The organism is Sphingomonas sp. DC1600-2, assembly GCF_049897605.1.
Lineage (GTDB): Bacteria > Pseudomonadota > Alphaproteobacteria > Sphingomonadales > Sphingomonadaceae > Sphingomonas.
In genome coordinates this window covers 167,056-277,327 of record NZ_JAFCWO010000001.1, presented here as the reverse complement: position 1 = coordinate 277,327, position 110,272 = coordinate 167,056, and the positions used below count along the sequence as shown (strand labels likewise).

Annotated in this window: 115 protein-coding genes and 1 riboswitch (2 of these 116 running past the window's edge); of the genes, 49 read left to right on the top strand and 66 right to left on the bottom strand. The window is 65.3% G+C overall.

All coding sequences use genetic code 11. The features are described 5' to 3' along the window. Positions 1-103, top strand: partial view of a TonB-dependent receptor gene (locus tag ACP7BL_RS01415; RefSeq protein WP_426257432.1) — the 3' portion only. 2,036 nt of this gene lie to the left of the window's left edge; the window shows 103 of its 2,139 coding nt (coding positions 2,037-2,139); its start codon lies off the left edge, out of view; it ends in the stop codon at positions 101-103. Positions 104-281: 178 nt separating this feature from the next. On the opposite strand, the gene ACP7BL_RS01410 is transcribed toward ACP7BL_RS01415, so the two are convergent. The 3 genes from ACP7BL_RS01410 to ACP7BL_RS01400 form a co-directional block, all read right to left on the bottom strand. Further along, on the bottom strand, positions 282-530 hold the full coding sequence (locus tag ACP7BL_RS01410; protein ID WP_341202716.1) for a hypothetical protein: 249 nt from the start codon (positions 528-530) through the stop codon (positions 282-284). A gap of 26 nt (positions 531-556) precedes the next feature. Next, positions 557-2,167 (bottom strand): DUF4331 domain-containing protein, encoded by a 1,611-nt coding sequence (locus tag ACP7BL_RS01405; RefSeq protein ID WP_426257431.1) that lies wholly within the window; start codon positions 2,165-2,167, stop codon positions 557-559. A gap of 102 nt (positions 2,168-2,269) precedes the next feature. Continuing rightward, positions 2,270-2,968, bottom strand: coding sequence for a hypothetical protein (locus ACP7BL_RS01400; protein ID WP_341202715.1), 699 nt, complete (start codon positions 2,966-2,968; stop codon positions 2,270-2,272). Between the two features lie 238 nt (positions 2,969-3,206). Here ACP7BL_RS01400 and ACP7BL_RS01395 point away from each other — a divergent pair, with 238 nt between their 5' ends. After that, complete coding sequence (locus tag ACP7BL_RS01395) at positions 3,207-3,674, top strand: cupin domain-containing protein (RefSeq protein ID WP_426257430.1); 468 nt, start codon at positions 3,207-3,209, stop codon at positions 3,672-3,674. Positions 3,675-3,793: 119 nt separating this feature from the next. Continuing rightward, positions 3,794-4,378, top strand: a complete 585-nt coding sequence (locus ACP7BL_RS01390; RefSeq protein WP_426257429.1) for an RNA polymerase sigma factor — start codon at positions 3,794-3,796, stop codon at positions 4,376-4,378. 14 nt (positions 4,379-4,392) lie between these two features. Here the strand turns inward: ACP7BL_RS01390 and ACP7BL_RS01385 are convergent, their stop codons facing one another. Further along, complete coding sequence (locus ACP7BL_RS01385) at positions 4,393-4,875, bottom strand: hypothetical protein (RefSeq protein WP_426257428.1); 483 nt, start codon at positions 4,873-4,875, stop codon at positions 4,393-4,395. After that, complete coding sequence (locus ACP7BL_RS01380) at positions 4,875-5,507, bottom strand: HupE/UreJ family protein (protein ID WP_426257427.1); 633 nt, start codon at positions 5,505-5,507, stop codon at positions 4,875-4,877. Before ACP7BL_RS01380 ends, ACP7BL_RS01385 begins: the two co-directional genes overlap by 1 nt. Before the next feature lie 116 nt (positions 5,508-5,623). On the opposite strand from ACP7BL_RS01380, the gene ACP7BL_RS01375 reads away from it, so the two are divergent. The 10 genes from ACP7BL_RS01375 (at position 5,624) to virB11 (ending at position 15,052) form a co-directional block, all read left to right on the top strand. Beyond that, positions 5,624-6,487 (top strand): DUF4198 domain-containing protein, encoded by an 864-nt coding sequence (locus tag ACP7BL_RS01375; RefSeq protein WP_426257426.1) that lies wholly within the window; start codon positions 5,624-5,626, stop codon positions 6,485-6,487. Positions 6,488-6,560: 73 nt separating this feature from the next. Next, positions 6,561-7,178, top strand: coding sequence for a lytic transglycosylase domain-containing protein (locus ACP7BL_RS01370; RefSeq protein ID WP_426257425.1), 618 nt, complete (start codon positions 6,561-6,563; stop codon positions 7,176-7,178). Then, positions 7,175-7,510, top strand: a complete 336-nt coding sequence (locus ACP7BL_RS01365) for a TrbC/VirB2 family protein (RefSeq protein WP_426257424.1) — start codon at positions 7,175-7,177, stop codon at positions 7,508-7,510. The genes ACP7BL_RS01370 and ACP7BL_RS01365 overlap by 4 nt, the downstream gene beginning before the upstream one ends. Continuing rightward, the gene (locus ACP7BL_RS01360; RefSeq protein WP_426257423.1) at positions 7,507-7,794 is read left to right on the top strand and encodes a type IV secretion system protein VirB3; all 288 of its coding nucleotides are present in this window, start codon (positions 7,507-7,509) and stop codon (positions 7,792-7,794) included. The genes ACP7BL_RS01365 and ACP7BL_RS01360 overlap by 4 nt, the downstream gene beginning before the upstream one ends. A gap of 3 nt (positions 7,795-7,797) precedes the next feature. Next, entirely contained in the window at positions 7,798-10,170 is a 2,373-nt protein-coding gene (locus ACP7BL_RS01355) for a VirB4 family type IV secretion/conjugal transfer ATPase (RefSeq protein WP_426257422.1), read from the top strand. Then, the gene (locus tag ACP7BL_RS01350) at positions 10,146-11,399 is read left to right on the top strand and encodes a type IV secretion system protein (RefSeq protein WP_426257421.1); all 1,254 of its coding nucleotides are present in this window, start codon (positions 10,146-10,148) and stop codon (positions 11,397-11,399) included. Before ACP7BL_RS01355 ends, ACP7BL_RS01350 begins: the two co-directional genes overlap by 25 nt. Positions 11,400-11,401: 2 nt before the next feature. Next, complete coding sequence (locus ACP7BL_RS01345; protein WP_426257631.1) at positions 11,402-12,136, top strand: virB8 family protein; 735 nt, start codon at positions 11,402-11,404, stop codon at positions 12,134-12,136. Then, on the top strand, positions 12,133-12,939 hold the full coding sequence (locus tag ACP7BL_RS01340) for a TrbG/VirB9 family P-type conjugative transfer protein (protein ID WP_426257420.1): 807 nt from the start codon (positions 12,133-12,135) through the stop codon (positions 12,937-12,939). Before ACP7BL_RS01345 ends, ACP7BL_RS01340 begins: the two co-directional genes overlap by 4 nt. After that, positions 12,936-14,066 carry a TrbI/VirB10 family protein gene (locus ACP7BL_RS01335; protein ID WP_426257419.1) on the top strand — a complete coding sequence of 377 codons (1,131 nt, stop codon included), beginning with the start codon at positions 12,936-12,938 and terminating at the stop codon, positions 14,064-14,066. The genes ACP7BL_RS01340 and ACP7BL_RS01335 overlap by 4 nt, the downstream gene beginning before the upstream one ends. Continuing rightward, complete coding sequence (gene virB11 / locus ACP7BL_RS01330; protein WP_426257418.1) at positions 14,063-15,052, top strand: P-type DNA transfer ATPase VirB11; 990 nt, start codon at positions 14,063-14,065, stop codon at positions 15,050-15,052. The genes ACP7BL_RS01335 and virB11 overlap by 4 nt, the downstream gene beginning before the upstream one ends. 39 nt (positions 15,053-15,091) lie before the next feature. Here virB11 and ACP7BL_RS01325 read toward each other — a convergent pair whose 3' ends face one another. From ACP7BL_RS01325 to ACP7BL_RS01315, 3 genes are all read right to left on the bottom strand, one after another. Further along, positions 15,092-16,417, bottom strand: a complete 1,326-nt coding sequence (locus ACP7BL_RS01325) for a hemolysin family protein (protein WP_426257417.1) — start codon at positions 16,415-16,417, stop codon at positions 15,092-15,094. An 88-nt stretch (positions 16,418-16,505) separates the two neighbouring features. After that, on the bottom strand, positions 16,506-16,934 hold the full coding sequence (locus ACP7BL_RS01320) for a nucleoside deaminase (protein WP_033966521.1): 429 nt from the start codon (positions 16,932-16,934) through the stop codon (positions 16,506-16,508). 78 nt (positions 16,935-17,012) lie between these two features. Next, positions 17,013-17,300 carry a hypothetical protein gene (locus tag ACP7BL_RS01315; RefSeq protein ID WP_033966516.1) on the bottom strand — a complete coding sequence of 96 codons (288 nt, stop codon included), beginning with the start codon at positions 17,298-17,300 and terminating at the stop codon, positions 17,013-17,015. A gap of 176 nt (positions 17,301-17,476) precedes the next feature. Here ACP7BL_RS01315 and rpmB point away from each other — a divergent pair, with 176 nt between their 5' ends. Continuing rightward, entirely contained in the window at positions 17,477-17,779 is a 303-nt protein-coding gene (gene rpmB / locus ACP7BL_RS01310) for a 50S ribosomal protein L28 (protein ID WP_010406662.1), read from the top strand. Between the two features lie 6 nt (positions 17,780-17,785). On the opposite strand, the gene ACP7BL_RS01305 is transcribed toward rpmB, so the two are convergent. Continuing rightward, positions 17,786-18,781 carry an esterase-like activity of phytase family protein gene (locus ACP7BL_RS01305; protein WP_426257416.1) on the bottom strand — a complete coding sequence of 332 codons (996 nt, stop codon included), beginning with the start codon at positions 18,779-18,781 and terminating at the stop codon, positions 17,786-17,788. A 150-nt stretch (positions 18,782-18,931) separates the two neighbouring features. Between ACP7BL_RS01305 and ACP7BL_RS01300 the strand changes: the two genes are divergently transcribed. Then, positions 18,932-19,336, top strand: a complete 405-nt coding sequence (locus tag ACP7BL_RS01300; RefSeq protein ID WP_426257415.1) for a glycine zipper 2TM domain-containing protein — start codon at positions 18,932-18,934, stop codon at positions 19,334-19,336. Between the two features lie 109 nt (positions 19,337-19,445). Here ACP7BL_RS01300 and phbB read toward each other — a convergent pair whose 3' ends face one another. The 4 genes from phbB to ACP7BL_RS01280 are packed head-to-tail and all read right to left on the bottom strand — an operon-like array spanning position 19,446 to position 25,217. After that, a complete protein-coding gene (phbB, locus tag ACP7BL_RS01295; protein ID WP_126845170.1) occupies positions 19,446-20,168 on the bottom strand; it encodes an acetoacetyl-CoA reductase in 723 nt (240 codons plus the stop codon). Between the two features lie 36 nt (positions 20,169-20,204). Then, complete coding sequence (hemH, locus tag ACP7BL_RS01290; protein ID WP_426257414.1) at positions 20,205-21,218, bottom strand: ferrochelatase; 1,014 nt, start codon at positions 21,216-21,218, stop codon at positions 20,205-20,207. Continuing rightward, positions 21,218-23,467 carry a molybdopterin cofactor-binding domain-containing protein gene (locus tag ACP7BL_RS01285; RefSeq protein WP_426257413.1) on the bottom strand — a complete coding sequence of 750 codons (2,250 nt, stop codon included), beginning with the start codon at positions 23,465-23,467 and terminating at the stop codon, positions 21,218-21,220. Before ACP7BL_RS01285 ends, hemH begins: the two co-directional genes overlap by 1 nt. A gap of 46 nt (positions 23,468-23,513) precedes the next feature. Continuing rightward, positions 23,514-25,217, bottom strand: coding sequence for a class I adenylate-forming enzyme family protein (locus ACP7BL_RS01280; protein ID WP_426257412.1), 1,704 nt, complete (start codon positions 25,215-25,217; stop codon positions 23,514-23,516). Between the two features lie 65 nt (positions 25,218-25,282). Between ACP7BL_RS01280 and lgt the strand changes: the two genes are divergently transcribed. From lgt to pgeF, 4 genes are read left to right on the top strand one after another with little or no spacing between them, the layout of a single operon-like run. Then, positions 25,283-26,194 (top strand): prolipoprotein diacylglyceryl transferase, encoded by a 912-nt coding sequence (gene lgt, locus ACP7BL_RS01275; RefSeq protein ID WP_033966512.1) that lies wholly within the window; start codon positions 25,283-25,285, stop codon positions 26,192-26,194. 54 nt (positions 26,195-26,248) lie between these two features. Beyond that, positions 26,249-27,325, top strand: coding sequence for a class I SAM-dependent methyltransferase (locus ACP7BL_RS01270; protein ID WP_426257411.1), 1,077 nt, complete (start codon positions 26,249-26,251; stop codon positions 27,323-27,325). Further along, positions 27,322-27,831: a GNAT family N-acetyltransferase gene (locus tag ACP7BL_RS01265; RefSeq protein ID WP_126845175.1), complete on the top strand. Its 510-nt coding sequence runs from the start codon at positions 27,322-27,324 to the stop codon at positions 27,829-27,831. Before ACP7BL_RS01270 ends, ACP7BL_RS01265 begins: the two co-directional genes overlap by 4 nt. A 35-nt stretch (positions 27,832-27,866) precedes the next feature. Further along, on the top strand, positions 27,867-28,598 hold the full coding sequence (pgeF, locus tag ACP7BL_RS01260; RefSeq protein ID WP_426257630.1) for a peptidoglycan editing factor PgeF: 732 nt from the start codon (positions 27,867-27,869) through the stop codon (positions 28,596-28,598). Positions 28,599-28,628: 30 nt separating this feature from the next. On the opposite strand, the gene ACP7BL_RS01255 is transcribed toward pgeF, so the two are convergent. Then, on the bottom strand, positions 28,629-29,009 hold the full coding sequence (locus ACP7BL_RS01255; protein WP_033965316.1) for a VOC family protein: 381 nt from the start codon (positions 29,007-29,009) through the stop codon (positions 28,629-28,631). 95 nt (positions 29,010-29,104) lie between these two features. Between ACP7BL_RS01255 and ACP7BL_RS01250 the strand changes: the two genes are divergently transcribed. Then, positions 29,105-30,442, top strand: coding sequence for a cystathionine gamma-synthase family protein (locus ACP7BL_RS01250; RefSeq protein ID WP_033965314.1), 1,338 nt, complete (start codon positions 29,105-29,107; stop codon positions 30,440-30,442). Between the two features lie 43 nt (positions 30,443-30,485). Here ACP7BL_RS01250 and ACP7BL_RS01245 read toward each other — a convergent pair whose 3' ends face one another. Then, positions 30,486-30,872 (bottom strand): winged helix-turn-helix transcriptional regulator, encoded by a 387-nt coding sequence (locus ACP7BL_RS01245; RefSeq protein WP_033965313.1) that lies wholly within the window; start codon positions 30,870-30,872, stop codon positions 30,486-30,488. Positions 30,873-30,957: 85 nt separating this feature from the next. Here ACP7BL_RS01245 and ACP7BL_RS01240 point away from each other — a divergent pair, with 85 nt between their 5' ends. The 3 genes from ACP7BL_RS01240 (at position 30,958) to ACP7BL_RS01230 (ending at position 33,405) form a co-directional block, all read left to right on the top strand. Further along, on the top strand, positions 30,958-31,812 hold the full coding sequence (locus tag ACP7BL_RS01240) for an NAD(P)H-binding protein (protein WP_426257410.1): 855 nt from the start codon (positions 30,958-30,960) through the stop codon (positions 31,810-31,812). A gap of 64 nt (positions 31,813-31,876) precedes the next feature. After that, complete coding sequence (locus ACP7BL_RS01235; protein ID WP_426257409.1) at positions 31,877-32,890, top strand: adenosine deaminase; 1,014 nt, start codon at positions 31,877-31,879, stop codon at positions 32,888-32,890. Continuing rightward, positions 32,887-33,405 (top strand): phosphoribosyltransferase, encoded by a 519-nt coding sequence (locus ACP7BL_RS01230; RefSeq protein WP_126845179.1) that lies wholly within the window; start codon positions 32,887-32,889, stop codon positions 33,403-33,405. Before ACP7BL_RS01235 ends, ACP7BL_RS01230 begins: the two co-directional genes overlap by 4 nt. A gap of 116 nt (positions 33,406-33,521) precedes the next feature. On the opposite strand, the gene murA is transcribed toward ACP7BL_RS01230, so the two are convergent. The 4 genes from murA to ACP7BL_RS01210 form a co-directional block, all read right to left on the bottom strand. After that, positions 33,522-34,805 (bottom strand): UDP-N-acetylglucosamine 1-carboxyvinyltransferase, encoded by a 1,284-nt coding sequence (gene murA, locus ACP7BL_RS01225; RefSeq protein WP_341202693.1) that lies wholly within the window; start codon positions 34,803-34,805, stop codon positions 33,522-33,524. Positions 34,806-34,886: 81 nt separating this feature from the next. Then, positions 34,887-35,228, bottom strand: a complete 342-nt coding sequence (gene clpS / locus ACP7BL_RS01220; protein ID WP_029622891.1) for an ATP-dependent Clp protease adapter ClpS — start codon at positions 35,226-35,228, stop codon at positions 34,887-34,889. 131 nt (positions 35,229-35,359) lie between these two features. Continuing rightward, positions 35,360-36,196, bottom strand: coding sequence for a phasin family protein (locus ACP7BL_RS01215; protein WP_426257408.1), 837 nt, complete (start codon positions 36,194-36,196; stop codon positions 35,360-35,362). A 121-nt stretch (positions 36,197-36,317) separates the two neighbouring features. Beyond that, entirely contained in the window at positions 36,318-38,063 is a 1,746-nt protein-coding gene (locus ACP7BL_RS01210; protein ID WP_426257407.1) for a PHA/PHB synthase family protein, read from the bottom strand. Between the two features lie 171 nt (positions 38,064-38,234). On the opposite strand from ACP7BL_RS01210, the gene ACP7BL_RS01205 reads away from it, so the two are divergent. The 3 genes from ACP7BL_RS01205 to ACP7BL_RS01195 are packed head-to-tail and all read left to right on the top strand — an operon-like array spanning position 38,235 to position 40,657. Next, on the top strand, positions 38,235-39,443 hold the full coding sequence (locus tag ACP7BL_RS01205) for an LL-diaminopimelate aminotransferase (protein WP_033965302.1): 1,209 nt from the start codon (positions 38,235-38,237) through the stop codon (positions 39,441-39,443). 12 nt (positions 39,444-39,455) lie between these two features. Continuing rightward, positions 39,456-40,229, top strand: coding sequence for a sulfite exporter TauE/SafE family protein (locus ACP7BL_RS01200; protein WP_033965300.1), 774 nt, complete (start codon positions 39,456-39,458; stop codon positions 40,227-40,229). Further along, positions 40,229-40,657 carry an acyl-CoA thioesterase gene (locus tag ACP7BL_RS01195; RefSeq protein ID WP_033965298.1) on the top strand — a complete coding sequence of 143 codons (429 nt, stop codon included), beginning with the start codon at positions 40,229-40,231 and terminating at the stop codon, positions 40,655-40,657. The genes ACP7BL_RS01200 and ACP7BL_RS01195 overlap by 1 nt, the downstream gene beginning before the upstream one ends. A gap of 7 nt (positions 40,658-40,664) precedes the next feature. On the opposite strand, the gene ACP7BL_RS01190 is transcribed toward ACP7BL_RS01195, so the two are convergent. Then, positions 40,665-41,390, bottom strand: a complete 726-nt coding sequence (locus ACP7BL_RS01190) for a hypothetical protein (protein ID WP_231565144.1) — start codon at positions 41,388-41,390, stop codon at positions 40,665-40,667. Between the two features lie 72 nt (positions 41,391-41,462). Beyond that, positions 41,463-42,914: an ATP-binding protein gene (locus ACP7BL_RS01185; protein ID WP_033965325.1), complete on the bottom strand. Its 1,452-nt coding sequence runs from the start codon at positions 42,912-42,914 to the stop codon at positions 41,463-41,465. A gap of 104 nt (positions 42,915-43,018) precedes the next feature. Here ACP7BL_RS01185 and ACP7BL_RS01180 point away from each other — a divergent pair, with 104 nt between their 5' ends. After that, positions 43,019-44,071 carry a LacI family DNA-binding transcriptional regulator gene (locus ACP7BL_RS01180; RefSeq protein WP_033965296.1) on the top strand — a complete coding sequence of 351 codons (1,053 nt, stop codon included), beginning with the start codon at positions 43,019-43,021 and terminating at the stop codon, positions 44,069-44,071. Positions 44,072-44,128: 57 nt separating this feature from the next. Here the strand turns inward: ACP7BL_RS01180 and ACP7BL_RS01175 are convergent, their stop codons facing one another. The 7 genes from ACP7BL_RS01175 to ACP7BL_RS01145 all read right to left on the bottom strand — a co-directional run bounded on the left by ACP7BL_RS01175 (position 44,129) and on the right by ACP7BL_RS01145 (position 52,290). Then, positions 44,129-45,550, bottom strand: coding sequence for a sugar porter family MFS transporter (locus ACP7BL_RS01175; RefSeq protein WP_426257406.1), 1,422 nt, complete (start codon positions 45,548-45,550; stop codon positions 44,129-44,131). Positions 45,551-45,577: 27 nt separating this feature from the next. After that, positions 45,578-46,450, bottom strand: a complete 873-nt coding sequence (locus tag ACP7BL_RS01170; RefSeq protein WP_426257405.1) for an SMP-30/gluconolactonase/LRE family protein — start codon at positions 46,448-46,450, stop codon at positions 45,578-45,580. Continuing rightward, complete coding sequence (locus ACP7BL_RS01165; protein ID WP_426257404.1) at positions 46,450-47,202, bottom strand: SDR family NAD(P)-dependent oxidoreductase; 753 nt, start codon at positions 47,200-47,202, stop codon at positions 46,450-46,452. The genes ACP7BL_RS01170 and ACP7BL_RS01165 overlap by 1 nt, the downstream gene beginning before the upstream one ends. Then, positions 47,199-48,332, bottom strand: coding sequence for a fumarylacetoacetate hydrolase family protein (locus ACP7BL_RS01160; protein ID WP_426257403.1), 1,134 nt, complete (start codon positions 48,330-48,332; stop codon positions 47,199-47,201). Before ACP7BL_RS01160 ends, ACP7BL_RS01165 begins: the two co-directional genes overlap by 4 nt. Positions 48,333-48,446: 114 nt before the next feature. Next, positions 48,447-49,757: a xylose isomerase gene (gene xylA, locus ACP7BL_RS01155; protein ID WP_209515808.1), complete on the bottom strand. Its 1,311-nt coding sequence runs from the start codon at positions 49,755-49,757 to the stop codon at positions 48,447-48,449. 17 nt (positions 49,758-49,774) lie between these two features. Further along, the gene (gene xylB / locus ACP7BL_RS01150) at positions 49,775-51,229 is read right to left on the bottom strand and encodes a xylulokinase (protein WP_426257402.1); all 1,455 of its coding nucleotides are present in this window, start codon (positions 51,227-51,229) and stop codon (positions 49,775-49,777) included. Between the two features lie 8 nt (positions 51,230-51,237). After that, positions 51,238-52,290: a glycoside hydrolase family 43 protein gene (locus tag ACP7BL_RS01145; protein ID WP_341203440.1), complete on the bottom strand. Its 1,053-nt coding sequence runs from the start codon at positions 52,288-52,290 to the stop codon at positions 51,238-51,240. 218 nt (positions 52,291-52,508) lie between these two features. Between ACP7BL_RS01145 and ACP7BL_RS01140 the strand changes: the two genes are divergently transcribed. The 6 genes from ACP7BL_RS01140 (at position 52,509) to phnX (ending at position 59,908) form a co-directional block, all read left to right on the top strand. Then, entirely contained in the window at positions 52,509-53,807 is a 1,299-nt protein-coding gene (locus ACP7BL_RS01140; RefSeq protein WP_209515814.1) for a c-type cytochrome, read from the top strand. After that, positions 53,807-54,277, top strand: coding sequence for a (2Fe-2S)-binding protein (locus ACP7BL_RS01135; protein WP_033965293.1), 471 nt, complete (start codon positions 53,807-53,809; stop codon positions 54,275-54,277). The genes ACP7BL_RS01140 and ACP7BL_RS01135 overlap by 1 nt, the downstream gene beginning before the upstream one ends. Further along, positions 54,274-56,580, top strand: coding sequence for a molybdopterin cofactor-binding domain-containing protein (locus ACP7BL_RS01130; protein WP_426257401.1), 2,307 nt, complete (start codon positions 54,274-54,276; stop codon positions 56,578-56,580). The genes ACP7BL_RS01135 and ACP7BL_RS01130 overlap by 4 nt, the downstream gene beginning before the upstream one ends. Positions 56,581-56,655: 75 nt before the next feature. Beyond that, the gene (locus tag ACP7BL_RS01125; protein WP_426257400.1) at positions 56,656-57,966 is read left to right on the top strand and encodes a DUF5690 family protein; all 1,311 of its coding nucleotides are present in this window, start codon (positions 56,656-56,658) and stop codon (positions 57,964-57,966) included. Further along, positions 57,963-59,099 carry a TIGR03364 family FAD-dependent oxidoreductase gene (locus ACP7BL_RS01120; RefSeq protein ID WP_426257399.1) on the top strand — a complete coding sequence of 379 codons (1,137 nt, stop codon included), beginning with the start codon at positions 57,963-57,965 and terminating at the stop codon, positions 59,097-59,099. The genes ACP7BL_RS01125 and ACP7BL_RS01120 overlap by 4 nt, the downstream gene beginning before the upstream one ends. After that, entirely contained in the window at positions 59,096-59,908 is an 813-nt protein-coding gene (gene phnX / locus ACP7BL_RS01115) for a phosphonoacetaldehyde hydrolase (protein ID WP_426257398.1), read from the top strand. Before ACP7BL_RS01120 ends, phnX begins: the two co-directional genes overlap by 4 nt. 3 nt (positions 59,909-59,911) lie before the next feature. Here the strand turns inward: phnX and ACP7BL_RS01110 are convergent, their stop codons facing one another. The 7 genes from ACP7BL_RS01110 to ACP7BL_RS01080 all read right to left on the bottom strand — a co-directional run bounded on the left by ACP7BL_RS01110 (position 59,912) and on the right by ACP7BL_RS01080 (position 69,246). Then, positions 59,912-60,196 carry a DUF3325 domain-containing protein gene (locus tag ACP7BL_RS01110; protein WP_426257397.1) on the bottom strand — a complete coding sequence of 95 codons (285 nt, stop codon included), beginning with the start codon at positions 60,194-60,196 and terminating at the stop codon, positions 59,912-59,914. A 5-nt stretch (positions 60,197-60,201) separates the two neighbouring features. Continuing rightward, complete coding sequence (locus ACP7BL_RS01105) at positions 60,202-61,764, bottom strand: PepSY-associated TM helix domain-containing protein (protein ID WP_426257396.1); 1,563 nt, start codon at positions 61,762-61,764, stop codon at positions 60,202-60,204. After that, positions 61,761-62,087, bottom strand: a complete 327-nt coding sequence (locus ACP7BL_RS01100) for a hypothetical protein (RefSeq protein ID WP_133472177.1) — start codon at positions 62,085-62,087, stop codon at positions 61,761-61,763. Before ACP7BL_RS01100 ends, ACP7BL_RS01105 begins: the two co-directional genes overlap by 4 nt. A gap of 8 nt (positions 62,088-62,095) precedes the next feature. Then, positions 62,096-64,216, bottom strand: a complete 2,121-nt coding sequence (locus ACP7BL_RS01095) for a TonB-dependent siderophore receptor (protein ID WP_426257395.1) — start codon at positions 64,214-64,216, stop codon at positions 62,096-62,098. A 137-nt stretch (positions 64,217-64,353) separates the two neighbouring features. Continuing rightward, positions 64,354-65,760 (bottom strand): M20/M25/M40 family metallo-hydrolase, encoded by a 1,407-nt coding sequence (locus ACP7BL_RS01090; RefSeq protein WP_426257394.1) that lies wholly within the window; start codon positions 65,758-65,760, stop codon positions 64,354-64,356. Between the two features lie 60 nt (positions 65,761-65,820). Beyond that, positions 65,821-66,792, bottom strand: coding sequence for a retropepsin-like aspartic protease (locus tag ACP7BL_RS01085; protein WP_033964717.1), 972 nt, complete (start codon positions 66,790-66,792; stop codon positions 65,821-65,823). Between the two features lie 42 nt (positions 66,793-66,834). Then, on the bottom strand, positions 66,835-69,246 hold the full coding sequence (locus ACP7BL_RS01080; protein ID WP_426257393.1) for a ligase-associated DNA damage response DEXH box helicase: 2,412 nt from the start codon (positions 69,244-69,246) through the stop codon (positions 66,835-66,837). Positions 69,247-69,533: 287 nt separating this feature from the next. Between ACP7BL_RS01080 and ACP7BL_RS01075 the strand changes: the two genes are divergently transcribed. Beyond that, the gene (locus tag ACP7BL_RS01075) at positions 69,534-70,532 is read left to right on the top strand and encodes a ligase-associated DNA damage response exonuclease (protein ID WP_426257392.1); all 999 of its coding nucleotides are present in this window, start codon (positions 69,534-69,536) and stop codon (positions 70,530-70,532) included. 36 nt (positions 70,533-70,568) lie between these two features. Here ACP7BL_RS01075 and ACP7BL_RS01070 read toward each other — a convergent pair whose 3' ends face one another. The 8 genes from ACP7BL_RS01070 to ACP7BL_RS01035 all read right to left on the bottom strand — a co-directional run bounded on the left by ACP7BL_RS01070 (position 70,569) and on the right by ACP7BL_RS01035 (position 79,800). Then, positions 70,569-73,157 carry a PAS domain-containing protein gene (locus tag ACP7BL_RS01070; protein WP_137902742.1) on the bottom strand — a complete coding sequence of 863 codons (2,589 nt, stop codon included), beginning with the start codon at positions 73,155-73,157 and terminating at the stop codon, positions 70,569-70,571. Positions 73,158-73,333: 176 nt separating this feature from the next. Continuing rightward, positions 73,334-74,404 carry a threonine aldolase family protein gene (locus ACP7BL_RS01065; protein WP_033964736.1) on the bottom strand — a complete coding sequence of 357 codons (1,071 nt, stop codon included), beginning with the start codon at positions 74,402-74,404 and terminating at the stop codon, positions 73,334-73,336. Positions 74,405-74,456: 52 nt separating this feature from the next. Beyond that, a riboswitch (SAM-I-IV-variant riboswitch) is annotated at positions 74,457-74,566 on the bottom strand. 62 nt (positions 74,567-74,628) lie between these two features. Continuing rightward, positions 74,629-76,146, bottom strand: coding sequence for an RNA polymerase factor sigma-54 (gene rpoN / locus ACP7BL_RS01060; protein ID WP_126845201.1), 1,518 nt, complete (start codon positions 76,144-76,146; stop codon positions 74,629-74,631). Between the two features lie 128 nt (positions 76,147-76,274). After that, positions 76,275-77,051, bottom strand: coding sequence for an LPS export ABC transporter ATP-binding protein (gene lptB / locus ACP7BL_RS01055; protein ID WP_426257391.1), 777 nt, complete (start codon positions 77,049-77,051; stop codon positions 76,275-76,277). Positions 77,052-77,196: 145 nt separating this feature from the next. After that, positions 77,197-77,721 (bottom strand): LptA/OstA family protein, encoded by a 525-nt coding sequence (locus ACP7BL_RS01050; RefSeq protein WP_341202668.1) that lies wholly within the window; start codon positions 77,719-77,721, stop codon positions 77,197-77,199. A 5-nt stretch (positions 77,722-77,726) separates the two neighbouring features. After that, a complete protein-coding gene (gene lptC / locus ACP7BL_RS01045; RefSeq protein ID WP_426257390.1) occupies positions 77,727-78,362 on the bottom strand; it encodes an LPS export ABC transporter periplasmic protein LptC in 636 nt (211 codons plus the stop codon). Next, entirely contained in the window at positions 78,355-78,975 is a 621-nt protein-coding gene (locus tag ACP7BL_RS01040; RefSeq protein ID WP_126845202.1) for a ribonuclease D, read from the bottom strand. The genes lptC and ACP7BL_RS01040 overlap by 8 nt, the downstream gene beginning before the upstream one ends. 48 nt (positions 78,976-79,023) lie before the next feature. Then, positions 79,024-79,800: a TerC family protein gene (locus ACP7BL_RS01035; RefSeq protein WP_033964734.1), complete on the bottom strand. Its 777-nt coding sequence runs from the start codon at positions 79,798-79,800 to the stop codon at positions 79,024-79,026. 206 nt (positions 79,801-80,006) lie between these two features. Here ACP7BL_RS01035 and ACP7BL_RS01030 point away from each other — a divergent pair, with 206 nt between their 5' ends. Together ACP7BL_RS01030 and ACP7BL_RS01025 are read left to right on the top strand one after the other, a co-directional pair. Continuing rightward, on the top strand, positions 80,007-80,810 hold the full coding sequence (locus ACP7BL_RS01030; protein ID WP_126845204.1) for a cold-shock protein: 804 nt from the start codon (positions 80,007-80,009) through the stop codon (positions 80,808-80,810). 140 nt (positions 80,811-80,950) lie between these two features. Beyond that, positions 80,951-81,457, top strand: coding sequence for a thioredoxin family protein (locus ACP7BL_RS01025; protein ID WP_426257389.1), 507 nt, complete (start codon positions 80,951-80,953; stop codon positions 81,455-81,457). 474 nt (positions 81,458-81,931) lie between these two features. On the opposite strand, the gene pip is transcribed toward ACP7BL_RS01025, so the two are convergent. Both pip and ACP7BL_RS01015 read right to left on the bottom strand, forming a co-directional pair. After that, positions 81,932-82,885 carry a prolyl aminopeptidase gene (pip, locus tag ACP7BL_RS01020; RefSeq protein ID WP_426257388.1) on the bottom strand — a complete coding sequence of 318 codons (954 nt, stop codon included), beginning with the start codon at positions 82,883-82,885 and terminating at the stop codon, positions 81,932-81,934. A gap of 42 nt (positions 82,886-82,927) precedes the next feature. After that, positions 82,928-84,517, bottom strand: coding sequence for a cisplatin damage response ATP-dependent DNA ligase (locus tag ACP7BL_RS01015; protein WP_426257629.1), 1,590 nt, complete (start codon positions 84,515-84,517; stop codon positions 82,928-82,930). 49 nt (positions 84,518-84,566) lie between these two features. Between ACP7BL_RS01015 and ACP7BL_RS01010 the strand changes: the two genes are divergently transcribed. Continuing rightward, a complete protein-coding gene (locus ACP7BL_RS01010) occupies positions 84,567-85,397 on the top strand; it encodes a metallophosphoesterase (protein ID WP_137902739.1) in 831 nt (276 codons plus the stop codon). Between the two features lie 4 nt (positions 85,398-85,401). On the opposite strand, the gene ACP7BL_RS01005 is transcribed toward ACP7BL_RS01010, so the two are convergent. The 3 genes from ACP7BL_RS01005 to ACP7BL_RS00995 form a co-directional block, all read right to left on the bottom strand. Continuing rightward, entirely contained in the window at positions 85,402-85,893 is a 492-nt protein-coding gene (locus tag ACP7BL_RS01005) for a Dps family protein (RefSeq protein ID WP_033965460.1), read from the bottom strand. A 108-nt stretch (positions 85,894-86,001) separates the two neighbouring features. Further along, positions 86,002-86,565: a TMEM165/GDT1 family protein gene (locus ACP7BL_RS01000; RefSeq protein ID WP_426257387.1), complete on the bottom strand. Its 564-nt coding sequence runs from the start codon at positions 86,563-86,565 to the stop codon at positions 86,002-86,004. Between the two features lie 10 nt (positions 86,566-86,575). After that, a complete protein-coding gene (locus ACP7BL_RS00995) occupies positions 86,576-86,899 on the bottom strand; it encodes a hypothetical protein (RefSeq protein WP_033965462.1) in 324 nt (107 codons plus the stop codon). A gap of 172 nt (positions 86,900-87,071) precedes the next feature. Here ACP7BL_RS00995 and rpmG point away from each other — a divergent pair, with 172 nt between their 5' ends. Further along, positions 87,072-87,239: a 50S ribosomal protein L33 gene (gene rpmG, locus ACP7BL_RS00990; RefSeq protein WP_010162189.1), complete on the top strand. Its 168-nt coding sequence runs from the start codon at positions 87,072-87,074 to the stop codon at positions 87,237-87,239. Between the two features lie 117 nt (positions 87,240-87,356). Here the strand turns inward: rpmG and ACP7BL_RS00985 are convergent, their stop codons facing one another. Both ACP7BL_RS00985 and ACP7BL_RS00980 read right to left on the bottom strand, forming a co-directional pair. Continuing rightward, entirely contained in the window at positions 87,357-87,551 is a 195-nt protein-coding gene (locus tag ACP7BL_RS00985; protein WP_033965464.1) for a hypothetical protein, read from the bottom strand. Positions 87,552-87,579: 28 nt separating this feature from the next. Further along, positions 87,580-87,942, bottom strand: a complete 363-nt coding sequence (locus ACP7BL_RS00980) for a response regulator (protein WP_010405037.1) — start codon at positions 87,940-87,942, stop codon at positions 87,580-87,582. 37 nt (positions 87,943-87,979) lie between these two features. Between ACP7BL_RS00980 and ACP7BL_RS00975 the strand changes: the two genes are divergently transcribed. From ACP7BL_RS00975 to ACP7BL_RS00965, 3 genes are read left to right on the top strand one after another with little or no spacing between them, the layout of a single operon-like run. Further along, entirely contained in the window at positions 87,980-88,255 is a 276-nt protein-coding gene (locus tag ACP7BL_RS00975) for a DUF3572 domain-containing protein (protein ID WP_426257386.1), read from the top strand. Next, the gene (locus tag ACP7BL_RS00970) at positions 88,252-88,902 is read left to right on the top strand and encodes an HAD family hydrolase (protein WP_126849369.1); all 651 of its coding nucleotides are present in this window, start codon (positions 88,252-88,254) and stop codon (positions 88,900-88,902) included. Before ACP7BL_RS00975 ends, ACP7BL_RS00970 begins: the two co-directional genes overlap by 4 nt. Beyond that, positions 88,895-89,359 (top strand): RidA family protein, encoded by a 465-nt coding sequence (locus tag ACP7BL_RS00965; RefSeq protein ID WP_126849370.1) that lies wholly within the window; start codon positions 88,895-88,897, stop codon positions 89,357-89,359. Before ACP7BL_RS00970 ends, ACP7BL_RS00965 begins: the two co-directional genes overlap by 8 nt. A gap of 103 nt (positions 89,360-89,462) precedes the next feature. Here the strand turns inward: ACP7BL_RS00965 and ACP7BL_RS00960 are convergent, their stop codons facing one another. The 4 genes from ACP7BL_RS00960 to ispG all read right to left on the bottom strand — a co-directional run bounded on the left by ACP7BL_RS00960 (position 89,463) and on the right by ispG (position 92,614). Then, positions 89,463-89,942, bottom strand: a complete 480-nt coding sequence (locus ACP7BL_RS00960) for a GNAT family N-acetyltransferase (RefSeq protein WP_426257385.1) — start codon at positions 89,940-89,942, stop codon at positions 89,463-89,465. Continuing rightward, positions 89,939-90,844, bottom strand: a complete 906-nt coding sequence (locus ACP7BL_RS00955; protein ID WP_426257384.1) for a DMT family transporter — start codon at positions 90,842-90,844, stop codon at positions 89,939-89,941. Before ACP7BL_RS00955 ends, ACP7BL_RS00960 begins: the two co-directional genes overlap by 4 nt. A gap of 40 nt (positions 90,845-90,884) precedes the next feature. Beyond that, the gene (locus tag ACP7BL_RS00950; RefSeq protein ID WP_426257383.1) at positions 90,885-91,361 is read right to left on the bottom strand and encodes a retropepsin-like aspartic protease family protein; all 477 of its coding nucleotides are present in this window, start codon (positions 91,359-91,361) and stop codon (positions 90,885-90,887) included. A 128-nt stretch (positions 91,362-91,489) separates the two neighbouring features. Beyond that, positions 91,490-92,614 carry a flavodoxin-dependent (E)-4-hydroxy-3-methylbut-2-enyl-diphosphate synthase gene (gene ispG, locus ACP7BL_RS00945; RefSeq protein WP_426257382.1) on the bottom strand — a complete coding sequence of 375 codons (1,125 nt, stop codon included), beginning with the start codon at positions 92,612-92,614 and terminating at the stop codon, positions 91,490-91,492. A 101-nt stretch (positions 92,615-92,715) separates the two neighbouring features. On the opposite strand from ispG, the gene ACP7BL_RS00940 reads away from it, so the two are divergent. The 3 genes from ACP7BL_RS00940 (at position 92,716) to ACP7BL_RS00930 (ending at position 95,747) form a co-directional block, all read left to right on the top strand. Continuing rightward, positions 92,716-93,858 carry an acyltransferase family protein gene (locus tag ACP7BL_RS00940; protein WP_426257381.1) on the top strand — a complete coding sequence of 381 codons (1,143 nt, stop codon included), beginning with the start codon at positions 92,716-92,718 and terminating at the stop codon, positions 93,856-93,858. Further along, a complete protein-coding gene (locus tag ACP7BL_RS00935; protein ID WP_426257380.1) occupies positions 93,855-94,769 on the top strand; it encodes an isoaspartyl peptidase/L-asparaginase family protein in 915 nt (304 codons plus the stop codon). Before ACP7BL_RS00940 ends, ACP7BL_RS00935 begins: the two co-directional genes overlap by 4 nt. Before the next feature lie 102 nt (positions 94,770-94,871). After that, positions 94,872-95,747, top strand: a complete 876-nt coding sequence (locus ACP7BL_RS00930) for a S1/P1 nuclease (protein ID WP_426257379.1) — start codon at positions 94,872-94,874, stop codon at positions 95,745-95,747. A gap of 133 nt (positions 95,748-95,880) precedes the next feature. On the opposite strand, the gene ACP7BL_RS00925 is transcribed toward ACP7BL_RS00930, so the two are convergent. The 10 genes from ACP7BL_RS00925 to ybgC all read right to left on the bottom strand — a co-directional run bounded on the left by ACP7BL_RS00925 (position 95,881) and on the right by ybgC (position 102,989). Further along, positions 95,881-96,834: an alpha/beta hydrolase gene (locus ACP7BL_RS00925; protein WP_426257378.1), complete on the bottom strand. Its 954-nt coding sequence runs from the start codon at positions 96,832-96,834 to the stop codon at positions 95,881-95,883. Continuing rightward, a complete protein-coding gene (locus ACP7BL_RS00920; protein ID WP_341202653.1) occupies positions 96,831-97,100 on the bottom strand; it encodes a hypothetical protein in 270 nt (89 codons plus the stop codon). The genes ACP7BL_RS00925 and ACP7BL_RS00920 overlap by 4 nt, the downstream gene beginning before the upstream one ends. Then, a complete protein-coding gene (locus tag ACP7BL_RS00915) occupies positions 97,087-97,302 on the bottom strand; it encodes a toxin-antitoxin system HicB family antitoxin (RefSeq protein WP_126849379.1) in 216 nt (71 codons plus the stop codon). Before ACP7BL_RS00915 ends, ACP7BL_RS00920 begins: the two co-directional genes overlap by 14 nt. Before the next feature lie 10 nt (positions 97,303-97,312). Then, on the bottom strand, positions 97,313-98,215 hold the full coding sequence (locus tag ACP7BL_RS00910) for an SPFH domain-containing protein (protein ID WP_126849380.1): 903 nt from the start codon (positions 98,213-98,215) through the stop codon (positions 97,313-97,315). Positions 98,216-98,377: 162 nt separating this feature from the next. After that, on the bottom strand, positions 98,378-98,878 hold the full coding sequence (gene pal / locus ACP7BL_RS00905) for a peptidoglycan-associated lipoprotein Pal (protein ID WP_033963920.1): 501 nt from the start codon (positions 98,876-98,878) through the stop codon (positions 98,378-98,380). Between the two features lie 53 nt (positions 98,879-98,931). Next, positions 98,932-100,365: a Tol-Pal system beta propeller repeat protein TolB gene (tolB, locus tag ACP7BL_RS00900; protein WP_426257377.1), complete on the bottom strand. Its 1,434-nt coding sequence runs from the start codon at positions 100,363-100,365 to the stop codon at positions 98,932-98,934. Positions 100,366-100,373: 8 nt separating this feature from the next. Further along, entirely contained in the window at positions 100,374-101,279 is a 906-nt protein-coding gene (locus ACP7BL_RS00895) for a cell envelope biogenesis protein TolA (RefSeq protein WP_426257376.1), read from the bottom strand. Continuing rightward, the gene (gene tolR / locus ACP7BL_RS00890) at positions 101,276-101,713 is read right to left on the bottom strand and encodes a protein TolR (protein WP_010405075.1); all 438 of its coding nucleotides are present in this window, start codon (positions 101,711-101,713) and stop codon (positions 101,276-101,278) included. The genes ACP7BL_RS00895 and tolR overlap by 4 nt, the downstream gene beginning before the upstream one ends. 50 nt (positions 101,714-101,763) lie before the next feature. Further along, the gene (tolQ, locus tag ACP7BL_RS00885) at positions 101,764-102,453 is read right to left on the bottom strand and encodes a protein TolQ (protein ID WP_010405078.1); all 690 of its coding nucleotides are present in this window, start codon (positions 102,451-102,453) and stop codon (positions 101,764-101,766) included. 8 nt (positions 102,454-102,461) lie between these two features. Next, positions 102,462-102,989 (bottom strand): tol-pal system-associated acyl-CoA thioesterase, encoded by a 528-nt coding sequence (gene ybgC / locus ACP7BL_RS00880; protein WP_426257375.1) that lies wholly within the window; start codon positions 102,987-102,989, stop codon positions 102,462-102,464. Between the two features lie 51 nt (positions 102,990-103,040). Here ybgC and ACP7BL_RS00875 point away from each other — a divergent pair, with 51 nt between their 5' ends. Beyond that, a complete protein-coding gene (locus ACP7BL_RS00875; protein ID WP_426257374.1) occupies positions 103,041-103,799 on the top strand; it encodes an ABC transporter ATP-binding protein in 759 nt (252 codons plus the stop codon). Continuing rightward, positions 103,796-105,256, top strand: a complete 1,461-nt coding sequence (locus ACP7BL_RS00870; protein ID WP_426257373.1) for a hypothetical protein — start codon at positions 103,796-103,798, stop codon at positions 105,254-105,256. The genes ACP7BL_RS00875 and ACP7BL_RS00870 overlap by 4 nt, the downstream gene beginning before the upstream one ends. Positions 105,257-105,259: 3 nt before the next feature. Here ACP7BL_RS00870 and ACP7BL_RS00865 read toward each other — a convergent pair whose 3' ends face one another. After that, entirely contained in the window at positions 105,260-106,246 is a 987-nt protein-coding gene (locus tag ACP7BL_RS00865) for an NAD(P)H-dependent flavin oxidoreductase (protein WP_426257628.1), read from the bottom strand. 433 nt (positions 106,247-106,679) lie between these two features. Between ACP7BL_RS00865 and ACP7BL_RS00860 the strand changes: the two genes are divergently transcribed. Both ACP7BL_RS00860 and ACP7BL_RS00855 read left to right on the top strand, forming a co-directional pair. Next, the gene (locus ACP7BL_RS00860; protein WP_426257372.1) at positions 106,680-107,741 is read left to right on the top strand and encodes a hypothetical protein; all 1,062 of its coding nucleotides are present in this window, start codon (positions 106,680-106,682) and stop codon (positions 107,739-107,741) included. A 42-nt stretch (positions 107,742-107,783) separates the two neighbouring features. After that, positions 107,784-108,458 (top strand): hypothetical protein, encoded by a 675-nt coding sequence (locus tag ACP7BL_RS00855; RefSeq protein WP_426257371.1) that lies wholly within the window; start codon positions 107,784-107,786, stop codon positions 108,456-108,458. Between the two features lie 18 nt (positions 108,459-108,476). Here ACP7BL_RS00855 and ACP7BL_RS00850 read toward each other — a convergent pair whose 3' ends face one another. Next, a complete protein-coding gene (locus tag ACP7BL_RS00850) occupies positions 108,477-109,736 on the bottom strand; it encodes an aspartate kinase (RefSeq protein ID WP_209612549.1) in 1,260 nt (419 codons plus the stop codon). A gap of 62 nt (positions 109,737-109,798) precedes the next feature. Between ACP7BL_RS00850 and ubiG the strand changes: the two genes are divergently transcribed. Next, on the top strand, positions 109,799-110,272 hold the 5' portion of the coding sequence (ubiG, locus tag ACP7BL_RS00845; RefSeq protein WP_426257370.1) for a bifunctional 2-polyprenyl-6-hydroxyphenol methylase/3-demethylubiquinol 3-O-methyltransferase UbiG. 267 nt of this gene lie beyond the right edge of the window; the window shows 474 of its 741 coding nt (coding positions 1-474); its start codon is at positions 109,799-109,801; its stop codon lies off the right edge, out of view.

Genomic DNA, 110,272 nt, shown 5'->3' with positions numbered 1-110,272 from the left:
CACCTCGCGCCTGCAGGGCGAAGCGAGCGGCGGCGTCGACGATTACCACCTGCACCCGGTCGAACCGCGCCAGGTGCGCGTCAGCTTGCGCTACGGACTTTAGCGTCCCCGTTCGCCCTGAGCCTGTCGAAGGGCCGGCTCCGCATGAGATTTGCCAGAGGGGGATGGGGCTTCGACAGGCTCGGCCCGAACCGAAGATAACAAAACGGCCGCTGCGGTTGAACCGCAGCGGCCGTCGCCTTGGACAATCGGGCCGGGCCACAAAGGCCCGACCCAACCGTTCATTTCGGCAGGGTTTGTGGTGTCGCCGCCGGATCGACCGGGATGACATCGCCGGGCTTAACCGCCGCCGGGGTCGCGTTGGGCGACGCCTGGAAGGCGCTGTTGAATCCGGTCCCGAATTGCTCCTGGAATGCCGGGCTTGGCGTCGGCGTGGGGGTTGGCGTCGGCGTCGGGGCGTTATACCCAGAACAACCGGCCAGTCCGAGCGCCAGTCCGGAGACCGACAGGATGAGCGCGATTTTTCTCATGCTTCCATTCCTTTCGGAGACGGCGATCACTGGCCAACCCGGTGCGCGGAGAGCGGCGTCCCAGGCAGCGGGGCGTTCAGATAGGGGAAGGTTCCCTGCACATCATTGGCGCTGATCGGCGCACCGTCGGTATACGGCACCTGTCCGGTCGGGGCATCGCCGGGCTTGCACAGGCCAAGATCCGTCGGAGCACCGTTCGCGCCGATCGGCACGGGGTAGCACAAGGCCCCCATCGCCACGCGCAGCGTGATATCGACCGTGTCATCGCCCGGACGGCGACCGTTCGGGTAGCCGGCCAGATCGCCGGCTGCGACGCCGAGATTGGCTTGCTTCGCCTGCGGCGTGACCGGAACATTGGTGTTCAGGCGCATCATTTCCGACGCCGTGACCGTGCCGAGCTGGTTCAAATTCTTGAAGCCGGTGAGGAAGGTGGCCACAAGATCGGCACGCGGGAAGTTGGTCGGAGCGAGCGTCTTGAAGTTCGCCTTGGCCAACTGGTTCACCGGCGCGACGAAGAGCTGGTTGAGCACCTCGGGATAGGTCGGATTGGTGACATAGGTGCCGAACTGCGCATCATCCTTGGGGTCCGATGCGTTAAACTTGTCCTTGTCGGGCAAGCCGATGACAAGCTCGTTCACCAGCGGCATCGCCAGGCGCGACACCTGGGTGTACGCACCACCTGACAGCGTCGGTGCGGCATAGCTTGCCTTGGGATCGACCAGACGCGCCTGCGGCAGGCTGGCCGTCTGCCATCCGCCGATCACGCCGTTGCTGCCCTGGGGCGTCAGGCAGCTGATCGGAACTTCCATTGCGATGCTGGTGACGTTCTTCTTACCGACCAGTTCGTCATTCGCGCGGTTCTGGGTGATGCCCAGCGGAAAACCGCCCTTGTCGCCCGCGCCCGGTGCCGAATCGCCCTCGATCGGCACGAAGTTGACCATGTCGAAGATGCCGCCGAGATTGACCGCGAACGCTTCGGCGCGCTGACCCACGAACACACGACCCGGCATGCCGCAACCGGGAATGTTTACGTTGTAAACGAACTGCTTGGCATAGCTGTTATAATCGGGGAACGTCTTCACGCCGGTATTGTCGAGCGGCTTGGTGAAGGTCGTCCCGCCACCTGCGGCGTTGGTGATCGCAGCGCGGGTGCCGGTGTGGCGATCGCCCGTGATCAGCGTAACGGTATAGGACTCGACTTCGGCGGTATTCGGGTCGGTGGTCTTGGTCACCGGGCCGCTCTGGCGCAGCGCGGTCGCCACATTGGTGCCGCCGATGTTGAGCATCAGGCCGCCATTTTGCAGCGTGTTGCTGAACTTGAACTGATAGGTCAGATGTTCCTTGGCATCGCCGACATTGTCGATGTGGATTTCATAAACCGCATCGGGATCCATCGTGAAATAGTTGGGGCCGCCGCCCGGATCCTGCAGCGGCTGATAGTTGGCGATCAGCGTGACATATTGATCGCGGCCGGGCTCGTAGCTGCGGAACATGTAGAAGTCGGTCGAATCGGTCTTCGGCGACTTGGTGATGCCGGGGGCTTCACGGTGGCTGGAGGCAAAGCTGGCGGAGGCATCGGTCACCAGGACCGTGGTCGCCAACATGAGCCCGACGAGTTTACGTGTGCGTGCTTTCACTGCTATCTCCGGGGATATGGATCGATCCCCGATTGGGACCGCACCTTCGTTACGCAGCCGTGCGAAATCCGGATCACCCCGCTAAAAATATTGTGGCAAAAATTACGAGCTGGTCGTGAGGTCGCCCCAGCGCCATTGGCCGGAGCCGATCACGATCGTGATCGTTTTGCTGGCGCTTCTGATAAACAGAAACTGCGGGCCAACGTTCAACGCGGCGAGGCAATCCGGCTTGGCAGCCAGCACTTCGCGCAGCACGATCTCCCGCAGCATCGCCGAGCCGGGATCTGCCTCGGCGACGATCCAGCGACCGTCCCACAGCAGCAATGCGCCAGCGACCGACGTCGATTGGATCGGAATGCGCTCCAGCGCGCGCTGCGCAAGCGGGTTGGCCTGGAGGTCGCTCGCGAGATCCTGCGCCAGGCTACACGGCGCTTCCGAACCGTGTTGCCCCGATAGCGGTTCGAAAGCCGCGAGGCTGGCTTCATCCTGTTCCTGCATCGCCGCGAGATCGGGATCGGTCGCGATATGCGCCACAGCATGCGGCGCGGGCTCGACCGGCTTGTGCTCCGGTATCGTCGTCTTTGTGGTGCGTTTTGCCGGGCGTGCTGTCGCGATTGCCGGGAGCTCGAAAACCGAGAGCTGCGCCGACGTGCCGTTCGCGCCGCTGGTTCCGGCACGGAGTACCGACGTGCCAACGGGAAATCCCCATAGGACCAGGATCAGCTCGAACGATATGACGCAGAGCGACATGCCGATCGCCGCCAGGCGACGGCGCGTTATCGCCTGCACAGGCCATGACAATGTCGATCGCCACATGCTTGTCGCGTCACTTCGCGGGACCGAATGAGATCATGCTGCGTTTACGAAGCGATCGACCAAATGGATGCTTTGCCCATGGCCACACCGAAGCCGCGCGGCCCTGGGTTACGGCGTACCGGAATGTGGATCGCGCGACATGGCTATGGTAGCGCATCGCAATTGGGAAATTTTGCGTAAGAGCCTTGGAATAGTGGGTGAAGGGCACCGGTTCAATATGACGATGGCTGAAGACGCGGGCCCCGAACACGGGAGATCGGATACATCCGCTTCCGTCGATTCCGGTGGCGATCCCCGCTGGCAACAAATCGAAGCGCGCATTGCCGCGTTGGTGGCGGCGCGTCCGCGCTTAACGATTACCAAGGACTCGGCTGTGTGGCTGAGCATCGGCCCGAAGGTGCTGAAGCGCCAACTCTATGTCGATGCCAATGCCGGATGGGAGTCCTATTATCTGAAGCTTGAACCCGGTGCCGAGGTGCCACCGCACTCGCACGCCTCCGTAGAGGAGTGCCTGGTCCTGTCCGGCGAGATCGAGGTCGATGGCGACATCGCGCGCGAGGGCGATCTCCATATCGCCTTTACCGGGCACGATCACGGGACGCTGACCAGCCGCGACGGTGCGCTGCTCTATATTCGTGGCCCGCTCGCTCCGCTTGACGAAGACACGCCCGGCGACCCGTTCGACCTATAATCCCCGGGGTTATCCCAACCGGCCTCACCCGCCCCGCATCCTTTCGGATTGCCCGCCCGTATTGGGGATGTCGGTGCCTTCAGGCAGCCCGACACGATCTTGGGACGGGTGGGGGTATCATGTCGAGTGCACTGCAAACTGCGGAACAGACCGCCGCCATCGACAGGTTCGACCTCGCTCTTTCGCGACTGCTCGGCGCCACTGCCGCGGGTGACCACCGCGCGTTTCGCGCACTCTATCAAGCAACCAACCGCCGCCTGTTCAACATTGCGTTACGGATCGTCGGTCAACCGTCGATCGCGGAGGACGTGACGCAGGACACCTTCGTCCGCGTCTGGTCGCAGGCCAAGCAGTTCGATCCGGCCAAAGGCCCGGCAATGGCATGGATATCGCGCATCGCCCGCAATGCCGCGATCGACCATGTCCGCCGCAACCGCACACAGTTGGAAGACATTGCCGATCATGTCGACCACATCGCCTCACTTGCGGACCCGGTGATCGAGCGGCTCGACATGTTCAGCGGCTTTTCGAAACTGGCCGACAAGCAACGCGAGGTTCTGACGCTCGCCTTGGTCTATGGCTACACGCATGAGGAACTGGCTACGGTGCTTTGCGTCCCCGTCGGCACCGCCAAAGCGAGAATGCGGCGCGGGGTGCAACAATTGCGGGTGTTTTTCGATCAGGCGGTGGCGCTGTCCTCCTGACGCCACGGTCGGGCTCACTCCATGTGATCGGGCTTGTACCCCGGCGTCGGCGTCAGCATCAGGACCATCTCCATCACGCCGATCGCCAGCAGCCAGCTTGCCGCCACTTTCAGCGCGATCCCGCGCCCGGTCAGCACCAGCCAGCGCGCCGGAACGCACAGCAGCACAAGCGGGAGCGCGATCAGCAGGTTCGACGCGCCCCCTCCGACGCGCGCCACCAGACAGGCCCACACGCCTGCATTAAGGCCCAGCACCAAAGCGGTGGCGCGGTTCATGCCGCGGGGCAGATGGACGCAGCCCGCCAGCACCACCGTGCTGACCCAGCAGCCTAAGAAAATCGCATCGGCATGATCGGGCGAGACCGGCAGGAGCAAGGCGGCGGCACATCCGAACAGCAAGGCCGCTACAGCGATCCCCCAGATGCGGGTCGGCACGAACCCCAGCGCCAGCGCCAGCGCGACGCACAGCATCGCCGATGGAAGCAGACCGTCGCGCATCACAGCAACACGCGGGCCAGGAAATACAACCCCGTCACGCCAATGCCCGCGCCCAGACCTTTGACGAACAACGCGCCGCGCCGCGTATCGTTCACGGTTCCGACTGCGATACCGGCGATATGCAGCAACCCGGTGCTGAGCACGAAGCCCGCGCTATAGCCGATCGGATCGGCGGCGGACGGCAGTTCCCGGCCATGCGCATAGCCGTGAAACAGCGCGAACACGCCCACCATCCCGCACGCCAGCCACACCGGCGGGCGCAGGCCGAACGCAATCGCCATGCCCAGCATCAGCACCGACAGCGCGATGCCGAGTTCGACCGGCGGCACCGGCGCGCCGACCATCCCAAGGATCGCCCCGCCCGCCATCATCGCAGGGAAGATCACCGGCAAGGCGACCAGCAACGGCCGCCCCAGAATCGCGCCCCACAACCCTACCGACACCATCGCCAGCAAATGATCCATTCCGCTGAGCGGATGGAGCATCCCCGAAACGAACCCGCCGGCGAGGCCCGTACCGGTATGCGCGCTGGCGGGCGAGGCGAGCACGCTCGCCAGGGTGACCGCACAGGCCAGCGGCACAAGCGGCGACGGGCGTGTGGGAGCGACCGGATTGTTTGCCCGTCCCTGCACCGAAATCCGGTCGTGCTCCGTAAAGACAGCGTCGCTTGGGAGATTTCGAGACCGTGTCATTATCCAACCTTGTCGCCCGGGAATGTGCCAGGCTTACGGGCCAGCGCGCCAAATCGATGCCTTTGCGCCGGATGAAGCTGCGCTGCGGGACGATGTGGCGGTTAGGGGCGTTCACTGTTTTGGCGGTGCCCGGCCTGGCGCTGGCGCATGATTTCTGGATCCAGCCCAACGCCTTCTGGGTTCCGACCGGCGGCACCACCACCATGTCGATTTTGGTCGGGCACGGCAGCTATCGTTCGAAATCGCTGATCGAGGCGAACCGCATCACCCGGTTCGACCGGTATGGCCCCGACGGCCACAGCGACCGGCGCCCCGAGCTGAAGCTGGGGTCGGCCACGACCGACACCACGCTCCATTTCGCGCAACCCGGCGAATATCTGTACGCGCTGGCGACCAATGCGACGCCGAGCGAACTGCCCGGCATCCGCTTTACCGATTATCTGAAGGTGGAGGGATTAACCCCCGCGCTCGCACTGCGCCAACGCACCGGCATGACCGATGCCCCCGGACGCGAGCTGTATTCGCGTCGCGCCAAGGCGTTGATCCAGGTGGGCAACGCGCCCGCCACCGACGTGGCGACCCGGCGCATCGGCCTCAGCCTGGAACTGGTGCTGGAGCGCGATCCCTACACCTTGCCGCCGGGGGCCGATTTACCGGTGCGCGTGTTTTACGAAGGCAAGCCGCTGGCGGGCGGCACGGTCAAGCTGAACAATCTCGATTTCGACGAACGTCCGCTCGCCACGCATGTGACCGACGCCGCCGGGCGCGCTTTATTTCGCGTGCCGCGCATCGGAAATTGGCAGCTCAACGTAATCTGGACAAAGCCGATCAAGGGCAATCCCAAAGCGGATTTCGAAACGACGTTTTCGAGCCTGACCTTCGGCTATCCCCGGCCCCCAATGTCGCGCCGCGCGCCGTAAGGCGGCGGCTGGCATCCGGGCGCTGTCAACCGCGGTCGGCGACGCAATCGCCCCCGCATCGAAGGATCGCGAGATGATGGCGCGGATCGGCGTGTGGAGCATAAGAGCGGCGGCAACGACCGTGCTTGGCCTCGCTGTGCCCGTAGCGGCGCAAGTGATCGAAATCGGCAGCGATGGGCAGACCAACGTCTATACCGGGCCGACGCAATTCACCGCCGAGGGCAGCCGCGCCATCGTGCCGCCAGCTCCGGTGCGAGAGCGCCGCGTCGCCATCAACCCGACCGCGCGAGCCGCCGCGCGCGCCGGGCTGGCGACCGGGGTCAGCCCCGCGTTGATCGAAGCCGTGGCGTGGCAGGAATCACGCTTTCGTGCGGGCGTGGTGTCGCGCGCCGGTGCGATTGGCGAGATGCAGTTGATGCCCGCCACCGCCCGCGCGCTGGGGGTTGATCCGTATGATTCGGAACAGAATTATCAGGGCGGCGCGCTGTATCTCGCGCGGTTAATGCGGCGCTATCGCGGCGATCTCGTGCTCAGCCTCGCCGCTTATAATGCCGGTCCCGGCGCGGTCGATCGCTGGCGCGGCGTGCCGCCGTATCGTGAAACGCGCGCGTATGTCGGGGCGGTGCTCGGGCGGCTCGGCAACACGGTCGAGGGCGTCGCCCCCAAGTTCAAGCAGAGGAATGATCGATGATATCGCTTCGGCGTACTGCTATTCTCGCGCGGACCGTCGCGGCGGGCCTTGGCCTGCAGTGGAGCACGATGGCGCACGCCCAATCGGCCTCGCTCGATCCGTCGGGGTCGGGTGTGATCGTCTCGGCGGTCGATTGGGTGCAGGGCACGCTGCTCGGTGCGGTGGCGACCTCGCTAGCGGTGATCGCGGTCGGCGCGACCGGGCTGGGGATGCTCACCGGCCGCATCGACTGGCGGCGCGGCGCAACCGTCATCCTCGGCTGCTTCATTGTGTTCGGGGCCGCCGCGATCGTCGCCGGAATCAAATCTGCCGCAACAGGGCCAGGGCTGTGAACGCGCCGCTCGCCCGCGATCCGGTGTTCGGCGCGCTGACCCGCCCGCAAATGTTCGCGGGCGTTACCTACAGTTTCTTCGTGCTCAACGCGGTCATTACGATGGAAGCGTTTCTCCTCACCAAATCGTTTCTGGTGCTGCTGCTCTCGCTCGTCATCCATCTGGGCGGCTATCTCGCATGCCTGCGCGAGCCGCGCTTCTTCGATTTGTGGATGACCAAGCTCGCGCAATGTCCGCGCGGGCGCAACCACGCCTATTGGCGCTGCAACTCTTACTGTCCCTGAACGATGCTGGCGCGCACTTCCCCAGCCGAACAGGCCCCGAGCTTCGCGCGCGAACGCTCGGCCGGCGCGTATTTGCCCTATGCCCGCGCGCTCGACGATGCGACGATCGAACTGCGCGATGGGCGGATGATGCAAGTCATCCGGCTGACCGGCTTTCCCTTCGAGACGGCGGATTCGGAGGAACTGAATTACCGCAAGACGCTGCGTGACACGATGCTGCGCGGCATCGCCGATGCGCGCTTCGCGCTCTATCATCATGTCGTCCGCCGCGAAGTGCAGCCGGTGTTCGAGGGAACGTTTGACGATCCCTTCAGCCAGTCGCTCGACACCGCGTGGCGCACCAAGCTGTCCAGCCGGAAACTCTACGTCAACGACCTGTTTATCACGCTGGTGCGGCGTCCGCTGCCGGGGCGGATCGGGGTGCTGCAAAATCTGGTGCGGGGGAGTGGGCGCGCGGAGAGCGATGCCCGGCGGATGCGCGATCTGGTCGCGCTCAACGCCGCGCGCGACATTCTGCTCGCCTCGCTCGAACCCTATGGCGCGCGCTTGCTCACCAGCTATGCCGGGCCTGCCGGACGCTGTTCGGAACCGCTCGAATTTCTCGCCTTGCTCTATGGCGGCGATCTTCGCCGGGTGATCGAGCCGGGCGGCGATTTCGGCCATTATCTGCCCGATCGCCGGATCAGCTTCGGTGCCGACGCGCTCGAACTCGCGGCCACTGGCGATGCGCCGCGTCGCTTCGCGGCGATGGTTTCGATCAAGGATTATCCGGCGCAGACCGTGCCCGGCATGTTCGACGATTTGCTGCGCTTGCCCGCCGAAATGGTGCTGAGCGAGAGCTTCGCCTTTGTCGATCGACAAGCGACGCTGGACCGCATGAACCTCGCTTTGCGCCGGATGAAGGCCGCCGATGATGAGGCGCTGAGCCAGCGTTACGAGCTGGCATCGGCCAAGGACGATGTCGCAGCGGGCCGATCGGGCTTTGGCGAGCATCACCTGACCGTGATGGTCAAGGCCGACACGCTCGACGCGCTCAATTTCGCCGCCGCCGATGTGCAGACCGCCTTTAGCGAGTTGGGCGTGATCGCGGTGCGCGAGGACGTCAATCTCGAAGCGGCGTACTGGGCGCAGTTCCCCGGCAATTTCAAATTCATCGCCAGGCGCGCCCTGGTATCGAGCGGCAATTTCGCCAGCCTTGCCAGCGGCCATTGTTTCCCGTCCGGCTCGGCGCAGGGCAACCATTGGGGGCCTGCCATCACGGTGTTGGAAACGACATCGGCTGGCCCCTATTATTTCAATTTCCACAAGGGCGATCTTGGCAATTTCACCGTGATTGGCCCGTCGGGCGCGGGCAAGACCGTGGTGATGGGCTTCCTGCTCGCCCAGGCGCAGAAGCTGTCGCCGCGCACGGTCTATTTCGACAAGGATCGCGGCGCGGAGATTTTCCTGCGCGCGATTGGCGGGCGCTATGATTTGCTGCGCCCCGGCCAGCCGACCGGGCTCAACCCGCTGTTGCTGGAGGACAACCCTGCCAACCGGCGCTTTCTGTGTGATTGGGTGGCGAAGCTCGTGTCGGGCACTGGCCCCGCGCTCGACGCGGAGGATCTGGCGCGCATCGCCGATGCAGTCGACGCCAATTTCAGCCAGCCGCGCGCGCTCCGGCGGCTGCGCTATTTCGTCGAGCTGTTCCGCGGGCGCGGACGCCCGACCACGCTCGATCTCGCCGCGCGGCTGGCGGCGTGGTGCGGCAAGGGCGATTATGCGTGGCTGTTCGACAATGAGGAAGACGCGCTCGATCTCGACGTAGCGACGCTCGGCTTCGACATGACGCAGATCCTCGACGATCCCGCTGCGCGCACGCCGGTGATGATGTACCTGTTCCACCGCGTCGAACAGCGGCTGGACGGCACGCCGAGCATCATCGTGATCGATGAAGGCTGGAAAGCGCTCGACGATCCCGCGTTCGTGCTGCGCATCAAGGATTGGGAAAAGACGATCCGCAAGCGCAACGGCATCGTCGGTTTCTGCACCCAAAGCGCATCGGACGCGCTGGCGAGCCAGATTTCCAGTGCGATCATCGAACAGGCCGCGACGCAGATCTTCATGGTCAACCCCAAGGCGCAGGCGGTCGATTATTGCGACGGCTTCGGCCTGACCGCGCATGAATTCGACTTGATCCGCACGCTGCCCGACACGGCGCGTTGCTTCCTGATAAAGCATGGCAATGACAGTGTGATCGCCCGCCTCAATCTGGGCGGTATGCCTGATTTGCTGACGATCCTGTCGGGCCGCGAAAGCAGCGTGCGCCGCCTCGATGCGATCCGCGCCGAGGTTGGCGACGATCCGGCGCAGTGGCTGCCACGGCTGCTGGCCTGACCGCCATGTCGAACGCCTGTCCCGCCGCCCCGCCCGATGTCCATCTGGTCCATGCGCTGCTGCGCGGGACCGATTGTCAGGTGCGCACGCTGGTCCACACTGGCTATGATGGGCTGTTCCAGAGCGGGGGCAACTTCGCTGCGGTGCTCACCACGCTGATGACGCTGTATGTCGCACTGATCGGCTATCAATTGATGCTGGGTCGGGGCGGTTTGCGCATTGGCGACGTGACGCTGTCGGTGGTGAAGCTCGCCGCGATCCTGTCCTTTGCCACGCAATGGGACACCTATCAGGCGATCGTGGTGCGCGTGCTGTTCGACGGCACCGCGCAGATTGCGACCGCCATGCTGCACCTCGATTCGGCGACCGCAAGCGGCGGCGACATTTTCGACCGGCTGCAGCGCGCCTTCGATATTTTGAGCGCCGCGCCTACCCCGCCGGTGCCCGCCAAGCCAACCGGTCCGCTCGCCGCCGTGCCGCAGATCGCCGCACTTCAAGCGTTGCCGCTGCTCGGTGGCGGGGTGAAGGTGCTGGCGCTGAAGGCGGCCGCCGCCATGCTGCTGTTTTTCAGCCTCGGCCTGTTGCTCGCCACCAAGGTCGTGCTGGGGGTGTTGCTGGCGATCGGCCCGATCTTCATCGCGCTGTTGCTGTTCGATGTGACGCGCGGGCTGTTCGAGGGGTGGCTGCGCGCGACGCTCGCCTTTGCCTTTGCCCCGATGACGACGATCTTTTTGCTGGCGGTGATGCTGGAGATACTCGAGCCGTCGCTGGCGGCGATGGTCGAGCAGCGCGCGACCGGAGCCGTGCGCGCCGACACCGCCTATAGCGTCCTGCTGCTGGTGCTGGTGTTCACTGCAGTGGCCACGGGTTTGCTGATTGCCTCGGCCACCGTGTTCCGCGGCTTTCGCCTGCCCGAGCGCAAGGCCCCTGCCGCGCCGCAGGTGCCATCTCCCGCACAGGCCCGGTCCACACCAGCTCCGGAAGCGCTCGCCTCCCCCGCCGCGCGCACCAGTGCCGCTGTCGCCGCGCTGGCACGGCGCGAAGAGCGGCTGGTTCGCGCGGATGGCGGCGAGACCAGCGTCCGCATCCTCGGCAGCACCGGGGCGAGCGCCGCCGCCAGTCGTGACCCCTGGACTCCGACGCGCGACCAGACCCGCCTCGGCGACGGCGCGCGACGCATCACCCCCACGCGCACCGTTTCCGGCACCGCCTCAAGAAGGCCCGATTGACCATGCACCAGCCCAACCCCGAACCCGCCTTCGCGCGAATCCTGCAGCAACGCCCCGAGAATTGGGGCGACGATCTCATCGCGCGCGCGGAGGCCGCGCGGCGGCGCGCACTGATGCTGGCGGGTGTCGCCGCGCTGATCGCGGTCCTGGAGGCGGTCGCGCTCGCGGCACTCGCCCCGCTTAAGACCGTGGTGCCCTATACCATCCTGGTCGATCGACAGAGCGGCTATGCCGAGACGATCAAGGGCCTCGCCCCCGGAGCGCTCACCCAGGACAGCGCCATCGCGCAAGCCGCGATCGTCCAATATGTCATCGCCCGCGAGACCTTCGACGCAAGCGACCTGCGCGCCAATTACGAAAAGACCGCCTTGTGGTCCGATGGCCCGACGCGCGCCGCCTATCGCCACCTGTTCCAGAAGGGCAATCCCGACAGCCCGCTCACCCGCTATCCCGCGACCACCGTCGTCTCAACCACGGTGAAAAGCGTAACGATGCCGCGCGCGGGCAGCGCGACGGTGCGCTTCGACACGATCCGCCACGATCAGGGTACTGCGGGCGGCGAACGGCGGAGCTGGACGGCGGTGATCGACTATCGCTTTTCGGGCGCGCCGATGCGGATGGAGGATCGCTTCGTCAATCCGCTCGGCTTCCAAGTGACGCATTATCGCCGCGATGCCGAGGACACCGCCCCCACCCCAATCCAGTTCGACAGCGCGCTCGGGGTGCCGACGCGATGAACCGCAATACCGCCCCCTGGCTGATCGCGCTGGCCGCGACCTGGACGGCGTGCGTCGCAGCGACGACCGCGCCCGACCGGCCCGCCTGGGTCGATCCGCACATCCGCAACATCGCTTATGATCCCGATCATCTGGTGACGCTGCACGGGCAGCTCGGTTTCCAGGTCATGATCGAGTTCGCGCCCGATGAGCATATCGAAAACGTCTCGATCGGCGATGCGCTGGCCTGGCAAGTGGTGCCCAACAAGCGCGCCAATATCCTGTTCCTGAAGCCGCTCGATGCCAACATCCTGACCAACATGTCGGTGGTGACCGACCAGCGCCGCTATATCTTCGATCTCGACGCCAGCCGGGGCAAGACCGCGCATGGCGGCGCACGCACCTATGTCGTGCGCTTCGTCTATCCCGCCGCCCCGGTCGAAGTCGCCGCCGCACCGACCGCGCCGCCGCCACCGGTGCGCAGCAACACGCGCTACAGCTATACCGGCGCACGGTCGCTGTTGCCGACCCTGGTGTTCGACGATGGCCATTTCACCTATTTCAAATGGGCCGAACAGACCCCCACCCCGGCGATTTTCGCCGTGACCGGCAAGGGCGAGGAAAGCCTGGTCAATTATGGCGTGCGCCAAGGCTACACCATCGTCGAGCAGATCGCGCCGCGTTTCCTGCTGCGCAACGGCAGCGAGACGACCACGCTGATCAACGAAGGTTGGCGCGAGCCCGACCCTGGCCCCGACGCACCGCCGCCGTTCGATGCCAAGACGGCGAAAGCCGCCAAATCCGCCGAGCGAGCCAAGCCATGACCGATCCGCTTTCCCCCAGCGCCGCTGGCCCACCCCGGCCCGCCGTCGCCTCCCCCAGGCCACAGCGAGGTGGCTGGTTGATTGGTGCCGGGGCGATCTCGCTCGGGCTGCTGTGTTTCACCTTGTTGTACGCCGCGCGGGCACCGGTCAGCGATGGCATCGTCACGCGCGGCGGTCGCCCTGCCGATCTGGTCGCCCCACTCGCCCCGCCTGCGGAAATCGCGGCGGTCGAGGCGGCGGCACACGGCGTCGTGCCGGTGCCAACCGCCACACCCACCCCCTCGCCCGTCGCCACGCCGTTGCCGCCCGTGACCGCTGGCACGCCCGGCTTTACCGGTCCGTCGGTGGCGGCACTGAACGAGGCGCAGCGGCTGAAAGCGCCCGCGCTGATCGTCGATCTGTCGGTCGCGCCGCCCGCCCCCGCTACCGAACCCGGCAAAGCGGGCGCAACCGATGCCGCCAAAGCCGCCGACGGCAAAAGCGGCGGTGCCTCGCATCTGGACGGCGACGAACAATTTGCCGAGCGGGTCTCGTCCGCCGAACCCGAGCGCGCACGCGCCTCGCAATTGCATAATCTGGCAACGGTGGTGCCGCAGGGCGCGATCATCCCCGCCGTGCTGGAAACCGCGCTCAATTCGGATTTGCCCGGTTTGGCGCGCGCGGTGGTCAGCCGTGACGTGCGCAGCTTTGACGGCAGCACGGTGCTGATCCCGCGCGGCAGTCGGTTGGTCGGGCAATATAAAAGCGCGGTCGCGCAGGGGCAGTCGCGCGCATTCGTGATCTGGACGCGGGTGATCCGGCCCGATGGTGCCTCGATCCAGATCGGCTCGCCCGCCGCCGATACGCTGGGCCGCGCCGGGCTGGCGGGCAGCGTCAACCGCCATTTCTTCCAGCGCTTCACCAATTCGGTGCTGCTGTCGGTGGTCAATGCCGCCGTGGCAGCGGTGTCGCGCGGATCGAACACGCAAATCCTGATCGGGTCGAGCCAGGAGGCAACCGGGCTCGCCGCTGCCTTGCTGCCGACACAGATCGTCCCGCCGACGATCAAGGTCGCACAAGGCACGCCGGTGCGCGTGTTCGTGGCGCGCGATCTCGATTTCACGGCGGTCGGCGGGGCGGCGGAATGAACGCACTGTCACCGCCCGGCACCTATCTCGACGCCTATCTGCGCCCGCTTTCGCCGTGGCTGGAGCGCGGCGATGTCACCGACATCTATATCAATGCGCCCGGCGAAATCTGGGTCGAGACGCTCGATGGCCAAAGCACGCGCCACCCCGCGCCCGATTTGACCGAGTCCAATCTGTGGCGACTCGCCACCCAGATCGCTGCGATCACGCATCAAGGCATCAGCCGGGAGCATCCGCTGGTGTCGGCGACGCTACCGGGCGGCGCGCGGGTGCAAATCGTCGCCCCGCCCGCGACGCGCGGCGCTCTGGTCATGGCGATCCGCCGGCAAGTGGTACGGGCGCTATCCCTCGCCGATTACGAGGCGAGTGATGCCTTCGCCGCCACCGCGATTGGCGATACCCAGCATGAAAGTGCCGAGGACGCGGCATTGGCGGCGCTGCTGGAGGCACGCCAAATCGGCGACTTCCTCCGCCAGGCTGTGCGAGCGCGCAAGAACGTCCTGATTTCGGGCGGCACCTCCACCGGCAAGACCACCTTCCTCAACGCCCTGCTGAAAGCGGTCCCCGAGCGCGAACGGCTGGTGCTGATCGAGGACACGCCCGAAGTGGAGATGACCCACCCTAACAGCATCGGCCTGATCGCGGTGCGCGGCGGCCAGGGCGAAGCACAGGTCGAGGCGGAGGATTTGCTCAAGGCCTCGCTCCGCCTGCGCCCCGACCGCATCATCCTGGGCGAATTGCGCGGCAGCGAAGCGTTCAGCTTCCTGCGCGCGGTCAATTCTGGGCATCCCGGTTCGATCACCACCGTCCACGCCGACAGCCCCGCCGCCGCGATCGACCAGATCGCATTGATGGTGATGCAGGCGGGCACCAGCCTCGGCCGCGGCGAGATCGTTCGCTATGTCGAAAGCGTGATCGACGTATCGGTGCAATTGGTGCGCGGCGAAGGCGGGCGGCGAGTCGGGCGGATCGTGTTGCGACGATAAGGTCCGCCGCACTTGGTTCGCAGTGCGAACCGCCAGTGGCTAGGTCGGTCGATAACCCGCGGTGCGCGCCCGACTGACCAGCAATTTGTCGATTCGCCGCCCGTCGAGATCGACCACTTCGAACTTCCAGCCCTGTTCGATGAAGCTTTCGCCTTCGCCCGGCAAATGGCGGAACACCGCGAGCGCGAGGCCCGCGACGGTCGCATAATCACGGTCCTCGGGTAAATCGATGCCGAGCCGTTCGGCCAGCATGTCGACCGCCATTTGCCCGGCAACCAGCAGCGAGCCATCGTCGCGCGTCACCACCGAGGGCGCATCATCCGGGTCGGTGTCCGACGCGAATTCGCCCGCAATCGCGGCGAGCAAGTCCGCCGGGGTGACGATGCCTTCGAAATGGCCATATTCGTCGTGGATCAGCGCCATCGGCACTTCGGCCTGGCGCAGCGCGTCGAGCGCGTCCATCGCGTCAATCTGGTCGAGCACAATCGGTGCCTGCCGCATCAGCGCGCGCAGATCGAGCGGCTCGCCCTTGAACAAAGCGACGGCAATGTCGCGCGCTTGCACCACGCCGATCACCGTATCGACCGAACCTTCGGTTACCGGCAGCCGACTGTGCGAGGCGGCGACCAATGCCGCGCGCAGCCCGGCATCATCGAGCGTCGCGTCGATCCATTCAATGTCGGTGCGCGGCGTCATCACTTCGCGCACCGGCCGATCCGCCAGCCGCACCACGCCCGAGATGATCGAACGCTCATGCTCCTCGATCACGCCCGACTTGCTCGCCTCGGCGACGATCAGGTGCAGTTCTTCGGCGGTGACATGCTCCTCGCTCTCGCGCTTCAGCCCCATCAGGCGAAACAGCAGTCCCGATGACGAATCGAGCAGCCACACCACCGGTGCCGTGCCCCAGGCCAGCGCCAGCACCGGGCCCGCCATCGCCGCCGCCAGCGGCTCGGGCGCGCGCAGCGCGATTTGCTTGGGCACCAGTTCGCCGATGACGAGTGAGGCATAGGTCGTGATGCCGATGACGATGGCAAAGCCGACGCTCTCGGTCGTTTCCGCGCTCAGCCCCAGAAAATGCAACCGCGCCGCAACCGGGCCGCCGAGACTCGCGCCCGAATAGGCACCCGCCAGGATCCCGATCAGCGTAATGCCAATCTGCGTGGTCGACAGGATCTTGCCCGGGTCCGCCGCCAGCGTCAGCGCGGTGCGCGCACCACGATAGCCAGTGCGCGCCATCGCCTCCAGCCGCGCCTTGCGCGCCGAGACGATCGCCAGTTCGGACATGGCGAAAACGCCGTTCAACACGATGAGCGCGAAGATGATCGCGACGTCGATCCAGGGAAAGGGGGGGAGCGGTGCCATGGCGCAGCCCCTCCTTTGCGCGAATCGCACCATTTCACAACCGCGCGAGCGCTATCGCCTTGCCGTTATTTGGCGAAGGCGGACAAAATCAGCGAAGGCCGCCGAAAAAATCCCGCAGCAGCGCGCTCGCCTCGCGGTCACCGATTCCCGGAAACACTTCAGGTCGATGGTGAATCGTCGGCTGGGAAAACAGGCGCGGCCCATATTCGACCGCTCCCCCTTTGGGATCGCTCGCGCCATAATAAAGGCGCGCGATTCGGGCATGGGCGATGGCACCTGCACACATCGCGCACGGCTCCAGCGTCACCCACAAATCGCAATCGCTCAATCGATCGGACCCGATCGCCGCAGCCGCCGCACGAATCGCCAGCATTTCGGCATGCGCGGTCGGATCATGCCGCGCGCGGGGTGCGTTGGCGGCGGTGGCGATGATGCGCCCGTCGAGCACCACCACCGCGCCAACCGGAACCTCTCCCGCCGCTGCGGCATCGGCAGCGGCCGCTAGCGCGGCACGCATCGGGAGAGGAAGCGGGAACATCGTGCCGCCATGCCCCACTTGCTGCCGAATCGGCAAATCGTGGCGGAACGTCGCCGGTTATTGGGTCGTAACGGCATTGCCGTCGGCGCTGACCGGCTTCTTCACCTTGAGCGTCGGTACCGAGATGGTCTTGGTAGTCGTGCCGACTGTGGGCACTTCGATCGTCTTGTTTTCGGTGCCGAGTTCGACGGTCGCCATATTGGCGCTGACCTCCGGAGCCTTGCCGCCGTTCACGCTGAGCGTCGGCAACGAACCCGCCTTGGTATCGATCTTGAGCATTCCGAGCGAGACAAGCGCAACGACGACAAGCGCGGCAAGGCCGACTAAAGCTAAAAGAAAGCGCATGGATCTTCTCCCGTGTTCGCAACATCGAATCGTTACCGTAACCAAACCGGCGTCAGCCCTTATGGTTGCATCGCGACATCGAATCGCCTCGGACGGTTGACCGACCGTGCTGCATTCGGTATGCGCCCCGCCTTCACGAGCCTCTTCATGGGCTCACGGACATTCAGGAATTTACGATGTCGCGGATCTGCGAACTGACCGGCAAGGGCCGGATGGTGGGTAACAACGTTTCCCACGCGAACAACAAGACCAAGCGCACGTTCTTGCCGAACCTGCAGAACGTCACGCTGATCTCCGACGCGCTCGGCACCAGCGTCAAGCTGCGTGTCTCGGCGCACGGCCTGCGTTCGGTGGAGCATGTCGGCGGCCTCGACAACTGGCTGGTCAAGACGACCGACGACAAGCTGTCGCTGCGCGCCCGTCGCCTGAAGCGCGACGTCGCCAAGAAGCTGACCGCCGCACCGCAGGCTGCCGCGTAAAACCTCTCAGTTCCGGTTGCGCTTCGGCGCGACCGGATCGAGCCTGAACTTCAGCAACAGGCTGCGCTGTAGCGACAATTGGTTATCGTCCGAGACGAGCCAAATGATCGTTGCAGCGCCTTCGCGCGTCACCGCGACTCCCTCGAAATTGTCGTGGATCAGCGGGGCGGCCAGCGTCGCGATGTCGCGCCCACGCACCGTCGCCCCCGGTTTGACCTGCGCTGGATCGACCACGGTCAGCACATTGGAAAAGCGTGCCCCGGCAAAGCGACGGTTGAGGATCAGCCAGCGCCCGTCGGGCAGCACCGTCATGTCGCTGGGATCATAGCCGCGCGGCGGCAGATAAGTGAAGCGAAAGCCCCAACGCGGCCGCTGCACCGGGTCGCCGAGGAAAACGATCCCACCACGCCCGCTCGCTTTGGGCCAGGGCTTGGTTTCGGCAATCGTGACCATCCCTCCTGTCGGAAGCAGCGTCATCGCCTCTGGCCCCTCATTTTCGGGCCATTTCGACATAACCGGCGGAGCCCCATGCTCTTCCGCTCGACGGAACCCCGAATCGTAACGCCAGAACTCGTTGTAACTCTCGAAACCGACCCAGACCGCGCCCGTCTTACGGTCGATGCTCATCGATTCGCTGTCGCGGTCGCGCTTGAACCACCCCGTTCCGGGACCTGCGGGCAGTTCCGCAAAACTGGGGTCGCGGACCTTCCAATCCGAGCCCATTGTGAAGCGCACGATGTCACTGCTGTCGCTGAGCAAGGTGAAGCGGTCGCCCTTGACACTGAGCGAGGAGAAGCCGCCGAATTGCGGATCGCGGCTGCGCAACTGCACACCGCCCAGACACACCAGATCCCCCACGCGCGTGAGGTCGGGTCGGGCCGGATCAAGCATCACCTGCACGGCGCGAAAATGCGGATCGATGCCGAGCCGCACGCGACGCCCTGGCACCGTCGAATCCGGCACGAACAGCAAGGCAAACAAAACCGACCATAAAATGCGCATCCCCCGCCCCTGCGGGAGCCAGCAGCGACACGCAACCGCGATTCGTCGGGCGCTGCGCCGATGAACGACGGCTAACAGAGCCATTCAGGCTTACCTCAGCCCGACTCGGCCATAACCGCATCATCGGAAACACCAACCGGGAGACGCATCATGTTCAAGAAACTCACGCTCGCAGCCACCGCGATGGTCATGACCGCTGCCGGTCTGGCCGCGACCCCTGCCGCCGCCCAACGCTATGATGGCGGCCAAGGCTATGCTTACGATCAGGCGTATCGCGACGGCTACAATCGCGATGACGGATATCGCGGGTACCGGGATGATCGGCGCGGCTATCGCGACGACGGCTATTATCAGGACCGCCGCTACTACAGCCGCGCCCGCAACCGCTGCAACAACGACCGCGGCACCATTATCGGCGCGATTGCGGGCGGTTTGCTCGGCAATGTGATCGCAGGCGGCGGCGACCGCACGCTGGGCACCGTCCTGGGTGCAGGCGGTGGTGCCCTGGCCGGTCGTGCGATCCAGAAGGACGGTCAGCCGGGCTATTGCCGCTAACGCGACCGCGACGCCTTTCAGAGTTACCCCCGCGTTGCGTAACAGGGGGCGGAGGCCGGCTTCCCTAGAGGCCGGCCTCCTTTATGTCCGGGCGCGATGCGCCCGGCGATCAATACATATGTTGCCCGCCATTGATGCTGAGCGTGGAGCCGGTGACGAACCCGCCCTCGTCCGAACACAGGAAGGCAACGCCGCGCGCGATCTCGCTCGCCTGACCCAACCGACCGACCGGAATCTTGGCAACAATCTTCTCCAGCACATCCGCCGGGACCGCCGCGACCATGTCGGTATCGATATAGCCGGGCGCGATCGCGTTGACCGTTACGCCGGCCCGCGCGCCCTCTTGCGCCAGCGCCTTGGTGAAACCGTGAATGCCCGATTTGGCGGCGGCATAGTTGACCTGGCCATATTGGCCGGCCTGGCCGTTGATCGACCCGATATTGACGATGCGGCCCCATTTGCGGTCGCGCATGCCCGGAAACACCGCCTTGGCCATGTTGAAGCAACCGCCCAGATTGGTGTCGATCACTTCTTTCCACGCCTGATAGGTGAGCTTCAGGATGGTGCCGTCGCGCGTGATGCCGGCATTGTTGACCAGCACGTCCACCGGCCCCAGCGCCTCGACCACCTTCGCCGTGCCTTCCTGACACGCGTCGTAATCGGCGACGTCCCATTTGAATGCAGCAATTCCGGTGCGCTCGGTAAATTCGCGCGCACGGTCATCATTACCGGCATAGGTCGCTGCGACCGTCATGCCATGATCCTTCAGCGCGAGGCTGATTGCCTCCCCAATCCCGCGAGTGCCGCCGGTTACGATCGCGACGCGTGCCATCAAACTCTCCTCCCAGGATCTATCGCCCAACCCACGCTAGGCGGATGGCGTCCACCCTTCAAGTTGACGCGCAAGTAAAACCCGCAGCATTCCGATGCCGATCTCTCCGGCATTGAGGCAGGGGATATAGGCGAAATGGGTGCCGCCATTTTCCTCGAAGCTCTCGCGTCCCCGAATCGCCAGTTCCTCCAGCGTTTCAAGGCAGTCGGCCGAAAAGCCGGGGGCGAAGATCGCGACCTTGGTAATGCCCTTGGCCGGCAGCGCATCGAGCGTCGCGTCGGTCGCCGGTTCGAGCCACTTGGCGCGCCCGAAGCGCGATTGGAAGGTGACCGTCATCGGCCGTCCCAGCCGCTCGCCCAGCAACCGCGCGGTCTTCTGGCAATGGCAGTGATAGGGATCGCCCAGTTCGAGCGTGCGCTGCGGCATGCCGTGGAAGCTGGCGACGATCGCCTGCGGCTCGAAATCGAGCGCGGCCAGCCCCGCCGTCAGCGATTGCGCCAGCGCCTCGATATAAGCGGGATCATCATAATAAGGCGGCAAGGTGCGCAAGGCCGGTTGCCAGCGCATCTTGGCCAAAGCGGCAAAGGCCTTGTCATTGGCGGTCGCGGTCGTCGCCCCGCAATATTGCGGATAGAGCGGCGCTACCAGGATCCGTTCGCAGCCAGCATCCTTCATCGCCTGCAGGCGAGCGGGGATGGACGGATTGCCATAGCGCATCGCCCAATCGACCAGCACGTCCACGCCGAACGCGCCTTGCAGCGCCGCACTCTGCGCCTTGGTGATCGCGGCCAAAGGCGAGCCATCGGCGCTCCACACCTGAGCATAAGCCTCGGCTGATTTTTGCGGACGGGTATTGAGGATGATGCCGCGCAGGATCGGCTGCCAAATCAGCGGCGGAATCTCCACGACGCGCCGGTCCGAGAGAAATTCGGCGAGATAGCGTTTGACCGACTTGGTATCGGGCCCGTCCGGCGTGCCGAGATTGGTGAGCAGAACGCCAATCTTTGGCTTGGGCACGGCCGGGTGCCCGGCAGGAAGGATGGCTGGCATCAAACGGTTCCCGGAGTGAGCGGCAGGCGGCGCAAGCGATAGCCCGTAGCGGCTTGCAGCGCATTGGCAATTGCGGGCGCAACCGGCGGCACGGCGAGTTCGCTCACTCCGCCGGGCTCCGCCTCGCTCGAAATCAGTTCGACGGTAATGTCGGGCGTGTCGGCCAGCCGTGGCAGACCGAGATCGCCAAAGCCCCGCGCCTCGGCCAGATTGGCCTTGAATCCGGTCGCGCTGCCCGTCGCCGCCGCCATGCCGAACAGCAAACCGCCTTCGATCTGCTGGCGAACGATGTCGGGGTTGATCTGCCGCCCGCAATCGACCGCCGCGACGATGCGATCGACGCTGACCGCCTGGCCCTCGCCGACATGCGCCTCGACCAGCACCGCGATATGGCTGCCGCGAAAGCTGTGACAAGCAATGCCCTGCCCGCTTCCCGCAATGCCGCCTTCCCAACCGCCAAGCGACGCGGCGGTCGACAAGCACCGCGCCAGCCGCGCATCCCCGCCCAGCATGCCGATGCGGAAGGACAGCGGCTCGGTCCCCGCGACATGCGCCAGTTCATCCAGAAAACACTCGGTGAAAAACGTCGTGTAGCTATGCGCGCCGGAGCGCCAATGTCCGGTTGGCACACCGATATCGGCCGGGTGATGGTCGATCGCATAAGCTGGAATACGGTAGAACGGCGCGGCCCCGGCCACCGCATAGCCATCGCCGAAGGGCGCAACAGCTTGCGCCGCGCGGAACCCGGTATCGTGCGCCAGCAAGCGCCCGGCCAGCTCCTGGCCGGTCGCCGGGGCGGCGATCTTGGCAAGCCAGCCGAGGATCTGCCCATTGCCGCCGAGCCGAGCCGCCATTCTTGCCGCCGCCGGGGGGCGATAGCGATCGTGCAGCAGATCTTCGGATCGGCTCCACACCAATTGCACCGGGCGCTTTAGACTGTGCGCCAGCACCGCCGCCTGTGCCGCACATTGCGTTTCCAGATTCGCGCCGAACGAGCCGCCGATCAGCATGGGATGCACCAGCACCGCATCCTCCGCCAGGCCGATCGCCGCCGCCGCCGCGCTGCGCGCCAATCCCGGTGCCTGGGTCGGCAACCATAGCTCAAGCCGCCCATCCCGATAGTGCGCGGTCGCGGTCATCGTCTCGATCGCAGCATGCGCGGCAAGGCCAACATGATAATCGGCGGTCACCACCCGCGCGCCCTTGAACACCGCCGACAAATCGCCTTGCCGTGCGATGCGGGCACCGGGTCCGTCGAGCGCGGCCTTCAGCGCAGCGTTGATGCTGGCGGTGGTGATCGCGCCGCTTTTGGTCTCGAACCGGGGGGCAAGCACATCCAGCGCCTTGTTCGCCGCCCACCAGTTATTGGCGATCGCCGCAACCCAGCGATCGTTGGTGACAACCTGCAACACGCCGCGAACGCGCTCCGCCGCCGTGCGATCGACCCGCACCAGCTTGCTGTCGCCGACCGGCCCCTGGCGGATGCTGGCATAGACCATGTCGGGCAAGCGCACGTCGCCTGCGAAATTGGCGGACCCATCGATCTTGGACGGGCCATCGAGCCGGGGCAGCGACTGGCCCGACAAACGGTCCCCGCCCCGTTCCCCGCCATCACCGCGCAGCGGCAGCGGATCGGGCAGCGCGCCACCAACCGCCTCGGCCGCCAGTTCGGCGAAGCGCAACCGGTTGTTGCCGTGGACGACGAAGCCCTCGGCGGTAGTGCACCCCTGCCACTCGACCTTCCACCGTTTGGCCGCAGCCTTGCACAACAATATGCGCGCCGCCGCCCCCGCCGCGCGCAAAGGGTTCTCGAACGCGCGGACCGAGGTCGATCCCGCAGTCAGCATCAGCCCCATTCGCCCGGCATGGGCATCGCGCCACGCCGTGACCAGCCCGTCGCCCGGCGGCTCGAACAACTCGTGCGCGCCAAGCGTATTGGCATAAAGCGGGTTGAACGGGGCTGGCTCCACAGAAACCGTGCGCCAGTCCGCGCCCAATTCATCGGCGATGATTTGCGGCAGGGTGGTATAGACGCCCTGACCATGCTCGGCTTGCGGCACCGCGACGGTGACATGGCCGTCATCGCCGATCTTGAGCCATGCGCCGAACACGCTTTCGCCCTTATCGGCGGTGAGATTGCCGGAATAGCGCCGCGGCCACAGCCCCCATGCCACGACCAGCCCGATCCCCGCCCCACCACCGATCAGCAGCGTGCGACGATCGATCTTCGGGGGTGCGGGGGAAGCCATCGCCTTGCTCTATCGCGCCAAGCGCCGCACCGCCAGTTCGGTGTGGCTATGCCGTCACGGTCTCCGCCGCCGCCAGCGTGCGATATCTGGTGCGGATCGAGACCTTGTCGATCTTCTCCGTGCCCAATCGCGGCAACGGGCTGTCGACGATCCAGATGCGCTGCGGCACCTTGAACGCCGCGACATGGGCAAACAGGAATGCGCACAACGCCTCGGTCGTCAGCGTCTCGCCCTCGCGTGGCAGCACGACCGCGCCCGGCACTTCGCCAAAGCGCTCGTCGGGAAGGCCGAACACCGCCGCCTCGGCCACCGCCGGATGTTCGTAAATCGCGGCCTCGACTTCCTGACACGAGATATTCTCGCCACCGCGGATGATAATGTCCTTCTTGCGATCGACGATGAACAGATAGCCGTCCTCGTCGAGATAGCCGATATCGCCGGTCAGAAAGTAACGATCGGCGGTGAAGGCGGCGGCGGTGGCGTCGGGCCGCCCGTAATATTCGGTGAAGTTGCAGATCGAGCGAATGCCGACCTCGCCGCGCTCGCCCTGCGCGACCGGCTTGCCCGCGCCATCAAGGATCGCGAGATCGACCAACGGTGCCGAAGCGCGCCCGGTTGAATTGGGCTTGGCGAGGTAATTGTCCCGGAAATTCCCGCAGCCCACGCCGTTGGTTTCGGTCAAGCCGTAGCCGAGCAGCGGCTTGGGGCCGCCCATTTCGTCGGCGATGCGCCGGACATGCTCGACCGGACGCGGTGCCCCGCCTGCGGCGAAATCGGTAACCGACGACAGATCATAGTCGCCACGCTTCGGGTGAGTCAGAATCTCGAAACTCATCAGCGGCACGCCGACGAAATAACTGACCTTCTCGGCCTGAATCAGCCGCATCGCCTCTTCGGCATCCCATTTGGGCATCAGCACGAGTTTGCGCCCCATGGCAAAGCTTTGCAGGAACACCGGCACTTCGGCGGTGACGTGGAAGAGCGGCACGTTGAGCAAGGTTGCGGGCTGGCCGACCGGCGGATTGCCGTCCGCAGTCGTAATGCCGAGCATGACCAGCGCTTGCGCGAGATAGTTGAACACGCCCTGCGTCACCGCCCGATGATTGCTGATCGCACCCTTCGATTGGCCCGTCGAGCCCGAGGTGAACAGGATCGTGGCGGGGTCTTCGGGCGCGATGGTCGGCAGAGCGACGTCGGCTGGCCCGGCGAGCGCCGCGAGCGCGCTACCAAGCGGCTGCACATCGTCGATCGTCACCACCGCGACATCGAGCCCGTCAATCTCGGCCAGCCGCTTCGCGCGCGGGGGATCGGCAAAGACCAGGCGGCACTCGACCTCGGCCACCGCGGTCGCCAGTTCCTCGGACTGCCACCAGCCGTTCAGCAGCGTCGCGACACCGCCCGCCATCACGATGCCCATGTACAGCGCGATCCACGACGGCGAATTGCGCATCGCGATGCCGACTCGGTCGCCGCGAGCAACTTGGTGTTGCGCAATCAGGCCCTTTGCGACGCCCTGCGCGACCGCATAAACCTCCGCAAAGGTCAGCCGCTCGGGCCCCGCCACCAGGAAAGGCAGGTCGGCGTGAGTCGCGCAATAGTGCGCGAAATAGGGCGGCAAGGTCTGCGGTACGCCAGTGATAAACGGCAGATCGACGCCACCTGCCGCTACGGATCCCAGCCCGAACGGTGCCCCGGGCCCGGTCAGCCCCGCCAGGGCGGCATCCATTCGCAGGTCCAGTTTGCTCGGCATCTCGCTCTCCACTTGGTCTTATCGCCTTCCGCCATTATGGAGGCGCAAATCCTCGGGGAAAAGCCTTGATCCTGACTGCCGCCCTGCCCGTGCTCGCCAATGCCGCCTCGGCCGCGCAGGGCCACCTCCATTTCGCCGATCTCCACCTCAATCCGGTGGCGATCGACCTGCGTTTCTTCCAGATCAAATGGTATTCGATCGCCTATATCACCGGCATTCTGGTCGGCTGGTGGTATTTGCTGAAGCTGCTGCGCCAGCCGGGCGCGCCGATGGCACGCCGCCATGCCGACGATCTGGTGTTCTACGCCACGCTCGGCATCATCCTTGGCGGGCGGCTGGGCTATGCGCTGTTCTACGCGCCGCAATTGCTGACCAAATGGGGCCTGTTCAAGCTGTGGGATGGTGGCATGTCCTTCCACGGCGGGATGATCGGCACCTCGATCGGCATCATCCTGTTTGCGCGCTCGCAAAAGCTCGATTGGCTCCGCGTCCACGATTATCTCGCCTGCGCGGTGCCGTTCGGTCTGTTCTTTGGGCGGATCGCGAATTTCGTGAACGGCGAATTGTGGGGCAAGCCGTCCGACGTGCCGTGGGCAATCGTGTTCAACGACACCGTACAAAGCGGCATGATCGAACCCGCGCGCCACCCGAGCCAATTGTACGAAGCCGGGCTGGAGGGCGTCGCCTTGTTCGCGGTGCTGTGGTTCGCCTTCTGGAAGACCAAGGCGCGCTATGAGCCGGGCAAATTGGTCGGGCTGTTCCTGCTTGGCTATGGTCTCGCACGCTTCACCGTCGAGTTCTTCCGCGAGCCCGATGCGCAATTCAACGATTGGTGGGGCGGCTTCTTCGCGCACACAATCCATATGGGACAGGTGCTGACGCTGCCGATGATTATCGGTGGGCTTTATCTGATCGTCACCGCTAAGGGCCGCCGCCACCGCGTCGTACCGATCGCGGGCGACGCGAGCGTGGCCTAACCTTCTCCCCTCCCGCTTGCGGGAGGGGACGGGGGAGGGCATGGCACTTTCGATATGCTGACGGACTCCTCTCCCCCAGCCCCTCTCGCAAGCGCGAGGGGAGATTTGGCCGACCGCCTCGCCCGTGCGATCACGCTGGCCGGTCCGATTTCGCTCGCGCAGTTCATGGCGGCGGCCAACCAGCATTATTATGCGACGCGCGATCCGCTGGGCAGCGGCGGCGATTTCACCACCGCGCCCGAAATCAGCCAGATGTTCGGCGAACTGATCGGGCTGTGGGGTGCCGATCTGTGGGACCGCGCCGGGCGACCGCCAGCGGCATGGGTCGAACTCGGCCCCGGTCGGGGGACGCTCTCGACCGATGCGCTGCGCGCGGCGGGCAAGGCCGGTTTCACCCCGCCGGTGCATCTGGTGGAGACCAGCCCGGTGCTGCGCGCGGCGCAAGCCGACCGCTTGGCCGATGCGACCTGGCACGACGCGATCGATACACTGCCAACCGATCGCCCGCTGATAGTGGTCGCCAATGAATTCTTCGACGCGCTGCCGATCCGCCAACTCGTCAAAGGCGCGGGCGGCTGGTTCGAGCGGGTGGTCGCGTGTCAGGACACGTTGTTCCTTCCGATCGCGGGCAAGCAAGTGCCCGACGGCGTTATCCCCGAGGCGTTGCGCGCCGCGCAGGCAGGCTCGGTGATCGAGACGTCTCCCGCCAGCGTGGCGATCCTGCGCGGCCTTGCCCAGCGGATCGTCATACAAGGCGGGGCGCTGCTGGTGATCGATTATGGCTATCACGGCCCCGCGATCGGCGACACGCTGCAAGCGGTGCGCGGCCATGCTTACGCCAACCCGTTCGACATGCCGGGCGAGCAGGATCTGACCGCACATGTCGATTTCGGCACGCTCGCCGCCGCCGCGACGGTCGAGGGCGCGCAGGTCGCGGGTCCGGTCGGGCAAGGCGCGTTCCTCGGCGCGCTCGGCATCGCCGCCCGCGCTGCTGCGCTTGCCACTGCCGCGCCCGATCGCGCCGAAGGCATTGCCGCCGATCACCAGCGCCTCACCCAGGCGATGGGCACTTTATTCCAGGTTCTGGCGGTTTCCTCCCCCGACTGGCCACTCCCAGCGGGGTTTGCATGATCCACTACCGTGACGCCCGGACGATCGACGGGCCTCCGCTTGCCGCAATGGCGCGCCAGTCCTTCACCGAGACCTTCGGGATGCTCTATCCCGAATCCGATCTGAACGCCTTTCTCGACGAGGCGTTCGGCCCCAATGGCTTGCCCGCCCAACTCTCCGATCCCGATTTCGCGATCCGGCTGGCGCTCGACGATGGGCAGATCATCGGGTTCGTCAAAATGGGGCCGGTCACCTTCCCCGGCGAATGGCGTCCCGATGCGATCGAGCTGTACCAATTCTATGTGCTCAGCGGATGGCACGGCCAGGGCGTGGCGCAGGAACTGATGGCGTGGTCGCTCGACCATGCGCGCAGCCACGGCGCGCGCGAAGTGATCCTGAGCGTCTATGTCGACAATCACAGGGCGCATCGTTTCTATGAAAAATACGGTTTCCGCGACATTGGGCGGATCGCGTTCCGCGTCGGCGCGACCGTCGATGACGACAATCTGATGCGGCTGGTGCTGTGAGCGCGCTGGCAGCGGTCGAGGTGATCCGCGCACCCATGCTGGCGGGGACCCAGCATGGCTTTCTCGGGCGGATCGGCGGCATATCAAAGGGTATCCATGCCGGGCTGAACGTCGGCATCGGCTCCGACGACGATGCCGCCGCCGTCGCCGAAAATCGCGCGCGGGCCGTCGCGGCGGTGCTGCCGGGCGCGCGATTGCTGTCGCCCTATCAAGTGCATTCCGCCGAGTGCGTCACCGTGGCCACGCCGTTTGAAGACACTGCACGCCCGCATGCCGATGCGCTGGTGACCGATCGCCCGGGCCTGGCGCTCGGCATCGTCACCGCCGATTGCGCGCCGGTGTTGCTGGCGGATGTGCAGGCCGGAATCATCGGAGCGGCGCACGCGGGATGGAAAGGGGCGCTCGGCGGCGTCACCGATGCCACCATTCAGGCGATGGAAGCGCTCGGCGCACAGCGCGACCGCATCGCCGCCGCGATCGGCCCGTGCATCGCGCGCGCCAGTTACGAAGTGGACGAAGCCTTTGCGCGCCGCTTCGAGGCCAACGACCCGGCCAATGAACGCTTCTTCGCCGAAGGCCGCGCGGGCCATTTCCAGTTCGACCTGGAAGCCTATGTCGCGCACCGCCTCGCCACCGCCGGGGTGACGCGGGTCGCGATGCTCGGGCTCGACACTTATGCCGATGAAGCGCGCTTCTTCAGCTTCCGCCGCGCGACGCATCGCGGTGAGCCTGGCTATGGGCGTCAGATTTCGATCATCGGCCTCTGACGCCTCGCCAAGCGGGCGACCAAAAGCCCTTTACCGGGTCTTCACTTCGTCGGGATTGGTCAATTGCGCGACGATCCAGCCATTGCCGTCAGGGTCCTGCAGCATGGTGAAGCGTCCCCATGGCTGTTCGTCGACCGGTGACACCGTCGCCCCTGCCGCCGCCAGCCGGGCATGTTCGGCGTCGATATCGTCCACCGCCAACATCAGCCCCTGCACCGATCCGGGCGGCATCGCGTCGAACCACGTCACCAGCGCAACCGTCGCGCCACCATCCTTGGGCTGCAACTGAACCCAGCGCATGTCGGGCCCCATCGCCTCGTCGCGCAACACCACCAGCCCAAGTGTTTCCACATAAAAGCGCCGCGCCCGTGCCACATCGGTCACGGGCACCGAAACGATTGCGATCGGCATATCCTGTCCCCCCAAGGATCTGCCGCGAAATAGTATCATTCGAGACTATCTCGCGGTAAGGCTTCCTATCATTTTTCGACGCAGGATGCACCCTCATGGCGAAGCCGACCGACCAGACCGACCCCCAGACCGAAGCCGATCTGACCGGCGTCGCCCCGCGCACCAAGCCCAAGCCCTCGATCGAGAAGATCGGCGATCGCAAGCTGAAGGCCTCCACGCTGATGATGGGCCACGGCTATGATCCGATGCTGTCGGAAGGCTCGCTCAAACCGCCGATCTTCGCCACCTCGACCTATGTTTTCCCCAATGCAGCCGCAGGCAAGCGCCATTTCGAGGGTGTTACCGGCAAGCGCCCCGGCGGCTCCGAAGGGCTGGTCTATTCGCGGTTCAACGGCCCGAATCAGGAAATCCTTGAGGATCGCCTGGGCGTGTGGGAAGAGGCCGAGGACGCATTGGTGTTCTCCAGCGGCATGTCGGCGATCGCGACGCTGTTCCTGTCGATGGTCAAACCCGGCGATACCATCGTCCATTCGGGCCCGCTTTATGCCGCGACCGAGACGCTGATCGCGCGCATTCTCGGTCGCTTCGGCGTGCATTGGCTCGATTTCCCGGCGGGCGCGACGCGGGAAGAGATCGATGCGGTGATGAGCAAGGCGGCGACCGGCAATGTCGCTTTGATCTATCTCGAAAGCCCCGCCAACCCGACCAACGCGCTGGTCGATATCCAGGCAGTGGCGGCGAGCCGCGACGCGATCTTCAAGGGCGCGAAGCCGCCGATCGCAATCGACAATACCTTCCTCGGCCCGCTCTGGCTCAAACCGCTTGAGCATGGCGCGGACATCGTCGTCTATTCGCTGACCAAATATGCCGGCGGGCATAGCGATCTGGTCGCGGGCGGTGTGCTCGGGTCCAAGGAGCATATCAACACCATCCGGCTGATGCGCAACACGATCGGCACGATCTGTGACCCCAACACCGCCTGGATGCTGATGCGCAGCCTCGAAACGCTGGAATTGCGGATGAGCCGTGCGGGCGAGAATGCGGTCAAGGTGTGTGGCTTCCTGCGCAGCCACCCCAAGGTCGAGCGAGTCGGCTATCTTGGCTTCCTAGCCGATACGCCGGGGATGGAGCGCCAGGCGGATATCTATGCGCGCCATTGCACCGGCGCGGGATCGACTTTTTCGTTGATCCTGAAGGGTGGCGAGAAAGAAGCCTTTGCGTTCCTCGACGCGCTGAAAATCGCCAAACTGGCGGTGTCGCTGGGCGGCACCGAAACGCTCGCCTCGCACCCGGCGGCGATGACGCATCTGTCGGTGCCCGATGCGCGCAAGCAGGCGCTCGGCATCACCGACAATCTCGTGCGCATCTCGATCGGGGTCGAGGATGCGGATGATCTGATTGCCGATTTCGACCAGGCCCTCGCGGCGATCTGACAAGCGTGGCCCGGGTGGCGCAAAGTGTCGCCCGGGCTGACCATCATGCCGCGACCGGTGCTGGCTCCAGCAGCAACGGCAGCGACGATTCGATCCAGTCCGCCAGCGCGGCGACTCGGTCCGCCGCCTCACGCCCCAACGGGGTCAGCGTATAGTCGACGCGCGGTGGCACCTCGGCATAGCTCCGCCGATCGACCAGGCGACATCCTTCCAATTGCTGCAACGTCTGCGCCAGCATCCGCTCGCTCACGCCGCTGACCTTGCGACGCAGCGCACTGAAGCGCAGCGTGCCTGATCGCAACGAGAGCAGGGTCAGCACCCCCCATTTGCTGGTGACATGGTTGAGGATGAGACGGGACGGGCAATCCGGGCTCAGCACATCGCCGCGTTCCAAAGCGTCCGAAAGCGGGGTGGCGCTCCACTCTACCATTTCATCACTTACCTTTTTGTGCGTACCTATTTTTCATAAGCTACACGCCTAGATGGTGCGTCTCAATGGTTTTGGGAGTGCTATCATGATTGCTGTTACCGGAGCGTCGGGCCAACTCGGCCGCCTTGTTATCGCTGGCCTGCTCGAGAAAGTTGCCCCCGAGACGATCGTTGCGCTGGTGCGTGACCCTGCCAAGCTGGCCGATTTGGCCGCACAGGGGGTGGTTGTCCGAGCGTTTGACTATAATCACGCCGAAACCCTTGTCGGCGCGCTCGCCGGGGTCGATCGCCTGCTGCTGATCTCGTCGAGCGAGATCGGCCAGCGCGTGGCGCAGCATCAGGCCGTGATCGCCGCCGCCAAGGCCGCCGGGGTCGGCTTCATCGCCTATACCAGCCTCCTCCATGCCGACACCAACCCGCTCAACCTCGCGATCGAACATCGTGCGACCGAACTGGCCCTGGCCGACAGCGGCGTGCCGCACGCGCTGCTCCGCAATGGCTGGTACACTGAAAACTATGCGCAAAGCGCCCCGATGGCGGTCGCGCATGGGGCGGTGTTGGGGAGCGCGGGCGCGGGCCGCATTTCGGGGGCGGCGCGCGCCGATTACGCGGCGGCGGCCGTGGCCGTGCTGACCGCACTGGAAGCCAAGCCCGCGACCTATGAACTGGCGGGCGACGATGCCTTTACGCTGGCCGATCTGGCGGGGGCGCTGAGCGATCTTTCGGGCAAGGCCGTCGTCTATCAGGACCTTCCCGAAGCCGACTATCGCGTTGCGCTGGAGGGGGTCGGCCTGCCCGCACCGATTGCGGCGATGCTGGCCGAAAGCGACACCAAGGCGGCCAACGGCGCGCTGTTCGACGATCGCCATGCGTTGAGCGCCTTGATCGGCCGACCAACCACGCCGTGGCGCACGACGCTGGAAAGTGCGCTTAACGGGTGAAGCGGGTGCCGTGGGTGGTGGTTCGCCGCTTGCCCACGGCCAGCAACCTGGCAATGGTGCGCGAATGACCGAGCCCGACTTCATCGCAGGCCTGCCCAAGGCCGAACTCCACCTCCATATCGAGGGCAGCCTTGAGCCCGAACTGATGTTCGCGCTCGCGCAGCGCAACCAGGTCAGCATTCCTTTCGCCAGCGTCGAGGATGTCCGCGCCGCCTATAACTTCTCGCGGCTACAGGATTTTCTGGACATTTATTATGCCGGGGCGGACGTGCTGCGGACAGCGCAGGATTTCCACGATCTCGCCGCCGCCTATTTCGCTCGCGCGGCCGCCGATGGCGTCGTCCATGCCGAAATCATGTTCGATCCGCAGACGCACACCGCGCGCGGTATTGCCTTCGACACGGTCATCACCGGGCTGCTCTCCGCCATTGCCGACGCGGAGGCGAAGCACGGCATGACGGTGCTGCTGATCATGAGTTTCCTGCGCCACCTCGACGAAGCCGATGCCTTTGCCACGTTGGAGGCCGCCGAGCCCTGGCTCGACCGGATTGCGGCGGTCGGGCTCGACTCGTCCGAACTCGGCCACCCGCCGGAGAAGTTCGCGCGCGTCTTCGCCGCGGCCCGGGCGAAGGGCTTGAAGCTGGTCGCGCATGCCGGGGAGGAGGGGCCGCCCGACTATGTGCTGCAGGCGCTGGACGTGATCGGCGTCGACCGGCTCGACCATGGCAATCGCAGTCTGGAGGACCCGCTGCTCGTCACGCGGCTCGCGCGCATGGGCATGACGCTGACGGTGTGTCCGCTCTCCAACCTCAAGCTGTGCGTGGTGGACGATATGGCCGCACACCCGATCGACCGGATGCTGCGCGCGGGGCTGCGCGCGACGGTCAATTCGGACGACCCGGCCTATTTCGGTGGCTATGTCGCCGACAATTACCGCGCTGTGGCGGCGGCGCGCGGGCTGGGCCGCGCCGATCTCGTCACGCTGGCGCGCAACAGTTTCCTGGGCTCGTTCCTGCCCGATGCCGCCGTGGCGGAGCATCTGGCGCGGCTGGATGCCTATGTGGAGGCGGCGGCATGACGATCTACACCCCGATCCCGCAGGACCGCTTCGTCGCCGATATCCGCCTGTTGGCGGCGCGGTTGAGCGAAGATGCGGCCTGGGTGCCGACCTTCCTGATCGGCATTGGGCGCGGCGGGCTGGTTCCGGCGGTGTTCCTGAGTCACGCAAGCGGCCTGCCGATGCTTTCGGTCGATTTCTCGGCGCAGGTCGAGGATTTCGCGCTCGACCCGATCGCGCGGCTGGCGGCGCGGACCAAGGCGGGCGAGCGTTTCCTGTTCCTCGACGACATCAACGATACGGGCCGCACGATCGCGCGGTTGCGGGCGATGCTGGCGGCGGCGGGCGCGGTGCCGGGCAGCGTGCGCTTCGCGACGCTGCTCGACAATATCCGCTCGGGCGAGCGCGTCGAATATCATGCCCGCGAAATCGACCGCGCGGTGACCAAGGACTGGTTCGTCTTCCCGTGGGAAGCGGTCGCGCCCGACCTCGCGATCCAGGCCGATGCCGCCGCGGTGCCGGAGCGGACGGCTTAACCGTCGCCGACTTGCCCGCGCCCCGTTCGTTTCGAGCGTAGTCGAGAAACAGCAACACGCGCTGTGCCAGGTTTCTCGACTTCGCTCGAAACGAACGGGAGCGGTGGCGTCCGCCCTTAACCGTCGCCGACGCGCTCGATATCGGCCCCGACCGCGCTCAGCTTTTCCTCGAGCCGCTCATAACCGCGATCGAGGTGATAGACGCGGCTGACTTGCGTCTCGCCCTCGGCGACGAGCCCGGCGATGATCAGGCTCATCGAGGCGCGCAGATCGGTCGCCATCACCGGCGCGCCGACCAATTTGGGCACGCCGCGCACCACGGCGGTGCGGCCCTGCACGAGGATGTCCGCGCCCATCCGCGCCAGTTCGGGCACGTGCATGTAACGGTTCTCGAAGATCGTCTCGGTCAGTACGCTGGCACCGTCGGCCAGGCACAGCATCGCCATGAACTGCGCCTGCATATCGGTCGCGAAGCCGGGGAACGGCGCGGTCGACAGCGTCAGCGGCTTGATGCCGTTGGTCGCGGAAACCAGCAGATTCTCACCGCGCTCCTCCAGCGTCACCCCGGCCGCGATCAAGGCGGCGGTGGTTGCACGCATATCGTCCATCTTCACGCCGACCAGTTCGACCGAACCGCCCGTAATGGCGGCGGCGCAGGCATAGCTGCCCGCTTCGATCCGGTCGGGCATCACGCGATAGGTTGCGCCGTGCAGCCGGTCGACACCTTCGATCTCGAGCGTTTCGGTGCCGATCCCCGAAATCTTGGCACCCATCGCCACCAGCAGATTGCACAGGTCGACGATCTCGGGCTCGCGCGCGGCATTCTCGATCCGGCTGCCACCCTTGGCCAGCACCGCCGCCATCACGACATTCTCGGTCGCCCCGACCGACACGATCGGGAAGGTGTATTTGCCGCCCGACAGACGCCCGCCCGGCGCGACAGCCTTCACATAGCCTGCCGCCATCTCAAGCTGAGCGCCGATCGCCTCCAGCGCCTTCAGATGCAGATCGATCGGGCGATTGCCGATCGCGCAGCCGCCGGGCAGCGACACCGTCGCTTCGCCCGCGCGCCCGATCAGCGGGCCGAGCACCAGGATCGAAGCGCGCATTTTCCGCACGATGTCATACGGGGCTTCGGTCGCGGTGAGCTTACCGGCGCGGATCGTCATCACGCGACCGAAATCCTCGGGCCGCGCGCCCTCGATTCGAGTCGAGCAGCCAAGCTGGTTGAGCAAATGCCCGAAGCTGTCGACATCGGCGAGTCGCGGCAGATTGCGCAGCGTCACCGGCTCCTCGGTCAGCAAGGCGCACGGCATCAGCGTGAGCGCGGCGTTCTTTGCACCGGAAATGGGAAGACGGCCCGACAGGCGATTGCCGCCGCGAATGAGAATACGATCCATGGATCTCGTTTATCGCCTCGCACCGCCCGCGCAAGCACGATAGGCGAATTGCGACGAGGCGCGCAGAAACGTCCGGCTAAATCAGGCCTTTTCCAACATGCATTGCAGCGGATGCTGGTTCTGCCGCGCGAAATCGATGACCTGGCTGACCTTGGTCTCGGCGACTTCGTAGCTGAAGATGCCGCACACCCCGACGCCCTTCTGGTGGACATGGAGCATCACCCGGGTCGCCGCCTCCATATCCATGCGGAAGAAGCGCTGCAGCACGAGCACGACGAACTCCATCGGGGTGTAATCGTCATTGAGCAGCAGCACGCGATAAGGCGTCGGCTGCTTGGTCTTGGCGCGGGTGCGCGTCGCGACGCCCAGGCCAGTGCCGTCGTCCGGCCCGTCCCCGGTTCCGTCATCACGGCGTTCCGCCATCGAGATTGCGCTACGGTCGATCATCTGTTGCCTAAAATATGGCATTGCCGGGGGTGAGGGCAAGGGGGCAAACGAAAAGGGCGGCCCCAGCCGGGACCGCCCTCTCCTGTCCGATGCGGACGAAGATCGGCTTATGCGCTGATCTTGATCTTCTCGGCGGCAAGCGCGACGCGGTTCGAGATCGGCTGCGCGACCTCACCGGCGAGCTTCACCAGCGACTCGGTGTTCTTCGAGGTTTCGGCGACGATCGAGTCGAACGCGCTGCGGACATAATCGCTCTGCAGCTTGAAGAAGTCCGACGGGGTCTTGACGCTCGACAGGCTCTTCAGCGCGGCGGTCGCGCCTTCGAAATGCTTGCGGCTATATTCGGCAGCGTCCTGGCCAAACGTTTCGATGCCCTTGGCGGCGATCTTCGACGATTCGACGATCGCCTCGACATTGCCCTTCGAGAATTCGTTGAATTCCTCGACCAGCTTGGTGCCCTTTTCAACGGCGGTCTTGGTGCGATCGTTGACATCGGCGAACAGGGCCTTGGCCTGTTCCTGGACCTTGTCGGTAGCGGCTTTGATGGTGTTTTCCATGGTGAAGATTTCCTTCTGCGTAACGGTCGGCGCGGCGGCGGCGACGGGTTTGGGGGCTTCGACGGTAAGAACCGGGTCAGGGATACGAACAGGCTCGGGCGCGGACACCGCTAGAGCGGGCACTTGGGGTGCTGCTGCAATCGGTGCCGGTGCGACCTCGTCGACGGCAGGGGCCACGACGACCGGTTCGGGCACTTCCGGGACCGGGGCCGGAAGCACTGCAGGAACCGGTGGGGTTTTCACCGCAGCGGCGGCGGTCCGTGTCTTGGGAGCAGCGGGTTTTGCGGGAGCGACGCCAGCCTCGGCCACGGCCGATGGTCCGGCCACCTTCGCGGCCGGTTTTGAGGCTTTCGGTGCCGCGTCTGACTTTGGGCCCTTGCTTGCCATGATCGGATCTCTCCTACACCAATGCTGCACTGCAATATAGCAGCATTGGTGCCAAATGCAAGCGAAATGTTGCACTGCAACATAAGTGAAACTCCGTAGTTTCGGCCCTCCCCTTCGATCTTTAACGCTGCTTTACGTAACGTCCGGGCGCGTCCTCGAGTGCCTCGAGCAAACCCTTGCCCGGTTGGCGTGGGCCCTTGGCGGGGACCGTCGCCGCGTCCTGATCACGCAGCCAAGCGACCCAGTCGGGCCACCAGCTCCCCTTGGTCTCCTGTGCCCCGGCGACAAACGCCTCGAGCGTCTCGACCGGCTCGGGATTGAGCCAATATTGATATTTGTTCGCGCTCGGCGGATTGACCACGCCGGCAATATGCCCGGATCCCGCCAGCACGAACCGGCGCTCGCCAGAGAACAGCCGCATCAGCGCCCACACGCTTTCGGCCGGTGCGATATGGTCCTCGCGCCCGGCCTGGATGTAGCTCGGCGTCTTCACCAGCCCGAGATCGATCGGCGTGCCCAGCGCGCTGAGCGCCCCGGCCTTACTCAGCAGATTGTCGCGATACAGGTCGGTCAGATAGCGCATGTGCCACTGCGCGGGCAGGTTGGTGGTGTCGCCATTCCAGTGGAGCAGGTCGAACGGGGCATAATCCTTGCCCAGCAGATAATTGTTGGTGACATAGTTCCAGATCAGGTCGCGCCCGCGCAACTGGTTGAACACCGCCGCCATGTAGCGCCCATCGAGAAAGCCATCCGGGGTGAGCGTCTTGAGCAACTCAAGCTGATCGTCGGCGACGAAATACAGCAATTCCCCGGCTTTCTCGAAATCGACCTGGGCCGTAAAAAAGGTCGCGCTCTTGACCGTGTCGCCTTCCCCTCGCGTCGCCAGCACCGCGAGCGTCGCGGCGAGCGTCGTGCCCGCCACGCAATAGCCGATGGTGTGGACCGCGGGCACCTTCAGCACGCGCCGCACCGTGTCGATCGCATCGATTTGGGCGGCGATATAATCGTCCCAAACCACGTCCTTCATGCTGGCATCGGCCGATCGCCAGGAAACCATGAAGACGGTGATGCCCTGTTCGACCGCCCAGCGAATGAAGCTTTTCTCCGCGGTCAGGTCGAGAATGTAGAAACGGTTGATCCATGGTGGGAAGATCACCAGCGGCACCGCCAGCACGTTGGGCGTGGCCGGGGCATATTGGATCAGTTCGTACAGATCGGTGCGATGGATCACCTTGCCCGGCGTGGTCGCCAGGTTGCGGCCGAGTTCGAACGCGGTCTGGTCGGTGTGCGTCACCTGCCCCTTGGCGAGATCGGCCAACATGTTCTGCAGGCCCTTGAGCAGATTTTCGCCACCGGTCTCGATCGTCTTTTCAAGCACTTCCGGGTTGGTCGCGGGGAAGTTGGACGGGCTGATCGCATCCAGAAAACCGCGCGTAGCAAAGCGCATCTGTTCGCGCTGCTTGTCATCAACGCCCTGGAGCGCGTCGACCTGGGCGAGAAGCTGGTCGGAAAAGAGGAAATAGCTCTGGCGGATCCAGTCGAACAGCGGATCGGCACGCCAGCGCGGATCCTTGAAGCGCTTGTCACGGGTGCGCTCGACCGATTCTTCCGCAGCGGGCACTGCCTCGCCGGGGGCGAGCATCCGCTGCCACAGAGAGACGCTGTCGGCCCAAAAATCGCGCACGCGGCCCATCGTGGCGGGATCGGTCAGCCCCGGAATCGGCGGCAACGCCGATTCCGCCGCGCCGAGTGTCGACAGGCCCTGTTCCAGCAACATCTGCTGCGCGCGACCGAGGACCCAGGTCCAATGCTGCAACTCGGCGAGGCTGGGCATGGCGGCAGCGCTAGCATTCGTGGATTCGGCCATGACATCCTCTTCTGGTGCGGGCGAGCATACCCCGATCTCGCCCTTGCGCGAAAGCGCGGATCACCACGCGTGCGGCGAAACCCGCGCGCTTCGTTATATTGGTGTGCGGCGGGGTGACGGCGCGACACATAATGGCGTAAGGAAGGACTCCCTCCAGCCGGAATCCCTGCAATGTCCGACGAATTCTATCGCATCAAGCGCCTGCCGCCCTATGTCATCGCCGAAGTGAACGCGATGCGAGCGGAAGCGCGGGCGACCGGCGAGGACATCATCGATCTCGGCATGGGCAACCCCGATCTTCCGCCGCCACCGCATGTCATCGAGAAATTGATCGAAGTGGTGCGCAAGCCCGACGCGCATGGCTATTCGCAGTCCAAGGGCATTCCGGGGCTGCGCCGCGCGCAGGCCAATTATTACGGCCGCCGCTTCGGCGTCGATGTCGACCCAGAGACCGAAGTCGTGGTGACGATGGGGTCAAAGGAAGGGCTCGCCAGCCTCGCCACCGCGATCACCGCGCCGGGCGACGTCGTGCTCGCGCCCAACCCGTCTTACCCGATCCACACCTTCGGCTTCATCATCGCCGGCGCGACGATCCGCGCAGTGCCGACGACGCCCGACGACGCCTATTTCGAGTCGCTGGAACGCGCGATGGCCTTCACCGTCCCGCGCCCCTCGATCCTGGTGGTCAACTATCCCTCCAACCCCACCGCCGAAGCGGTCGACCTGGCTTTTTACGAGCGGCTTGTCGCCTGGGCGAAGGAGAATAAGGTCTGGATCATCTCCGACCTCGCTTATTCGGAGCTCTATTTCGACGGCAAGCCGACGCCATCGATCCTGCAGGTGCCGGGCGCGAAGGACATCGCAATCGAGTTCACCTCGCTCAGCAAAACCTATTCGATGGCGGGCTGGCGGATCGGCTTCGCGGTCGGCAACAAGACGTTGATCGCGGCGATGAGCCGGGTGAAATCCTATCTCGATTATGGCGCGTTCACGCCGATCCAGGCGGCGGCGTGCGCGGCGCTCAACGGCCCGCAGGACATCGTCGAGACCAATCGCCAACTCTACCACAAGCGCCGCGACGTGCTGGTCGAGAGTTTCGGCCGCGCCGGGTGGGACATTCCCGCCCCGCCCGCATCGATGTTCGCCTGGGCCCCGCTACCGCCCGCGCTCGCGCACCTAGGCAGCCTTGAGTTCTCCAAACAATTACTGACTCACGCCAAGGTCGCGGTTGCGCCAGGGGTGGGATACGGTGAAAACGGGGAAGGCTTTGTGCGCATCGCGATGGTCGAAAACGAACAAAGGCTCCGCCAGGCGGCGCGCAACGTGAAGAAATATCTGGTGTCGATGGGGGTTAATATTCCCAGCGCAAAGGCCGGCTGACCGCCGCCCCGGATGATCATCACCCCGCTGTATTCGCTGGCCGGCGTCCTCGTCGGGCTACTCGTCGGGCTGACCGGAGTCGGCGGGGGATCGTTGATGACGCCGCTGCTGGTGCTCGCCTTCGGTTTTCATCCGGCGACCGCCGTCGGCACCGACCTGCTCTATGCGTCCGCCACCAAGAGCGTGGGGACGACGGTGCATGGCTGGCGCGGGACGGTCGACTGGCACGTGGTGGCGCGACTCGCCGCCGGCAGCGTGCCCGCGACGATCCTGACGATCATCGTGCTGCATTACGCATCGGAAAAGCAGGATACCGGCCATGCGATCTCGGCGGCGCTGGGCGTCACGCTGGTGCTGTCGGCGGTGGCGACGATCTTCCGGGCGCGCATCGTGGGCTCGCTGACGCGCCTGTTCGGCACGATCGGGACTGCGCGGCTTAAATGGCTGACGGTGCTGCTCGGTGCGGTGCTGGGGGTGCTGGTGTCGGTTACCTCGGTCGGCGCGGGGGCACTTGGCATGACCGCATTGCTGATCCTCTATCCGACCTTGCCGATCAACCGGCTGGTCGGGTCCGATATTGCCCATGCGGTGCCGCTGACGCTGCTCGGGGGCTTTGGCCACTGGCTGCTCGGGTCGGTCGATGGGACGTTGCTGTTTTCGCTGCTGCTCGGGTCTATTCCTGGAATCATCGTTGGCAGTTTGGTCGCATCCCGCATATCCGACCGCGTCTTGCGCCCGATTCTCGCAGCGGTGCTTGCCATCGTCGGTTTAAGGCTCTTGTTTTGATGACGCGTCCCGGTTTCGCTTTTTCGACTCGTTTCAAGGTCCGCTACGCCGAAATTGACGGGCAGAAGGTGGTCTTCAACTCGCGCTATCTCGAATATGCCGATGTTGCGGTGAGCGAATTCTGGGAATGGACCGGTATCGGTGCCGCGCTCGGCGACGCGTGGACGCACACCGAATTCCATGTCCGCCGCACCGAGATCGACTATCTGAAGCCCTTCGTGTGGGGCGATACGATCGAGGCGTTCGTCCGCATCGCGCGGGTCGGCGGGTCGAGCCTGACGCAGCGCTTCGAGCTATGTCATGCGGAGACGGGCGCGTTGCACACCGTGATCGACATGGTGATCGTCAACGTCCACTTGCCCACCGGCAAGCCGCTTCCGATCAGTGATGACATCCGCGCCTATCTGGACACGCTGCCGACGGCGTAAGCCTGCGCTACTTTTGAAAGCCGACCGTCAAATCGAAGCGGATCCGCACCCACGCGCCGATCATCGGCTTGCCGCCGATCCGCGGCGGGCGAACCCGGAACTGCCATGCCGCCAGCCGCAGCGCGCGCGCCAGCCCGCCGCCCGGCGGCGATTCATCAAGCGACCGACAATTCTCGACGCGATAATCCGGCGCGGTCTTGCACGCGATCAGCGCCCAGCCCGACCCCGATTTGGCGTAATCCTGGAGATAAGGCTTCAACTCGGCATCGCGCGGCTCGCGATACCATTCGGCATTGTAGAGCGCAGCACCCCCCGGCCCCTGGCCCGGGCCATAGGCGGCCACGCTGTCCTTGCCGCTGCCCGAATCGTCGCCCTCACCCTGATGCGCCGGGATCTTGCCAATGTCCGAGGCGGCGAATTCCTCGGAGCTCAACTGGATCAGCTTTGAGGGCACCGGACTTTTCACAGGTGGCGGCGCGACCGGTGGCGGCGGTGCGGCCGAGGCAGTGGTCGTCTGCTTCTGCTTGTGCGCGACCTGGGTCTTTTGCGCCTGTTTGGAAACCACCGGCCCGATCGGCTTCACGTCAAACGTGACGAGCGGCTTCTGCTTCTCGGTCTTATGGAAGATGCCCGTGCCCAGCTGCAGGAGCAGCAACGCGACCAGCGCCTCGACGACCAGTGCAAGCGCGATGCCGCGGAATCGACCTTTGCCTGACTCGGATCGATAGGACATGGCAGACATCGTGCCGCGCCTAGAGTGCGCCGTGCCGCACTGCAACCAGTTCGGCGTAACCTGAACGCTTTGTCATCCGGCGTCGGCGGGCGCGGTGGTCCATCCCAAAGCGGGGATCGTCATCGATCGCTTGCCCGACAGATCGGTCCGCGTCACCAGCAGATTGCGGCCCTCGATATAGCCGATCACGCGCCGCGCCCGGCCGAGCGAACTGGTGCCATAGGTTTGCGCCACCGCCTCATCGCTCGGACATGGGAGCCCCTCGCGCGCGGCCTTCGCCACCAACAGGAAGCAGCCGAGCATTTCGTCCGGCAGATCGCGCGCCAGCGCCAGCGCCTCGCCCCAATCACCGTCGAGCCCCTCGAAAATTCCCGCGCGCCCGGCCGCCAGCCGCCGCGAAAAGCCGGACGGATCAAGCGGCGCAGGATGCACCCCGACCATACGGCAGCGTACCTGAAAATCCTGGTACAACACTGCCGCCGGCCGCGCGGTCGAATCCGCGTCCGCGACGATCGCGCGCAGCACGTCGGTGACGATCTGGGCAAGCTCCTCGGGGTCGCGTTGCGGCAGCATCTGAACGGGATCGGGCGCGACGACGGTTTCGATCTGCGCGAACACAGATTCGGCGGGGACCGCGCGTGGCGGCGGCGGGGCGGGCCGCACCGGCTCCTCCATTTCCGCAAACAGGAATTGCCGCATGTCGCCCGCCTGCGCATCGGGCAGCGGGATCAGCGCAGGACCACCACCCCGCGAGCCGGTTTCGACCGTGCCGATGCGAATCGCCACGGGTCGGCGCGATACCGCCGGCCCCAGCGCGAGGAAGGTACCGCGCGCAAGATCCCGGATCTGCTCGGCCTGCCGCCGCTCCATCCCCAGCAAATCGGCCGCGCGCGCCATGTCGATGTCGAGGAAGGTGCGCCCCATCAGGAAGTTGGAGGCTTCGGCGGCGACGTTCTTGGCGAGTTTGGCGAGGCGCTGCGTCGCGATGATCCCGGCGAGCCCGCGCTTGCGGCCACGACACATCAAATTGGTCATCGCGCCAAGCGAGGCGCGGCGGACTTCCTCGGTCACTTCCGCCCCCATTGAGGGCGCGAACACCTGCGCTTCGTCGACCACCACCAGCGCCGGAAACCAATGGTCGCGCGGCGCATCGAACAAGGCCGACAGAAAGGCGGCGGCACAGCGCATCTGCCCTTCCATCTCGAGACCTTCGAGATCGAGCACCACCGACGTGCGATGTTCGCGGATGCGCGCGGCAAAGCGGGCGATCTCCGCCACCGAATACTCCGCAGCCGCAATGGCGACATGGCCATAGCGTTCGCCGAGCGTAACGAAATCGCCCTCGGGATCGATGATGATCTGCTGCACCTGCCCTGCACTGCGTTCGAGCAAGCGGCGCAGCAGATGCGATTTTCCCGAGCCCGAATTGCCTTGCACGAGCAGCCGCGTCGCCAGCAATTCTTCGAGATCGATCGGGACGGGCGCGCCGCCCGCGTCGAGGCCCATGTCGACTTGAAACGTCATCGCGGCCACATGGCCGATGCGGGGGGGCATGGGCAAGCACCATCGCGACACCGGCTTGCCGTAGCGCACCACTCCGCCATAGAAGTGGCATAGAAAGGACGTGCATGAAGGAAATTCGCAGCTCGCGTCGTCAACATAATGTTCCCACCATCACCGATGTCGCGGCCCATGCCGGGGTCTCGCCGATGACGGTGTCGCGGGTGGTGAATGGCAAGGGCAGTGTTCGCCCCGCGACCCGCGCCAGCGTCGAATCCGCGATCGCGGCGCTGGGCTATGCGCCGAACGCCGCAGCGCGGGCGCTGGCGGGCGGCGAGGAGATCCGCATTTGCCTGCTGCATACCAATCCCTCGCTGACCTATTTCAGCGACTTCCTGGTCGGCGGGCTCGATCAGGCCAGCCGCAGCAACGTCCAGCTCGTGATCGAGAAATGCGAAGAGGATGGCCATGAGGCGGCGACGATCGAACGCCTGTTACAGGGGCGGATCGACGGCATCGCCCTGCCTCCGCCGCTGAGCGATTCGCCCGTGGTGCTGGCCGCCCTCGAAGGCCACGGCATCCCGGTGGTCGCGGTGGCAACCGGACGCGCGCCCGATTGGGCCTTGTCCGTCAGCATTGATGACCGTCGCGCCGCCTATGACATGACGCGGCATCTGGGGGCACTGGGGCACACGCGGATCGGCTTCATTACCGGCGACCCGAAACAAACCGCCAGTGGCGAGCGGCTGGCCGGGTATCGCGCGGCCCTTGCCGATATGGGGCTGGCGTTTTTGCCCGAACGTGTCGGTGCCGGGCTGTTTACCTATCGTTCCGGGCTGGAGGCGGCGGAACGGCTGCTTGGCCTGCACGAGCCGCCAACCGCCATCTTTGCCTCGAACGACGATATGGCCGCGGCCGCCGTGGCAATCGCCCACCGCAAAGGGCTCGACGTACCGGGCGACCTGACCGTGTGCGGGTTCGACGACACCGTGCTGGCGACGACGATCTGGCCCGAACTCACCACCATCCGCCAGCCGGTGACCGAAATGTCGCGCACCGCGATCGAGCTGCTGGTGCGCGAAATCCGCATGCGCAATGCCAATGACAGCAGCGTCGATCATCCGCACGTGCTGGCGGACTATGCGTTGATCCGGCGCCAATCGGATGCGCCGCCAAAATAAAAAAGAAGGGCGCTGACCGAAATCAGCGCCCTCGCCTTTCCTGCTATCCGAGGGCTCTTATCCCTCCATCGCTTCCAGTTCGCGGCCGCGCGTTTCCTTGACCATCGCCTGGACGAAGAAGAACGAGATGCCTGCGAACACGGCATAGCCCGTATAGGTGACCGCCAAGCCGGGCGACACCGCCAGCGCCGGGAAGCTGACCGAGATCGCCGCATTGGCGATCCACTGTGCAAAGCCCGACACCGCCAGCCCCGACCCGCGGATCTGGTTCGGGAACATTTCGCCCAGCATGACCCACATGATCGGGCCCCAGCTGAAGTTGAAGAAGACGACGTACAGATTGGCCGCGACCAGCGCGATCACGCCGTTATTACCGGGCAGCGACACTCCGCCATCAGGCGCGGTCACGGCGGTCGAGAAGGCATAGGCCACCGTCGCCAGCGTTACCGCCATGCCGGCCGAGCCGATCAGCAGCAGCGGCTTGCGCCCGATCTTGTCAACGAACGCGATCGTGAAGACACACGCGCCAATCGACAGCACGCCCGACAGGATGTTGGTCTGCAAGGCATAATCCTCGGAGAAGCCGACCGCTTCCCACAAGGTTGCGCCATAATAGAAGACGACATTGATGCCGACGAGCTGCTGGAACACCGCGAGCCCGATGCCCGCCCACAGAATCGGGCGGATCTTGCCGGTGGTCTTGTCGATCAGGTCGGACAGGCGCGGCTTGTGATGGTCGGCGGCCAGGCTCGCGGCGATCTCGGCGACCTTGCGATCGGCCTCGTCGGATCCGAACAACTTGGTCAGCACCGCGCGGGCGCGCTCGGTATGGCCTTTGACGACAAGGTAGCGCGGGCTTTCCGGGATGGTGAGAAGAGCCAGAAAATAGATCGCGGCCGGCAGCGCCTGCAGCCAGAACATCCAGCGCCATGCCGGAAAGCCGAGCCAGAAGTGCGCGGTCGAGCCGCCGGCATAGCGTGCGAGCGCGAAGTTGGCGACGAACGCGCCGGTCAGGCCGGTGATGATCATCACTTGCTGCACGCTCGACAACCGCCCGCGGATCGACGCCGGGGTCACCTCGGAAATGTACACTGGCGAAATCACGCTGGCGGCGCCGACGCCCAAGCCGCCGATGATGCGCGCGACGATGAACAGGATCGAGCTGCTGGCACCGCCCGCGAGCAGCGCGCTGACCAGGAACAGCACGGCGGCCCCCATCATCACCGTGCGGCGGCCATAGGCGTCCGACAAACGCCCCGCGCCGAACGCACCGATCGACGAGCCGACCAGGATCGCGCCCACATTGATGCCGATGCCGAGCTTGCCCAGCTCGAACGCCGCCTCCAGCCCCTTTTGGGTGCCGTTGATAACGCCCGAATCATAGCCGAACATAAAGCCGCCGATCGTCGCCACCACGACGATCGAAGCGATAAAACCTATATTGACCCGTTGCATGTCGGGTTGCGCCAGCGTTGCCATTGTCCGTCTTCCGCTCCCTATCGATTGTTATATTTTTGCCGAATGCGTCGCCATGCCGGTCACGCCGGGGTCGAAGGCGAACAGATTGCCAGCCTCGGGCTGTTCCGCCAGTTGGGCAGCGCTGAGCCCCTTGCGCGCCGTGGTCGCATAAGCCGTGCGCAAATCCGCGCCGCCAAAGGCGATCTTGGTGATGTTGGCGACCGGAAAGCGCACGGTCTCGATCAGCGTGCCGGCCGGATCATAATGCCGCACACCCCAGCCGCCGAACAGCGCGACCCACACGCCACCCTCGGCATCGGTGGTCGATCCATCGGGATGGCCTTCGCCCGCCGCAATCTCGACGAACGGCGTGGGATCGCCCAGCGTGCCGTCGTCCCGGATCGGCACCTGCCACACCGTCCGCCCCAACGTATCGGTGTGATAAAGCGTGGTGCCATCGGGCGAGATCGCCGGACCGTTGGTAATCGCAACCGGCGCGAGACCGGCATCGGCGCAGCCACGGTGATCGTGCCGGTACAGCCGACCGCTCTCCGCTTGCTCGCCATTGTCCATGCTGCCGAACCAGATCCGTCCCGCCGCGTCGGTCGTCGCATCGTTCAGGCGATTGCCCGGCATATGCGGCTCGGGATCGATCAGCGGCGTAAAGCGGCCTTCAGCCGGACCGAACCCATACAGGCCCGATTGCACCCCGACGACCATCCCGCCGCCCGCGCGCGGCAGCACCCAGCCGACTTCGCCCGGCGCGGTCCAGGATGACAGCGCTTCAGTCGCGGGATCGAACCGAAACACGAGATGCCGCTTGATATCGACGCACCACAATGTCTGCGTGGCGACGTCCCACATCGGCCCTTCGCCGAGCGTTGCGCCGAGCGGCGCGATCGAGACGGGTGCGCTCGCCATCAGCGCCAGCCCGCGTCCACGAAATAATCGTGGCCCGTGCACATATGCGCATCGTCCGAGGCCAGGAACAAGGCAAGCGCAGCGACGTCGACCGGCTGGATCCGCCCCGACAGGCATTGCGCCGCGACGATCTCGGCCTCGCCTTCGGGCGTGTACCAGCGCTGCTGGCGCGGCGTCTGCACATTGCCGGGCACGATCGTGGTGACGCGGATGCCGTCGCGCCCGAGATCACGCGCGAGACCGCGCGTCATGCCTTCGATCGCGGCCTTGGCGGTCTGATACAGCACGAGATCGGGCAGCCCCAAATGCCAGCTGATCGACCCGAAATTGATGATCACACCGCCGCCCGCCGCGCGCATCCCCGGCACCACGGCTTGTGCCGCGAAGAACAGATGGCGCAAATTGGTCGCCATTCGCTCGTCCCAATAAGCGGGGGTCACTTCGTCAACGCTATGGCGATCGTCGCTCGCGGCATTGTTGATGAGAATGTCGATGCCGCCAAGATCCTCGACAATCGCCGCGATCGCCGCACCCAACGCCGCCGGATCGCGCAGGTCACACAAATGGAAGCGACCCGGGGCAAAGCGCTCGGCAATGTCCCCGCCCGCAGCCTTGTCGACATCGATAAAGGCAACGTGCGCCTGTTGCTCGGCAAAGGCCTGGACCAAGCATGCGCCAATGCCGCTCGCGCCGCCCGTCACCAGCACCCGCTTGCCGACAAGGCTCGGGTAAATCGCGCGCGTGCCGGTCACTTGCTCGTCTCCAACAGGCCGCGCCCGGCCAGGTTTGCGATCAGCGCGCGAATCCCGAAATCCCACGGTGCCGCATCGCGCGACGTGACCACGCGGTTGGTCAGCCGCCCAAGCCGGTCACTCGCGATCGTCACGCGGTCGCCAATCTTGTGGGTGAAGCCCCGGCCCGGCTCGTCGCGATCCTGCACCGGCGCAAACAGCGTGCCGAGGAACAGCGCAAAACCGTCGGGATATTGGTGTTCACTCAGCGTCTGGCGCACCAGATCGAGCGGATCGCGGCTGATCTGGCTCATGCTGCTGGTGCCTTCCAGCACATAGCCATCCTCGCCTTCGATCCGCAGCTGTACCTCGGCGCGGCGCACATCGTCGATGGTGAAGCCATCGTCGAACAGCCGCACCAGCGGCCCGAGCGCGCACGACGCATTATTGTCCTTGGCCTTGCCCAGCAGCAGCGCCGAGCGGCCTTCGAAATCGCGCAAATTGACGTCATTGCCAAGCGTCGCGCCGACGGCGTTTCCACGGCTGTCCACCAGCAGCGCGATTTCCGGCTCGGGATTGTTCCAGGTCGAGTCCGACCGGATACCGATCTCGGCATCGGGCCCGACGCTGGAGAGCACCGGGGCCTTGGTGAACACTTCGGCATCGGGGCCGATCGCGACCTCCAGATATTGCGACCACAGGCCGTCCTCGATCAGCGCCCGTTTGAGCTCAGCCGCTTCCGGCGTGCCGGGAACGACCGCGCGGATCGACCCGCCAACGCGCGATTCCAGCCGCGCCCGGATATCGGCGGCGGCGGAGGAATCCCCCCGTGCGCGCTCCTCGATCACGCGCTCGATCGCCGAAAGCGCGAAGGTCACACCGCACGCTTTTACGCACTGCAAATCGACCGGGGCCAACAGCCGCGACAAATCTCCTCCGAACGCGCCAAGCGACACTCCGCCCGATGCGCTGAAATCCCCCGATTCGACCAAATCGGCGACCGTCGGCGCGCGCGCGGACATGTCGAACGCTTCGCCCCGCACGACCAAAATCGGGCTCGGCCCGGCATCGGTCGCGATACGACCGACGAACACGCCGTCCTGCCAATCCGCCGGTAGCGCCGACGCGCTCGCGTCGTTCCCGCTCGCCATTAACCCCTCCACGCGACCCTCATCCTTGATAGCGTTACCTTGACGACCGCTCCCGTGCTGTCAAGCGCTGGGGCGGTCGTCAGGGGACGCATATACTCCTTACCCTATCCGCTGTTAAATGAAGCGGTTGATCAGGTTCTCGATCCGCTCCTGTCGACCCGAGCGCGGCTTGGGGTCGATCGCCCGTTCGACCGCCAAATCGGCGATGGCGGCCAGATCGAGCGCGCCGATCTGCTGGCCAAAGTCGCCCTCCCAGCCGGCATAACGCTCGGCCTTGATCGCGTCGAGACGGCCGTCCTCGATCAGCGCGGCGGCGTTGAGCAGGCCCTTCGCCACCACGTCGATCGCGCCGACATGACCGTAGAACAGGTCGATCGCGTCCACCGACTGGCGCCGCACCTTGGCATCGAAATTGAAGCCGCCGGTGGTGAAACCGCCCGCGCGCAGGATTTCGAGATTGGCGAGCGTCAGTTCCTCGACCGAATTGGGGAATTGGTCGGTATCCCAGCCATTCTGCGGATCGCCGCGATTGGCATCGATCGACCCGAAGATACCGAGCGCCGCCGCCGTCGCAATTTCATGCTCGAAGGTGTGGCTGGCGAGCGTCGCGTGGTTCGCCTCGATATTGACCTTCACTTCATTCTCAAGGCCATAGCGCTTGAGGAAGCCGTACACCGTCGCGGTGTCGAAATCATATTGGTGCTTGGTCGGCTCGAACGGCTTGGGCTCGATCAGGATCGTGCCGGTGAAGCCGATCTTGTGCTTGTGCTCGACGACGAGCGACAGGAAGCGGCCGAGATTGTCGAGTTCACGCTTGAGATCGGTGTTGAGCAGCGTCTCATAGCCTTCGCGACCGCCCCACAGCACGTAGTTCGCGCCGCCCAGACGGTGCGTGGCTTCGAGCGCATCGCGCACCTGCATCGCCCCGAACGCGAACACTTCCGGATTGGGGTTGGTCGCGCCACCAGCGGCAAAACGCGGATGGCTGAACAAATTGGCGGTGCCCCACAACAGCTTGCGGCCCGACGCCGCCTGGAGCCGCTCGAGATGATCGACCGCCTCGGCGAAATTGCGGCGATGCTCGGCGACCGTGCTCGCATCGGCCATCACGTCGACATCGTGGAAGGCATAAAAGGGGATGTCGAGCTTGGTGAAGAAGTCGAACGCGACTTCGCGCTTCTGCGCAGCGGCAGCGGCGTCGTTCGCGCCGGCATGCCACGGGCGATTGAAGGTGCCCCCGCCAAACACGTCCGAACCCGGCCAGCAGAAGGTGTGCCAGAAACAGGCGGCGAAGCGCAGATGGTCTTCCATCCGCTTGCCCAGCACGACCCGGTCCTTGTCATAGAATCGGTATGCAAGGTCGTCGTCGCTGTCCGGCCCCTTGAAGGTGATCTGGGGAATATCGGCGAAGAAATCGGTGGCCATCGGGCGCTCCTTGGGGGTCAATTGGAGTGAGTAAGGGGAGAAATCTGAGCGTAAGCGGCGCGGAACACCGCTTTCTTAGGCGCGAGCCGCGCCGTCAGTTCAGCGTCGGGCGCGATACGGTGCGACACCGGCGGGGCGACGCACACCTCGGCGGGGGTGCCGCCATCGACTGCAATCTGCGCCAGCCGCGCGGCCCCGAGCGCGGGGCCGACTTCGCCACCCTGGAGATACACCAACGGCACCTCCATCGCGGCGGCGAGCGTCTCGCCCCAATAGCGCGAGCGCGCGCCCCCGCCGATCACCGCGAGTTCGGCGACCTCGGTCCCGGCCTCGCGCAGGACGTCGAGCCCGTCGGCGAGCGCGAACGCCACGCCTTCCAGCACCGCCTGCGCGAGCCGGTTGGGATCGGTATCGTTGTCGAGCCCGACAAAGGCACCACGCACTTGCGCGTCGTTATGCGGGGTGCGCTCGCCCGAGAGATAGGGGAGGAAAATCTCAGGCCCGCTCGCCACGCCCGCCGCTTCGGCGCGCTGGAACACTTCGGCGGCACCGCTCGCCCCGGTCAGGCGCGCGACCCAATCGATGCACGAGGCGGCGCTGAGGTGCACGGACATCTGGTGCCACATCTCGGGCAGGCAATGGCAGAAGGCATGGACCGCGCGCGCGGGGTTGGGCCGGAACTGATCATTGGCGACGAAGATGACGCCCGACGTACCGAGCGACAGCAACGCCTTGCCATCGGTCACGACGCCCACGCCCGCAGCCCCACCGGCATTGTCGCCCGCACCGCCCGCGACGGGAACCTGGGCAATGCCCCAGGCCTCGGCGATGTCCGCCCGGAGCACCCCGGCGACATCGGTACCCTCGACCAGGCGCGGCATCTGCGCTTGCGTCAGCCCGCACGCCGCGAGCAACGTGTCACTCCAGCGCCGCCCCCCAACGTCGAGCCACAAGGTCCCCGCGGAATCCGACATGTCGGATGCCTTCTCGCCAGTCATGCGCAGCCGGACATAATCCTTGGGCAACAGCACCGTCGCGACCTGTGCGAAAATCTCGGGTTCGTGTCGGCGCACCCATTCGAGCTTGGGCGCGGTAAAGCCCGGCATCACGATATTGCCGCCGAGCGTGCGAAACTCGGGCGTGGTTGCTTCGAGTGCGGCGCATTCGGCAAAGGAACGCCCATCATTCCACAGGATTGCCGGGCGCAACGGCCGATCGTCGGCACCAAGCAAGGTCGCGCCGTGCATTTGCCCGGCGAGCCCGATGCCGCGCACCGCACGCCGGACCTGCGGATCGATCGCCAGCACCGCCGCGCTGGTCGCCTTCCACCAATCTTCCGGGTCCTGTTCGGACCACAAAGGATAAGGCCGCTGGACGCTCAGCGCGGCGACGCCCTGCCCGACGACCGCGCCGTGCGTGTCGAGCACCACGGCCTTGACCCCGGACGTGCCGATATCGATTCCCAGAAACATCGGCGGCCTTATCGAACGAACGGATCGATCGGCTTGATCGTCCCGTCGGCGTTGAAGGAAAGCTCGGTCACCTTGACGTTGCGCAGGTGGTTCTTGTTGCTGAGCTGCGTGTCCGCATAGAACAGCCACCATTTGCCGCCGGTCTGGATGATCGAGTGATGCGTCGTCCACCCCTGCACCGGCAGCAGGAAATGCCCGCGATAGGTGAAGGGCCCGTAAGGATTGGTGCCGGTCGCATAGTTCAGGAAATGCGTGTCGCCGGTCGAGTAGGTGTAATAATATTGGCCACCGCGCTTGAACACCCACGATGCTTCGAAGAAGCGCCGGTCATGATCGCCCCCCAGGATCGGTTTGCCCTTTTCGTCGAGGATCACCGCGTCGCGCGGCTTCTCGGCGAAGCTCTTCATATCGGCGTTCATGCGGACGACCTTGCCGGTCAACGCTGGCTGATCGTCCTGATGCAAATCGGTATCGCTGCCGTTGGGATCGAAGCTGCCATTCTTCCAGCGCTGGAGCTGCCCGCCCCAGATGCCGCCGAAATACATGTAACTTTTGCCATCGCTGTCGGTGAACACCGCCGGATCCATCGAGAAGCTGCCCGCGATCGGCTTGGGCTCGGCCTTGAACGGGCCCATCGGGTTCTTCGAGGTGGCCACACCGATGCGGAACGTGCCCAGCCCGTTCTTGTCACGGGCTTTGTCGCGCGCTGGGAAATACAGATAATAGGTGCCGTTCTTATAAGCGGCATCGGGTGCCCACATCTGCTGCGACGCCCACGGCACCTGCTTCACATCGAGCGCGACCGGGCCCACCGTGACGGGGCCGCCAATGCGATCCATCCGCAGCACACGGTAATCGTGCATCGCATATTCGTTGCCCAGATCATCGTCGGGGATTGCGGTCGGCACGTCGTGGCTTGGGTAGACGTAAATCTTGCCCGCAAAGACATGCGCCGACGGGTCTGCTGTGTAGATCGATGTCACCAGCGGCTGCGACAGATATTTCCGGCCATCCGGGGCTCGATCCTGGGCAAGCGCCAGCGTGGCCACGCCACACATCATCACTGCCCCAATCACGCGATACGCCATCATTCCTCTCCCGATGCGCGTAGCCGCGCTATGACAATAGAGGTAGCGCTAACATTTACCCGACGCAAGCGCCGCGCGCTCCTGTCACGGGTATAAAAGCGATTTGTTTCTGGACGTCGGACGCGGAAAGCGCGATTGCCCTGTCAGAAGCACGCGAAGCACAGGGTGAATATGATGGCGGCGGGCACAGCGTGTTGAAGCGCATTTTCCTCGGTGGCGTCCTCGCCCTTCTGGTTGGCCTGGCGATCTTTGCGGGTTTTGCCTGGCGGCCTGCCATTGCCCCGATCGCGCGCCCGGCGGCGGCATCCTTCGCGCCCGCGCTCGTTGCCAAGGGCGCAGTGCTGGCCAGCGCCGGCTATTGCGCGTCGTGCCACACTGCCAAGGGCGGCGCGGCGTTGGCGGGCGGTTATGCGATGGCAACCACCTTCGGCACGATCTATTCGACCAACATTACCCCCGATGTTGACACCGGCATTGGCGGCTGGTCCGAAGCCGCCTTCCGCCGCGCGATGCACGAAGGCGTGCGGCGTGACGGTGCGCATCTCTTCCCCGCTTTCCCCTACGATCATTTCACCAAGCTGACCGATGCCGACGTCTCGGCGCTCTATGCCTATTTGATGACGCAGCCGACGGTGCACGCCGAAGACAAGGCCAATGGCCTACCCTTCCCGCTCAACATTCGGATGCTGCAGGCGGGTTGGAAACTGCTGTTCTTCAAGCCCGGGCGCTATGTGCCCGTCGCCACCAGGGATGCGGCGTGGAATCGCGGGGCTTATCTCGCCGAAGGGATCAGCCATTGCGGCGCGTGCCACACGCCGCGCGGCGCGCTGGGTGCCGAGCGTAAGGACAAGGCCTATGCCGGGGCCGCGATCGACAACTGGATCGCGCCGCCGCTCGACAAGACCAACCCCGCACCGATTGCGTGGAACCAGGCCGAACTGGTTGCCTATCTCGGCACCGGGGTCAGCCTGTATCATGGCACGGCGGCGGGTCCGATGGCGGCGGTGCCGCGCGGTCTCGCGCATCTGCCCGGCTCCGACGTGGCAGCAATCGCCACCTATTTCACCAGCTTCAACGGCTCGGCGGCGCGCGCCGGTCAGGATGCCGCGCTCATCCAGAAGGCGCTCGCCACCGACCGCGTCGGCACCGGTTTGCAGTATGATGCGGGGACACGGCTGTTCACCGCTGCCTGCGCATCGTGCCATTATAATGGCGGCAAGGGCCTCAACCCGTTGCGCCCCGATCTGGCGCTCAACAGCACCGTGCATCTCGACGATCCGACCAATTTGATCCGCGTCATCCTCTACGGCATCGACGCGAAGGACGGTGCGCCGGGCGTGGTGATGCCGGCCTTTGGCACCGGGTTCACCAATGCCGATGTCGCGCGCATCGCCGCCTATCTGCGCGCAACGCGGACGACCAAGGCGGCATGGCCCGATCTCGAACAGAAAGTCGCGACGATCCGCGCGCAGGGCAAGGGCCAGGAGTGATGACCAGTTTCACGATCAACGGTCGCCCCGTTTCCACCACGATCGAGGACGACACCCCGCTCTTGTGGGTGATCCGCGACGAGATCGGCCTGACCGGCACCAAATTCGGCTGCGGCATCGGCATGTGCGGGGCGTGCACGGTGCACGTCGGCGGGCGGGCGACGCGGTCGTGCATCACCCCGGTCTCCGCAGTCGATGGTGCCGATATCACCACAATCGAAGGGCTCGACCCGAAGGGCGAGCATCCGCTGCAACAAGCGTGGCGTGAGATTCAGGTGCCGCAATGCGGTTACTGCCAGTCGGGCCAGATCATGCAGGCCGCCGCCATGCTCAAGGATTTCCCGGCACCCACCGATGAAGACATTGACGCGGTGATGACGGGCAATCTGTGCCGCTGCATGACCTATGTCCGCATCCGCGCCGCGATCCGGCAGGCGGCAGGCACGCTCGCGGAAGGACCCAAGGCATGAGCCGCCTCGCCTCGACCGCCGAAGCCGCCCGCAACCCGCTGTCGCGCCGCGGCTTCCTTGTCGCCAGTGGTGCCGCCGGGATCGCCTTCGGCTTTTCGCAAGTGCTGGCCGCGATCGATCCCGCCGTGCCCGGCGGCACCCCCGCCGCCCCGACCGGCCCGCAATTCGAACCGTCGATCTGGTTCGGGATCGACGCCGCCGGGATCGTCACCGTCAACATCATCCGCGCCGAAATGGGCCAGCATGTCGGCACCGCACTCGCGCGCATTCTCGCCGATGAACTGGAGGCCGACTGGGACAAGGTCCGCATCGTCCATGTCGATACCGATCCCAAATGGGGCCTGATGGTCACCGGCGGGAGCTGGTCGGTGTGGCAGACCTTCCCCGTGTTCAGCCAGGCGGGTGCCGCCGGTCGCATCGCCCTGATCGAAGCAGGCGCGAAGCTGCTCGGCACCAGTGCCGCCAATTGCACCGCGCGTGGCGGCGCGGTCCATGCGGGTGGTCGCTCGATTTCCTATGGCGACATCGCCAAGCGCGGCGGCGTCGCCCGCCAATTCACCCCCGACGAACTGAAGGCGCTGCCGATCAAGCCGGTCAAGGACCGTCGCCTGATCGGCAAGCAGGTTGCGGCGCTCGACATCGCCGCCAAGACCGACGGCACCGCGCTCTATGGCATCGATGCCAAGGTGCCGAACATGGTCTATGCCCGGCCCAAGCTGCCGCCAACGCGCTTCGGCTCCAAGGTCGTTTCGGTCGATGACAGCAAGGCCAAGACGGTGCGCGGCTATTTGCGCTACCTCGTCATCGAAGACCCGTCGGACACCGTGCCCGGCTGGGTGATGGTGATCGCGCAAAATTACCCCGCCGCGATCCGCGCCGCCGATCTGCTCCAGGTGACGTGGACCGCAGGCCCAGGCGCGACCACGTCCGAAAAGGACCTGCAAGCCCATGCCGCCGACCTGGCGGGCAAGGCGGATAGCGGCGTCGCGCTCGACATCGTCAACACGGGGCCAAAGCCTACCGATGCCGCCAGCACGCTGGAGCGCGTCTATACCACGGGCACCGTGCTGCACTTCCAGCTGGAGCCGCTCAACGCGCTCGCCTTTGAGAAAGATGGCCGCTTCGAAATCCATACCGGCAACCAGTGGCAAAGCCTGATTCTGCCGACACTCGCCAAGGCGCTCGGCGTGCCCGAAACCAAGATCGTCCTGCGCACCTATATGCTGGGCGGCGGCTTTGGGCGGCGGCTCAACGGCGATTACACCGTCCCCGCCGCGCTGGCGGCCAAGGCGCTGGGGCGTCCGGTCAAGATGGTGCTGACGCGGCAGGATGACGCGCTGTTCGATTCGGTGCGCTCGCCCTCGGTGCAGCGCGTGCGCATGAGCTTCGACAAGAACAATGCGGTGATCGCGATGGAGCATCACGCCGCCGCCGGCTGGCCGACGCAGATGAACGCGCCCGCCCTGCTCGCCAAGACTAAGAGCGGCGGGGCCTATGACCCGTTCGCCATATCGGGCGCGGACCATTGGTACGAAGTCGGCCACCAGACCGTCCATGCCATTCCCAACGATCTCGCCAACACCACCATCCGCTCGGGCTGGCTGCGCTCGGTCGGGCCGGGCTGGACCAACTGGGCGGTGGAAAGCTTTATCGATGAAGCGGCGCTGCAGGTAAAAAGCGATCCGGTCGCCTTCCGCCTGAAATTGCTGACCGGGGCCGGTCGCAATGCCGGTTCGGCCCCCAGCGCCATTGGCGGGGCGCTGCGCCAGGAGGAAGTGGTGCGCCGCGCCGCCGCCCGCGCGGGCTGGGGCGAGAAATTGCCGCCCGACACTGCGCTCGGCATCGCCACCAGCTTCGGGCAGGAGCGCGACATGCCGACCTGGGTCGCCTGCGTCGCGCGCGTTCATGTCGATCGCAAGACCGGTGTGGTGCGCGTCGAGAAGCTGACCTTGGTCACCGATGCCGGGACGATCGTCGATCCTGACGGTGCCCTTGCCCAAACGCAGGGTGCCGCTTTGTGGGGCCTCAGCATGGCGCTTCATGAGGGCACCGAATTCGTCAACGGACTGGTCAAGGATACCAATCTCGACACCTATCAGCCGCTGCGCATGGCCGATGTGCCCGAACTGGACATTGCCTTTGTCGAAAGCGAGCAAGTTCCCGTTGGCCTTGGCGAACCCGCGACGACGGTGGTCGCGCCCGCGATCGGCAATGCGATCTTCGCCGCTGTGGGTGCGCGCGTGCGGCATTTGCCGATTACCCCGGCGGCGGTGCTCGACGCGCTGGCTGGTCGATCGGCCTGAGCCGAGCAGCCGACGCGAGACTGTCATACAGCGCGCTTAGGGCCAGTCGCAGTGGGATCGGGCCGGGGTACACAGGTGGAAAGTCGTTTTCGACGCGCTCTGGGGCAGGCCCATCCTGCGGTGTTCACGGCGGTCGCCGGAACTGCGGGTTTCTGCGCCTATTTCGCGATGTACGCCTTTCGCAAGCCCTTCACGGCGGCGACCTTCGAGCTGGTGCCGGGCTGGCATTGGATGCTCGATTACAAGATCGCGCTGATCGTCGCACAGGTGGCGGGCTATGCGCTATCGAAGTTCATCGGCATCAAGGTCGTGTCGGAAATCGCGCCGCGCCACCGCGCCGCCGCCATCCTGGGGTTGATCGGTCTGTCTTGGCTCGCGCTGGTCGCCTTTGCGGTCATCCCGGCACCGTGGAACGTCGCGGCCCTGTTCCTCAACGGTGTGCCGCTTGGCATGATCTGGGGGCTGGTCTTTGGTTTCATGGAGGGGCGGCGCGTGTCCGAGGTCCTCGCCTCGATGTTGTGCGCGAGCTTCATCCTGTCTTCGGGTGTGGTCAAATCGGTCGGCACCTGGCTGATGCAAAGCGAACATGTCGACCGCTTCTGGATGCCTGCCGCGACCGGCCTGCTGTTCATGCCGCTGTTGCTGGTGTCGGTCTGGGTACTGAGCATGTTGCCGCCGCCGAGCGCGCGCGACGAGGCCGAACGCGTCAAGCGCGCGCCGATGACCGGGGCCGAGCGCCGGAGCTTCCTCAAGGCCTATGCGCCCGGGCTGATCGCGATCGTCGTCGCCTATGTCCTGCTCACCGCCTTTCGCGATTTCCGCGACAATTTCGCCGCCGAAATCTGGGCAGCGCTCGGCTATGGCGGAAAGGCGGCAATCTTCTCGGCAAGCGAGCTTCCCGTCGCGCTGATCGCGCTCGCGGGCATGGCGCTGGTCATCCTGGTGCGCGACAACCGCCGTGCCTTGCTCGTCATCCATATCATGATTGCGAGCGGTTTCGCGTTGCTCGGCATATCGACGCTTGCGTTTCAGGCGCATTTGATCTCGCCCTTTGTGTGGGTGGTGCTGTCGGGGTCGGGGCTGTACATCGCCTATAGCCCGATCAATGCGGTGCTGTTCGACCGCATGGTGGCGGCAAGCGGCCGGATCGCGAATGCCGGTTTCCTGATCTATGTCGCCGATTCGTTCGGCTATCTAGGCAGCGTCGCCTTGCTGCTGTGGCGCAATTTCGGGCAGCGCTCGCTCGACTGGCTGAGCTTCTTCATGGGCGGGGCCTATGTCACCAGCGTGGTCGGCACGGTGCTGACGCTGTTCGCCGCGCTATATTTCTTCCGCCGCGCGCCCGAGCAGCGGGCCGCTGAGACCCTGGCAACGGTGCCGGCATGAGCGAGCTCGACTTCTACGACGTCGCCATCGTCGGTGCCGGGATCGTCGGCCTTGCCCATGCGCTCGCCGCCGCGCGCGACGGACGCCGCGTGCTGGTGATCGACCGCGATGCGCAGGCCAATGGCGCGTCGATCCGCAATTTCGGCTTCGTCACCGTCACCGGCCAGGAACACGGCACGGTCTGGCACCGCGCCCGCCGCTCGCGCGATGTGTGGATGGAGGTGGCCGGTCCGGCCGGGATAGCGGTCGAGCATCACGGCCTGACAATGGTCGCGCAACGGCCCGAGGCGCGCGCCGTATGCGCGGCCTTCCTGCAGACCGATATGGCGGAAGGGTGCGCCTGGCATGACGCCGAGGCGGCGCAATCGCTGCTCGGCCCGATCCGCCCGGCCGCGCTGGAAGGCGTGCTGACCAGCGCGATCGACATCCGCGTCGAATCGCGCACCGCCATCCCCAAGCTGGCGGCATGGCTTGCCGCGCATCACGGCGTCGAATTCTGGCGCGGCGTCGCGGTGCACGGCGTCGAGACCGGGCAGCTCGATACTTCGGTCGGCACGATCCCCGCGCGCGCGATCATCGTCTGCCCCGGCGACGATCTCGCCACGCTCTTCCCCGACTCCCTCGCCGGAATCACGCGCTGCAAGCTGCAGATGCTGCGGCTCGCCGACCCGGGCTACCGCCTGCCGGGGGCGATCATGTCCGACCTCGGCATGGTGCGCTATCTCGGCTTTGCGGCCTTGCCCGAGGCGGCGGCGCTGCTGCAGCGGCTGGAGGCCGAACAGGCCGATCATCTCGCCAACGGCATCCATCTGATTGTGGTGCAAAGCGCCGATGGCAGCCTGGTCGTCGGCGACAGCCATCATTATGCCACCACGCCCGATCCGTTCAGCAAGGACGCGGTCGACGCTCTGATCCTCGACGAATTCCGTGCTGTGTTCGGCCACGTCCCGCCCGTGCTCGAACGCTGGACCGGCACCTATGCCTCCGCCGCCAGCCACAGTCGCGTCACGCGCCCGCTGCCCGGCGTGCAGGTGGTGACGGTAACCAGCGGCACCGGTGCCTCGACCGCCTTTGCCCTCGCCGAGGAAACGATCGCGGCGCTTGCGGCGCAACCCCAAGGAGCCGTTGCATGAGTTTTCCGATCAAGGCCGTGGTGCTCGATTGGGCGGGCACGATGATCGATCATGGCTGCTGCGCGCCCGTCATCGCGCTCCAGCGCGTCTTCGCCGATGCGGGCATGGCCATCTCCGAAGACGAAGCCCGCGCCGATATGGGCCGTGCCAAGCGCGACCATATCCGTGCGATTCTGGCCAAGCCGCGCGTGGCTGAGGCGTGGCAGGCGGCGCACGCGGCGCAGCCTGCCGAAAGCGACGTGACCGCGTTGCACGATGCGGTCGAACCGATGATGCGCGGCGCGGCCAAGGATTGCGCGGCCCTGATCCCGGGCGCGGCCGAGCTCACCGCGACGCTGCGCGCGCACGGTGTGAAGATCGCGTCCTGCACCGGTTACACCCGCCCGATGATGGCCGACATCCTGCCGCTCGCAGCCGAGCAGGGCTATGCACCCGATGTCGTGGTCTGCTCGGGCGAAACGCTGGAGGGCCGCCCCTCCCCGCTGATGCTGTGGAAGGGCCTGGTCGAACTCGGCGTATGGCCCGCCACAGCTTGCGTGAAGGTCGATGACGCCACGGTCGGCATTGGCGAGGGCAAGGCAGCCGGAGCCTGGACGGTCGGGCTCGCCGCGTCCGGCAATGGCGTCGGCCTCAGCCATGACGCTTTGCTCGCGCTCGAACCCGAAGACCGCGCCCGCCGCATCGCTGCGGCTGCCGCCGATCTGCACGCAGCAGGCGCGGATTATGTCATCGACAGCGTGGCCGATCTGTGGCCCGTGCTCGAAACCATCGCCCGTCGGATCGAAGCGGGCGAACGCCCCGCCGCATAAGGGCTAAGGCCGGGCTTTGCGGTGCGGGGGCGGCGCAGGCAGCAGGTTGAGCAACAGAAAGGTCGCGGCCGCGCCGACCATGCAGCTTGCTACCCAGCCGATCGGCCCGAACACGGTGCCCCACGCCACGATCGCCATCACGAAATCGACCCCGACGCAGACCCACGCGGCGATGCGCAAGCCGGTCGCGGCGCGCGGCGAACACCGTCGGCCCCAGCCGCGCTCGTGATGGCGATTGGTCGAGAGCGCAAACAGCATGGAGGCGATGAGCCCGAGCAGGAACGTCACGGCCTTCATCCTGCGAGCACCGTGGGGGCGGCGCGCGATCGTACGCGGCGCGGGTGCGCGCGGTGCCGCGCGATGGCGCGCGCCGCCCAGCCGAAGCCAGCGCCCACGGCAAGGAAGGTCAGATCGACCCCCGCTAGGGTCCAGTCGCCGCTGGCAATCGTCCGAGGCAAACCTCTGTCGGTCGCCAGTATGTCGAAGACAGGAAGCGCGACCAGCAAGCCCGCCGTCAATCCCAGCAGTTCAACCCACGCCCGCGTCGGTTTGCGCAGAAAGGCGTAAAGCAGCAGCACGCTCCACAAAGCGAACATCACATTGACTTCGGCATCGGCGCGTCGCGGCAACAGCGGCGGCAACAGGCGATTGGCCCAGAGAAAACCGACCATCGCCGCCGGAAACCCCGCGATGAACCCGACATTCAACCGCTCGACCAAGCGGAAACCGAAATGCGGCCGCGCCGGATCCGGCAGCTTTTCGCGCCGCTTGACCGTCCACAGCACCAGCCCACTCGCCACCATCAGCGTGCCACCGATGCCGCACAGGAAATACACCCAGCGGATCGCGGTATCGGCGAAGCGTCCGGCATGCAGGCCGATCATCGCACCCGCCGTGACCTGTGCTCCGCCCGGCGGCGGCGACGCCCAAAGCAAGCGGCCACTCACGCCATCATAGCCAAGCTTTGGGGTGAAGTTGGACAGTGATGCCTGGCTGCTTCTCGCCAGCGTGATCCGCGCCGCTGCGTCCCCCGGAAAGGACACCAGAATCGCGTCGACGGGCCCGCCCAACCGGGCTTGTCCATCGCGCACCACCCGCGCCAGATCGACCAACGGCGCGGCCCGCCCGGTCCGCGCCTCCACCGGAGCCTGCGGGTACAGAATCCCGGCAAATGTCCCGGTATCGCTGTAATTGGCGACCACCGCCCATGGCATCAGCATCGTCGCCAACGTGACCAGCCCGGTATAGGTAATCATCACATGGAATGGCAGGCCAAGCACGGCAGCGGCATTGTGCCCATCCAGCCACGATCGCTGGCCCTTGCCCCGCCGCAACGTGAAGAAATCACGGAAAATTTTCTTGTGCGTGACGATCCCCGTCAAAATCGCGACCAGCATGAACATCGCGCACGTGCCGACGATCCAGCGCGACCACAGCACCGGCAAATAGAAGAGGTCGAAATGGAAGCGGTAGAAAAAGTCCCCGCCGCGTGTCGCGCGCGCGACCACCGGGTGGCCAGCACCGTCAATCGTCGCGGAGGTCTCGCCACTGTCGCGCTTGGGCGGCGTGCCCGGCCCCGGCACCCAGTAAACGCTTCCGCTCGCCGAGCGCGTGGTCGGCACGGTGATGAACCAGGAGTCGGCACCGGGCGCTTCTCGCGTGAGAAACGCTTGCGCGCCCCGCACGACCGTCAACGGATCGGCGATCGCGGGCAGCTCGGGTTGCGCCCAACGGTTCAGCGCCTCGCGCCAATAGGCCGTGGTGCCGGTGAGGAACACGACGAACAACACCCAGCCGACCAGCAAGCCGGACCAGGTGTGCAGCGTCGCCTGGCTCTGGCGGAACCCGGTCTTCATACCCGGCCCCATGCGTGGATCGACACAGCGGTGATCCCGGCGGCAACGATTCCCGCCAGGACGATCGTCCACAGCGCGCGCCAGCCGCTGCGCGCGGCAAACGCCCACATTGCAGTCACGGCACAGATCGCGAAGGCCAAGATCGTGGCGGCAAAGGTCGCCTGCGCCGGTCCGAACGGCAGCACCCGCGCCAGCGCCATCGCCCACAGACTCGCGACGGCATAGCCGCCCGGGATCGCCGCAACGACGCGCAGCGCGGTATCGCCGCGCCGTCGCCAGGCGCGGGCGGCATCTCGTTTCGGAAAAGTGGGGCGTTGCGACACTGCCGCCCTCACCAACGATAGGCGATCGTGCCCTGCACGGTGCGGCGGTTGCCATACCAGCACCAGGCGTAATCGAGATAGCACGTCGTTACATATTTCTTGTCGAAGATGTTGGCGGCATTCACCCCCAAGGTCAAACCCTCGAGTCGTGGCGCAAGCCGACCGAGGTCGTACCGCATCTGCCCGTCGAACAGCGTGAAGCCCGGCGTGCTGACCCGCGCGGTGGTCCCCGCATAAATGCTGTCGACATGCCGCACCGCCCCGCCAATGGCGAAGCCTTGCCAGGCTCCCTGACGCGGTGCCCATTCGAGATTGGCGGAAACCCCGCCGCGCCCGACGCCGAGAATACCGTTACCGATATTGGCCGGATCGGCATCGGCGATGGTGCGCACCTTCTGCCGACTATACGCCAGCTTGGCGTTGAAATCGTAGGGCAGCGGTGCATTGGCCTCGACTTCGAAGCCGGTGGAGCGCACCTTCCCGCTTTGCAGCGCGAACAACGAATTGGGGATCGCCGTCAGCAAATTGGTCTGGTCGATCTGGAACCATGCCGCCGTGACGAGGATCTTGCTGCCCGGCACGGTGTATTTCGCGCCAAGTTCGATCTGCTTGCCGAGCGAGGGCTTGGCCTGGCGGAGCGTGCCATCGGCATTCTGCACCGTTCCGCTCTGCGGCTCGAACGAGGTCGAATAGCTGGCATAAGGCGCAAGCCCGAACGCGGTCGTGTACAGGACGCCCGTGCGATAGGTGAATTTCTGCGACGTTTCCGGTGCGGCGGTGCCCGAAGTCGTCCGCGCCCAATCCTGCCGACCGCTCAGCACCACCCGCAGCCCGCCCGTCGAAATCTCGTCCTGCGCGTAGAGGCCGGTCTGCGTCTTGCGCGGCGCGAGCACCCCGACCGTGCCGCCGGGCACCGTCTCGGGCGTCAGCGGCACCGCCATCGTGCCGTAAATGGGATGATAGCCGTCAAGCGGCGTGGCGGTGCCAAAGGCATAGACTTCGCGCGCGTGACCGGCCTGATGGTCGACCCCCAGCAGCACCGCATGCGTCAGCGGCCCGGTCGAGAAACTGCCGCGAAGCTGGTTGTCGAACACCCAGGAATCGCTCCGTTCGCGCGTCGCATAGGAAGCGCGGTCATACAGCGTCGCGCTGTTGGTCAGCGATCCGCTGGCGTAAACGATGCCGAGATTGGAGGTGGCGTGCTGATACCGCCCCGACGCGCGGAAGCTCCAGCCAGATCCGAAATCATGGTTGAGGATATAGGTGCCCGCCACCTGCTCGCGCTTGAAGACATTGCCCGGCTCGCCGAAATCGCGCGTGGTCGGGATCTGGCCATTGGGATTGGCCAGCAGGGTGCCCGATGCCGGGAACACGCCGTACGTGCCGTTATACGGATCATGCGAATAGGCACCGAGCAGCGTCAGGCTGGTCGCGTGGCCCGCGCCGATCGTCACCGCGCCCGAAATTGCCTCGCGCTCGCGCTTGCCGAAATCCTGCTGCGTATGCGCGCCATTGACGGTGCCGTTCACGCGCCAAAGGATCGACGATCCGGCACGCCCGCCGACATCGGCATCGGCGCGGTACAAATTATAGGTGCCATAAGTGCCCGACACCGCGCCGTAAAAGTCACGGTCGAGCGGCAGTTTGCTCGACATCGCGATCAGGCCGCCCGGACCCGATTGGCCATAGAGCACCGATGCCGGCCCTTTCACCACCTCGATCCGGTCGAGCCGTGAGACGTCGATCTGCGGCGACAGGTAGCCCGCACCGTCGATCAACTTCAGTCCATCGAGAAATTGCGGCGCGTCGAAGCCGCGCAGCTTGAACTGGTCATACACTTCGGCGCTCGACCCGCGCTGCTCGGTCGTCGCACCCGCCACAAAGCGCAGCGCCTGGTTGAGGTTCTGCAGCCCGAGGTCGGCAATGTCCGCCGCGCTGATCACGCTGATCGACTGTGGCGTCTCGGCGATCGGCACGGCGCTCTTGGTGCCTGCGGACGCTTCGTTGCGCGGACGCTGACCGTTTACGACGATCGTGCCGTCCTCCAGATCGCTCTGGCTTTGCGCCAAAGCCGGGCTGCCGATCACGACGGTGCCAAGCAGGAGCGCCGATACGAAATGCTGTTTCACTGCGAATCCCTCTTTTATCGAGGGCCGCGCAATGTCCTTTTTGAGATCGATTATCAATAGCAATTATTCGAAAAATGGTCCGGCGCGAATGGCCGTCGGCGGTGGCGGCGGGACCGGCCCGCCACCACCGCTTGCGATCATCCCGCGAAGGCCTTCACCAAATCAAACAGATAGTCGCGGCCCTGATACAGCGAATCCTCGCGCATCCGCTCGTTCAACCCGTGCATCCCGTTGCCATCCTTATCCAGGAAGAAGCCCGGCACGCCGTACACCGGGATGCCGACCGCCTCGAGAAATACACCGTCGGTTGCGCCCGTCGACATCAGCGGCAGAAGCGGCAGGCCCGGAAAATGCTTCGCCGCGACCGCCTTGACCGGACCGACGACCTTGGGATCGAGCGCGGGCGGGACGGCGGTCGGGCGGATCGGCGCGTTGGCGGTCACCTTTACCGCAGGGCCAGCGAGTTCCTGCAATTTGGCCAGTGTGCCCTCCACTGTCTCGCCGGGGAAGATGCGGCAATTCACATTGGCGGTGGCGCGCTGCGGCAACGCATTTTCGGCATGGCCCGCATTCACGATGGTCGCGACGCAGGTCGTGCGCAGCGTCGAATGCATCATCTTGTCACTGCTGACGATCTTGTCGGCCGCCGTATCTTGCGGATTGGCCAGCAAGGCCGTGATCGCCGTGCGCAGCGGCGCGGGCGAGCCAAGCGCGGCCATGCCGAAGAACGCCCGCGTCGTCTCGGTAAACTTTACCGGAAACTCATAGCCCTGCACCGCCTTCAACGCGTCCGCGAGCTGATAGATGGCATTGTCCGGCACCGGTTGCGAGCTGTGCCCGCCAGGGTTAGTCGTCTCGAACGTATAGTTTTGCGCGGCCTTCTCGCCCACCTGCAGCGCCAGCAATTGCGGCTTGCCATCGGGGCCGTAGCGCCCGCCCCCGCCTTCGTTGAGCGCGAACTCGGCATCGATCAGCTCACGCTTGTTCTTGGACAGCCATTCCGCGCCGTTAAAGGCGAAGGTGGTTTCCTCGCCGCACGTCAGCGCCAGCTTGATCGTGCGCTTTGGCCGATAGCCTTCGGCCTTGAAGCGGATCATGCTGTCGGCCCACACCGCCGCCATCGCCTTGTCGTCGACGGTGCCGCGCCCGTAATAATAGCCGCCCTCGTCGATCAGCGTGAACGGATCGCGCACCCAGTCTGCGCGCTTGGCCTCGACCACGTCGAGATGCGCGAGCAACAGGATCGGCTTGGCCGTGGCATCGCTCCCCTTGAGCACCGCGACCAGCCCGCCATCCTTGGGATGATCGGGCACCGCAAAATAGGTAATGTCCTGGTCGGCATAGCCCGCCGCCTTCAACCGCGCGCCAATCTGCGCCGCCGCCGTCGTGCAGCTTCCGCTCGACAGCGTCGTGTTGGTTTCGACCAGTTGCTTGTAGAGGCCGAGATAGGCCTTCTGGTCGGGGCGGTCCTGCGCCAAGGCCGCGCTGGCAAGCCCCGCCACTCCCAAAATCGTCGCCCCCAAAAATGTGCTGATCGCGCGCATGGTAAAGCCCCCAAAATTATGTCGGGAGGAGGCTAACGCGGCTTGGGCGTAACGCAACCGTTAGCGCGTCGCGGCACGCTTTGGTTTGGCGAAGCGCAATTCGTGATTGGCGAAATCGATCCGCACCTGCCCGAACAGGCGCAGCGCATCCATGCCGAGAAACAGTGCCGGGCGTGCGGTCAGCCCAAGCCGGGCAAAGGGTGCGGCATCCGAAAACGCCACCGGCAAATTGGCAAAGCCGGTGTCGCCGATCGCGAAACGCGGCACCAACCCGAATTGCGTCTCGAGCTTGCCGCCGGTTACGCTGAGCAAGGTCATCGGTTGCGCTTGCGCCAGATCATCCCCGACCAATCGCCTCAAGGCGAGATTGCCCATGCTGACGACTGCGCCGGTATCGATCACCACGCGCACCTTATGCCCTTCATAGCTGGCATCGGTGACGACGAGCTGGCCCGCGCGATTGCGCGCACGGACCACGATGTCGCCCGGGCCGAACACTTCGCGCTTGGTGCGCTTGGTCGCCGGCACCACCGTCATCGTACGCGCGGCGAAATCGATCGTCACTGCGCGGCCTTGCAGCGTATCAATGCCGACCAACCCCTGCCCGCCCAGATTACCCGCGAGCAATGCGGGTGCCTCGATCCCCGATCCGCGCAGCCGAGCGCCCTCGACCAACGTCTCCGCACCGATGCTGATCTCGGGCAAGACGAAGGTACCCGCCCCGGTCGAGCCAGCCATCGCGCTGATACGAACCCGTTTACCCGGTGCCAGCCCGAGTGCAGTCGCGAGGTCGCGTGCGATGACGGTGCGTTCGGCACCGGTGTCGACGATGAAGCGATAGGGGCCGTTCTGGCCGATCATCACCGGCACCGACATGCGCAGCCCGTCATCGGTAAAGCCAAGCGCATCGGCGGGCGTTTCGGACTCTTCCTGCTGCGTCGCAGCGGACGGCGGGGGTGGCCCGCGGGTCTGGAGCGGCGCGGCGGCGAGCGCCGTTGCCAACGGCACGATCAAGACGAGCGCCGGGGCCATATCCGCGAAGCTACGCCCGCGCCGGGTCTGTAACAAGCCCGGTCAATCGAGCCGCATCGCTTCCGCCGCCAGCACTTCGGCCTCCAGCAGCAACGCATCGTCGGCCAGCCCCTGCGCGATATGCTCGCGCCCGATCAACGTCAGCACCGGCACCGCCAGCGGCGAAATCCGCTCCAATGGCACATGCAGCATCGTGTCCGCCGCGCGGTCGAGCAGATCCGCCAAGCGCCCGACATCGGTCATCCGCGCGCGCGCATCGGCCCAGGCGGCCTGCAGCAACAAATGGCCGGGCTCATATTTGCGCAGCACGTCATAGATCAGGTCAGTCGAGAAGCTGACTTGCTTGCCGGTCTTGCGCTTGCCCGGAATCTGCCGCTCGACCAGCCCGCCAATCACCGCCACTTCGCGAAACGCGCGCTTCAGGAGCGAGGATTGCTGCACCCAATCGACGAATTCATCCTCCAGGATATCGCGCGAGAACAACGCTGCCGGGTCGGTTACGGACTCAAGCCCGAAACACGCCAGCGCATAATCATTGGCGACGAAGCCGATCGGCTTCAGCCCCTGCGTCTCCATCCGCCGCGTGATGAGCATGCCTAGCGACTGATGCGCGTTCCAACCCTCGAAGCTGTACGCGACCAGATAATGCCGCCCCTCGCGCGGGAAGGTCTCGACCAGCAATTGCCCCGGTCGCGGCAGCACCGATCGCTGCTGCTGCACCTCCAGCCATTCGCGCACATCGTCGGGGAAGCGGTGCCACCCCGTGGGGCTCGCCAGAAAGCCGCGCACGCGCTCGGCGAGATTGGTCGACAGCGGCATCCGCGCGCCGCCATAGCTTGGGATGCGCGCGGGGCGCGAGGTCGCGCGCACCACCACCGCCTCGGTATCGATCCGCTCGACCTCCAGGCTCAGCCCGGCAAAGAAGAAGGTATCGCGCGGCGACAGCGTCGCGGCGAACCCCTCCTCGACGCGCCCCAATGTGCGGCCATTGCCGAAGCGCACGCTCAGCATCGTCGCCTCGACGATGATCCCGGCGTTCAGCCGGTGCTGCGCGATGAAACGCGGATGGCTGACGCGCCAGCTTCCGTCCGGCTCCTGCGTCAGCCGCTTGAACTTGTCATAGGCCTTCAGCGCGTAGCCGCCATCGCGCACGAAGCCGAGCACTTGCGCGAAGGTGTCCGCCGTCAGCGCGGAGTAAGGCAGGGCCGACCGCACTTCGTCGAGCAGTGCCTCTTCGCGGAAGGGCGCGGCACAGGCACACGCCATCACATGCTGCGCCAGCACGTCGAGCGCGCCCATGCGGAACACATCGGCATCCAGTTCGCCCGCCTCGATTGCGTCGAGCGCCGCACGCGCCTCGAGATATTCGAAGCGATTGCCGGGCACGACGATCGCCTCGGAGGGTTCATCGAGCCGGTGGTTGGAGCGCCCGATGCGCTGCAGCAACCGCGACGATCCCTTGGGCGCGCCCATCTGGATCACGCAATCGACATCGCCCCAATCGACCCCAAGATCGAGCGAGGAGGTCGCCACCAGCCCGCGCAACCGCCCATCGGCCATCGCGCCTTCGACCTTGCGCCGCGCCTCTAGGCTGAGTGAGCCGTGATGCACCCCCAGCGGCAAGTTCATCGCGTTGACCTTCCACAGATCCTGGAAGATCAATTCGGCCAGCGCGCGGGTGTTGCAGAACACGATCGTCGTCTTGTGCGTCTCGATCTCGGCGATCACCTGTTCGGCGGCATAGCGCCCCGAATGGCCCGACCATGGCACGCGCCCCTGCGGCAGCAGGATCGTGACATTGGGCGGCGCGCCCGCCGCCCCGCGCACCAGCCGCACCGCATCGATATCGCCATCGGGCGCGAGCCACGCGCGATAGGCATCGGGATCGGCCACCGTCGCCGACAGCGCCACACGCCGCAGACCGGGGGCGAGTCGTTGCAGCCGCGCCATGCACAGGCTCAGCAAATCGCCGCGCTTGCCGGTGGCGAAGGCGTGGACCTCATCGACCACGATCGTCTTCAGCCCTTCGAACATCAGGCTGCTATCGGGATAGCTGAGCAACAGGCTGAGCGATTCGGGCGTGGTCAGCAGGATCTGCGGCGGGCGAATGCGCTGCCGCGCCTTGCGGTCAGAGGGCGTGTCGCCAGTGCGCGTCTCGACGCGGATGTCGAGCCCCATCTCGGCGATCGGGGTGAGCAGGTTGCGCTGCACATCCACCGCCAGCGCCTTTAGCGGCGAGACATAAAGCGTGTGCAGTCCCTCGCTCGGATGCTCGATCAGATCGGCGAGCGTCGGCAGAAACCCCGCCAGCGTCTTCCCCGCACCAGTGGTGGCGACGAGCAAGCCATGATCGCCCGTGCGCGCGACATCCAGCATCGCCAGCTGATGCGCGCGCGGCACCCAGCCCTTGGCGGCGAACCATTCGATGATCGCGGGGGGGAGCGGAGCGGTCAAACCGCGCCCCACAGTCCCTCTCCCCTTGGGAGAGGGAGGGAGCCGCAAAGCGGCGGAAGGGTGAGGGTGACAGGTCGCGCAACGGCAAAACCTGTCACCCTCACCCTTCCCACGCCTGCGGCGCGGGCCCAGTTTCGGGTGAACAGCGCCCCGCGCTGTTCAGGTCGTGCCGGGGGCACGACCGACCCGAAACTCCTCTCCCGATGGGAGAGGGAGATAAGGGAGAGGGAGATCGGAACAGAATCTCCAAACTGGGAACCATCGGCCATCCCGCCCATATAGGCACGATGGCAAAGCTCGGCGACTGGGTCGAACCGCACCCGCACGGCCTCTATGTGAAACCCGCCAATCTGTGGGTCGATCCGGCGCGCCCGTCGCCGGTGGCGCTGGTGACGCACGGCCATGCCGACCATGCGCGCGGCGGGCACGAGGCGGTATGGGCGACGCCCGAGACGCTGGCGATCATGGAAACGCGCTATGGTCCGCAAGCCGGGCATCCGATCGCTTATGGGCAAAGCCAAAGCTTCGGCGACGTCACCGCCACCTTCGTCCCCGCCGGGCATGTGCTGGGATCGGCGCAGATCCTGCTCGAATATCGTGGCGAGCGCATCGTCGTTTCGGGCGATTACAAGCGCCGCGCCGACCCGACCTGCGCGCCGTTCGAGCCGGTCCAATGCGACGTGTTCATCACCGAGGCGACCTTCGGCCTGCCGGTCTTCCGCCATCCCGATACCGGCGACGAGATCGACAAATTGACCAACGCGCTCCACGCCAACCCGGCGCGCTGCGTGCTGGTCGGGGCCTATGCGCTGGGCAAGGCGCAGCGCGTCATCGCCGAATTGCGCGCGCGCGGGCATGATGCGCCGATCTACATCCACGGCGCGCTAGAACGGCTCTGCGCACTGTATGAGGAACACGGCGTGGCGCTGGGCGAACTGCGCCCCGCCACCAGCGCGAGCAAGGCCGAAATGATGGGCCATATCGTGCTTGCCCCACCGGGGGCACTCGCCGATCGGTGGTCGCGCCGCCTGCCCGATCCGATCACCGCTATGGCCAGCGGCTGGATGCGCGTGCGCCAGCGCGCGGTGCAGCGCGGCGTCGAACTGCCGCTGATCCTGTCCGACCATGCCGATTGGGACGAACTGACTGCGACGCTCACCAAAATCGCCCCGCGCGAAGTGTGGGTCACGCATGGGCGCGAGGATGCGCTGGTGCATTGGTGCCAGACGCACCAGATCAAGGCGCGCGCGCTGGCGTTGCTCGGCTTTGAGGATGAAGACGACTAGCCCCTGCGATTGCGCCAGCGCCGCTTGCAGCCCGGCTCACCGCACCGTCTTGCGCAACACGCGCGAAAGTTGCTCGACGGAATACGGCTTGTGCAGCAGCTCGAAGCCATCGGGCACGCTTTCGACCAGCACGCTGCTATACCCCGATGTCAGCACCACGGGCAGATCGGGATAGTCGCGCCGGATCGTCTTGGCCAAGGCCACGCCGTTCATCCCGGGCATCACCACATCCGAAAAAACCACGTCGAAGCGCGCGGCATCGTGCGCGAGTTCGGCCAGCGCATCCTGCGCATTGGCTGCCCACACCGTTACATAGCCAAGCTCGGCAAGCGACTGGGTGGTGAACGTCCCGACTTCGATATTGTCCTCCACCACGAGCACGCAGGCACCGTGCCCATCGGCAACGCCTTCGACCGGCGGCTCGGTCGCCTGTACCGTCGGCGGATCGACCTGAGGCAAGTAGAGGGTGAAGGTGGCACCCTGGCCAGGGCTGCTCTCGACCGTGATATCGCCGCCGGACTGCTTGGCGAAGCCGAACACCTGGCTAAGCCCGAGCCCAGTGCCTTGCCCAACCCCCTTGGTGGTGAAGAAAGGCTCAAAAATGCGCTCGATCTGATCGGGATCGATGCCGATTCCAGTGTCGCGGATCGATATCGCGACATAGCGGCCCGCAACCGCCGGGTGCGCGCGAACCGCCGGAATGGCGGGAACCGCGCGTACCGCTATGGCGATATTCCCGGCGCCGTTCATCGCGTCGCGCGCATTGACCGCCATGTTGACCAAGGCCGTATCGAGCTGGCTGGGATCGACATTGGTGAAACACGGCTTGTCGGGCACGTCGATCGCGATGACGATGCGCGAGCCCGTCAGCGTGCGCAACATGTCGGAAATAACGTGCAGGCTTTGCCCGACATCGATCACTTCCGGCTTCAACGCCTGCCGCCTCGCAAAGGCCAGCAATTGCCCCGTCAACTTGGCGGCGCGATCGGCAGTGTCGGAAATCGCATCGATATACCGTTCCCGCCGTTCGTCGCTCAGTCCCGGTCGCTTCAGCAAGTCCGTCGCCGATTGGATGACGGTCAACAGATTGTTGAAATCATGCGCAACGCCACCGGTCAGTTGCCCGACCGCCTCCATTTTCTGCGATTGGCGCAGCGCATCCTCGGCAGTTTGGAGCGCGCTGGTCCGCTCGGCGACTTGCTGTTCGAGCGAGGCGGCAAGCAACGCCAGTTCCTGTTCGGCGCGCCGACGCTCGGTCGCGATGCGCGTTCGCTCCGCCACTTCGCGCATGAAGGCGATCTCGTCCTCGTGCCACGTCCGCCGTGTGACGTGGTTGAGGTATAGCAAGGCGACCAGCCCGCCATGTTCGGTGAGCGGCATGTTGACAAAGGCGCGTGCCGAAATCTCCTCCAGCACTGCGGCGGTTTCGGCGGTGCGCGGGTCGGTGCGGGCATCCTCGACGATCACGGTTTCGCCGCGTTTCAGATCGTCGATATAGCTGCCATAGTCGCGGAACTGCAGCACCCCGGCGAGCGTGTTCACCCCCGGCGCATTCCAGTCGCGCGCGATCGTGATCGTTTCGGCCCGCGTGTCGACCTCGCCATAACCGGCGCGGCTGACCCCGAGCGTCCGCGCAATGATCTCCGCCGCCGCAAAGGAGATATCGTCGGGGTCCTCGGTATCGCGAAAAACGTCGGACAAATCGACCAGCGCGGACCGCATCCGCTCGGCGCGGCGCTGGTCGGTGATGTCGGTCGAAACCCCGGCGATGCGCAGCGCGCGGCCCTGCGCATCGAAGAACGGCTGTCCGCGCGACGCCAGCCAGCGCAATTCGCCATCGGGGCGGTAAATGCGGTAGACGATATCGTAGTCATTTCCCTCTGCGATGCAGCGCTCGACCTCCGCCACGCTCCTGCCGCGGTCGTCGGGATGGATCGCCTGCAGCCGATCCTGGTAGGTGAACGGCTGATCGGCGCGCAGGCCGAAAATCTCCTTGCACGTTTCCGACGCGGTCAGGCGCTTGCTGGCAATATCCAGGCTCCATGTGCCAAACCGTGCCGCCCTGAGGGTGAAGGCGAGTTCGCGCTCATGTTCTTCCTGCAACCGCAACCGATCGGTCAATTCCGCCATCAACGAGGCGTTATCGTCTTCCAGCCCCTTCAGGCGCTCGCGCTCGATCGTCACATCGACCTGGCTGGCGAAGAAATAGGCCAGCACGCCCTCGGTATCGAACACCGGGGCCATCAGCAGCCGGTTCCAGAAGGTCTCGCCGTCCTTGCGGTGGTTGAGAATGTCGATCTCGAGCGGCTCGACCCGCTCGACCGCCTCGCGAATGCGCTGCACGGTTGCGGGGTCGCTCTCCGGCCCCTGCAGGAAACGGCAGTTCCGGCCGAGAATTTCGTCGCGCGGATATCCGCTCAACCGGCAAAAGGCGTTGTTGGCAAACACCACCGGGTTGTCGGGCAAGCGCGGATTGGTGATGATCATCGGCATCCGCGTCGCGCGCACCGCCGCCACGAACGGGTCGGTCCCCAGATCCTGCCCGATCAACTCCGCCGCGATGCGCTCGGCATCGGCGGTCAACCGCGGTGCCCGATCGGTCGGGCGTTCGACAGTGTCAGGCACAGGTAGCTTTTCTGGAGTCGTCACGAAGTACTCGGCAGCGAAGGATCATCCTTCCCATCATAACGCCAAGCGCGCAGAAATGGTCCATCGCACAGAAAAGCAGGGGCAGGACGGGCAAGATCCTACGCGTTCTTGAAAGAATGCTCGATCGAACAGGATCTTGTCCGCAACACGCGTCAGGCATCCTCCAACATCACCGCAGCCTCGGTCGACACGAGACCACTGATCTCGCGCAGATCCTGGGCCAGCGCGTTCACACGTGCCAGGTCTGCGTCCCACGCGAACATGAAGCGCGCGCCGCCGCCGATGAAAGTGTAAAAACGCCAGCCGCGCTCCCGCAGGCGATCGAGCACGATGTCGGGTGCGGTCAGAAACACCGCATTCGCCTCGACCGGGAACATCAACGCAACGCCGGGCATGTCTCCGACCGCCGCTGCCAGGGCCTTCGCGCAGGCGTTGCCATGTTGCGCGTTGGTCAACCACGCGCCGCTCTCCAGCAACCCCACCCAAGGGGCCGACAGGAAGCGCATTTTGGAGGCAAGCTGCCCTGCCTGCTTGCAGCGATAATCGAAATCCTGCGCCAGCGCGGGATCGAAGAACAACACCGCTTCGCCAACCGCCATGCCGTTCTTGGTGCCGCCGAAACACAAAACGTCCACGCCGGCACGCCAGGTGATGTCGGCCGGGGCACAATCAAGCGTAGCGCACGCGTGCGCAAACCGGGCACCATCCATATGGAGTCTCAACCCGAGTTCGCGGCACACCGCCGACAGCGCCTCGATCTCCTCGATCGTGTAGACCTGCCCGGTTTCCGTGGGTTGCGTAATGGTCACCACGCGGGGCTTTGGAAAATGAATATCGGCGCGGCTGGTGGCGAGCTTGCGAATCGCGTGCGGGTCAAGCTTGCCGCTTGTCGTCGGTGCCACCAACAGTTTGGAACCGTTGGAAAAGAACTCCGGCGCGCCGCACTCGTCGGTCTCGACATGCGCCTGCGCCGAGCAGATCACGCTATGATAGGATTGGCAGAGCGACGCCAGCGCCAAGGAATTCGCCGCCGTGCCGTTGAAAGCAAAGAACACCTCGCATTGCGTGTCGAACAGTTTGCGAAAGGCATCGGATGCCTGTTGCGTCCAGTCGTCATCGCCATAGGCATTGGCCGACCCCGCATTCGCAAGCTCCATCGCTCGCCACGCTTCGGGGCAGATGCCGGCATAGTTGTCGCTGGCAAATTGCTGGGCTTTTGGCATCGTCACGCTGTCCTTTTTCCGGTTCTGCACCAGGAAACAGTACGACAGGTGGCTTAGTCCCGTTTGTTGCCGGTCCGGCCACATCCCCCCGCTTGCACGGAGGCACCACCTTGCTGGGAAGCAGGTTGGTGTCGGGCGTCGTCCCGACTCTTGATGCTGGCGCGTGCGTATCCGCTCAGCGTCGGCAGATCAAGAGGCGGCCGGTCGCCCCGATCCGGGGCCAATCACCCCGCGCCCAGCGCCCGCGCACGGCGCCGTTGCACTGATGACCCGATGCCCAGCGCCTCGCGATATTTGGCAACGGTGCGCCGCGCGATGTCAAAGCCCTTGGCGTTGAGCAGTTCGACCAACGTATCGTCCGACAGGATCTTGTCGCCCTCGCCCGCGACGAGCGCCTTGATCGCCGATTTCACCGCCTGCGCCGACACCGCATCGCCGCCATCGGACGACTGGATCGCCGAGGTGAAGAAGTATTTCAGCTCATACAGCCCGCGCGCGCACGAGAGATATTTGTTGCTGGTGACACGGCTGACCGTCGATTCGTGCATCTCGATCGCATCCGCCACCTGACGCAGCGTCATCGGCTTCAGATGCGCAACACCGTGCAGGAAGAACGCCTCCTGCTGCTTAACGATCTCGGTCGCCACCTTGATGATCGTGCGCTGGCGCTGGTCGAGCGCCTTCACCAGCCAATTGGCGCTGGCGAGCATCTCGCCCAGCCACGCCTTGCTTGCCTTGTCGCCGCGCGCGGTCGACAATTCGCTGTAATAGCTGCGGTTGACCAGCACGCGCGGCAGCGTGGCGGCGTTGATCTCGATCCCCCAGCCATCCTTGCGCTTCGCCACGAACAGATCGGGCACCACCGCCTGGGTCGGCTCCCCGCCATAACGGCAGCCGGGCTTGGGATCATAGCCGCGCAATTCGCGGATCATGTCGGCCAGATCCTCGTCATCGACGTCGCACAGCCGCCTGAGCCGTGCGAGATCGCCGCGCGCGACCAGATCGAGATTGTCGATCAGCCGCGCCATGCACGGATCGTAGCGGTCCGCCTCCTTGGCCTGCAGTGCGAGACATTCGGCGAGGTCGCGCGCGCCAACCCCGGTCGGATCGAAGGTCTGGATGATGCCAAGCACCGCCTCGATTCGTGCCAGCGGCACGCCGAGCCTTGTCGCGACATCGAGCAGTGAGGCGGTGAGATAGCCGCATTCGTCGATCTGATCGATCAGATGCGCGGCGATGAACAGGTCCGGCCCGTCCACCGCCGTCCCCGCCTGGGCGAGCAGATGGTCCTGCAGCGTCAGCGCGGTATCGGCGAAGCTGTCGAAATCGGGGCCATCCTCCCCCATCCCGCCACCACTGCTGGCCCCGTTGAGGCCAAGCGCGCCGTCCATGCCCGCCGCGCCCGGCTGATCACCGATCGAATCCGATGCGCTGTCGTGGTGGAAGCTCTCGGCGGTGAAATCGACATCGAGCGAGGCCTCCCCGGCATCGCCCCCGCTGATCAGCAATTGGTCGGCGGTGGCGGGTTCGTCGCGGATCGGCGCATCGGCTTCGCGTTCCTGCGTCGGGCCGTCATCATCGGGTGCGCTTGCTTCGAGCAGCGGGTTGCGCTCGATCTCTTCAGCCAGAAACCCCTCAACCTCGAGGTTCGACAATGCCAGCAAGCGAATCGCCTGCTGCAATTGCGGCGTCATCACCAGCGATTGCGACTGGCGCAGGTCGAGGCGCGGCGCGAGGCTCATCGGCTGGCCACCCAAATACCGTTCGCCCTGAGCCTGTCGAAGGGCCCGCGCAGCGAGCAAGGTCCCATCTGCGGCGAGCAGTGCTTCGACAAGCTCAGCACGAACGGATTAAGAGCAGTCCGCATAGCCTAAAGCGAGAAGCCCTCGCCCAGATACAGCCGCCGGACATTGGCATCCGCCACCAGTTCGGCAGGAGATCCGGTGAACAGCACGCGGCCATCATAGATGATATAGGCACGGTCGACGATTTCGAGCGTCTCGCGCACGTTATGATCGGTGATGAGCACGCCGATGCCACGCTTTTTGAGCTCGCAGATCAGGTCGCGAATATCGGCGATCGACAGCGGATCGATCCCCGCAAACGGCTCATCGAGCAGCATGATCGACGGATCGGCGGCGAGCGCGCGCGCGATTTCCGCGCGGCGGCGTTCACCGCCCGACAGCGCCATCGACGGGGAATCGCGCAACCGCGTCAGCCCGAATTCGTCGAGCAGCGTGTTCAGCCGCGCCATGCGCTGCTCTTTGTCGGGCACCGCCAGTTCGAGCACGCTCAGGATATTCTGTTCGACCGTCATGCCGCGGAAGATCGAAGTTTCCTGCGGCAAATAGCCCAGCCCCAGGATCGCGCGGCGATACATGGGCAGGCCGGTGATATCCTGTCCGTCGAGCATGATCCGGCCCGAATCGGGCTTCACCAGCCCCATGACCGAATAGAAACACGTCGTCTTGCCCGCGCCGTTGGGCCCGAGCAGACCGATCACCTCGCCCTTGCCGACCGACAGCGACACATCGGTCAGCACCGCGCGCTTGTCATAGGATTTGGCGATCGACACGACCGACAAGCCGTCCAGCACCGGCACTTCGGCGATCGGCGGGGCGTTTTCGAGGGTGAGGGTCTCGGTCATTACAGGTCCCGTGCTCGCACTTTAGAGTGAACGGAAGGTTACCGCGCCACATTTGGCAGGCTTTGTGCATGGTCGCGGGCGCAGCCTAGGCGAAACCCGTTCGGCTGGGAAGATACCGCCGACGACTCTCGTGCGCGCGGTTGCCTCAGTTGTCGCGCTTGGGCACCGAGAACGTGCCGCTGACCCGGCCGCCACTGCTCTTGGTTCCGGTCGCGCCGCCGCCCACCGAATTGCCGTCGATCACCGCGCGCCCGGTATCGAGGTTGATCGTCAGCCGACCGCCATTGACCGTGTTACCGCCCTGGATCAGCGTTACCGCGCCGAGCATCGTCACCACGCGCTTGTTGAGATCGTAAACCGCAAAATTGCTGCGCGCGGTCTGGTCGGGCCGAATCACGGTCACGCCACCCGAAGCGTCGAGGCGCGACACTTGCGGGCTGCCATCGACGATCTGGCCGGTATAGGCGACTGTCATCCGCGCCGACTTCAGCGTCATCTCAGCTTGCTTGACCACGACATTGCCGGCCAGCACCGCGCGATTGGCCTTGTCCTGCAGATCGAGATGGTCCGACGAAAAATCGATCGGCGCGTTCGAATTGTGCGCGCTCTGTGCATCCGCTGCCCCGGCAAGGACAAAGGAGAGGGCGATAAGGGCAAGGGTGCGACGCATCAGCGCTATCTCGTCTTTCGCGGAACGATCCGCAAGCGGGCATTGCCGTCCAGCCGAACAACATGGTTTTCGAGATCCGCGTTCATCTGGTCTCCGCTGAACGTGCCCTGCGGCACCGTTCCCGTGACCGCGCCCCCGCTTTTCAGCGTCTTGGACTTGAGATCGAGGGTCGAATTCTGAGTCTCGAGCCGGTAGCCGCCGCTGCTTTTCACCTGCAACGGCCCATCGATCGTCACTTGCTGGCGATCCATATTATAATGGCCGCGATCGCCGACGACATCGGCCGGCCCGTCGGACAGCCCGATTTGCGCCGACAATTGCTGCAGCCAGACGATCGGCTCGGCCGAACTCTTCTGGATCGCCGACCCCGCCACCAAAGCGAAGGGCTGGCCCTTGTCGTCATTGCCGCGATAGGTGGCCGACTGCACGCGCAGCCGCTCCTTGGCGACTTCGACCTTATTCTTGTCGAGCAGGAAACTGACATCGCCCCCCGAATACAGCGGCAGCACCACCACAAACGCCGCCAGTACGCCGATCAGAATCGGCAGCACCACGCGCAGCACGCCGATCGTGCGATCGTGGCTGCTGCCCGGCGCGGCCCAGATCAGGCGCTGGCTGCGGATGGCACCCGAATCAGGCATGCGCGAAAATATCGACCTCCGGCCAGCCGGCCAGATCGAGTTCCGCGCGCCACGGCAGGAACTGGAAACACGCCTGCGCCAGTTCGGTGCGGCCTTCGCGCGCCAGCCGCAAGTCGAGCTCGTTGCGCATCGCGTGGAGATAGCGCACGTCCGACGCGGCATAATCCTTTTGCGCTTCGCTCAGCACCGGGCCGCCCCAATCGGACGATTGCTGCGCCTTGGAAATGTCCTGCCCCAGCAATTCGCGCACCAGTTCCTTCAGCCCGTGGCGATCGGTATAGGTGCGCACGAGGCGCGAGGCGATCTTGGTGCAATAGACCGGGGCTGCGGTCACTTCGAGATAATGGCTGATCGCCGCCAGATCGAAGCGCGCGAAGTGGAACAGCTTCACCCGCGCCGGATCGGCCAGCAGCGCGCGCAAATTGGGCGCGGCATAATCGCTGTCGGGGGCGAAGCGCACGAGATGCTCGTCCGGCCCGCCATCGGAAAGCTGCACCAGGCACAGCCGGTCGCGCGGCGTGATCAGGCCCATCGTCTCGGTGTCGACCGCGATGTCGACGCCGGGGACGAACAGATTTGCGGGGATGTCTTCTTCGTGGAGATGCACTGTCATCGCCCGGCCCTAGCGGCGAATCGATGCGCGCTCAATGGGGGTCCGCCGCTACCGCTGGCGCGCGCGGGCCTTGCGCGCGGCGATGTTGAGCGTTTCGACCAGCCCCGAAAACGCCATCGCGGCGTAGATATACCCCTTGGGCACATGCACGCCGAAGCCGTCTGCGATCAATACCGCGCCGATCATCAACAGAAAGCCGAGCGCCAGCATCACCACGGTCGGGTTGCGATCGATGAAATTGGCAAGCGGCGTCGCCGCGATCAGCATCACGCCGACCGCGACGATGACGGCGACGATCATCACCGGCAAATCGTCGGTCATGCCGATCGCGGTCAGGATCGAATCGATCGAGAACACCATGTCGAGCAGCAGGATCTGCACGATCGCCGCGCCGAACGACATTGCCACCGAACTCTTCTTGTCGAGCACCTCGCCCGAATCGTCGGGGTCGATCGTGTGATGGATTTCGGTCGTCGCCTTCCACAGCAGAAACAGCCCGCCCGCGATCAGGATCAGGTCGCGCACCGAAAAAGCGGTTTCGAAGGAAGGAACGCCGTGCGCATCGACCGCGCCGGCAATCCCGAGATCGAACACCGGCTCGACCAGCCCGGCGATCCAGGCGATCGCCGACAACAGCACCAGCCGCAGCCCCAAGGCCAGCCCGATGCCGACGCGCCGCACTTTCACCCGCTGGCCTTCGGGCAGCTTGTTCGAGAGCAGCGAAATGAAGACGAGATTGTCGATGCCGAGCACAATCTCCATCACGATCAATGTGGCGAGCGCCGCCCAGGCGGCGGGATCGGCGAGCAAATGGAGGATCGACATGGCACCATCCTGTGCCGGGATTGCCACGGTCGCGCAAGATCAACACAGGACGCGCCGCATTTTCGACGAATTTGTTCGCAGCGCCTTAAATTTTAGGCTAACACGAGTCGGTGGCACATTTGGTTTGGTGCACGAAGCCCTGCGTCTTTCGTCCGACGCAACGGTTGCTATAACGATGTCGGACGAACCGGGAAGACGAACAGGGCATGAGTTTCGATAAAGGACGCCGCGGCGATCGTGGCGGGCGTGGGCGCGACAAGCGCGACGGTTTCGGCGACAGCGGCGGCTTCGACGGCGGTTTCGGCGGCGGTGACCGGTTCGGTGGCGGCGATCGCTTCGGCGGTGGCGGTGACCGGTTCGGCGGCGGTGGCGATCGCTTCGGCGGTGGCGGCGGTGGCGGCGGCTTCCGCAGCGGCGGTGGTGGCGGCTTCGGCGGCGGTGGCGCAGGCGGCGGTGGCCGCGGCATGCCCCCGCAGGTCGTTGGCGAAGGCACCGGCGTCGTCAAATTTTTCAATGGCCAGAAGGGCTTTGGCTTCGTCGTTCGCGACGATGGCGGCGAAGATGTGTTCGTGCACATTTCCGCAGTCGAGCAGGCCGGCTTGACGGGTCTCGCCGAAGGCCAGCCGCTCGGCTTCACTCTCGTCGATCGCGGCGGCCGCATTTCGGCGACCGACCTCAAGATCGAGGGCGAGCCTCTCCCCGTCACCGACCGCGGCCCGCCGCGCGACCGTGACGCAGGCCCCGGCGCACCGCGCGGTGCCGCCCCCGGTGGTGCGCAGCAGCGTCAGCTGACGGGCGAGAAGGCGACCGGTACGGTCAAGTTCTTCAACGCGATGAAGGGCTTCGGCTTCATTCAGCGCGACGACGGGCAGCCCGACGCGTTCGTGCACATCTCGGCGGTCGAGCGTGGTGGCATGACCTCGCTCAACGAAGGCGACCGGCTCGAATTCGAACTCGAAGTCGATCGTCGCGGCAAGATGGCAGCGGTCAATTTGACCTCGATCGCGTAAGCGTTCGCGCCACTGGCGAAAAGATTGAACCCGGTGGGCCTTTAGGCCTGCCGGGTTTTTCTTTGTGTGCGATTTCAACGCCCCACCCTACGAGTCGGGCGACCCCGGCACTGGCCGGAAGGACTGTAGAAGGACCCTCTATGCGCCTCGTTCTCGCCGCGATCGCCCTGACTCTTGCTGCCCCGGCCCTCGCCGCCCCTGCCCCAAAGGTCGCCGCGACCAGCTTCACGCAGCTCAAGACCCCGCTCCCGCTTCCCTATGACGAAACCGCCGACGCAAAGGCCCAGGTCGCCGCCGCCCGCGCACGCGCCAAGGCGCAGCACAAATTGCTGCTGATCGACCTTGGCGGCAATTGGTGCCTCGATTGCCGTCTCCTCGCGGGCACGATGGAATTGCCTGAGCTGCGCGGCTTCCTGGCCAAACACTATGAAATCGTCACCGTCGATGTCGGCCGCTTCGACAAGAATCTCGACATTGCTGCGAAATATGGCCTGAACGGTCACTTCGGTGGCGGCGTGCCGAGCGTACTGATCGTCGACCCCAAAACCGATTCGCTCAAGAATGCGGGCCGTACCGCCGCCCTCGCCGATGCCCGCAGCCTCAGCCCGCAAGCCCTTGCCGACTGGCTGGCAAGCTGGACGAAATAAGCGCCGCTGTCCGCACCGATTGCGAGTTCAGCCAATCACTCGATTGGCTGAAGTAGATGTCTCTTTGCGCTGCTCACCTGGTCTTCTACAAAGAAGCCAAAATACACAGGCTCAGATATGTCGCACCGAATACAGCTATCACTCCTGTTTATTTATCAGAGACTTGACTCTGAATATCAAAAGAGCACTATCGGGCTCTTCTCGAACGGGAGATGAGCCATGCTGTCGAAGCTCGTAAAGATAGTGTCTTTGGGATCGGTTATTGTCGGTGCCACGATCGCACCCGCAGCTGCACAGTATCGACGTCAAGACTATGTCGTCATTTGGTACACGGACGAGAATGAGACGACCATTTCGGGTCAACGGGTCGTCTTTTGCGATGGTGGTAGTGTCCGGGTCGGCACGCCCACTTTATATGACGAGACCATCTATTACGGTTGCGGTTGAAGCCGCATAAGAAGAGACAATTCCGATCTAACCGTCCGCAAACCGGTCGGTCGCGCGGATCAACTGGTCGAGGATGCCGGGCTCGTTATAGGCATGCCCCGCACCCTCGATCAGATGGAACTCGGCTTCGGGCCAGGCCTGGTGCAACGCGAAGGCGTACCGCGCCGGGCACGGCATGTCGTAGCGACCGTGCACGATCGTGCCCGGAATGCCCGCCAGCCGCCCGGCATTGCGCAGCAGCTGGCCCTCTTTCAGCCAGGCATCATGCGCGAAGAAGTGATTTTCGATCCGCGCGAAGGCCAGTGCGAAATGCCCGTCCTGAAACGCCTCGCTCAACGCGGGGTCGGGTAGCAAAGTAATCGTCTCGCCTTCCCAGATCGTCCATGCCTTGGCCGCTTCCAGCCGCGCTTGCGCATCATCGCCAGTCAGGATGCGGCGATAGGCCTGCACCATGTCGCCGCGCTGATCTTCGGGGATCGGCGCGAGGAAGCCCGCCCATTTGTCCGGGAACATCTCGGACACGCCGAATTGATAATACCAGTCTCGCTCGGCCCGGGTGACGGTGTAAATGCCGCGCAGGATCAGCGCGCGTACCCGTTCGGGATGCGTTTCGGCATAAGCCAGCCCCAGCGTCGATCCCCACGATCCGCCGAACACCACCCACTGCTCGACCCCGACCAACGCACGCAACCGCTCGATATCGGCGACCAGATGCCAGGTCGTGTTGGCGTCTAGACAGGCATGCGGCGTCGATTTCCCGCAACCCCGCTGGTCGAACAGCAGCACGTCATAGCGTGCCGGATCGAACAGCCGACGATGGCTTGGCGAAATGCCGCCACCCGGCCCGCCATGCAGGAACACTGCCGGCGTCGCCCCCGGGGTGCCGCAGCGTTCGTAATAGACGCTGTGCCCATCGCCGACGTCGAGCATGCCGGTCACATAGGGTTCGAGCTCGGGGTATAAAGTGCGCAAGTCGGTCATCGCGGGAATGATAAGGCCGCACCCCGGCCGTGTCACGCCGCCTCAGGTGATCATCCGCTTGAGCGCCGCCACGGTATCAGCCTCGGCGGCGGGCTTGTCGGTGCGGATGCGTGCGATGCGAGGGAAGCGCATCGCTACGCCCGATTTGTGGCGTTTGGAGGCGTGGATCGAATCGAACGCGATTTCGAGAACCAGCGTCTTTTCCACCTCGCGCACCGGGCCGAAGCGCGCCGTGGTATGGTTGCGCACGAACTGATCGAGCATCTTCAATTCGTCGTCGGTGATGCCCGAATAGGCCTTTCCCACCGGCAGCAGCTCGCCCTGTTCGGTCCAGCAGCCAAAAGTGTAGTCGCTGTAGAAAGACGATCGCCGCCCGCTCCCGCGCTGGGCATAGAGCATCACGCAATCGGCGGTCAGCGGGTCGCGCTTCCATTTGTACCACAGCCCGGTCTTGCGCCCGCCGACATAAGGCGAATCGCGCCGCTTGAGCATCACCCCCTCGATCGCGGCATCGCGCGCGCCCGCGCGTATGCCTTCGAGCGCGGAAAAATGTTCAGCGGCAATGACGGTGCTGAGATCGAACCGTCCAGCATCGAGCTGCGGGACGAACGCCTCCAGCCGCGCGCGGCGCTCGCTCCACGGAAGGCCCCGCAGATCCTCCTCGCCATCGTAAAGAATGTCGTAGAGCCGCACGAACGCCGGGGCCTCGGCCAGCATCTTCGCCGAAACCACCTTGCGCCCCAAACGCTGCTGCAAGGCGTTGAAGCTCGCGGCACCCCCTTCTTCGGTTGCCGCCCCTTGGGCGTCGCCCTTCACCATCAATTCGCCGTCGAGCACGCCCGCCGTCGCGAAATCGCGCGCCACTTCCGGGAAGCTGGCGGTGATGTCGTCGCCGGTCCGGCTGTACAGCCGCGTTTGCCCGGCGACATGCACCAATTGCACGCGGATGCCGTCCCATTTCCATTCGGCGGCATAATCGGCGAGATCGACGCGCAAATCCTCCAGCGGATGCGCCAGCATGAACGGGCGGAACACCGGCACGTCGGCGCTGGTCGGCTGGTCGCCGCGCCCCTCCGCCCAGTCGAACAGCGCGGTATAAGGCGGCGCGATCCCGTGCCACACTTCCTCCACCGCCTCGACATCGAGCGCGAACGCCTGCGCCAGCGCCGTTTTGGCGAGCCGCGCGGAAACCCCGATCCGCAACGCCCCCGTTGCCATCTTGAGCAGGGCAAAGCGTTCGTCGGCGTCGAGCCGGTCGAGCATCGCGGCCAACACGGCGGGGGTATCCGATCGCGACAATGCCGCCAGCCGATCGACTGCCTGCGCGATGCCGAGAGGCTCCGCGTCCGGCACGACCAAGGGCTTTGGCCACAACAAGGCGACGGTTTCGGCGGTATCGCCGACATAGTCGCGGCTCATCCGGAACAGCACGGGATCCACGCGTTCCTCGATCAATGCCCGAATCACCGCCGGTTTCACACCGGGAAGGTCGAGTTCCCCGGTCAGCGCCGCCATCGCCCAGCCGCGATCGGGATCGGGCACCGCGCGCAGATAATCGACGATCAGCTTCAGCTTCGCATTGCGCGAGCGGGTGTAGATCAGCCCGTCCAGGAGATCGGCAAAAGCACGCATCGTCGCAGCACCATGGCGCATCGCGCCCTGTCCGGCTAGCAGTCCCGCCATGTCGCGTATCCTTCGATTCGTCGCGGGCCTGGTCCTGATCGGGCTCGCTCTGCTGCTTGGTGCCTATGTCGCCTCCCGCGCCGATCCGATCGTCCGCCGCACAACCGTCACGTTGCCGGATTGGCCAAAGGGTGCGCCGCCGATCACGCTGGCGCTGTTGACCGACATCCATCTCGGCAATGCCAGCATGGACCGCGCGCGGCTCGATCGCATCGTCGATCAGGTCAACGCGCTGAAGCCCGATCTGGTTCTGATCGGCGGCGACTTTCTCGCGGACTATGACAAGCCGCAGGCAAAGGTGCGATCTCGGCTCATCGCCGAATCGCTTGTGCGGTTAAAGGCACCGCTCGGCACGGTAGCGGTGCTTGGCAATCACGATTACAACACAGATCCGCAAGCCGTCACCAACGCACTGGCACGGATCGGCATTCCCGTTTTGCAAAATACCGCGACTCAGCGCGGACCGATCGTGATCGGCGGGCTCGGGGATTTTGATACCGATCATGCGAACGTTCCGACAACGATCGCAGCGATGGCGAAACTGCACGGAGCACATGTCGTGTTGACCCACAGCCCAGACGCCCCAACTCCGTTTCCCGGGACGTTCCGGCTGCTACTCGCGGGGCATCTGCACTGCGGACAGATTGTACTCCCGCTGCTTGGCCCCGTCAGCGTGCCGGTGGCGCGGCGGCGCTATCTGTGCGGCGTCGTCCACGACGGCAACCGGACGGTGGTGGTGTCGGGTGGCCTCGGCACCAGCAACGCGCCGCTACGTGTCCACGCGCCGCCGGACCTGTGGCTCGTCACCGTCGGTCCGGCGAAGCGTTAAGGCGTTAGCCCTTGCGGCTAGCCTCGAACAGGAACCAGGCGCGGCGCTCGGCCTGATCGGTCCAGTCGTCGATGACGGCGCTGGTCGCATTGTCCTTGGCCGCATCGGCCAGGTCCTTGGCTTCGCGCAGCGCTTCGACCAGCTTGAGATTGTCGTCGCGCAATTCGCTCAGCATCGCTTCGGGCGCGACGAAATCGGCGTCATTGTCCTTGATCGTCTGGTGGCGCGCAATGTCGCCGATCGAGCGTAGCGTGGTCTGGCCGATCTTGCGTACGCGCTCGGCAATATCGTCGGTCGCGGCAAAAATCTGGGTGGCCTGTTCGTCCAGCATCAGGTGATAGTCGCGAAAATGCGGACCCGACACGTGCCAGTGAAAATTCTTGGTCTTGAGGTAGAGCGCGAACGAATCCGCGAGAATGCCGTTAAGCGCCTGCGACACCGTCTTGACGGCATTGGTCTTCAAATCGGTGGGGGTCTTGAGTGCGTCGGCGGCCATGATCTACTCCATTCGCAGGCAGAATATTTGGTTCGGTGCTGCAACGAAGCGATAGCCGATTGGCTCCCGGTCGGCTTGGATAAAATTACGATCTCAGCGATCGGATCGCTAGATGAGCCGTAGCGCCGACAACGCCTGCACCGCCCCCGCCAGCGTCAACACCGTCGCCGCGCCCAGGCGCAGCGCAGTGGTCGGCAGTTTGCGCAGGCCCCGTTCGCCCAGCAGTGTCGCGGGCACAGTCACCGCCAGGCTGCCGATCGTCGCGCCGATCCCGGCGAAGGCCGGAGTGGTGGCCTGCGTCGCAAAAGCGGCCGTGATGAATTGTGTGCGATCGCCAAAGCCGAGCACGCCCACAGCCACAAGGCTCGACCCAAACGGCCCCAGCCGCCAGCGGCGTGCTTTAGCGGGCTTGCTAGGCCAGAAGCCGGCGACGCCGCCCGACAGCATGGCCAGTGCCAGCAACAGCCCCTGCGCATTGGGCGACAGCATCGGTGCCACCAGGATCCCGCCCACGACCCCCACCGCATTGCCGAACGCCAGCGCCAGCGCAACGCCCGCGATCACCGCGCCCTTTTCGTCATACCGGTCGCCCAGCGCCGCAACAGCCCACGGCGTGCGATCGCTTACTTGCGCCAACAGCGCCGCGACGATGGCGGCCATCAGAACGTCCATTGCTTCCGCTTCAACCGGCCAGGCGAACCGAGCAGGCCGCGGCAAAGGTTTCGCAAGCGTGGGAATCGTGGCGATCGGACGATACCGCGTCGCGCAGGATCGCGATCCAGCCGAGCACTAGCGCGCCGCGCTCGCCCCGCGCCAGCGCTGCATCGATGGCATGGGTCACTGCGACCGCAGGATACAGGCCATAGGCCTGCGCTGCCGCGCGAATCGAATCGACCTCCGCCGCCAGCGCGGCGGTTGAGGCGGCGCTCGCGCGCATCCCGACCATCGCGACTCGCGCGGCGAGTTCGGCCTGGGCTATTGCGATTGCGCTGTCAGGTGCCGCCATATTTCGTCCCCTCTGACGTGCATCTTGCGCGCGCGGTGGTAAACACGCGCTTAAGCCCTGCCGAATCGTCCCGTCGTGCTTGACATCACGCGCTGCTTCCTTCATCGGGCGACGCTTAAGAGCGGCGACCGGTTCGCCGCTTTTGCATTTTCAGATCACAGGAATTCAGGTCATGGCAAAGCCGACCACGGTCAAGATCAAGCTCGTCAGCACGGCGGACACTGGTTTCTTCTACACCACCAAGAAGAACCCGCGCACCAAGACCGAGAAGCTGAGCTTCAGCAAATATGATCCCGTCGTGCGCAAGCATGTCGAGTTCAAGGAAGCCAAGATCAAGTGATCGCGCGGGCGGCATAGCCCGCCCGTCTTTCACACCCGCGCCGCACTGCGCGGAGGTCGCGAGCTTGAGCCGCAAGGGCAACCTTGCGGCTTTTCTGCGCTGTGCACCGTCGATCGATTACGGTTGGATGATGCGCACCAGCCATAACGCCAAGCCAAGAACCAGATACACCCCCGCCCCGATACGGGCCGCCGTCGAATAGCCCTGCCGCCATAGGAACCAGTAAAACACGATCGGTAGCAGGATCAGGCCCAGCATCAACGGAACACCGATTCTGCGATACGCCGGCGCTGCGATATCCGAATCGGTCAATGCTCATCTCCCCGGAGTTTGGAACGACTTAGACCAACGCCGCCACTGCATCCACAAAGCGCATCAGCGAAATCGGCTTGGACACATAGGCATCGGCGCCCGCTGCGCGAATCCGCTCCTCATCCTCGCGCCCGGCATAGGCCGTCACCGCCATGATCGGGATGTCGCGTAAAGCCTCATCGGCCTTGAACTGCAGGATCAAATCATAGCCGCTCAGATGCGGCAATTGGATATCGGTCACGATCAGGTTGGGCGCGAACGCGCGCGCGCGCGCCACCGCCTCGCGGCCGTCGCGCACGCCCTCGGTCACATATTCGTGCGCGCGCAGCAGATCGCAGAAAAGTTTGAGGTTGAGTTCGTTGTCCTCGACAACGAGCACCCTTTTTGCCACGCCCAAATCGTCCTGGTCCATGGAATTTCCCTAAGCAATGCGCGCCCGAGAAACAAACCCCGAACCGGCCGAACTGGCGCTGCGCGCGCTGGTGTGGACGCTGGGTGAGCCGGACCGGGCGCTGCGCCTGCTCGATGTGACGGGCATGACCCCCGCCGATTTGCGCACGCGTGCGGGCGAACCCGCAGTGCTGTCTGCGGTGCTCGGCTTCCTGGAATCGTATGAACCCGATCTGATCGCCTGCGCAGACGGGATTGGCGAGCGCCCCGAAGCGATCGTCGCGGCGCGCGCCGCGCTGGAGACTGCCGCATGAAGGGCCTGCTGATCTGCGATTGCGACGAAGTGCTGCTGCACATGGTGCGGCATTTCGGCGTGTGGCTGCGCGAGCATCATGACATCGATTTTACCGCCAATGGCGGCGATTTCGCCACCAGTATGACGCGCATCTCGGGTGGCTCCGCCCCGACGCGCGAGGAGATGTGGGGCCTGCTCGAGGGTTTCTTTCCCGCCGAGATGAGCCGCCAGACGCTCGTCCCCCACGCGCGCGAGGCGCTAGCCGCGCTGTCGCAAGTCGCCGATGTCGTCATCCTGACCAACCTCGCCGACCACAATCGCGAACCGCGCGTCGCGCAATTGCTCGGTCACGACATGGCGTACCGCGTCGAGACCAACCAGGGCGGCAAGGGCGATCCCGTCGCGCGGCTGGTCGCCGAACATGGCAACCCGGTCACGGTGTTCGTCGATGATCTCGCGGTGCACCACGCCTCGGTCGCCAAGCACGCGCCGCAGGTGCACCGCCTGCACATGATTTCCGAGCCCTCGCTCGCCCCTAACGTGCCCCCCGCGCCCGACGCGCATGTCCGCATCGATGATTGGCAGGCGGCGCAAGCATGGATCGCCGATCGTTTTGCGGCCGGAGTGCCTGCCGCCTTATCCCCCGAAAGGACCCAGCATGACTGACCGTATCGACCGCAAGCTCGCAGAACTCGGCCTTGCTTTGCCTGCCGCCGCCGCCCCGGTCGCATCCTATGTGCCGACGGTCGATGCGCACGGCCTGCTCCACATTTCCGGCCAATTGCCGTTCAAGGATGGCGCTGTCATCACCGGGCGGCTGGGCGAGTCGGTCGATCTCGCAGCCGGTGCCGCCGCCGCCCAGGCGTGCGCGCTGATGTTGGTCGCACAGATCAAGGCGGCCCTTGGCGGGCTTCACCGCGTCGAGCGGATCGTGAAGCTCGGCGTGTTCGTCAATTCGACCGCCGATTTCACCGACCAGCCAAAGGTCGCCAATGGCGCGTCGGACCTGATGGTCGCCTTGTTCGGCGAAGCCGGCAAGCATGCCCGCAGCGCCGTCGGCGTCGCGTCGCTGCCGCTCGGTGCCGCAGTCGAGGTCGACGCGATCGTACAGATCGCGGTCTGATCGCAAGACGATCGTGCTCCTGTGCAAGCAGGAGCCCAGGGCAACGCGCGATCCGCTTGCAATCCTGGGCTCCCGCTTTCGCGGGAGAACAGACCTTCGCCCCTCAGCCAGGCTCCGCCAGCGTCGCCAGCGCCTCCCCGGTGACGCGGTACACCGTCCATTCCTTCATCGGCAGTGCGCCCATCGAGCGATAAAAGGCGATCGCCTTCTCGTTCCAGTCGAGCACCGACCATTCGAAGCGCGTGCACCCGCGTGCCACCGCCAGCGCCGCGAGATGCTTGAGCAACGCCTTGCCGACGCCCGCCCCGCGCGCTTCAGGCGTGACGTAGAGATCCTCCAGATACAGCCCACGCCAGCCGGTCCAGGTCGAGAAATTGTGGAAGAACAACGCCATGCCGACGGGCTTGCCGTCGAGTTCGGCAATCACCGCCTCGGCTGCGGGATGCGCGCCGAACAGCGCGTCCTGCAATAACGGCTCGGTCGCCACCACCTTGTCGGATTCGCGTTCGAAGGCGGCGAGTTCGCGCACCAGATGCAGGATCAACGGCACGTCGGCCGGGGTAGCGGGACGGATATGGGTCATGCGGCAGCCTCGGTTTGCGGGGCGGGCGCAGCATGGCCGCGCACCGCGGCGACGCACCCCGCGATAATCAGCGCCGCCCCGAGCGTCGTGTAGAGCGACACCGTCTCGCCGAACACCCACCAACCGAGCAACGCCGACCACAGAAAGGCAGTATATTCGACCGGGGCCAGCACCTGCGCCTCAGCCCGGCCATAAGCCCAGGCGAGCGCCATCGCCGAGACTGAGCCCAGCACCGCCGCCGCGCCGATCTGCGGCCATTGCGCCACCGTCGGCAGCCCCGAAAACCACGGCGCGCCGACCAGCAGCAATCCCCCGAGCACGATGCTGGTGAACAAGGCGACCTCCAGCGGGTCGGCCACCTGCGCCTGCTGCCGCAGCAGGATCAGGCTATAAGCGTAGAAGATCGAGGCCGCGAAAATGGAGATCGATCCCAGCACATGCGCGGTCGAGGCGTGCGCCTGCACCTCGCCCGCCGCGATCACCAGTACACCCGCGCTGGCCACGATCGAGCCGAGGATCGCCCCGCGCCGGATCGTCTCCCCCAGCAGCGCTGCCGCGAAATACAACGCGATCAGCGGTGCCAGAAAGGTCAGCGCCACACCCTGCGCCATCGGCACCCGCGCGAGGCCCCAGAAGAACAGCAGCACCGATACCCCCGCGGTCGCGCCGCGCAGCACATGCAGGCGCAACGCCGCCCGCCCCGGCCACGGCCGCCGCCGCAAGACGAACACCGTACCGAGCAGCGCGACGCCCACCACCGATCGCCACAGCACCGCCGAATAGGCCCCGCTGGCGATCGACAGCCCCTTCATCAGCACGTCCATCGTCGAATAGGTGGCGATGCCGATCGCGGCGACGGTGAAGGCGAAGGTGGCGGAAACGGGCTTCATGGCGCTGGGCATAGCGGCCTGCACCCTCAGCGTCACCCTTGCGCCGGCTCGCTCATTCCAGCGTCATGGTGTCGTCGGCTATTTTCACCGAGCCAATGTGCCGCAGGTAATTCTGGCCGAGCAGCGACATCTCGCTGTCCTGAAGCACGACCGCGCGCACGTCACTCGCGCGCTTGCCGTCCAGCACGATGGAGGCGATTCGCACTTCCTGCCCGCGAACATCGCCCGCAGCGCCTTTGCCGATCACGGTGAATTGGGCGGGATCGAACGCGACATGCGCGCGTCGTGCATCGTCCAGCGTCAGCGCGACGGTATCGGCACCGGTATCGACGAGGAAGCAAACCGGCTCGTCATTGACATTGGCGACGGCGAGGAAGTGCCCGCTGGGACTGCGTGCGATCCGGGTCGCGACGGGCATCTCGGCGGGGGGCGTCGCTGCCACGACAGCGATCGGGGCAGGCCGCGCAGCAGGAAGCGCAAGGCCAATGCCAATGCCTGCAAGAACGACAAGGCCAAGCGCGATTTTCATGACGGCTTGATAGCGCGTGGCTCCTTAGGGTCGGGCTAAGCCTTGTGCCTAAGGAGCCGTCAACGCGGGCGGAACGGGGGCTTGCCCCATACCCAGAATCCCGGGCGCGCAAGGCCCGGCGCGCGTTCCTATTCCGCCGCCACCGCGATGGCTGCTTCATGCGCCTCGATCGCCGCGGCCTTTTCCTCGACCAGCTTGACGATATGCTCCAGCATGTCCTCGCTGTTCACGGTGTGGTCGGTCACGCCTGACAGATACACCATGTGCTTGCCATTGCCGCCGCCGGTGAGGCCGATATCGGTCTCGCGCGCTTCGCCGGGGCCGTTGACGACGCAGCCGAGCACGCTCAGCGACATCGGCGTGCGGATGTGCTGGAGCCGTTCCTCCAGCGCCTGCACCGTGCGGATCACGTCGAAGCCCTGCCGCGCGCATGAGGGGCACGACACCACGCGCACCCCGCGATTGCGGATGCCAAGCGCCTTCAGGATCTCGAAGCCGACGCGCACTTCCTCCTCGGGCTCGGCCGAAAGCGAGACGCGCAGCGTGTCGCCAATGCCGTACCACAAGAGCGAGCCGATCCCGATCGCCGACTTCACCGTGCCGCCGACGAAGCCGCCCGCCTCGGTAATGCCCAGATGCAGCGGGCAATCGACCGTCTCGGCCAGTTGCTGGTACGCCGCCACCGCCAGGAACAGGTCGGACGCCTTTACCGCCACCTTGAATTCGTGAAAGTCGCGGTCCTGCAGCAGCTTGATATGGTCGAGCGCGGATTCGACCAGCGCCTCGGGGCACGGCTCGCCGTACTTTTCGAGCAAGTCTTTTTCGAGGCTGCCAGCATTCACGCCGATGCGAATCGCACAGCCATTGGCCTTGGCAGCGTTGACGACTTCGTTGACGCGCTCGGCCGAGCCGATGTTGCCGGGGTTGATGCGCAGGCAAGCAGCACCCGCATCGGCGGCTTCCAGCGCCCGCTTATAGTGGAAATGGATGTCGGCGACGATCGGCACGCGACTCGCGCGGACGATCTGCTTCAGCGCGGCGGTGCTCTCCACATCGGGGCACGACACGCGGATGATGTCGACGCCGGCATCTTCGCAGCGGCGGATCTGGTCGATCGTCGCCTTGGCATCGCTGGTCGGGGTGTTGGTCATCGTCTGGACGGTGACCGGCGCGTCGCCGCCGACGGGGACGTTGCCGACCATGATCTGGCGGCTCTTGCGGCGGGTAATGTCGCGCCACGGGCGAACGGACATGGAGAAATTCCTCTGGGTTGCGGTGCCCCTATAGCGCCGTCCTGCGCCAACCGAAACCGCTAGAGTTTGCGCCCGCAAAGACAACACCCTAGGGCCCCCGGATGGAACGGCATTACGGACTGGACTGGTTGCGCATCGGCGCATTCGGCCTGCTCATCCTCTATCATATCGGCATGGTCTTCGTCCCCTGGGGCTTCCATGCCAAGACCGCGCAGCCGCTACCATGGGTGGTGGTGCCGATGCTGGCGATCAACAGCTGGCGCCTGCTGCTGCTGTTCGTGGTGTCGGGCTATGCCAGCCGCGCGTTGCTGGTGCGCGGGGATGGCACCAAGGATTTCGTCGCCAATCGCACGCTGCGGCTGATCCTGCCCTTGCTGTTCGGGGTGGTGGTGATCGTGCCGGTGCAGCCGTGGGTCGAACTGGTCACCCAGCACGGCTATCCGCATGGCTTTCCCTATTTCCTCGGGCACGATTATTTCCGCTTTGTCACCATCAGCGGCATCGCGCTGCCGACTTGGCAGCATCTGTGGTTCGTCGGCTATCTGTGGATCTATACGATGCTGCTGGCGCTGGCGGTCGCATTGGTCGGGCAACGGAGCCTCCAGCCTGTGTTCGACCGCATGTTTGGCGGCGTGCTGGTGTGGTTGATCCCGGCGGTGTGGCTGGTGGTGGTCAGCGCGTGGCTGTTCCCCGGCGTCGCGCCGACCAACGATCTGGTCGGCGATCTGGTGTCGCACGCGCAATATCTGCCAGCCTTCTTGTTCGGCTTCGCGCTTGCTGGCTCCGCGAGCGGGCTTGCAGCGATGCGGCGGTGGTGGCCGTGGGCGCTCGTCACCGCATTGGTTTGCTACGCGCTGGTCGCGGCAATCGAGCTGCGCTGGCCGAACAGCGCCAGCCCGGCCTGGCCGTGGGGCCTCCTGTTCGCCAGCGCCCGCGCGGTACAGGGCTGGAGCATGATCGTCGCACTGATCGGCCTCGCCGATTCCTATCTCAATCGCGATCACCCGTGGCGACGCGTGCTGACCGAAGCGGTGTTTCCCTTCTACCTGATCCACCAGACGATCATCGTCGGGGTCGAGGGCTGGCTGCTCCACTTCGGCCTGCCGCGCGCTGCGGAATTCGCTATCCTGCTGGTGGCGACGCTCGGCGGCTGCTGGATCTTTTATGCGGTGGGGCGCGAAATCGGCTGGTTGCGGCCGCTGATCGGCCTGCGACCGCGCGCTCGTAAGAAAGGGATGCGATGAGCTGGACGTTGGTGCTGCACGGCGGCGCGGGGCAAATGACGCGCGACACGATCACCCCTGCGCAAGCCGAGGGCGCGCGCGCGGGTCTCGGCCGCGCGCTCGATGCCGGGGCCGCGATCCTCGCAGATGGCGGAGCGGCGCTCGACGCGGTCGAGGCGGCGGTGCGCGTGCTGGAAGACGACCCGCACTTCAACGCCGGGCGCGGGGCTGCGCTGACTCGCGCAGGCGTGGCCGAGCTTGACGCCGCGATCATGGACGGGCGCGACCGGGCGGCGGGTGCTGTGGCGGGCGTTACGACCGCGCGCCACCCGGTGTCGCTCGCCCGCGCGGTGATGGTGCACAGCCCGCACGTGTTGCTCAGCGGCGCGGGTGCCGAAACCTTCGCCCGCGAACAGGGCTGCGAGCCCGCAACGCAGGACTGGCTGATCCTGCCCGAACGCCGCGCGCAATTGGACGAGATGCTCGGCGGCGGCGGCGCGTTCGACGTCGACATGAAATATGGCACGGTCGGCGCGGTAGCCTGCGATGCGGCGGGCCATGTTGCGGCGGCAACCTCGACCGGTGGCGTGACCGGCAAGAATTGGGGCCGCATCGGCGATTCGCCTTTGATCGGGGCTGGCACCTATGCCGATGACCGCGCGGGCGCGGTGTCGTGCACTGGCGCGGGCGAGTTCTTCATCCGTGTGAACGTCGCGCATGAAATTTGCGCGCGGGCGCGCCTGGCAGGCGAATCGCTCGAGGTTGCGGCTCAGGCCGTGCTGTCAGAGGTCGCCGCGCTCGGCGGCACCGGTGGGGTGATCGTCACCGGCCCCAACGGGGAGGCGCTGTGGCACTTCACCACCCCCGGCATGTACCGCGCGCGCCTCGGCTCCGACGGCCAGCGCGACGTCGCCATCTTCGGCGACGACTGAAATTCCCTCTCCCATCGGGAGAGGGAGGGAGCCGCAAGGCGGCGGGAGGGTGAGGGACGATCACGCCTTTCGCGATGCCCGCCACACGACTAAAGCCATCCCATGACCTGTATCCGTCGCGTTCGCCCCGGCTTTGCCGTTCTCGCCACCCTGCTGGCCGCCACCGTCGCCGCGCCCGCTTCGGCCTATTGGGAATATGGCCATCAGACCGTTGCCCGCATCGCCGAAGCCAATGTCCGCCCCAAGACGCGTGCCGCGATTCGCGACCTGCTCCGCCATTCCGACCTGCTCGGTACGCCCGAGTGCAAGGCCGCGACCATTGCCGAAGCCAGCGTCTGGGCCGATTGCGTCAAGCCGCTCAAGGATGCGAACGGCAAATCGCGCTTCGGCTATGCCTATACTTGGCATTTTCAGGACGTGAACATCTGCCACCCGTTCGATCTGGTGGTGCCGTGCAAGGACGGCAATTGCGTCTCTGCGCAAATCACGCGCGACGTCGCCTTGCTCAAGAACCGTCACGCACCCGAAAAGGATCGCGTCGAGGCACTCGCTTTCCTGATCCACTTCGTCGGCGATCTCCACCAGCCACTTCATGCCGGCGAGAAGGACGACAAGGGCGGCAATGACGTGAAGGCGGTTTATGGCAGTTACAGCCCGCCGCGGCTCAACCTGCACAGCATCTGGGACGGCTATCTCGCCGAACGCGCCATCACCACCGGCCCGTCACTGGTGCACCGCTATCCGGCCGCCGTGCGCGCGAAAGTCGCCGCGGGGGATGTCACCGACTGGAGCCGCGAAAGCTGGCACGTCGCGCATGACGCAGCCTATGGCAGCGCGATGGCCGACCCGTGCGCGCCGACCCCGGCCCGCGTGACACTCGACGAAGCGACGATCGAGAAGCTCGTGCCCGTCGCCCGGCTCGAAGTCGAACGCGGCGGCCTGCGCCTCGCCAAATTGCTCGACGCCGCGCTGGGGTGAGAGCACTCGACCCCGCCTTCCGTTCGCCCTGAGCTTGTCGAAGGGCACCCCTCGCCCACGCAACGGCGCGTGCGGCGGAGGGGTGGGCTTCGACAGGCTCAGCCCGAACGGTATGGCGCGGCTCGCACCTCCGCTACCGCCGTACGAACCCCGCGACCGCTTCCGCCACGCTCGGTGAAATAGCCAGCGCCGCGTCGCGATAGGTGGCAAGGTTGGCCGCGCGATCGTCGCTCGCAACGGGCCGCAGCACGTGGTTGATGCCGGGCAGTAGCGTCAGCGTCGCCTTGGGCTGGGCGCGATGCAGCGCCTCGGCATCGGCGACGCTCACCTGTATGTCGCGCGTGCCCTGCAGAATCAGCACCGGCAGTTTTACCGCAGCAACAAGCCGTGCGGGATCGTGCGACAGCAAGTCGATCCAATAGCCCTGCAAACGGTCAGGAAACAGCGTCTGCAGCGGCACGGGCAATTGCGTCGCGTCGATTCGTTTGCCCGCCTCCAGCGACGCAATCGCCGCATCGGCGGCGGGCAGCAGCGGCGCATTGGCCGGGTTCGCCCGCAATTGCTCGCGCAGTACCGCCCCCATCGGGCGGCCGACGCTCGACACCAGGATCAACCCGCAGATCCCGACGGGGCTCTGCGCCGCCTGCAACGCGACCAACCCGCCCTCGCTATGGCCGAGCAGCCAGATGCACGCGCGCCCGGTCCGGGCGCGTGCGACCTTGCTCCACGCCTGTACGTCGGCGGCATAATCGGCGGTGGTTACGGCATTGGGGTCGGCCTGCGCCGCCTTGCTGCCGAACAGCCCGCGCTTGTCGATGCGCAGCGTGGCGATGCCCTTGGCGGCGAGCGCCTCGGCGAGCTGGCGATAGGGGCCGCCCGCCACGCCCAGCGGATTGTTGCCGTCGCGGTCGGTCGGCCCTGACCCCGGGATCAGCAGCACCAGCGGGGCCCTGCCGTCGGGATCGAGCAGCGTCCCCGCGAGCGGCCCTTCTGGGCCCGGTGCGGTGAGGTCAGTCGGCACCGGGGTCGTGGCGACAGCGGGAGAGGCGATCAGCGCCGCCGCGGCGAGAAGCGTGGCGCGGATCATTTGCGCGTTCCCCAATGCCAGCCCAGCCCGCCCTGCGTCTTGCGGATCGCGATCATCGTGAACAGCCCGACCAATGCCACGCCGATGCCGATTTGCCCGATCTGGTCCTGCAGGAATCGCACATCGACGGCCAATAGCGCGGCAAAGCCGATCGTCACCAACCAGCCCTGCCACGTCACCGGCGTCACGCCGAAGCCAAACATGTGCGGCACGAACCAATAGCCCTTTTCGACCCGGTAATGGTCGACCAGATCACGCGTCTTCATGGTCTTCTCCCTTGGGTGGGCGCCCGCGCCGGGGCGGATTGGGGGCAGCGAGTTTCACGCCGCGCTTGGCCAGCGCCTCGCGCAGGAGGCATTCGAACTCGGCATTGACGCTCCGCAAATCGGCCGCCGCCATCCGCTCGACCGCCGCGTACAAAGCGGGGTCGAGACGCAAAGGAAACGCCTTTTTGGGGGGAGCCGCCAAGGTGCGCGTCCTATTGGTAAAGCGAACCGGCGTTGACGACCGGCTGGGTATCGCGCTCGCCGCACAACACGACCATCAGATTGGAGACCATCGCCGCGCGGCGTTCGTCGTCCAGTTCGACCACCCCCTTGGCGGAGAGCAGATCCAGCGCCATCTCGACCATGCCGACCGCGCCCTCCACCAGCGTCTTGCGCGCCGCGACCACCGCCTGCGCCTGTTGCCGCCGCAACATCGCGCCCGCGATTTCCGGGGCATAAGCAAGGTGTGTAAAGCCGCATTCGTCAACGGTGATGCCCGCCGTCACCAACCGCGCGATCAATTCCTGGCGCAACTCCGCCCCGACCTGGTCGTGATTGCCGCGCAGTGTCACTTCCTGATGCTCATAATCGTCATAGGGGTAGCGCGCGCCGATCGTGCGCACCGCCGCCTCGATCTGGACGATCACGAATGCCTTGTAATCGTCGATATCGAACAGCGCCTGCGCGGTATCGGTCACGCGCCACACGACTTGCGCCGCGATCTCGATCGGGTTGCCGCGCAGGTCGTTCACCTTCAGCCGTTCCGAAATCATGTTGTTGGCGCGCAGCGACACCTTCTTGCGCCCCAGCCACGGCAACAGCCAGCGCAGGCCGGTATTGCGATCGGTGCCCTTATACGCGCCGAACAGCGTGATCGCCGTCGCCTGATTGGGCTGCTGCATATAGAAACCGCCGGACACGAAAACGAACACGATGCTCGCCACCGCCACGATCGGCCCGCCCAGATCGGCTTGGTGCTTGAGCAACGTCACACCGAAAATTCCCAGCGCCAGCGACGCCAGCATCACCAGCAGCATCGCATAGCCGCTCGACGTCGATGCGCCATGCTCGCGCGACAGCGTCAGCGCGGTGTTGCGTGTACCCGACTCGACCATCTGTTCCTCCCGTTAAATATGATATCATATTTATATCGAAGTCAGGTGCGCCGCAAGAGGGCGAAAGGACGGAGGCGAACGGGTGACAGACAGCAAAAGGGCGACGCCGGCAAAGCCGACGCCGCCCTTTGTCTCAACCCCGCCAAGGCGGAGCAGGCGATCTCAATTGAGAACGATGGTAACCGCGCGGCGGTTCTGTGCCCAGGCAGCTTCGTCCGAACCCAGTGCGATCGGGCGTTCCTTGCCGTAGCTGATCGTCGAGATGCGACCCGGCGCAACGCCGCGCGCAGCCAGATAATTCTTGGCGGCGAGCGCACGACGATCCCCCAGCGCGAGGTTATATTCGCGCGTACCGCGCTCGTCGCAATGGCCTTCCAGGCTGACCGGCACGTTGGGGTAACGTGTCAGCCACTGCGCCTGGCTGTCGAGGATCGAACGTGCCCGGTCATCCAGCGAGAAGCTGTCGAGCGCGAAATTGACGGTGTTGCTGGTGACCGAACGCTCGAAGTCGGCGCGCGAACCTGGCGCGATGCTGCCCTGGCCGGCATTGGGATCGACGACCGACGGGCCGGGCGCAGGCGGAATGACCGCAGGCGGCTTCTTCGCGCAAGCCGCAGTGAACAATGCGGTCCCGATCAGCAGCGAGGTCGTCAATTTAGCCATGTCAGCGTCTCCTTAGGGGAAAGGTGGTGATACAAGCGTACACACAATTTGCGTCAGGGGCGTAACGGTCCCCACGCGGGATCGGATCCATCGAGCACCGTCGGAACGCGGCGAACGTTCACGCCCGTGAGATCGACCGACCACAAATCGGCGCGCCCGTTCCCGCCACCGCTCGAGCGGAAGAACATCAGCACGCGACCGTTGGGCGACCAGCTCGGCCCTTCGTCCTGTGCACCATCGGTCAACAACTGCTCATTGCCCCCGGCCGGGCTCATGATGCCGATGCGGAAGGATCCGCCAATCTTGGTGAAGGCGATCAGATTGCCGCGCGGGCTCCACACCGGAGTCGCATAGCGGCCGCTGCCGAAGCTGATGCGCTGCTGCTGCGATCCGTCGGCGTTCATCACGTACAATTGCTGCGTGCCCGAACGATCGCTCTCGAACACGATGCGCGAACCGTCGGGCGAATAAGTGCCGCCGGTGTCGATCGCGGGGGAATCGGTCAGCCGCTGCGGCGTGCCACCGCTCAGCGGCACGCGGTAAATGTCGGTATTGCCGCCGACCGCCATCGAGAACAGCACCCATTTGCCATCGGGCGAGACGCGCGGCGCAAAGGTCAAATTGGTGTTGGGCACCAGCAGCCGCTGCCGCCCGCTCGCCAGATCATAAACATAGATGGCCGGGCGATCGTCGACATAGCTCATATAAACGATCGAGCGCTGGTCGGGCGAAAGGCGCGGCGTCAGCGCGATCGCCTGGCCGTTGGTCAGGAAGCGGTGGTTGCCACCATCCTGATCCATGATTGCCAGCCGCTTGATCCGCTTGCCCTTGGGGCCCGTCTCAGAGACGTAGACGACGCGGCTGTCGAAATACGGGCCTTCGCCGGTCAGCTTCGAATAGACCATGTCGGCGCATTTGTGTCCGGCGCGCCGCCATTCGCTCGGCGGCACGACAAAGCCCTGCCGCGCCAGCTCCGCGCGCGAAAACACGTCATAGAGATAGCAGCCGACCGTCAGCGTGCCATCGCCATTGGCGCGGATGAACCCCTGTACCAGCGCCGACGCCCCGGCCCCGCCCCAATAATCAAAGGTCGGCGCGGTCACTTCGGGGAAGAGCACCGGTTTCACGCCCGAATCGAGCGGCTTGAACAGGCCCGAGTTGCGCAAGTCGGTGGTGACGATCTGCGCGAGCTGCTGCCCGAGCTGGTCGGTGCGCCCGGCGGGCGTATTGACCACATCGGAGGTCGGCATCACTGGAATGGCGATGCCGAGCGGGGCCGACACGCCACCCACGACATCGACCACCAATTCCCCTTGCTGCTGCGGGTTGGAGCCGCCGGGCTGGCCCGGAGCCTGCGGCGCAGGTGCGCCGGTCTGCGGCGCGTTTGGGAACGGCACTGGCAAAGGAGCCGGTGCGGTCTGCGCCTCGGCCACCCCCGCCGCGACACCGGCGAGCGCAAGCGCGAAGATCATCTTGTGGAGCATCATCGTCCTTCTCAGCCCGGCATGTGGTAGGTCAGGGTAAACACCTTCCACCCGCGTGGCACGTCATAAAGCTCGAGCGGCAGACCGCGTAGCGGCGTGCAGCCCATGAAGGTCGCAATCGCGGCACGGTCCACCGCATCGACATAGATGCGGTTGTCGTCGTCGACGCCGCGGTGGGTGGGCAAAATCGCCGGGCGCGCCGCCAGCGACCCGTCTCGATTAAATTGCAACCGCACATAAGCGACGATTTTCGACGCACCGGGGCCCGGAATCACCTGACGGTTCGCGCAGGGCTGCACTTGCCGCTGAATCGCCGAGCCGATGTCCGCCGTTGCTTTGGCATCCATCGTCGCGCCGGGGGCAGCTTGCGACACCTTGGCGCGCGACGGCGACTGGGTCAGCCCTTTGCGAAAATCATCGTCGAGCAGCGATCCGGTCGGGCGCGGTTTGGTCGCTTTCGGGTTGGTACCGGCGGCCTTGGCCACTGAAGCCTTGGCCTCGGGCTTGGCTGCCGGAGCCGCCGCCTTCGCCGGCGGAGTCTTGGTGTTGACCAGCTTATCGGGCTTTTCCGCCACCGGCTTTTTGGGCGCAGGGACGGGCTTGGGCGCTGGCTTCGGCGGCGGGGCGGCCTCCGGCTGCGGCTTGGGCGGAGCGGGTTCGGGCGTTACCTTTTCAACCTTGGCCGGAGGCGGAGCCTCCTCGGGCGGGCCCGCTTCGGGGGCGGCGGACTGTGCGGGCGGCTCGGGTGCCGCCGGGGCGTGCTGATCGAGCGCGACATCGTCGGCGAGCGACACTTCGATTGGCTTGTTCTGCGGCGGCGGGGGTGGGGCGCTCGTCCAGGCAAGCGAGAGCAGCGCGAACACCGCGACATGGCCGACCACGGCCAGCCCAAGCCCCAGTCCGTCACGCTGCGTCATTTGCCGTCCTGGCCGACCGTAACCAGCGCGACGCGGTTGAGCCCGGCGCGGTTGAGTTCGCCCATCACGCGCATTACCCGCCCATAATCGAGCTTGCGATCGGCGCGCAGGAACACTTGCGGCGGCTTGGCGGGATCGGCCTTGGCGGCGATCTGCGACAGGATGTCGGGCAGCAACGCTTCATTCACCGCTTCCTTGTCGACGAACAGCTTGCCGGCCGCGTCGATCGAAATCTGTACCGGCTTCTGGTCCTGGTCGAGCGGTTTGGCGCGGCTGTCGGGCAAATTCACCGGCACGCCCGCCGTCAGCAACGGCGCGGTGACCATGAAGATGATGAGCAACACCAGCATCACGTCGACCATCGGCGTGACGTTGATGTCGGCCATCGGTGCGCGCCGCCCGCGGCCGCGTTGGGAGGGAAGGTTCATCGCCATCGCGCTTTACGCCCTGCCCGCGATCCGGAGGGACGCCACCGACAACACGCTCACCGCCGGACCTCGACTTCGAGCTGGCGGCTGAGGGTTGCGTGGAACGCATCGGCAAAGCGGTTGAGCCGCGCCTCGATCCGGTTGATGCTGTGGCTGAAGCGATTGTAGGCGATCACCGCCGGAATGGCGGCAAAAAGGCCAAGCGCTGTGGCGAACAGCGCCTCGGCAATGCCCGGTGCCACCACCGCGAGCGACGTGTTCTGCGCCGCCGCAATGCCGGTGAAGCTGCGCATGATGCCCCATACCGTGCCGAACAAGCCAACGAACGGCGCGACCGCGCCGACCGTCGCCAGTATATTCAACCGGTCCGACAGCGTATCGATCTCGCTTGCCACCGCCGAGCCCATCGCCGTCGCCAGCCGCTCCCGCGTGCCTTCACGGTCGACATGGCCGCCTGCGGTCGAGCGCCGCCATTCCGCGACCCCCGCCGTAAACACGCGCGCGATCGGCAATGTGTTCTCGCTCTCCACGCGGTGGAACGCATCGATATCCTCGGCCTTCCAGAAATCCCGCTCGAACCGCGTGATCTGGCGACGCGTGCTGCCCAGCTTGAACAGGAAACCAAGGATCACCGCCCAGGTCGCGACGCTCGCCAGCATCAGTCCGATCATCACCGTCTTCACCACCCAGTCCGCCTGAAGGAACAGCGCGATCGGCGACAGGGTCGTCGCATCGGTATTGAGCATGAATCCGTTCACGAAAGCTGATCTCCTGATGTCGTAACGCCTTCGCCCATCACTTGGGCGAAAGCGGCAATCCAATCCCTGGGCTGGCGCACCGCGCGCCCTGCTGCACCGACCAGCGCCGCCGTTACCTCGGCCTCGGTCAGTATCTCGCCGCCGCGCATGACTCGCTGATGAATATCGACCGATGCCGCGCGAACTTTTGCCAGTCGGGTCACAACGAGCAGCGCGTCATCGAGTTTCGCCGGCGCGCGATAGCGGATGTTGAGCGCGGTCACCGCATACGCCCCGCCGCCGCTTTCCTGATGCGCACGCTGGTCGATGCCGGCCTGGCGCAGCATGTCCGAACGCGCCCGCTCCATATAGCGCAGGTAATTGGCGTGATAGACGATCCCCGAAAGGTCGGTGTCCTCGAAATAAACGCGCAGCGCGAAGCGATGCTCGCCCGCGACGATACGGCCTTGCGTCGGCAAATCGAGGTCGGCGTGCGGCATGACGTCGCCCTGTAACGGCACGCGCGCGATCCGAAAACCCCGCATACGCCATCCGTACCCTCTGGACGGCCATGGTGTATCGCTTAAACAGAACACATGATCGATTCCCCGCACGCGCCCGCCTTGCGCATCCGAGGCCTGGCCAAGAGCTTCGACAAGCCTGTCATCACCGGGCTCGATCTCGATATTGCCGGGGGTCAGCTTTACGCGCTGCTCGGCCCGAACGGCGCGGGCAAGACCACCACGCTGCGCATGGTCGCCGGGCTCGCCAAGCCCGACGCCGGGTCGATCGAAATTTTCGGTATCAACACGCGGCGCGATCCGCTCGGGGCCAAGGCGATCACCGCCTGGCTGCCCGATGAGCCGATGCTCTATGACAAATTGTCGCCGCTCGAATATCTCGCCTTTGTCGCCGGGCTGTGGCGGATGGACCCCGGCTTCGCGGCGCGCGAGGCCGATCGCCTGCTGCACTGGCTCGATTTGTGGGAGCAACGCGACACGCGCTGCGAGGGCTTTTCACGCGGCATGAAGCAGAAGGTCGCGCTGGCGGGTGCGTTGATCCACGATCCCAAGCTCCTGATCCTCGACGAACCGCTGACCGGGCTCGATGCGAACATGGCGCGTTCGGTCAAGGATGCGCTGCGCGCGCAGGTGGAAGCGGGCAAGACCGTGATCGTCACCACCCATATCCTCGAAGTGGCGGAACGCATGGCCGATCGCATTGGCATCATCGGCGGCGGGCGCTTGCTCGCCGAGGGCACGCTCGATGAACTGCGCGACCGTGCCGGCACCGAGGGCATGACGCTGGAAGACACCTTCATCCGCCTGACCAGCGCGGAGCCCGTGGCCGCATGAACTGGGCGATGCGCCGGGCGCGGCCGGGAAGCTTCGTCTGGCTGGCGCTGCACGAATTGCGCCTGACGTTCCGCGCCCGCCCCAGCAAAGGTGCGTCGCGCTGGATTGGCTATGGTCTGCTCGGGCTGTGGCTGTTGATCGGGTGTGCGACCGGCTGGGCGCTGCGGGATACCCCGATTCCGGTCTTGCCCGAGATGTTGATCGCCGTGCTTGGGGCGAGCCTGCTCGCGCTGACCTTCATGACCGCGCAGGCGATGATCGGCAGCCAGCGCACGCTCTATGAGAGCGGCGACCTGTCGCTGCTGTTTACCGCGCCCGTGCCCGAGCGAACGGTCTTGCTGGCCAAATTGCTGGGGATCGCCGGCGCGATTGCGCTGACCTACGCGACGTTGCTGTTGCCGATGGTCGTACCGGTTGCGATTCTCGGCCATCCGCAGCTGTTCGGGCTGGTTGCGTTGCTCGCCGCGCTCGCCTTCGCCGCCGCCGCTCTTGGCCTCGCGCTGACGCTGACGATCGCCACTCTGGTCGGCCCGCGGGCCGCGCGCACCGTCGGCCAGATCGTCGCGGCAGTGCTCGGCGGCGCGATCTTCCTCGGCACGCAATTGGTGTCGCATAGCGACCGGCGCGCAGGCGCTTTGGTCGCGCTGTTCGAGCGTCTGCGCGCAAACGGCGTTGGATCGCACGGGCTCTCCGCTTTGCCCGGTCGCGCGGCCCTGGGCGATCCGCTCGCCATCTTCATCCTGCTGGGCGGTGCGCTGCTGCTGTTCGTCGCCGCCGGATCGGCGCTGCAGCGGCTGTTCCTGTCCGGCTATCAGGATGGCGGTATGCGCCTGTCGCGCAGCAAGCCGACCGGCCGCGCCAGCGGACGCCTGTTTCACGCCGGGCTGACGCGCACGATTTTCGCCAAGGAGTGGCGGCTGCTCGCGCGCGACCCGGCGCTCGCCTTCCAGATCGTGGTGCGGCTGATCTACATGGCCCCCTTATTGTTCGTCGCCTTTGGCAAGGGGCACACACTCCCGCTCCCGGCGACCCTGGCGTTTGGCAGCGTGTTCATCGCGAGCCAGCTCGTCGGCAGCTTTGCCTGGCTGACGGTATCGGCTGAGGATTCGCCCGATCTGCTGGCGGTCGCGCCCGTCGGCAAGGACGAAGTCGATCTCGCAAAGCTGCTCGCCGCCTTCGCGATGGCCGCGCCGTTCGCGCTGCTGCTGCCGATCGCCATCGCCACCCAGACGGTGCTGGGTGCCGCGATCACGCTGGTGATGACCGCCTTTGGCGGCGCGGCGGCCGGCTATGTCGAACTCAAGCTCGGCAAACCCGGCCAGCGCAGCACCTTCGTGCGCCGCCGTCAGGGCGGCGTGGTCGCGGGCATTTTGTCGCTGCTGATCGCCTTCATCTTCGGCGGCGGCGCGGCGCTGGCGGTGTTTATGCTCGGCGGAGGGCTGGCGCAGCTCGGCTGAGGCTCAGGCCGCGCGCTGTGCCAGCGCGGCGGCGGCTTCCTCCATCAGGCTGGCGATGATGTCGGCGACGGGTTCTTCCTTGGTCACCATGCCGACCGACTGGCCCGCCATCAGGCTGCCATGCTCGACATCGCCCTCGATCACCGCGCGCCGCAAGGCGCCCGCCCAATAGTGCTCGATCTGCAATTGCGCCTCGGCCATCGCGATCGTGCCCTCGTCCAGCGCCTGCGCGACTTCGCGCTGCTTGGCGGTAAACAGATCAGCGCCCGCATTCTTCAGCGCGCGCACCGGGATGACGGGCAAGCGCGGATCGATCTGTACGCTTGCCACCGCATCACGCGCCGATGCGCGCAGAAAGGCCTTCTTGAAGTTCGGATGCGCAATGCTCTCGGTCGCGCAAGCAAAGCGCGTGCCGAGCTGCACGCCCGCCGCGCCCATGTCGAGATAAGCCGCGATCGCCTCGCCGCGCCCGATGCCCCCCGCCACGAACACCGGCACCTTGTCGGCGACTTCGGGCAGGATTTCCTGCGCGAGCACGCTGGTCGACACCGGTCCGATATGCCCGCCCGCTTCCATACCCTCGACGACCAGCGCATCGACGCCCGAGCGGATCAGTTTCTTGGCCAGGCTGAGCGCCGGCGCGAAGCAGATCAGCTTGGCACCCTTGGCCTTGATCGCGTCGATCGATCCCGCCGGGGGCAAGCCGCCGGCCAGCACGACATGGCCGACGCCGTGGCGGCTGCACACTTCGATCAGATCGAACAGCGCCGGGTGCATGGTGATAAGGTTCACCCCGAACGGCTTGTCGGTCATCGCCTTGGTCGCGGCGATTTCGGCATCGAGCAATTCCGGCGTCATCGCGCCACAGGCGATCAGGCCGAACCCACCCGCATTGGAAATCGCCGAGACGAGGTGCCGCTCGGACACCCACGACATCGCGCCACAGATGATCGCGGTCTGGCTGCCGAGAAAGGCGGTGCCGCGCGCCATGCGGCGCTGAAGACGCTCCGCGCCGGAAAGCGGAGATACAATGGAGGTCGCTTGGGTCATGCCATCGTGCCTAGCCGCTACGGGCAAGACCATCTAGCCCCCTCCGACATTCCCCGAAAAGCGGTTCGCATCGGCGAAGCGGACGCTCGTCCTTTCCGCGCGCCATTCGCTCCAGATCGGATCGACCTCGCTCAATCCTCTCTACAAACCGTCAAATTGGTTCAGCAATACGGTGCAATAATATCCATCCATAGTATGACCGCCGTGTCGCTTATAGGATGTTGCGATGACACTATCACCGACGCCTTCTACGCATCATATCTATTGATCGTCTTTCATCTGGATAGCGATCTACCGCCTAGACTGGCTGATCTGATACCTCTTGTCGCAAGTTAGTGATGTGCAGCGTATCCTTCTCGCAATGGAGATGATCATGCCTAGCCAATATACCATCTATCTGGTCAACCAGTCTTCCTCGACTCAGACATTCTGGTGCTTCCTCACCCGGCCTGCGGAAATCGCCAGCGATCCCAATGTCTTTGCCAATTCGAGCGCCTCAATCGCGATCGATTCGAACGATCCGAGCACGAATTACTTTGTCATTCCCGTGCAATATTCGGTCGGCGCGGGTGCCAGCAACAACGCCGTCGGCCTCGACGTTCAAGTCACTTCGACGATCTCGCAAAACAGTGATCTCGCGCAGGTGTGGAACGCCGATTATGCCAACGCTCCGCCTAAAAAGGGGCCAAAACTGAACTTGGCGAGCACGTCGACCGGCCCGAACAGCATCAAACTCGTCACCAACTCCTTCAACCAGGAAGATAACGAATCGCTGGGCTGGTATAGCAACCAGTCGTTCGGCATCCAGACGGCCAGCGGCTTCATGGGGATGACCTGGTCTCCCTCGCCCAACCAAAGCCGGACACTGACGCCGAAGCTGAGCTTCTATATCAGCGTCGGATCGTTCGGATCGTCGACCCTCGCCGACTGGACGCAGGTGAGCAACGACTCCGCCCAAGTCTCGGTCCCCGGCTCCTTCACCGGCGGGGCCTGCACCGTGACCCTACTGAACAACGGAAAGTGGAAGATCGCGCCGGGCAAGCCAGCACAGTTCGCGTTGCTGGAAAATCTCGCTTTCCTGAAATCCGATGAGCATTCGCAGTTGATGGCGATGGCGTATCTGGAAGATGCCACGATCCAACAGGATACCGTGACGCAGGTTCACTGGGACACGTCGTCTGTGGCAAAGCTTTCCGCAGAAGAAGAAGCGGAGGGCTATGTCGCGAACACGTTCCTCACCGGGACGATCACCGTGGCGACAGCGTTGACGGCAGGATTTGCTTACTTCGTGGTGAGCGGGGTGCAATTCTCGATCACCAGCGTCAACGGCGCGACCACCGTGAACTTCAGCTATAGCGGCGCGCAGTCGGCCGCCACCATCCAAAACCTCCTGGTCGCGGGTGCCCAGGCCATCTTTGGCGGCAACAGGCCCTGAAGGGCGCAACCGCCCGTGCGGCTCGGCAAAGGCGACATCCCGGTGAAAACCACCCCCTTCTCACCGACGCCCGCCGAGATCGCACAGGCAAACCCGCGCTTCACCCCGGTGGCTGCAGACACGCTGTATGCAGCCACCGCATACCCGCCCACCACGACCGTCACCATCAAACCTGCACAGGATTACGCGATCGCACTGGTGGCGACCTTCTTCCCCCTAAACATCGCGCAACTTGGCGGGGAACGCATCGTCGCCGGACTGCAGACCGTCGACACCAACGTGTACATCGCCTTCAACCGCGATCTGCCGGTGTCCTGGTTCGCATCGATTTATAAGGCTGGCGAGATCAGCCCCAATGCGGCGGCGTTTCCCTATTCCAGCGATGCCGACAGCTTCATACTGCCGCTCAACAAAGCGGTCACGCTCACCCATGATTCGGCCGGGTGGCACATCCCGAGCTATGATGCCACGCTCTACAAAGTGACCGTCGGCTTTGGCCTCGGCAGCGATCCGATCTTCTGTGCCTATGCGTTGCAAGTCTCGCCCGTCAGCACCGCAGTGGTGGCAGCGGGGGGATTTCAACTCGTCCGCAATGCGGGCGGGCAGGAGATCGGCGACGTCATCTCGGTGGCGGAGGAAGCCTGGTCGATGCCGATCGGCGGGCAATATATCCTGACCTTCGATGCCTCCGGCAACGGCACGCTCAGCACGCGCTGAGCGGGCCGTTTTCGCCGTTCAGGCGGCATCCTCCGCATCGAGGCCGTAAGCCGTGTGCAGCACGCGCACCGCGAGTTCGGTATAATCCTCCTCGATCAGCACCGAGACCTTGATCTCGCTGGTCGAGATCGCCTGGATGTTGATGCCGCGCTCGCCCAGCGTGGAAAACATCGTGCTGGCGACACCGGCGTGGCTGCGCATGCCCACGCCCACCACCGAAATCTTGGCCACGCGCGTGTCGTGCACCAGCGACACGAAACCGATCTTCTCGCGCGCGGCGTTCAGCGCCTCGATCGAGCGCGCCAGATCGGCGGCCGGCACGGTGAAGGTCACGTCGGTCGAGCCTGCCGCATGGGCGATATTCTGGATAATCATGTCGACGTTGATGTTCGCCGCCGCGAGCGGCTCGAAGATCGACGCGACCGCGCCTGGCTTGTCCGGCACCGCCGTCAGCGTGATCTTGGCTTCGTTCTTATCATGCGCGATGCCGGTGATGAGCTGGCTTTCCATGTCTGCAATCTCCTCTTCGCCCACGATCATCGTGCCGGGCAATGTATCCGCCATCGGTGCATCCTCGCCCGTGAAGGACGACAGCACTTGCACGCGCACGCCTTCCTTCATCGCGAGCCCGACCGAGCGCGTCTGCAACACCTTCGCGCCGACGCTGGCAAGCTCCAGCATCTCTTCGTAGGTGACCTTCTTCAATTTGCGCGCGCGCGGGACGATGCGCGGGTCGGTGGTGTAGACCCCGTCGACATCGGTGTAGATGTCGCAGCGATCGGCCTTCATCGCGGCGGCCATCGCCACGGCCGAGGTATCGGAGCCGCCACGGCCAAGCGTGGTGACGCGGCCTTCCGCATCGATGCCCTGGAAACCGGGGATCACCGCCACTTCGCCCGCCGCAAGGCTGGTCTCCAGCGCTGCCATGTCGATTCCCTCGATCCGGGCCGAGGCGTGCGCGTCCGACGTGGCGATCGGCAATTGCCAGCCGAGCCAGCTGCGCGCGGGCACGCCCGCCGCCTGCAGCGCAATCGCCAGCAAGCCGCTGGTGATCTGTTCGCCTGCCGAAACGACCACGTCATATTCTTTGGGGTCGTACAGCGACGAGGCTTCGCGGCAGAAGCCGACCAGCCGGTCGGTCTCGCCGGCCATTGCCGAGACGACCACCGCAACCTGATTGCCCGCCGCGACTTCGCGTTTGACGCGCGCGGCCACGCTACGGATCCGTTCGATCCCGGCCATCGAGGTGCCGCCGAATTTCATCACGATACGGGCCATGCGCAGCAGACATCCTTGAGCTGGGGCTTGGGCTATTGGGGGCGTCCTGATAGGAAGCACGCATGAAGAGCGCAACCGTAACGTCTGTAACCACTATCAACCCCGCCGAAGCCGCCCATTTCGGCGCGATGGCGGCGGAATGGTGGGATCCGAAGGGCTCCTCGGCGATGCTGCACCGCTTGAACCCGGTGCGCTTGCGCTATCTGCGCGAACGGATCGACGCGCAGTGGCATGGCGATGAGAGCGGCTTCACCCCGCTCGCGGGCAAAAGCGCGCTCGATGTCGGCTGCGGTGCCGGGCTGCTGTGCGAGCCGCTGGCGCGCTTGGGAGCGAGCGTCACCGGGCTCGACGCGGCGGCCGAGAATATTGCGGTGGCAAGCGCGCATGCTGCGCAATCGGGCCTCGCGATCAACTATCGTACCGGCAGTGTCGAGGATCTGGACGGCGCAACCTTCGATCTCGTCACCAGCATGGAGGTGATCGAGCACGTTACCGACCCTGCCGCCTTCATTGCCGGGCTGGCGGGTGCTTTGGCG

Excerpts from the sequence above, each read along its gene's own strand:
- ACP7BL_RS00920 (WP_341202653.1), bottom strand. The coding sequence starts at position 97,100 with ATGAAGACGCGTGATCTGGTCGACCATTACCGGGTCGAAAAGGGCTAT.
- ACP7BL_RS01270 (WP_426257411.1), top strand. The coding sequence starts at position 26,249 with ATGCTGACGGACTCCTCTCCCCCAGCCCCTCTCGCAAGCGCGAGGGGA.
- ACP7BL_RS01195 (WP_033965298.1), top strand. The coding sequence starts at position 40,229 with ATGACGCGTCCCGGTTTCGCTTTTTCGACTCGTTTCAAGGTCCGCTAC.
- ACP7BL_RS00875 (WP_426257374.1), top strand. The coding sequence starts at position 103,041 with ATGATCGATTCCCCGCACGCGCCCGCCTTGCGCATCCGAGGCCTGGCC.
- ACP7BL_RS00865 (WP_426257628.1), bottom strand. The coding sequence starts at position 106,246 with ATGGCGCGCGGCACCGCCTTTCTCGGCAGCCAGACCGCGATCATCTGT.
- lptB (WP_426257391.1), bottom strand. The coding sequence starts at position 77,051 with ATGACCGAGACCCTCACCCTCGAAAACGCCCCGCCGATCGCCGAAGTG.
- ACP7BL_RS01315 (WP_033966516.1), bottom strand. The coding sequence starts at position 17,300 with ATGCGCTTTCTTTTAGCTTTAGTCGGCCTTGCCGCGCTTGTCGTCGTT.
- ispG (WP_426257382.1), bottom strand. The coding sequence starts at position 92,614 with ATGTCCGTTCGCCCGTGGCGCGACATTACCCGCCGCAAGAGCCGCCAG.
- ACP7BL_RS01285 (WP_426257413.1), bottom strand. The coding sequence starts at position 23,467 with ATGGCTTCCCCCGCACCCCCGAAGATCGATCGTCGCACGCTGCTGATC.
- tolB (WP_426257377.1), bottom strand. The coding sequence starts at position 100,365 with ATGATGCTCCACAAGATGATCTTCGCGCTTGCGCTCGCCGGTGTCGCG.
- ACP7BL_RS01390 (WP_426257429.1), top strand. The coding sequence starts at position 3,794 with ATGTCGAGTGCACTGCAAACTGCGGAACAGACCGCCGCCATCGACAGG.
- ACP7BL_RS01345 (WP_426257631.1), top strand. The coding sequence starts at position 11,402 with ATGCACCAGCCCAACCCCGAACCCGCCTTCGCGCGAATCCTGCAGCAA.
- ACP7BL_RS00895 (WP_426257376.1), bottom strand. The coding sequence starts at position 101,279 with ATGACGCAGCGTGACGGACTGGGGCTTGGGCTGGCCGTGGTCGGCCAT.
- ACP7BL_RS01335 (WP_426257419.1), top strand. The coding sequence starts at position 12,936 with ATGACCGATCCGCTTTCCCCCAGCGCCGCTGGCCCACCCCGGCCCGCC.
- virB11 (WP_426257418.1), top strand. The coding sequence starts at position 14,063 with ATGAACGCACTGTCACCGCCCGGCACCTATCTCGACGCCTATCTGCGC.
- ybgC (WP_426257375.1), bottom strand. The coding sequence starts at position 102,989 with ATGCGGGGTTTTCGGATCGCGCGCGTGCCGTTACAGGGCGACGTCATG.
- ACP7BL_RS01025 (WP_426257389.1), top strand. The coding sequence starts at position 80,951 with ATGCGCCTCGTTCTCGCCGCGATCGCCCTGACTCTTGCTGCCCCGGCC.
- ACP7BL_RS00850 (WP_209612549.1), bottom strand. The coding sequence starts at position 109,736 with ATGGCCCGTATCGTGATGAAATTCGGCGGCACCTCGATGGCCGGGATC.
- phbB (WP_126845170.1), bottom strand. The coding sequence starts at position 20,168 with ATGGCACGCGTCGCGATCGTAACCGGCGGCACTCGCGGGATTGGGGAG.
- ACP7BL_RS01200 (WP_033965300.1), top strand. The coding sequence starts at position 39,456 with ATGATCATCACCCCGCTGTATTCGCTGGCCGGCGTCCTCGTCGGGCTA.
- pip (WP_426257388.1), bottom strand. The coding sequence starts at position 82,885 with ATGACCGACTTGCGCACTTTATACCCCGAGCTCGAACCCTATGTGACC.
- ACP7BL_RS00940 (WP_426257381.1), top strand. The coding sequence starts at position 92,716 with ATGGAACGGCATTACGGACTGGACTGGTTGCGCATCGGCGCATTCGGC.
- ACP7BL_RS01035 (WP_033964734.1), bottom strand. The coding sequence starts at position 79,800 with ATGTCGATCCTCCATTTGCTCGCCGATCCCGCCGCCTGGGCGGCGCTC.
- xylA (WP_209515808.1), bottom strand. The coding sequence starts at position 49,757 with ATGGCCACCGATTTCTTCGCCGATATTCCCCAGATCACCTTCAAGGGG.
- ACP7BL_RS01090 (WP_426257394.1), bottom strand. The coding sequence starts at position 65,760 with ATGCGCGCGATCAGCACATTTTTGGGGGCGACGATTTTGGGAGTGGCG.
- rpmG (WP_010162189.1), top strand. The coding sequence starts at position 87,072 with ATGGCAAAGCCGACCACGGTCAAGATCAAGCTCGTCAGCACGGCGGAC.
- ACP7BL_RS01375 (WP_426257426.1), top strand. The coding sequence starts at position 5,624 with ATGCCTTTGCGCCGGATGAAGCTGCGCTGCGGGACGATGTGGCGGTTA.
- ACP7BL_RS01145 (WP_341203440.1), bottom strand. The coding sequence starts at position 52,290 with ATGATGTGTGGCGTGGCCACGCTGGCGCTTGCCCAGGATCGAGCCCCG.
- ACP7BL_RS01030 (WP_126845204.1), top strand. The coding sequence starts at position 80,007 with ATGAGTTTCGATAAAGGACGCCGCGGCGATCGTGGCGGGCGTGGGCGC.
- ACP7BL_RS01355 (WP_426257422.1), top strand. The coding sequence starts at position 7,798 with ATGCTGGCGCGCACTTCCCCAGCCGAACAGGCCCCGAGCTTCGCGCGC.
- rpoN (WP_126845201.1), bottom strand. The coding sequence starts at position 76,146 with ATGAGCCTCGCGCCGCGCCTCGACCTGCGCCAGTCGCAATCGCTGGTG.
- pgeF (WP_426257630.1), top strand. The coding sequence starts at position 27,867 with ATGCTGGCGGGGACCCAGCATGGCTTTCTCGGGCGGATCGGCGGCATA.
- ACP7BL_RS01370 (WP_426257425.1), top strand. The coding sequence starts at position 6,561 with ATGATGGCGCGGATCGGCGTGTGGAGCATAAGAGCGGCGGCAACGACC.
- ACP7BL_RS01320 (WP_033966521.1), bottom strand. The coding sequence starts at position 16,934 with ATGCGTGCCGCGCTAGCGGCCGCTGCCGATGCCGCAGCGGCGGGAGAG.
- ACP7BL_RS01105 (WP_426257396.1), bottom strand. The coding sequence starts at position 61,764 with ATGAAGACCGGGTTCCGCCAGAGCCAGGCGACGCTGCACACCTGGTCC.
- ACP7BL_RS01050 (WP_341202668.1), bottom strand. The coding sequence starts at position 77,721 with ATGCGTCGCACCCTTGCCCTTATCGCCCTCTCCTTTGTCCTTGCCGGG.
- ACP7BL_RS01325 (WP_426257417.1), bottom strand. The coding sequence starts at position 16,417 with ATGGCACCGCTCCCCCCCTTTCCCTGGATCGACGTCGCGATCATCTTC.
- clpS (WP_029622891.1), bottom strand. The coding sequence starts at position 35,228 with ATGGCGGAACGCCGTGATGACGGAACCGGGGACGGGCCGGACGACGGC.
- ACP7BL_RS01385 (WP_426257428.1), bottom strand. The coding sequence starts at position 4,875 with ATGCGCGACGGTCTGCTTCCATCGGCGATGCTGTGCGTCGCGCTGGCG.
- ACP7BL_RS01160 (WP_426257403.1), bottom strand. The coding sequence starts at position 48,332 with ATGGCGAGCGGGAACGACGCGAGCGCGTCGGCGCTACCGGCGGATTGG.
- rpmB (WP_010406662.1), top strand. The coding sequence starts at position 17,477 with ATGTCGCGGATCTGCGAACTGACCGGCAAGGGCCGGATGGTGGGTAAC.
- ACP7BL_RS01185 (WP_033965325.1), bottom strand. The coding sequence starts at position 42,914 with ATGACGTTTCAAGTCGACATGGGCCTCGACGCGGGCGGCGCGCCCGTC.
- ACP7BL_RS01340 (WP_426257420.1), top strand. The coding sequence starts at position 12,133 with ATGAACCGCAATACCGCCCCCTGGCTGATCGCGCTGGCCGCGACCTGG.
- ACP7BL_RS01005 (WP_033965460.1), bottom strand. The coding sequence starts at position 85,893 with ATGGCCGCCGACGCACTCAAGACCCCCACCGATTTGAAGACCAATGCC.
- hemH (WP_426257414.1), bottom strand. The coding sequence starts at position 21,218 with ATGCCAGCCATCCTTCCTGCCGGGCACCCGGCCGTGCCCAAGCCAAAG.
- ACP7BL_RS01305 (WP_426257416.1), bottom strand. The coding sequence starts at position 18,781 with ATGCGCATTTTATGGTCGGTTTTGTTTGCCTTGCTGTTCGTGCCGGAT.
- ACP7BL_RS00975 (WP_426257386.1), top strand. The coding sequence starts at position 87,980 with ATGCGCGCCCGAGAAACAAACCCCGAACCGGCCGAACTGGCGCTGCGC.
- ACP7BL_RS01210 (WP_426257407.1), bottom strand. The coding sequence starts at position 38,063 with ATGGCCGAATCCACGAATGCTAGCGCTGCCGCCATGCCCAGCCTCGCC.
- phnX (WP_426257398.1), top strand. The coding sequence starts at position 59,096 with ATGAGTTTTCCGATCAAGGCCGTGGTGCTCGATTGGGCGGGCACGATG.
- ACP7BL_RS01065 (WP_033964736.1), bottom strand. The coding sequence starts at position 74,404 with ATGCCAAAAGCCCAGCAATTTGCCAGCGACAACTATGCCGGCATCTGC.
- ACP7BL_RS01205 (WP_033965302.1), top strand. The coding sequence starts at position 38,235 with ATGTCCGACGAATTCTATCGCATCAAGCGCCTGCCGCCCTATGTCATC.
- ACP7BL_RS01010 (WP_137902739.1), top strand. The coding sequence starts at position 84,567 with ATGTCGCGTATCCTTCGATTCGTCGCGGGCCTGGTCCTGATCGGGCTC.
- ACP7BL_RS01075 (WP_426257392.1), top strand. The coding sequence starts at position 69,534 with ATGGCAAAGCTCGGCGACTGGGTCGAACCGCACCCGCACGGCCTCTAT.
- ACP7BL_RS01265 (WP_126845175.1), top strand. The coding sequence starts at position 27,322 with ATGATCCACTACCGTGACGCCCGGACGATCGACGGGCCTCCGCTTGCC.
- ACP7BL_RS01000 (WP_426257387.1), bottom strand. The coding sequence starts at position 86,565 with ATGGACGTTCTGATGGCCGCCATCGTCGCGGCGCTGTTGGCGCAAGTA.
- ACP7BL_RS00910 (WP_126849380.1), bottom strand. The coding sequence starts at position 98,215 with ATGGTCGAGTCGGGTACACGCAACACCGCGCTGACGCTGTCGCGCGAG.
- ACP7BL_RS01180 (WP_033965296.1), top strand. The coding sequence starts at position 43,019 with ATGAAGGAAATTCGCAGCTCGCGTCGTCAACATAATGTTCCCACCATC.
- ACP7BL_RS00955 (WP_426257384.1), bottom strand. The coding sequence starts at position 90,844 with ATGCCCAGCGCCATGAAGCCCGTTTCCGCCACCTTCGCCTTCACCGTC.
- ACP7BL_RS00870 (WP_426257373.1), top strand. The coding sequence starts at position 103,796 with ATGAACTGGGCGATGCGCCGGGCGCGGCCGGGAAGCTTCGTCTGGCTG.
- ACP7BL_RS01120 (WP_426257399.1), top strand. The coding sequence starts at position 57,963 with ATGAGCGAGCTCGACTTCTACGACGTCGCCATCGTCGGTGCCGGGATC.
- ACP7BL_RS00935 (WP_426257380.1), top strand. The coding sequence starts at position 93,855 with ATGAGCTGGACGTTGGTGCTGCACGGCGGCGCGGGGCAAATGACGCGC.
- ACP7BL_RS01130 (WP_426257401.1), top strand. The coding sequence starts at position 54,274 with ATGAGCCGCCTCGCCTCGACCGCCGAAGCCGCCCGCAACCCGCTGTCG.
- ACP7BL_RS01410 (WP_341202716.1), bottom strand. The coding sequence starts at position 530 with ATGAGAAAAATCGCGCTCATCCTGTCGGTCTCCGGACTGGCGCTCGGA.
- ACP7BL_RS01240 (WP_426257410.1), top strand. The coding sequence starts at position 30,958 with ATGATTGCTGTTACCGGAGCGTCGGGCCAACTCGGCCGCCTTGTTATC.
- ACP7BL_RS00930 (WP_426257379.1), top strand. The coding sequence starts at position 94,872 with ATGACCTGTATCCGTCGCGTTCGCCCCGGCTTTGCCGTTCTCGCCACC.
- ACP7BL_RS00950 (WP_426257383.1), bottom strand. The coding sequence starts at position 91,361 with ATGAAAATCGCGCTTGGCCTTGTCGTTCTTGCAGGCATTGGCATTGGC.
- ACP7BL_RS01215 (WP_426257408.1), bottom strand. The coding sequence starts at position 36,196 with ATGGCAAGCAAGGGCCCAAAGTCAGACGCGGCACCGAAAGCCTCAAAA.
- tolQ (WP_010405078.1), bottom strand. The coding sequence starts at position 102,453 with ATGCTCAATACCGATGCGACGACCCTGTCGCCGATCGCGCTGTTCCTT.
- ACP7BL_RS01395 (WP_426257430.1), top strand. The coding sequence starts at position 3,207 with ATGGCTGAAGACGCGGGCCCCGAACACGGGAGATCGGATACATCCGCT.
- ACP7BL_RS01235 (WP_426257409.1), top strand. The coding sequence starts at position 31,877 with ATGACCGAGCCCGACTTCATCGCAGGCCTGCCCAAGGCCGAACTCCAC.
- ACP7BL_RS01300 (WP_426257415.1), top strand. The coding sequence starts at position 18,932 with ATGTTCAAGAAACTCACGCTCGCAGCCACCGCGATGGTCATGACCGCT.
- ACP7BL_RS01255 (WP_033965316.1), bottom strand. The coding sequence starts at position 29,009 with ATGCCGATCGCAATCGTTTCGGTGCCCGTGACCGATGTGGCACGGGCG.
- ACP7BL_RS01245 (WP_033965313.1), bottom strand. The coding sequence starts at position 30,872 with ATGGTAGAGTGGAGCGCCACCCCGCTTTCGGACGCTTTGGAACGCGGC.
- ACP7BL_RS01085 (WP_033964717.1), bottom strand. The coding sequence starts at position 66,792 with ATGGCCCCGGCGCTCGTCTTGATCGTGCCGTTGGCAACGGCGCTCGCC.
- ACP7BL_RS01175 (WP_426257406.1), bottom strand. The coding sequence starts at position 45,550 with ATGGCAACGCTGGCGCAACCCGACATGCAACGGGTCAATATAGGTTTT.
- ACP7BL_RS01250 (WP_033965314.1), top strand. The coding sequence starts at position 29,105 with ATGGCGAAGCCGACCGACCAGACCGACCCCCAGACCGAAGCCGATCTG.
- ACP7BL_RS00860 (WP_426257372.1), top strand. The coding sequence starts at position 106,680 with ATGCCTAGCCAATATACCATCTATCTGGTCAACCAGTCTTCCTCGACT.
- lptC (WP_426257390.1), bottom strand. The coding sequence starts at position 78,362 with ATGCCTGATTCGGGTGCCATCCGCAGCCAGCGCCTGATCTGGGCCGCG.
- xylB (WP_426257402.1), bottom strand. The coding sequence starts at position 51,229 with ATGTTTCTGGGAATCGATATCGGCACGTCCGGGGTCAAGGCCGTGGTG.
- ACP7BL_RS01365 (WP_426257424.1), top strand. The coding sequence starts at position 7,175 with ATGATATCGCTTCGGCGTACTGCTATTCTCGCGCGGACCGTCGCGGCG.
- tolR (WP_010405075.1), bottom strand. The coding sequence starts at position 101,713 with ATGGCGATGAACCTTCCCTCCCAACGCGGCCGCGGGCGGCGCGCACCG.
- ACP7BL_RS01190 (WP_231565144.1), bottom strand. The coding sequence starts at position 41,390 with ATGTCCTATCGATCCGAGTCAGGCAAAGGTCGATTCCGCGGCATCGCG.
- ACP7BL_RS00960 (WP_426257385.1), bottom strand. The coding sequence starts at position 89,942 with ATGACCCATATCCGTCCCGCTACCCCGGCCGACGTGCCGTTGATCCTG.
- ACP7BL_RS00925 (WP_426257378.1), bottom strand. The coding sequence starts at position 96,834 with ATGATCCGCGCCACGCTTCTCGCCGCGGCGGCGCTGATCGCCTCTCCC.
- murA (WP_341202693.1), bottom strand. The coding sequence starts at position 34,805 with ATGGATCGTATTCTCATTCGCGGCGGCAATCGCCTGTCGGGCCGTCTT.
- ACP7BL_RS01040 (WP_126845202.1), bottom strand. The coding sequence starts at position 78,975 with ATGACAGTGCATCTCCACGAAGAAGACATCCCCGCAAATCTGTTCGTC.
- ACP7BL_RS00995 (WP_033965462.1), bottom strand. The coding sequence starts at position 86,899 with ATGGCGGCACCTGACAGCGCAATCGCAATAGCCCAGGCCGAACTCGCC.
- ACP7BL_RS00965 (WP_126849370.1), top strand. The coding sequence starts at position 88,895 with ATGACTGACCGTATCGACCGCAAGCTCGCAGAACTCGGCCTTGCTTTG.
- ACP7BL_RS00970 (WP_126849369.1), top strand. The coding sequence starts at position 88,252 with ATGAAGGGCCTGCTGATCTGCGATTGCGACGAAGTGCTGCTGCACATG.
- pal (WP_033963920.1), bottom strand. The coding sequence starts at position 98,878 with ATGGCTAAATTGACGACCTCGCTGCTGATCGGGACCGCATTGTTCACT.
- ACP7BL_RS01135 (WP_033965293.1), top strand. The coding sequence starts at position 53,807 with ATGACCAGTTTCACGATCAACGGTCGCCCCGTTTCCACCACGATCGAG.
- ACP7BL_RS01230 (WP_126845179.1), top strand. The coding sequence starts at position 32,887 with ATGACGATCTACACCCCGATCCCGCAGGACCGCTTCGTCGCCGATATC.
- ACP7BL_RS01015 (WP_426257629.1), bottom strand. The coding sequence starts at position 84,517 with ATGCGTGCTTTTGCCGATCTCCTGGACGGGCTGATCTACACCCGCTCG.
- ACP7BL_RS01170 (WP_426257405.1), bottom strand. The coding sequence starts at position 46,450 with ATGGCGAGCGCACCCGTCTCGATCGCGCCGCTCGGCGCAACGCTCGGC.
- ACP7BL_RS01280 (WP_426257412.1), bottom strand. The coding sequence starts at position 25,217 with ATGCCGAGCAAACTGGACCTGCGAATGGATGCCGCCCTGGCGGGGCTG.